This window comes from Bradyrhizobium commune (assembly GCF_015624505.1).
In the GTDB taxonomy this organism is placed as follows: domain Bacteria; phylum Pseudomonadota; class Alphaproteobacteria; order Rhizobiales; family Xanthobacteraceae; genus Bradyrhizobium; species Bradyrhizobium commune.
In genome coordinates, this window is sequence record NZ_CP061379.1 from 1,130,827 (window position 1) to 1,242,998 (window position 112,172).

Below are 112,172 nucleotides of genomic sequence, written 5' to 3' on the forward strand. Positions count from 1 at the left end.
AACGAGGCAAGCGCGCCGGCGCGGGCCTTTTTGTAGTGGCCCTTCGGGTCACGCGCCTCACAGATTTCGGCCGGCGTCGCGACATGGATCTCACGGAACGCGGTGTCGGCGATGCGGCGCGCGGTGGCGCGGTCCTCGCGGGCTGGCGAGACAGCGGCGACGATAGCGATATGACCATTGCGGGCGAGATGGGTGGCGACCTCTGCCAGACGGCGGATGTTCTCGCTGCGGTCGGCAGCAGAAAAGCCGAGATCGCTGTTGAGCCCGGCCCGCAACGTGTCGCCGTCGAGCAGGATCGGCGAGCCGCCATTGGTGAAGAGGCGCCGTTCCAGCGCCTTGGCCAGCGTCGACTTGCCGGAGGCCGGCAGGCCGGTGAGCCAGACCACCGCACCGTTATGGCGGTAGCGCGCGGAGCGTTCATCGAGCCGGAGCGCCGATTCCACCGGCACGATGTCGATCGGGACGGCGCGCTGGCCGGCATCGACCGACAGCACCAGGCCGCCGCCGGCGATGCGTCCAGACACCTCGATCACGAGGCGCCCGGTGCGCGGATTGTCGGTGTAGGGATCAGTCGCAATCGGGTTGGAAAGAGAAATGTCGATCTCGCCGACATGGTTGCGGCCGATCGCCTTGTTCTCGCGGCTTTCGAGCTCGCCGGGATCAACCGCCTTCTCGATCGCCACCACGGTGGCGCGGCTTTCCTTCGGCCCGCAGCGGACCAGGAGCTGGTCGCCCTTGGCGAGCGGCTTGTCGTGCAGCCAGAAGATGCGGACGCGCAGCCGCCGCGTCTCGCGCGGAGCTGTCGCCGCATGGGCGATGATGTCGCCGCGCTCGATGAACAGCTCGCGGTCGAGCGTGATGCCGACCGAACGGCCCGCGCCCTGCCGTCCCGCGACCGGCGTGTCCGGCCAGCTCTCGACCGTCTTGATCTTGGCGATCTTGCCGGCCGGCATGATCACGATCTCGTCGCCGGCAACCAGGCTGCCGGACTCGATACGGCCCGCCACGATGCGGCGGTCGTCGAACTTGTAGATCGCCTGCACGGGCAGGCGCAGCGCCAGCGCTTCCAGCGGCCGCGCCGGTTGGAGCCGGTCCAGCGCCTCGACCACGGTCGGGCCCTGATACCAGCCGATCCGGTCGGTGTGCTCGGCGACGCCGTCGCCGTCGCGGGCGGAGATCGGGACGATCGCGGTCGGTGTCACGCCGAGGCCGTTGAGATGCGCCGAGATCTCGTCGCTGATCGCCTTGAAGCGCTCGGCGGAGAAATCGACGCGGTCCATCTTGTTGACGACGATCGCGACCTGCTTCACGCCGAGCAGATGCAGGAGATAGCCGTGCCGGCGGGTCTGGTCGCGCACGCCTTCCAGTGCGTCGATGATCAGCACCGCGCCGTCGGCCTGCGAGGCGCCTGTGATCATGTTGCGCAAAAATTCGGCATGGCCGGGCGCGTCGATCAGCACGATGTCGCGCGAATTGGTGCGGAAGCGGATTTGCGTGGTGTCGATGGTGATGCCCTGGTCGCGCTCGGTCTGGAGCGCGTCTAGCAGGAACGACCATTCGAACGGCATGCCGCGCCGCGCGCTGACCGCCTTGAGCATCTCGAGCTTGCCCTCGGGCAGGCTGCCGGTCTCATGCAGCAGGCGGCCGACCAGCGTCGACTTGCCGTGATCAACATGGCCGACGATGACGATACGGACCTGCGGACGCGTGGTGCCGTTGGGGGTAGCAGGCGAAGCCGTGGTAACGATCATGTTCATAGCCGCGTTGCGTCCTCAGGAATCAGAGATAGCCGGCGACGCGCAGGCGCTCGAAGGCGTCCTCGGTCTCGTGGTCGAGCGCGCGGCCGGCGCGCTCCGGCACCTTGGTCTGCTCGAGCTCGATCAGGATCTCGTCGATGGTCGAGGCGGTCGATGCGACCGGATTGGTGATATCCCGGTCGCCCAGCGAGCGGTAACGCTTGCCGTCCTTCGCCAGGTACAGCGGAATGATCGGGATGTTCTCGCGCTTGGTGTAGGCCCAGATGTCGGCCTCGGTCCAATGCAGGATCGGGTGGATGCGCAAATGCGCGCCTTGCGGCGGTGATGCATTGAAATGATCCCAGAACTCCGGCGGCTGGTCGCGCACGTCCCAATTGCCCTCGAGGCCGCGCGGCGAGAACACGCGCTCCTTGGCGCGGGTGGCTTCCTCGTCGCGGCGGATGCCGGCGATCAGGCCGTCAAAGCCGTATTTGCCGAGCGCCATCTTGAGGCCTTCGGTCTTGCGCGCGGCGGAACGGGCGGCGGGCGGCAGCGTTGGGTCGACGGCATCGATGGGCGGGCAGGGCTCGACGCGCAAGTCGAGATCCCACTCCTTGCCGTAATGATCGCGGAACCGATACATCTCCGGAAACTTCTTGCCGGTGTCGACATGCAAGGCCGGGAACGGCAGGCGGCCGAAGAACGCCTTGCGCGCCAGCCAGATCATGACGTTGGAGTCCTTGCCGAGCGACCACAACAGGGCGATCTTCTTGAGGCGGGCAAAGGCCTCGCGGAAGATGTAGATGCTCTGGGCCTCCAGCTGGTCGAGATGGTCCATGCTCGGGGAAACATCAGTGGAAAATTCTTGCCGGTCCGAGCGCCCGATGAGGGCCGGGCTGCTCAGTCCGACAGAAGCGGAATCGTCCTTGAGAAGATGCATCTCTGCCACTTTGCGTTTGGAGCCGAAAATTCTATAGTTGCAGTGCGGAAGAGAAGAAAAAATTTTCTCTTTGCGCACTAGAAACGACACATATATAGAAAATAATTCCAGTCAACCCCGTATTGGGGGAAGCGAGTAGCGCATGCGGTTCTTGCCGGTGTTTCTCGATCTCAGCAACGGTCCGGTGGTCCTCATCGGCGCGGGCGATCTTTTGCGCGCCAAGCTGCGCGTGCTCGCGGCGGCCGGGGCGCGGGTTCGCGTACATGCGATCGACGGCAATCATGACCTGAGCGGGCTAAGTTCTGATGACATGGCACGCGTTGAGGTCACCCAGGGCGACCCGCTGACGGCCAATCTTGCCGGCGTCATCGCCATCATTTGCGCTGGCGCAGGCGACGTCGGCGTGGCGATGTCGGCGCGAGCCAAGTCGCTGGGCCTGCCCGTCAACGTCATGGACGATCTCGAACATTCGAGCTTCATCTTCCCGGCGATCGTCGACCGCGGCGATGTCGTGGTCGCGGTCGGCACTGGCGGCACCTCGCCGGTGGTGGCGCGCCGTGTGCGCGAGAAGATCGAGGCGCTGCTGCCGGCGCGCATGGGCGAGCTCGCCGAGTTCATCGGCGGCTTCCGCAAATCCATCAATGAGCGCATCGCCGAGTTTCCGCTGCGCCGTCGCTTCTGGGAGCGCGTGATCGACGGTCCGATCGGCGCCGCCGTTTTGGCCGGCCGCAAAAGCGAGGCGGATGCCTCGCTGAAGGCTATCGCCGATCCGTCCGAATTCGCGCGTGCCGACAAGCCGGAAGGCTCGGTCGCGCTGGTCGGCGCCGGCCCCGGCGATCCCGATCTCCTCACCATCAAGGCGCTGCGCGCCTTGCAGGATGCCGATATCGTCTTTCATGACGAGCTGGTCTCGCCCGAAATTCTCGACCGCATCCGCCGCGACACCACCCGCGTTCCGGTCGGTCGCCGCGTTGGCAAGCCTGGCATCGGCCAGGATGCGATCAACAAGCGCATGATCGAGGCCGCGCAGACCGGCCAGCGCGTGGTGCGGCTGAAGGGCGGTGATCCCTTCGTGTTCGGCCGCGGCGGCGAGGAGGTCGAAGCGCTGCGCGGGGCCGGCATCGCCTATTCGATCATTCCCGGCATCACCGCAGGGCTCGGCGGCGCCGCCGATTTCGAGGTGCCGCTCACCTACCGCCATGAAGCCACCCGCATCACCTTCCTCACCGCGCACAAAGCGCGTGACGCGGAAGCCGTGGACTGGTCGACGCTGACCGACACCCGGATGACCGTCGTGGTCTACATGGGCATGACTGCTGCACCCGCGATCCGTGAAGGCCTGTTTGCCGCCGGTCGCTCGCCGGAGACGCCGGTTGGCGTGTTCGCGCGTGTCACGCGTCCCGATGCACAAGGCGCGATCGGCACGCTGCGCGACCTGCCCGAGCTGGTGCGGCGGATCAGTGGCGGTCCCGCCATTCTCATCATCGGCGACGTGGTCCGGCATGCCGGTTCGCTTCGCCGCGAAACCCCAAAGCAAATCATCTCTGATCTATTGGATGCTGCCGAATGACCTCTCCCCTGCAACAGAAAATCAAGATCAACGGTTCGTCCGTCGTGACAGCCAACCGGACCTGGGACGGCATTGTCGTCTACCGCACGGCCGCCAAGGGCTGGTCGGCCGACCTGGCGGATGCCGCGATCGTGAAAAACTCCGACGAGGCGAAAGCATTGCTCGCCGAGGCCGTGGCCGATGACGTCGGCGCGATCGGTCCCTATATCGCTCCGGTCCAGGTCGACGATGACGGCAAGATCGTCCCCGGAAATCTGCGCGAGCAGATCCGCCGCGATGGCGTGACAATCGACTTGCCGGTCTGATCGCAGGTCGAGCTGTAAGGCACTTCAATCATGTACGCTTACGACGAAATCGACCGCACGCTGGTCAACGAGCGCGTCTCGGAATTCCGCGACCAGGTGCAGCGCCGTCTCTCGGGCGAGCTCACCGAAGACGAATTCAAGATGCTGCGCTTGCAGAACGGCGTGTATCTGCAACTGCACGCTTACATGTTCCGCGTCGCGATCCCCTATGGAACGCTGGCGTCGAACCAGTTGCGGCAGCTGGCCCATGTCGCGCGCAAATATGACCGCGGCTACGGCCATTTCACCACGCGCCAGAACATCCAGTTCAACTGGATCAAGCTGTCGGACCTGCCGGATGCGCTGGCCGACCTCGCCGAGGTCGGCATCCACGCGATGCAAACCTCCGGCAACAACATGCGCAATGTCACCTCGGATCAGTGGGCCGGCGTCGCGCCCGGCGAGATCGAGGATCCCCGCATCTGGTCGGAGCTGATCCGTCAGCACACCACGCTGCATCCGGAATTCTCGTTCCTGCCGCGCAAGTTCAAGATCGCGATCACCGCGTCCGACCATGACCGCGCCGCGATCAAGGTCCACGACATCGGCCTCAAGCTGATCAAGAACGAGAAGGGCGAAACCGGTTTCGAGGTGCTGGTTGGCGGCGGTCTCGGCCGCACGCCGTTCATCGGCAAAACCATCAAGCACTTCGTGCATGGCCGCGATCTGCTGAGTTACATCGAGGCCATCCTGCGCGTCTACAACCAGTACGGACGCCGCGACAATATCTACAAAGCGCGCATCAAGATCCTGGTGCACGAGCTCGGCATCGAGAAATTCTCGCGCGAGGTCGAGGAGGAGTGGCAGCAGATCCGCAACTCCTCGCTCCAGATCGACGACGAGGTGATCGAGGACATCCGCTCGCGCTTCATCTATCCGGCGTACGAGAAGTTGCCGCACATGCCGGACGAGCTGCGTCAGGCCGCGGCTGATTCTGAATTCGAGGCCTGGCGCAAGAACTCAGTCGCCCCGCACAAGGTCGCGGGCTATTCCATCGTCACGATCTCCCTGAAGCCGATCGGCGCGCCCCCGGGCGATGCCACCGCCGAGCAGATGGATGCGCTCGCCGATCTCGCCGACAAATATTCCTTCGGCGAGATTCGCGTCGGCCACGAGCAGAATCTGGCGCTGCCGCATGTCGCCAAGCACGACCTGCCGGCGCTGTGGAAGGCGCTCGACCAGCTTGGTCTTGCCACGCCGAACGTCAACCTGATCACCGACATCATAGCCTGCCCGGGCCTGGATTATTGCTCGCTGGCGAACGCGCGCTCGATCCCGATCGCGCAGGAGCTGACGCGGCGCTTCGCCAACCACGAGCTCGCCAATTTGATCGGGCGGCTGCACATCAATATCTCCGGCTGCATCAACGCCTGCGGCCATCACCATGTCGGCCATATCGGCATTCTCGGCGTCGAGAAGAACGGCGAGGAGGTCTATCAGATCACCATCGGCGGCCGCGCCGACGAGAGCGCCGCGCTCGGCAATCTGATCGGTCCCGGCGTCAAGTTCGACGAGGTCGCCGACGTCGTCGAGGACATCGTGGAAGCTTACCTTGCGCTGCGCGAGCGGCCGGAAGAGCTGTTCGTCGACACCGTGAAACGCCTCGGCGTCGAACCCTTTAAGGAGCGCGTTTATGCCACTCGTTAACGGCGGAAAGATCGTCGACGACAGCTTTACCAAGCTCGCCGTCGATACGCCGCTGCCTGAGGGCGGCGATATCCTGGTGCCGGCCGAGCGCTTTTTGGCCGATGCGGAAGCGTTGCTCAAGCGTGGCGGCAGGATCGGCGTGATCTGGCCGAACAACCGCGACATCGCCGAGCTCGTGCCGTATCTCGGCAAGATCGCGGTCGTTGCGCTGGTGTTCCCGAGCTTCCGCGACGGACGCGCCTATAGCCAGGCGCGGTTGCTGCGCGAGCGCTACAATTATCGAGGCGAGTTGCGTGCGACGGGACAGGTGCTGCGCGACCAGTTCGTGTTCATGCTGCGCGCCGGCTTCGATTCCTTCGAGGTCAAGAAGCAGGCCGACGCGGAAGCCTTCATGCAGACCGCGAAGCGCTACTCGGTGTTCTACCAGCCGACCGGCGACGGCCGCATCACAGCGCTGCACCGGCGCATGCAGTTGCGCCACTCCGAGGGTGTCGGCACGTGAACGCCATCGCGCCTCAGGTCTCGTCAAATCCCGCTTCGGCGGCAGAGCTCGATCGCGCCTTGCGCGATGCCTCTCCCGCGGAGGTTATCGCGGCCGCCCTGAAGGCGGTTGGCCGTGAGAAGCTTGCGCTGGTGTCGTCCTTCGGCACGGAATCAGCGACGCTGCTCAAGGTGATGGCGGATGTCGATCCGGCGATCCCCGTGATCTTTCTCGATACCGGCTGGCTGTTCGAGGAGACGCTCGCCTATCGCGACACCCTGATCGCGACGCTCGGGCTGAAGGACGTCCGCTCGGTCAAACCGGCGGAGGAGGCGCTGTCGCGCGACGATCCCGACCGCGACCTCTGGTTCTCCGATCCCGACGCCTGCTGTCGTATCCGCAAGGTCGAGCCGCTGGCGCGTGCGCTGAAACCGTTCGACGCCTGGCTCAACGGCCGCAAGCGTTTTCAGGGCAATGCGCGCGCCGACATTCCGGTCGTCGAGGACGACGGTGCGCGGTTGAAGTTCAATCCGTTTGCCAATGTATCACGCGAAGAACTCGAGGCGATTTTCGTCCGCGCCAAATTGCCGCGTCACCCACTTGCGGCGTCGGGTTTCCTGTCGGTTGGGTGTATGCCTTGCACCAGCAGAACCGCTGAAGGCGAGGATGCGCGCGCCGGCCGCTGGCGCGGCCGCGCGAAGACAGAGTGCGGCATCCACACGATGAAGACTTCGTAGCACAGTCAGGCTGCGACGCCGCGAACAAGAAAATCCGGTTCCGTTGACTTGAGCGGGTTTCGCCACGAGTTATGTCTGCACGCCTTCGCTGACACCGACGTCACCGAAGTGAATGGAGATGGACATGATGCGCCGTATCGTTCCGCTCGCTGTAGGACTTCTCGTCACGGGTCTCTTGGCAAGCTCGGCTCTCGCTGCTGACATCAATCTTTTGAACGTGTCGTACGATCCGACGCGCGAACTCTATGTCGAGTTCAACAAGGCGTTTTCGAACGCCTATCAGAAAGAAACCGGCAAGAGCGTCGAGATCAAGCAGTCGCATGGCGGCAGCGGCTCGCAGGCGCGCGCCGTGATCGACGGCTTGCAGGCCGATGTGGTGACGCTCGCGCTCGCCTACGACATCGATGCCATCGCCGCCAAGGGCTTGACCTCTGCCGACTGGCAGAAGCGTCTGCCGCAAAATTCATCACCCTACACCTCGACGATCGTGTTCCTGGTCCGCAAGGGCAATCCGAAGGGCATCAAGGACTGGGACGACCTGATCAAGCCCGGCGTCGCCGTGATCACGCCGAACCCGAAGACCTCGGGCGGCGCGCGCTGGAATTACCTCGCGGCCTGGGGCTTTGCGCAGAAGAAATACGGATCAGCCGACAAGGCCAAGGACTTCATCGCAAAACTCTATCAGCAGGTGCCCGTGCTCGATACCGGTGCGCGCGGCGCCACCGTGACCTTTGTCGAGCGCGGCGTTGGCGACGTGCTGCTCGCCTGGGAGAACGAGGCGTATCTCGCGCTGAAGGAATTCGGCCCCGAGAAATTCGAGATCGTGGCGCCGCCGCAGTCGATCCTGGCCGAGCCGCCGGTCACGATCGTGGACAAGGTTGCCGATAAAAAAGGCACCCGCAACGCCGCCGATGCCTATCTCCAGTACTGGTACACCAAGGAGGGTCAGGAAATCGCCGCACGTAACTTCTATCGTCCGCGCGATCCGGAGATTGCTAAAAAGCACGAAAACTCTTTCGCAAAGGTCGAGCTGTTCACGATCGACGACGTTTTTGGCGGCTGGACCAAGGCGCAGAAGGAACATTTTGCCGACGGCGGCGTCTTTGATCAGATCTACAAGAACTGATCGGGCGCCGTCTCAGGAGGCTATAGCAGGGGGCCTGGTGAGCGCAGTTGCAGCACGACGACGGACATTGCCGGGCTTCGGTCTCACGATGGGACTGACGCTGTCCTGGTTGTCCATCATCATCCTGATTCCGCTCGCCGGCCTGTTCCTGAAATCGCTCGAGCTGAACCCTGAGCAATTCTGGGCCATCATCTCCAGCCGCCGCACCCTGAATGCCTTGCGCGTCTCCTTCGGGCTCGCCTTCGCGGCGGCCTGCGTCAATCTGGTGATGGGCAGCATCATCGTCTGGGCGCTGGTGCGCTACCGGTTTCCCGGCCGGCGGCTGTTCGACGCTATTGTCGACGTTCCCTTTGCGCTGCCGACCGCTGTTGCCGGGGTCGCGCTGACCGCGCTGTTCGCCGAAAATGGCTGGCTGGGCGCGCCGCTTGCGGCGCTCGGCATCAAGGTGGCATTCACGCCGGTCGGCATCTTCGTCGCCATGATCTTCATTGGCATCCCCTTCGTGGTGCGCACGGTGCAGCCGGTGCTCCAGGATCTCGATCCCGAAATCGAGGAAGCCGCGGGCAGCCTCGGCGCCAGCCGCTGGCAGACCATCATTCGCGTGATCCTGCCGTCGCTCGCGCCGGCGCTGCTCACGGGTCTCGCGCTCGCCTTCGCGCGCGCGGTCGGCGAATACGGCTCGGTCATCTTCATCGCCGGCAATTTGCCGAACGTCTCCGAGATCGCGCCGCTGCTGATCGTGATCCGTCTCTCCGAATTCCGCTACGCCGACGCGACCGCCATCGCGGTGGTCATGCTCGTCGTGTCCTTCGTCATCATCTTTGCCGTCAACCGGCTCCAGCGCTGGGCGCAGAGCCGGATTCCGGCGCGCTGAGGGCGGACGATGACGATGCAGATCGCAGAATCCGTCTCGCTGACCTCGCGCGATGCGCGCGCGCGTGCCCATGCCGCGCGCGACAGCCTCCGCACCGAGCCGCGGGCGGTGCGCATCGTCATCATTGCGCTGGCGGTGGTCTTCCTCAGCGTCTTTGTCGTGCTGCCGCTTGTCCTGGTGTTTGCGCAGGCGTTCTCGCGAGGCGTTCTGGCCTATTTCGCCGCGCTCGCCGAGCCAGAGGCGCTGGCGGCGATCAAGCTGACGCTGGTCGTTGCGGCGATTCCGGTCGGCCTCAATCTGGTGTTCGGTCTCGTTGCAGCGTGGGCGGTTGCAAAATTCGACTTCCCGGGCAAGACTTTCCTGGTCACGCTGATCGACCTGCCGTTTTCAGTGAGCCCGGTGATCTCGGGCCTTGTCTTCGTGCTGTTGTTCGGCGCGCAAGGCTATTTCGGCAGTTGGCTCAGGGATCACGACGTCCAGATCCTGTTCGCGGTGCCAGGCATTGCGCTCGCGACAACCTTCGTCACCTTCCCCTTTGTGGCGCGCGCGCTGATCCCGCTGATGCAGGAGCAGGGCACGCAGGAGGAGGAAGCCGCGATCTCGCTCGGCGCCTCCGGCTTGCAAACCTTCTTCCGCGTCACGCTGCCCAACATCAAATGGGGCGTGCTCTACGGCGTCTTGCTCTGTAACGCGCGCGCGATGGGCGAGTTCGGCGCGGTCTCCGTCGTCTCCGGCCACATCCGCGGCGAGACCAACACCATGCCGCTGCTGGTCGAGATTCTCTACAACGAGTACCAGTTCGTCGCCGCCTTCGCGATCGCCTCGCTGCTCGCGATGCTGGCGCTGATCACGCTGATCGCAAAGACCGTTCTCGAACGCCATCTGGACGAAGGGCAGGACGCAATTGACCATTGAAGTCAAAAATCTCGTCAAGAAGTTCGGCAGTTTTGCAGCCCTCGACGGCGTCGACCTCAAGGTCAATGACGGCGAGCTGCTGGCGCTGCTCGGGCCGTCCGGTTCCGGCAAGACGACGCTTTTGCGCATCATCGCCGGTCTCGACTGGCCCGACTCCGGCGAAGTCGCCTTCAACGGCGAGGACGCGCTGGCGCAAGGCGCGCGCGAACGCCATGTCGGCTTCGTGTTCCAGCACTACGCGCTGTTCCGCCACATGACGGTGTTCGAGAACGTCGCCTTCGGCCTCCGCGTCCAGCCGCGCGCGATTCGCAAAGACGAGGCGACGATCCGTGCGCGCGTCAAAGAGCTGCTCGATCTCGTGCAGCTCGACTGGCTCGCCGACCGCTATCCGAGCCAGCTTTCCGGCGGCCAACGCCAGCGCATTGCGCTGGCCCGAGCGCTCGCGATCGAGCCGCGCATTCTCCTGCTCGACGAGCCCTTCGGTGCGCTCGACGCGAAGGTGCGAAAGGAACTGCGCAAATGGCTGCGTTCGCTGCACCACGAGATCAACGTCACCTCGATCTTCGTCACCCATGACCAGGAGGAGGCGCTCGAAGTCGCCAACCGCGTCGTGGTGATGGACAAGGACAGGATCGAGCAGATCGGTTCGCCCGACGACGTCTATGAGAGTCCCGCGACCGCCTTCGTGCACGGCTTTATCGGCGAGTCCATCGAGCTGCCGGTTCAGGTCGAGGGCGGCGTTATCAGGCTCGGCGACCGCCCACTCAATCTTGCAGTAGACGGCCTAGTGTCCGGCGCGTCAAAACTATTCGTGCGGCGGCATGACATGCTGGTCGGTCCGGCCGGCAGCGGCGCCTTCGAGGGCGCCGTGCAGCATGTGCGGAATTTCGGCCCGGTCCAGCGGGCCGAGGTCGCTTTGTCAGGCGGCGAAACCGTCGAGATCGACGCCCCCCGCGACAAGGAACTCCGGGCCGGTGACACGGTCGGCCTCAATCCACGCCGCTACCGCATATTTGCGGGCTAAGCCCGGGATTCCGGGTTCGATGCTTCGCATCGCCCCGGAACGACTTGCGTCGATTTTCCTCAAAATTCACCTTTCAGCCACGGTTGGTATGCAACAACGGCCCTTCATTCGGGGGCCCTATATGCGCGCTGCGGCCGCAATACTCATGACTTTGCTTCTTGCCGGCTGTGCGGGCAATGAAGCGCCGGTCCAGCAGCCATCGATGTATGCCGATATGGCCGTCCCGGGGTCGACGCTCGATGCGCCGGCCGCCGCGATCATGATCTCGCAGTACCGCCAGAACAACGGCCTCGGCGCCGTCGTCGTCGATCCGGATCTGATGAAGCTCGCCGAATCCCAGTCCGGTGCCATGGCCGCCGCCAACAAGATGGACCATGACGTCCGCGCCCCGCTCGGCAAGCGCCTCAATGCAGGCGGCTATCCGGCAACCGTGGCGGTCGAGAACATTTCGGCCGGCTATCACACGCTGGCGGAAGCGTTTTCCGGCTGGCGCGACTCGCCGCCCCACCGCGCCAACATGCTCAAGAGCGGTGTCACAAAATTGGGCATAGCGGCGAGCTATGCTCCGGGCACCAAATACAAGGTGTTCTGGACCATGATCCTGGCGTCAACGGACCCCCGATAAGCCAGACTTGATCCCGGAATGCATTGACGCCGCGGCAGACTGTCGCCACGGTGGCTCGCCTTTTGCTATTGTTCCCTGATGACAGATCATAGCCCGGAAGTCGCCCGTGTCCCCGCGAATGCGCAACGTGTCCTGGTGCTGCAGGGCGGCGGTGCGCTCGGCTCCTATCAAGCCGGGGCCTACCAAGCCCTGTGCGGCTATGGCTTCGAGCCCGAATGGGTCGCAGGCATCTCGATCGGCGCGGTCAACGCCGCCATCATCGCCGGCAATGAGGGCCACACCCGCGTCAAGCGGCTCAAGGAATTCTGGGAGATGGTGTCGGCGCCGGTGCCGTGGAAGCCGATCGGCAAGAGCGACCACAGCCGCGAGCTGTTCAACTCCACCAGTGCCGCGCTGATCGCGACCTTCGGCGTGCCCGGCTTCTTCGTCCCGCGCGTGCCGCCCGCGCCGATGTGGCCGCCGGGTCATCCCGAGGCGGAAAGCTATTACGACACCGCGCCATTGAAGAAGACACTGGAGCGGCTGGTCGATTTCGACCGCATCAATGACCTCAAGACGCGCTTCTCGGTCGGAGCCGTCGGCGTTGCCTCGGGCAACTTCAAATATTTCGACAATTACGAGTTCAAGAAGCTCGGCAAGAAGATCGGCCCCGAGCACATCATGGCCTCCGGCGCGCTGCCGCCCGGCTTTCCCTCCGTGATCATCGACGGCGAGCGCTATTGGGATGGCGGTATCGCCTCCAACACGCCCCTCGACTATGTGCTGGATGCGGAAGTCGATCGCGATCTCCTGATCTTCCAGGTCGATCTGTTCAGTGCCCGCGGCGACTTGCCGACGTCACTGCTCGAGGCCGCCGAGCGTGAGAAGGACATCCGCTTTTCCAGTCGTACGCGGATGAACACCGACAAGAACAAGCAGATCCACAACGCCCGCAGGGCGGTGCGGGACCTGATCGGCAAATTGCCGGATTACCTGAAGAACGATCCGTCGGTCGAATACCTTGCGAAGGCGTCGCGCGAAAGCACCGTCACGGTGGTGCACCTGATCTATCGCAGCAAGAACTACGAATCCTCGTCCAAGGACTACGACTTCTCGCATGTCGCCATGGTCGAGCATTGGGAAAGCGGCGTGCGCGACGTGCATCTGTCGATGCGACACAAGGACTGGCTCGAGCGGCCGCAGTCCGACGAGACCATGGTGACCTACGATCTCACGGGGGACGTCACCCCGGCAAAAAGGAGCGAATAATATGGGTAGTCTGTCAGGCAAAAACGCCGTCGTGACCGGATCGACCAGCGGCATCGGGCTCGCTTATGCGCGCGCCTTCGCTGCCGCGGGTGCCAATGTCGTCATCAACGGCTTCGGCTCCCCCGAGGACATCGAGAAGGAGCGCTCCAAGATCGAGTCCGATTTCGGCGTGAAGGCGATCTACTCGCCCGCCGACATGACCAAGCCCGCCGAGATCGCCGGGATGATCGCGCTCGGCGAGAAGTCGTTCGGCTCGGTCGACATCCTCGTCAACAATGCCGGCATCCAGTTCGTCTCGCCGATCGAGGAATTCCCGGTCGAGAAGTGGGACCAGATCATCGCGATCAACCTGTCCTCGGCCTTCCATGCCATCCGCGCCGCGGTGCCCGGCATGAAGAAGAAAGGCTGGGGCCGCATCATCAACACCGCCTCCGCTCACTCGCTGGTCGCCTCGCCCTTCAAGTCGGCTTACGTCTCGGCCAAGCACGGCATCGCCGGTCTGACCAAGACCGTGGCGCTCGAGGTCGCGACCAACAAGATCACCTGCAACTGCATCAGCCCCGGCTATGTCTGGACCCCGCTGGTGGAGAAGCAGATCCCCGACACGATGAAGGCGCGCAACCTCACCCGCGAGCAGGTCATCAACGACGTGCTGCTCGACGCGCAGCCGACCAAAGAGTTCGTCACCTCCGAGCAGGTCGCGGCGCTAGCGCTGTTCCTGTGCAGCGACGATGCTGCGCAGATCACCGGCACTAATTTGTCGATCGATGGTGGCTGGACGGCGGAGTAAGGTTTTCGCAGCGAGCGACGCAAACGGCGGGAGCGGCAAGCTCCCGCCGTTTTTCGTTTAGTGACTCCAGGCCAGCGCCGTCACGATTGCCGATTGCAAATTCAATTCCGTGAACAGGATCTTGCCGGCGACCACGACGAGGACGCTGGCGAGCGCCACGCGGAGCACCGTCTCCGGCATCCGTGTCGCGCTGTAGCTGCCGAGAACGATGCCCGGCAGCGAGCCCAGCAGCAGAACGCCCATCAGGTGCCAGTCGACCGAGCCGAGCAGCCAATGCCCGGTGCCGGCCACCAGCGTCAGCGGCACGGCGTGCGCGATGTCGGAGCCGACGATGGTCGCCATCGGCAGGCGCGGGTAGAGCAGCAGCAGCACGGTGACGCCGACCGCGCCGGCGCCGACCGACGAGATCGAGACCAGCACGCCGAGCACGACACCGGTGACAACCGTCGCGATTGCGGTGGCGCGCGCGTCGACCTGCTCCAGGCGCTGGCGATAGCGCTCCATGATCGACTTGCGGAAGATCAGCGATATCGCCGTCAGCATCAGCGCAAAGCACAGCACCAGATTGACCAGATTGCGCTCGGAATCGCTTTTGAGATCGAGCTTCCAAAGCACCAGCAGCGTCACCGCACTCGCCGGGATGCTGCCGCAGGCAAGCCGCAGCACTGCTGGCCAGTGCACGCTGCGCGACCAGCCATGCACCACGCTGCCGCCGGTCTTGGTCGCAGCCGCATAGAGCAGGTCGGTGCCGACGGCGGTGGTCGGGTGGATGCCGAACAGCAGGATCAGGAGCGGCGTCATCAGTGAACCGCCACCCACGCCGGTCATTCCGACAAGCAGGCCAACGCCAAATCCCGAGGCGACGTAGAGCGGATCAATCATGGCTGGGGAATCTAGGTTTATCTCGTCGGTTGGGCAATATGACGTAGAATAAACTTTCCCTGAGATGCAACCGTTTGGACCAAATAAGAAAAATCTTGCCGTCGGGTGTCGCAAGGCAGTCATTTCACCCAAATCGCAGGCATTTTTCGAAACAGCCGTTCATGCCCCGACGCCGAGGAAATCCCGCGCAAGGTCCGGATTGGCGGTGAGCTCGGCCGAGGTGCCCTCGAATACCACATGGCCGTTGTTGAGGCCGTAGACCCGGGTGGCAAAGCTCAGCGCGGCGGCGACGTTCTGTTCCACCACGATCATGGTGCGGCCCTCGCGGGCGAGGCCGGCGGCGACATTGACGAGGTCGCGCACGATCAGCGGCGCCAGTCCCTCGAATGGCTCGTCGAGCAGGATGATGCGGGCGTCACGGATCAGCGCTCGCGCGATCGACAGCATCTGCTGCTCGCCGCCCGACAGCGTGCGCCCGAGCGATTTGCGGCGCTCCTTCAGGCGCGGGAACACGCCGTAGATGCGCTCAAACGACCACGCATTCGGCGCGGTCAGCGCGGCGATGCGCAAATTCTCTTCCACCGTCAGCCCGCCGAAGATCGCGCGCTCTTCCGGTACGAGCTGTACGCCCATATTGGCGATCGCGGATGGCGCAAGGCCACTGATCGGCCTGCCGTCGAGCCGGATCTCGCCGCTTCTCGGCGACAGCACGCCCATGATCGAGCGCAGCGTCGTGGTCTTGCCGGCGCCGTTGCGCCCGAGCAGCGCGATGACCTCGCCTTCCTCGACCCGGATCGACAGGTCGAACAGCACGTGAGAATCGCCGTAGAGCGTGTTGATGCGGTCGACTTCAAGCAGGCTCATGCGCGTGAAGCCCTCCGAGATAGGCGTTCTGGACCTGCTGGTTGCCGCGGATCTCGTCTGCGCTGCCGTCGGCCAACAGGCGTCCCTCGTAAAGCACGGTGATACGCTCGGCGAGGCCGAAGATCGCGTCGAGATCGTGCTCGACGATGAGGATGGTGCAGGTCTGTGCGATATCGCGGATCAGCGCGCAGGTCGCGGCGCGCTCCGACGGGCTCATGCCGGCGAGCGGTTCGTCGAGCAGCAGTACCTTTGGGCTCGTGGCCAGCGCCATGCCGATCTCGAGCCGCCGCTTCTCGCCATAGGCGAGGATATGCGCCGGCGTGTCGGCGCGGGCGGTGAGGTCGAGCAGGGCCATGATCGCGTCGATCTGCGCTTCGACCTCCGGCAGGCTGTCGGCGGTTCGCAGGATGTCGATGCGCAGCGGGCCGCGCTGACGGGCGAGGGCGGCGATGCGCAAATTCTTCCGCACCGGGAGGTTCGGAAACAGCTGGTTGAGCTGGTTCGACTTGGCGATGCCGAACTGTGCGGCACGGCTGACGCCGTAGCCGGTGACCTGCGAGCCGAACAGCAGCACATGCCCTGAGGTCGGGCTGACCTCGTCGAGCAGCATCTTGAACAGCGTGCTCTTGCCGGCGCCGTTCGGCCCGATCACCGCGTGAATGGAGCCGCAGCGCACCTTGAACGAGACGCCGTCGACCGCTTTCAGGCCGCCATAGTGCCGCGCCAGTGCGCAGGCTTCCAGCGCAATGGCGCTGTCGCGGGTGGCGGGTGAGGGTAACGGCAGGGCGGCATCGTGCGTCCGGCTCGGCTTCGCGGCGGTTCCATTTGCCTCGATCGCCTCGGTGACAGCCTCTGCGGCCCGCCGCGCGCCGAGCATTTGCCGCTCGGTCCACCAATGGATGATCTCGCCGCAGATGCCGCGGCGCAAGCCCACGACCAGCACGATGAAGGCGATGCCGAGCACGAGCTTCCAGAGCGTGGTGAGGCCGGGAATGAGCTGGAGATTATCGCGCAGCCAGAGCCACACGGCGGCACCGACCAGCGGCCCGATCAGGGTGTTGGCGCCGCCGACGATGGTCTGGACCACGAGCTGGCCGGACGTTTCCAGCGAGAACGCATCCGGCGGCATGTAGCTCTGGAACGAGCCGAGCAGGCCGCCGGCAAGCCCGGCATAGAGCGCGGCGATGACGAAGGCGGTGAGCTTGTAGGCCGGCACGTTATGCCCGAGCATCGCGACCCGCGCGGTGTTCTCCTTGATCGCGAGCAGGATGGCGCCGACCGGCGAACGCACGATGCGGCGGGCCAGCACGTAAGCACCGAAGAAGATCAGTGCGAACAGCACATACATCGGCCAGCCCGCACTGACGCGGATCGCGTGCGCGCCGAAGCCGAGCACAGGCACCGGCACGCCGGGAATGCCGTTCTCGCCGCCGGTGTAGTGCGACAGTGGCGAGTTCTCGATGAAATAGGCCATCTGGCCGAACGCCAGCGTGATCATCGTGAAGTAGATGCCGATGCGGCGCACTGCGAGCCAGCCGACAACGAGGCCGAATGCGCCCGCCGCGATCGTGCCGGCGACGAGCGCCAGCCACACGCTCGTCAGCGCGCCGGAGACCAGCAGATATGCGGTCACAAAGCCGCCGACGCCGTAGAACGCGGCCTGTCCGAACGACAGCAGGCCGGCGAGGCCAAACAGGATGTCGAAGCCGAGTCCGAACAGGCCCCAGTTCAAGACCCGCGTCAGCAGGTCGACCGAAAAGCCGAGATGCGGCAGCACGATTGGCGCCGCAACCAGCGTGATGAGAATCGCGAGCTCCGGAAGCTGGCTCCGCAGCCCGCCCGATCGTGGCTTGCTCATACCCGACCTTCCGAGCCAAACAGGCCCTGCGGCCGCAGCACCAGCAACAGCGCCATCAGCGCATAGAGCATCACTTCCGAATAGGACGAGTTGAATGCGCTGGTGAGGCTGACGATCTCGCCGGCGATCAGGCCGCCGACCACCGCGCCCGGAAACGAGCCGAGGCCGCCGAGCACGATCACGACAAAGGACTGCGCCATGAAGTTCGCGCCCATGTCCGGCGTCACCGCCACGACCGGCGCATACAGCATGCCGGCAAGCCCGACCGCGACGACGCCGATCGCGAACACCAGCATGAAGGTCCGCCGCAGATTGATGCCGAGAATGCCGACCATGCGCGGATTTTCGATGCCGGCGCGAACCACAAGGCCCATCGAGGTCCGGTAGAGCACGAGATAAAGGCCGGCCAGCAGCATCGCGATGAACGCAATCAGTTGAAGCCGGTAGGTCGGATAGATCAGGAAGCCGAGCTGGGTGGCGCCCTGTCCCCAGGACGGCGTCGGCACGCGCTGCGCATTGCCGCCGAAGGTCGCGCGCACGCATTCCACCAGCACGATGCCGATACCGTAGGTGACGAGGATCTGGTCCTCATCCGGCCGGTCGTAGAACAGGCGCATGATGATGCGCTCGAGCAGGAAGCCGAGCACCAGCATGAAGCCGCAGCCGACCGCGATCGCGAGCAGGAACGATTGGGTATATTGCAGCATGACGAAGGCGGCGTAAGCGCCGACCGCGAACAGCGCGCCATGCGCGAAATTCAGCACGCCGAGCGTGCCGAGGATGATGGTCAGGCCGCTGCTGACGAGCGCCAGCAGCGAACCGAGGGCGAGGCCGTTGAAGGCCTGCGAGGCGAGGGCGGGCCAGCTCGGCATCATGCCAGCTCAGGTATAGGGGCCGAGCTTGCAGCCGAACTGGTCCGGCGGGTTCATCACGCTCTCGCCATCGGCGACGTCGACGATCTCGTAATAATCCTCCGGCCCCTTCATCTCGGCCGGCGCCTTGCCGCGCAGGATCGGGATCGGGCGCACCATCTGGTGATCCTCGGCGCGGAAATAGACCTTGCCGATCGTGGTCTCGTAGGGCTGCTCCTTTGAGGCCTCCATCGCCTTGATGATGTCGACCGGATTGAAGCTCTTCACGCGCTCCACGGTGAGCGCCCAGAGATAGGTCTGCATGTAGCCGATATGGGCGCCCCAGCGCGGATGATATTTGTTCTGGGCGATGAAGGCGTCGACGAAGCTCTTCGCAAGCGGATACCGGTCCGACAGCGTCCACCAGAAATCGCAGCTGCCATAGACGCCCTGCATGATCTCGGCGCCGAGTTCCTTGTCCTGGAACGAGGACAGGTTGGGCACCACCAGCTTCATCTTCTTCAGCACGCCGAACTGTTCGGCCTGCTTGGTGGAGGCGACCGCATCAGCGCCAAAGGCGATGTTGACGAACACGTCGGCACCGCTGTTGGCGATGTTGAGCAGTGCCGAGGAATAGTCGGTGGTGCCGAGCGGAACCACTTCCTTGGCGACCTGTTGCCAGCCCTGCTCCTTGGAGAACTTTGCGAAGCTGTCATAGACCGTGTGACCATAGGTGTAGTCGGGCACCAGGAACGCGGTCTTCATGCTCTTGCCGAGCGCCTTGGCGACCACGGGCGCGAGCGCCTTCGCGGCCATGTAGGCGTTCTGCTGCGAGCGGAAACCGTAGCGCTGACAATTCTTGCCGGTAATGTCGTTGGAGCCGGCAATACCGACCATGTAGAGCACTTTTTCGCGCGAGCCGAGCTCTTCCAGCGCAATCGCACTGGCGCTCGACACCGAGCCGGCCAGCATGATCGCCTTGTCGCGCTGGATGAATTGCGTGGCGCTCTGCACGTCGAGATTGGGCTTGCCTTCGGTATCCGACACCTTGTAGCGGATCTGGCGGCCGAGCACGCCCTTGCCCTGCAATCCCCATTTTTTCGCGGAGTCACTGCCGGCGTTGATCTCCGCGATCGCAAGCTCGTAGCCGAGCTTGAGGTCGCCACCGTCGCCGGAGAACACGCCGGTGAGCGGGATGGTCAATCCGACGAACACGGAGTCCGCGGTGACGCCGTCCGGAAAGGTGCCGATGCTGGCCGGCGTCTGCGCCCAGGCAGCGCCACTTGGAAGGAAGGCGGCGACGTCCGGAAGCATCAGGCCGGCAGCGGCGCCGGCGCTTCCGAGCAGGATCTGACGACGGTCAAACTTCATGACTCACCTTCCAAGTTTCGTCACCGCCGGATCGGCCGGTGGATTGCGGTTGGAGACAATGGGCTCACGCCCCGGCATCGATGTGGTCGCTCGCCGCGTCCGGCGGCGTCGTGTCGCCTCCGGTGAACGACACCGGATTGAGCCGGCGGCGGTCGACGCTGAGATCAAAGATGTCGAAGCGGTTGTAGTAGCCGACCACGTCGTGAAACTGTTTTGGCTCGACGCAGCGATTGAGATCGATCTCGGCGTAGAGGATGCCCTCGTCATCGCGTAGCACCTCGCCGGTCTGCTCGCCGGTCGGATCGAGGAAGAAGGTTTCCGCGCGCGGCGTCGCGTCGAGCACGGCGGCAGCGGAGGCATCGCGCGCCACCAGCATGTCGCGCGCCGCCTTGTCGAGCACGCCGGCGGTGACGAGGCCGAACACTTTGGCTTCGAAGCAATGCGCGGCGGCGCGGATCCGTGTCGCCGCGGCGATATGGTAGTTGCCGCCACCCGCCGGCCGGCGGGTCGGCCAGACTGGCGGCCAGCTCGAAATGTGCAGTTGCTCACCCTGGGCCATCAGCGAATAGCGTGCCAGCGGGTTGGTGTTCTCGCCGCAGATCAGTTGCCCGATCTTGCCGAGCCTGGTGTCGACCACGCGCAGGCCCGCGCCATCGCCGCTCGCCCAGACCAGCTTCTCGTAGAAGGTCGGCACCAGCTTGCGATGGTGGTTGAGGATCTCGCCGTCCTCCCCGATCATGAGGTTGGAATTCCAGATGGCACCGACGCTTGCCGGCGACTTCTCGCTGATGCCGATCGAGACCACGATGCCGAGCGCGCGCGCTTCGTCCCGGATCGCCTTGATCTCGGGGCCGTCGACCAGCACCGACTGTTCCGCCATGCGGACGAACAGGTCGTGATTGTCGATCGGAGCCCAGAGCGCAGCCCATACCGGGAATGCGGGAATGAATGTCTCTGAAAATGCCACGATTTCCGCGCCCGCGGCGGCTGCCTCCCGGATGAGCGAGATTGCCTTTTTTGTGGTCGCCGTACGGTCGAGAAACACCGGCGCGGCGTGCACCGCGGCGGCCTTGAAGCGGGGAAGCATGGCTTTGTCCTTGGTTCAGGGCAGGCTAATGGCGTCCCCAACACCCCGATACAGACAATCCTGCAAGACGGCTTGCAGACGGCGACAATCCGTCCCACCGTGCCCCCGTGGCACAGCGCTTGCTGTTTTGAAGCGAGTATGGAGGGGCCATGCAGGAGTTCAACTCACTCGACTGGGACGATCTCAAGATCTTTCTTCACGCGGCCCGCGGCGGCAGCCTGGGTAGCGCCGCGAGGCGGTTGCGGGTCGACCAGTCCACCATCAGCCGCCGGATCGCGCATCTCGAATGCGCGCTCGGTGCGGCGCTGTTTGAGCGCTCGTCGCAAGGCCTGCGCGTCAACGAGACCGGCGAGCGCCTGCTCTGCCACGCCGAACGGATCGAGAGCGCCGTCATTGCGATGCATCAGGACGTGCAGCGCGGCGGCAGCCGAATGGCGGGCCGGGTCAGGCTCGCCACCATGGAAGGCATCGCCTCGCTCTATCTCGCGTTTCGCTTCGCGCCGTTGCGGCAGCGCTATCCCGATCTCACCGTCGAGCTCCTGACTTCGCCGCAGGCGGTCTCGGTCAACCGGCGCGAGGCCGATCTCTTTCTGAGCTTCTTCCGTCCGCCGGGGCAGGGCATGGTCTCGGAGCGGCTCGGCAGCTTCCAGCTCGGCCTCTACGGCTCACAGGATTATCTCGCGCGCGAGGGCATGCCGGAACGCCCTGCGGATCTCGCCCGGCATAGCTTCGTGACCTACATCGACGATCTCATCCAGCTCGACTCGGTGCGCTGGCTCGACGACATCATCCGCAACCCGCCGGTCAGCTTCCACTCCAACAGCATGATCGCACAGATGAATGCCGCGGCCGGCGGCATCGGTCTCGTGCTGCTGCCGAGCTTCGCGGTGGCCGGGCGTCCCGATCTGGTCCCGGTACTGCACGAAAAAATGTCGACGACGCGCGACGTCTGGATCAACGTCCACAGCGATCTCCAGTTCGTGCCACGCATCCGCGCCGTCTCGAGCTATCTCAAGGCGATGTTCAAGTCCGATCCGCTGATGCAGGCGGATGCGTCCGGTCGCAAGATGCTGGATGCGCTGCTGGTCGGAGATGCCGGAACCGTGGCCTTGCAGAGCGGCTGAAACGGCTCAATCCGCGCGCTTGCCAAAGGCCAGCACGTGCAGGCCGAGGCGCTGCCGTACGATCCAGAACAGCAGCACCGTCTCGAAGGTCAGCGAGATCGAGGTTGCGGCGGCCGCACCATGGCCGCCGAAGCGCGGCACCAGCATGACGCAGAGCACGACGTTCATCACGAAGGCGGACGCATAGGCCAGCGCGCAGAGTTTTTGCTGGCCGAGCATGTTGAGCAGGCGCTCGACCGGCCCGATCGCGGCGCGCACGACGAGGCCGACCGCGGCGACGAACATGATGTTGTAGCCGACCAAGAATTGTGGCCCGAACAGCCAGAGCAGCGGCTTGCCGAGTGCGAGCAGCACGGCGGTCGCCGCCAGCGACGGCCAGAACGTCCAGTTGATGGCGTGCGCGACATAGGCCGACAGGCGCGCCTTGTCGCCGAGCGCATTGTATTCGGCGAAGCGATGCGCCGTGGTCGCCGACATCGCGTAGTGGATGAACGAGACCAGCGCCAGCGTCTTCACCACCGCAAAATAGACGCCGACCTCGTCGGAGGGGCGGAATTGCTGAAGCACCAGCACGTCGGTGTAGGACAGGAGCAGGTAGAAGCTTTCCACCAGCAGAATCGGCAGCGAGACGGCGAGCCAGCCGCTGATGTCGTAGGCCTTGGGGCCGGGCTCGAGATGGTCGGCAAGCTTGCGGTTCAGCACTACCATCTGCCCGGTCATCGCGATCCACACCGCGCCGGCACTCGCGACCATCGCCGCGACCGCGCCGAGATGGTAGCCGAGCAGGAAGGCGATAGCCGTGATGCCGATGATCAGCGCCTGGCGGATGATGAATTGCGGCATCAGGCCGAGCTGCATCCAGTCATGCGAGCGGGCGATGCCGTCCTGGGTGTTGGCGACGACGAAGGCGGGCAGCGTCATACAGCCAATATAGAGCGGCAGTTCCTCGGCCGGATCCATCCAGGGCGAGAGCAGCTTGACGATACCGGCAAGCGCCAGCGACACCAGCCCGGACGCGGCAAAGGTCAGCCAGCGACTGCCGGAGAGGAAGCCGCGCAGCAGCGCATGATCGCCGCTGGTGCGGTACTCCGGAATGATCTTTTGCGCGGAGGCCGAGATGCCGAAATCCATCATGCTGCCGAGCAGCAGCACCCAGGTCCAGACATAGACATAGATGCCGTAGTCCGACGTGCCCATCCAGCGCGCGAGCAACACCTGCGAGAAGTACGCGAGGCCCGCGCTGATCACGCGGATGATGAAGATGGTACCCGCCAGCCGCCGCGTCAGCGACGCTTCGCTCGACCCGCCTGTCAGCTTGCCGCGCAGCCGCGCGATCAGCCCGGCCGGTCCGGTCGAAGCAGGTTGTGCGTCCATCACGGCCACGTCGAATCCCCAGGCGTCCCGCATGCTGCGGCGACCCTGGGGATTAGCAACCATTCGTTAAGATTCGGTTGGGTCACCGCTGTCGTCCGGCGAAGGCCGGGACCCATACCGCGCGATTTATCGATGAAAGCGCGGTGATAATCCCGAGCGACCAGCCTTCGCCAAACTACGCCTTGTGGTCATGGGTCCCGGCCTTCGCCGGGACGACGCCGGAGAGCTACTCCAAATTCATATTGAACTCGTACGACTTCTCCGCTCCCACCAGCGTGAACTTCAGCGCCGCCCCATCAGGCTTGACGCCCGGCGGCAATCCGTCGAGCTCGAACGAGAACCGCTTCACCCCGGGCGGGCTGTGCGCGACCGGATCGGGAATCGGCAGCGACCAGTCCGGCGTCGGCCCTTCCACGAACAGATTGACGGTGCGTCCATCCGGCACGACGACGTCGACCAGCACGTTCTTGGGCCCGTCGCGCTTGACGTCGCGGATGGTCAGCGGATTGGGATCGCCGATAGTGGCCGGCTTGGGCACGGTGTCGAGCGCGGCGGACAGCGCGCCGTCCTCGGTCGAGGCGACGCTGTTGAAGCCGAGCTCGGCGCTGGCCTCGACGGGAATGCAGAGCTTTTCGCAGACCGCGTAGTTGATCTCGGCGCGCAGCGTCACCGGCTTGTCGGCGGCCTTGGCGACGATGCGCAAGGGCAGCACGATCTGGTCGTGATAGCCGATTGAATGCCCGCCTGCGCCGTCGTCGAATTTCAGCGGCGCCGGCCACATGATCGTCACGGCCTCGACATTATCCGACTTCGAGAAGTCGAACCGCGGCGGAACGCCGGAATCGCCCGGCGTGCGCCAGTAGGTTTTCCAGCCCGGCTGGATCTGGAAGGCGATACCGCCGAGCAGGACCGCGCCGCTGCGCGATCCCGCGAGCAGCCGCACTGCGGAATGGCCGTCGCGCTGCCATGGCGAGGCGTCGTCGGCACGGGCTGCAAGCGCCGGCAACGACGCAAGCAGGGTTGTCGCGACGCCAATCGCCGCACGCAGGGGAACTATGCTGAGCATGGCACGTCTTTACAGGGTCGCACCTAGGCAAACCATTGAATTGCTTGTGATGGATGCACTTGTATGTTGGTTCTGCAAGCCTTGATTTGACAGCGGCGGGGCCCGACATCAGGATAGGAATTGAAACTGGAGTGCTTCACCGATGGCTCCTACAGGCAAGAGGACGGGCGACAGCACCCGCAGCGCAGGCTCCGCGCTCCCGAATTCGGCCGGTTATCTCGACGGCCGGCTCCTGATCGCCATGCCCGTGATGGGCGATCCCCGTTTCGAGCGCTCGGTGATCTACCTCTGCGCCCACTCCGCCGAAGGCGCCATGGGCATCATCGTCAATCATCCGGCCGGCAGCATCGACTTCCCCGAGCTGTTGCAGCAGCTCGGCATCGTCAAGAAGGGCGAGCACATCAAGCTGCCGGAGAATGCCGAAAGCATGAAGGTGTTGCGGGGCGGCCCGGTCGACACCGGTCGCGGCTTCGTGCTGCATTCCAGCGATTTCTACATCGACAATGCGACGCTGCGGATCGATGACGGCGTCTGCCTCACCGCGACCGTCGACATCCTCCGCGCCATCGCCAACGGCTCCGGCCCCAAGCACGCCATCCTCGCGCTCGGCTATGCCGGCTGGGCGCCGGGCCAGCTCGAGACCGAGATCCAGAGCAACGGCTGGCTGCATTGCGACGCGGACGCGGACCTGATCTTCGGCGACGACGTCGACGAGAAATACGGCCGTGCGCTCCGCAAGATCGGCATCGATCCCGGCATGCTCTCGAACGAGGCCGGCCACGCGTAGCTGGCCGGTGGGTTTCCCACAGCTCTCACAATGACGGAATTTGTTGGGACGCTCTCGATCTCAACGACGGGCTGATTGTTCGGCCTACTCCGCCGCCTGCTGTTGCACCGTCGGCTCGGTCCCAGCCACCGTCGCGCGGCGCATGTCGCGGGGCTGTGACTGGTCGTAGCGCCGGACCCGGTGCATGGTCTGGCGGTTGTCCCACATTACGAGATCATGCAGCTTCCATTTGTGGACGTAGACGAATTCCGGCTGCGTCGCATGCTCGTTGAGATCGCGCAGCAACAGCCGTCCCTCCGGTACGCTCATGCTGACCACATTGCCGGCATGCGATGAGAGATACAGCGACTTGCGGCGATGCACGGGATGGGTGCGCACGAGACGTTGCCGCACCGGCTTGAACATCTGCTTCTCGTCGTCGGTATATTCGGTGAAGCCGAGCGAGCCGCGCGAGAACATCAAGGAGTGCTCGCAGACGAGATCCTCGATCTCCGCCTTGGTCTCGTCATCGAGCGCGTCGTAGGCCGCACGCATGTCGGCGAATTCGGTGTTGCCGCCCTTCGGGTTCACCACACGCGCCGAGAGCAGCGAGAATTTTGCTGGGATCGGACGGAACGAGCTGTCGGAATGCCACAGGCAATTGCCGAGATTGAACAGATGCGTGCGGCTGTCCTTGGCCAGCGGCTTGCCGTCCTTGCCGAGATTGCTGACGTCGTTGAGGCCGGACTGAAGCCGGTAGTCCTTCTCCTTGGTGACGGTGCCGCCGCGGGCGTCCTCGCGCTGGCCGAAATTCAGCGCAAAGCCCATCTGCTGTTCGTCGGTGATGTCCTGGTCGTGGAAGACCAGCACCGCATATTTGTCCATGGCGGCTTCGACCTCGCGCGCCTCGCCCTCGGTGAGCGGCTTGCGCAAATCGAGGCCGGATACCTCGCCGGCGAAATGCTTTTGAAGCTGCCGGATGGCGATCGTCATGCTGTTTCTCCCGCGGACCGCGAGCGGTTGGTCCCGCTCTGCTATCGAAAAAGCTACTCCCGCACTCATAGTTGTCAACGCTCGCTACGCATGGCAGCCCGTAGCCGGGATGGAGCGTAGCGTAATCCGGGGTTCTCATCTCACGGAAAGACTCCCGGATTGCGCTGCGCTCCATCTGGGCTACATGGCTCCTACGCGTTGCGCGCCATCAGGCCGCCATCGACCGGGATCACCGCACCGGTGAGGAAGGACGCCGCCGGCAGGCACAGGCTCAGCGTCATATGCGCGACCTCCTCGGGGTCGCCATAGCGGCCGAGTGCGGTGCGGCGCTTGGCGTAGATGGTCTTGTGCTCCTCCGAGATGCGGTCGGTGATGGCGGTGCGGATCGGGCCTGGGCAGATGCAGTTGACGGTGATGCCTTCGCGGCCAAGCTCGACTGCGAGCGAGCGGGTGAGGCTGGCGACGCCGCCCTTCGCCGCCGAATAGGGGCTGTGCATTGCGGTGGCGCCGAGCGCCTCGGTCGAAGCGATGTTGACGATGCGCGGGCTCTTCGACGTGCGCAGATGCGGCAGCGCGGCGCGGATGATGCGCGGATGCGCCGTCAGCATCACAGCGATGCCCTTGGCCCAGCCGTCCTCGTAGGCCTCATCGTCGATCGCGACGCGCACGGAGATACCGGCATTGTTGACGACGATATCGAGCCCGCCGAAATGCGTGGCGACATCATTGACCACGCGCTTGATCTCGCCGCCGTCGGCGACGTCGAGCTTCCACGCTTTCGCTGCACCGCCGCTCGCCGCGATCTCTTTCGCGACGGCCTGCGCGCCTTGCTCGTCATAGTCGGTGACGGCGACATTCGCGCCTTCGGCTGCGAACACGCGCGCGGTTGCACGGCCCATGCCGCTGGCCGCGCCGGTGACGAGGACGGTGAGGCCCTTCACGGACCGGCTGAGCTCTTTGAACTCGGACATGCTGTTTCCTCGCGGGCTCTTGTTTCTTGTTATGAGATTGACAAGGCTCGCATCGATCCGCAGACAGGTCAAACAAGCAAAACAAAGGGGAGGCCGCGATGGCGAACGAGCTCGATTTCACAGGCAAGCAGGTGCTGGTCGTCGGCGGTTCCAGCGGCATCGGCAACGGTATCGCGCAGGCCTTTCGCGCGCGGGGTGCAGCTGTCGCGGTGTGCGGCACGCGTGCTCGCGCAACGGAATATTCAGCTGAGGAAGGATCCGATCTCACCGGTCTTGCTTACGCGCAGCTCGATGTCAGCAACCCCAGTGCGATCGAGGCATTCAAGCCGTCCTTCGACCGGCTCGACATCCTCGTGCTCGCGCAGGGCGCGGTGATCTATCGCCGTGGTGAATTCGAGATGGCCGGCTTCCGCAAGGTCGTCGAGGTCAATCTGATGAGCCTGATGGCTTGCGCGACGCGATTTCATTCCATGTTGCGGGATTCCAAGGGCGCGCTGATCATGGTGTCATCGACCGCGGCCTATCATTCCACCATGGGCAATCCCGCCTACAACGCGTCGAAGACCGGCGCGGTCGGATTGACGCGTACGCTCGGCGAGGCGTGGGCCGAAGACGGCATCCGCGTCAACGGCATCGCACCCGGTCTCGTTGACACCAAGATGACGAAGGTCACGACCGACAATCCGAAGCGGCTCGAGGGCGCGCTGGCGCGCATTCCGCTGCGGCGATTGGGTACGCCGGCCGACATGGCGGGCGCCGCGCTGTTCCTGGCCTCGCCGCTGTCGTCGTACATCGTCGGCCAAACTCTGGTCGTCGATGGTGGGTTGATTTTGTAGCCCTGATGGAGCGAAGCGTAATCCGGGGCGGTCCGTCGAGATGCGAGAACCCCGGATTTCGCTCTGCTCCATCCGGGCCGCGCCTTCTACACTTTCGTCGCGCATTGGAACCGCGCCGCTCCTGATCGGTTACTTCGGCAGACCCCCCGAGGAGGAGCATCATGGACAAGGATCGGATCGTCGGATCGGCCAAGGAATTCGCCGGACGCGCGGAAGGCGCGATCGGTGATCTCGCAGGCGAGACGCAGACGCAGGCATCGGGCAAGGCGCGGGAAGCCGCAGGCACCGTGCAAAATCTCTACGGTCAGGCCAAGGATGCCGTGCGTGACGCCGGCGAGGCTGCGGCCGGCTACGCCAAGGATGCCTATGAGAACAGCGGCGATACCTTGCGTGACGGTTCGCAAGCGCTCTCCCGCAAGGTACAGGACAATCCGCTCGGCTCGCTTCTGATCGCCGGCGGCATCGGCTTTGCGCTCGCGCTGTTGATGTCGCGCCCGGCACGTCGCCCGCCGCCGCGCTGGCGCTATTACGGCTAACAGTCCCACCCGTCATTCCGGGTTCGCGCCAATGCGCGCGCCCGGAATAACATCTCAAATCAGAGCAACTACCGCACCACTTCCGCCGAACGCCCGACATTGCCTGGCGGGCGCGGGATCGCCGGATTGGGATTCGGGTTGCGCGGCGCCGGTGCCAGCTGACGCGGGGCCGGCTGCGGCGAACCAAAGCCGAAGAAATCGCGCAGCGATGGCTGGGCCTGAGCAGGCTGCTGGACCACGGGCGGCTTCTTCGGCGCAAGCTTCGGCGGCGCGATCGCGGCGGCAGCGCCCGGCGTGCCGGCCGAGCCGGGCGCTGCAGCACCGCCGTCAGGCGTCGTTGCCGCCACCGGCGTGTCGCCCTTGGCCTGCTCGCGGCCGACCTCGCGGCGCGGCCAGGCATAATCGTCGGCACGGCCCGCCGGCGCCGCCAGCGGCTCGCCCTTCACCAGCGTCTTTGCTGCGAGTGCATCGACGGCGGCGGGACGCGTGCCCGGTCCGCCCAGCAATTGATCGGTCGAGATCGAGGCCGCAACCAGCGGTACGATCGGGCCGGCCAGCGGCCGCGGCGCGGGCTTGCCGGGCTCGGCGCTGGTGTCCGGTGTTGCCGGTTCGCTCGGCAGCGCGATCGGGCCGGAGCGTCCGGCGAGCAGACGCGTGATCTCGCGCTCGACATAATGCGCGAGTTTTCGCGCGCCCGGCTTTGTAAAGTACACGCCATCGTAGCTGCGCAGCTGGCGGATCTGGCCTTCGAAGTCTGGGCCCTTCTGCAGGAAGCGGCCGGCTTCGTCGACGAAGCCGTCCCAGACGTCGACATAGGTGATGCCAGCCTTGGCCGCGCCCTCGCGATAGAGCGAATCCAGGAACAGCATGTCGGCCGTGCCCTTCGGCCCGCGGATCGCGGGCAGGCCGACCCAGAGCACCGGCACGCCTTTGGACTTCAGGACGGCGGTCAGCTCCTCGATCTTCTTGCTGTAGAGCTCGACCCAGCGGTCGTCGCGGAATTCGTAGAGGCCGTTCGGGTTGCGCGCGGTCTTTTCGGGGGCGGCCGCAGGTGTGTCGGCGTTGTCGGCATCGTCCTGCGGCAGGTCGGTATCAACAGGCTTGTCGGCCGGCTTGTCGTCGGGCTTGGCCGCAGTGTCGTTGGGCTTGGTATCGCCGGGCTTTGCGTCACCTTTTCCTTGCGGCTTGGCGCGCGCGCCCTTGTCGTTCTTCTTGTCCTTGTCTTTGTCCGTGGCCTTGTCGGATTTGTCGACGACGGGTTCACGGATCGCGATGCGGTCGTTGAGGCCGAGCATGACGACAATGACGTCGGGCTTCTCGGTCTCCAGAATGCCCTTCGCCGCAGCCGCCCAATCCGAGGGCTCGCCTTTCGGCTGGTACTTGATCAGGCCCGACGTGGTCTTGTGCTTGCGGATCACGCCCATGTCGGGCTGCTCGGTGTAGGCGTCTTCCAGGCCGTAGGCGAGCCAGTCTGCCATGGCGTCGCCGATCACCAGCACGTTCTTGTCGGGAATGGTGTCGCGCTTTGTCGGCGTCGGCGCGCGTGAGAAATCCTGGCGCGGGGCCTGCTGTTGCTGCTGGAACGGTGCGAAGAAATCACCGCCGAACCAGCCGCCTCCACCATTGCGTGGCGGCGGTGCCTGACGCTGCGGCGGGCCGCCGAAGCCGGGGAAGTTGAAGAACTGCGCCGAAGCGGGCCCCGCGATCGAGACCAGGATCGCAAGCGCCGTCCCCAGCGCGATCAGCGGGCCGGTCTCGGTCAGCGCCTTGAAAAAGGACTTCGGCTTCGACATGCGATCTCGGACGCGTGGAATAGGGATCGGAACAGCACCGATATAATAACGGAATCGGGCCGCGTCCGGGCAAATTCTGTTGCAGATTCTTACCCCGATACACCGGGGATCAGACAAATCCCCCGCTCAGGGTTACTTTCGGAGCGATTTTACCTTCCGCGCAGCCGTTCCAGCACGTCGGAGGAGGCAAATCCGTCCGCAGGAACACCGATGGAGGCCTGGAAGTTGCGCAGCGCCTCCCGGGTCTGGCCGCCGAACTGGCCGTCCGGGGTGCCCTTGTAGAAGCCGCGCTGGACCAGCAATTGCTGCAATTCCAGCCGCTCGGTGCGGGACAGTTCCCGCTCCTGCCGCGGCCAGGGCTGCACGAAGGGCTGGCCGCCGCGCAGGCGGTCGGCGAAATGGCCGATCGCCATCGCATAGGCCTCGGCCGGGTTGTATTTCATGATGACCCGGAAATTCTGCAGCATCAGGAAGCCGGGCCCTTGCGCGCCGGCGGGCGCCAGCAGATAGGCCTTATCCGCGGGATGCGGGAAGGGCTGATTGGTTGCCCGCTTGAGCCCGAGCTTCTCCCACTGCGCCATCGTCATCGACTTGGCGCGGTCGGCCAGCATGTAATTAAATCCCTGCGGCACGACGACCTCGTAGCCCCAGGTCTGGCCGCTCTGCCAGCCATCCTTCTTGAGATTGTTGGCGGTGGACGCGATCAGGTCAGAGGCATTGTCGACGACGTCGCGCCGTCCGTCGCCGTCTCCGTCCACGGCAAAGCGCTTGAATGCGGTCGGCATGAACTGGGTCGGGCCGAAAGCGCCGGCCCAGGAGCCGCGCATCTGCTCAGGCCTGAGATCGCCGCGGTTGAGGATCTCCAGCGCGGAGAGGAACTCGTCCTTGAAATAGGCCTGGCGGCGGCCGACGCAGGCGAGCGTCGCAGTCGATTGCAGCACGCTGCGGTCGCCCATCTGCGTCGAATAATTGGACTCGATGCCCCAGATCGCCGCGATGATGGTGCGGTCGACGCCATAGGCCTTTTCCGTGGCGTCGAACTGCGCCTTGTATTTGGCGAGCACTTCCTTGCCCTTGGCAAGCCGGTTGTCGTTCACGAGGATGTCGAGATAGTCCCAGATCGACTTGGTGAACTCCGGCTGCGAATCCATCAGATCCATGATGCGCAGATCGGGCGAAAGCCCTGCCGTGAAGCGCTGGAAATTCTCCTGCGTAATGTTGCGCCGTGCGGCATCCGGCCACATCCCGGCAACGCAATTGTCGAAATTGGCAGCCGCCTCGCGGATCGCAGCCGCCGTCATCAACGGATGGCCCGACGCGCCGTCCTCGCCGCTCCAAGGCTGAGCTCCCGTCTGGGCGCCGCCGAGGCCGGGGGCCGATTGCGAGGGCGCCGAATTCGAGCCGGAGAAAATCCCGCCGAACAGGTTCGACAAGCCGTTTTGCCCTTGTTGGCCTTGGGCCTGCGCGGACACAGGGAACAGCAGACTGGCCGCAAGCATTGTTGCGCCGGTCATCGATAGAGCTACCCCTGTCACCGATTGCCTCATGTCCCACCTGTCCGGCCCAAAATCGGCCATCAGGAGGCCCCGTCACGGTTGCCAATATCTTAACAAAGGTGAATTTTTTGTTGGTCACCTTTTTCGCAAAATCCCCGAGACGGAGCCCAACATCCGCCTTTGTTACCGGCTGCAAAACGGCTAGCAAGGTGCCATTGCTCCTGTCCGGTACGTCTTAAGGTATTCGATCACTCCCATGAAAATCCGCAAAGCCGTATTCCCCGTCGCCGGCCTCGGCACCCGCGTCCTGCCCGCCACCAAGGCGATGCCGAAGGAAATGCTGACCATCGTCGACAAGCCGCTGATCCAGTACGTCTATGACGAGGCGCGCGAAGCCGGCATCGAGCATTTCATCTTCGTCACCGGCCGCAACAAAAGTGTCATCGAAGATCATTTCGACCGGATGTTCGAGCTCGATGCGACGCTGGCTGCGCGCGGCAAGAAGGCCGAACAGGAGGTTCTGGCACAGAACCAGCCGGACGCAGGTGCCGTCAGCTTCACCCGCCAGCAGGCGCCGCTTGGCCTCGGACATGCGGTCTGGTGCGCGCGCGACATCGTCGGCAACGAGCCGTTTGCGGTCGTGCTGCCCGACGAGCTCGTGCTCAACTCGCCGGGTTGCCTGAAGCAGATGATCGAGACGGCATCTAAGCTCGGGGAAAAATCCAACGTCATCGCGGTCGAGGCGGTGCCCGATCATCTCACCCATCAATACGGCATCTGCGGCGTCGGCAAACGCACCGGCAAGATGTTCGAGGTCGACGGCATGGTCGAGAAGCCGGCCAAGGGCACCGCGCCCTCCAACCTCTCGATCACCGGCCGCTACATCCTCCAGCCGGAAATCTTCAAGATCCTGGAGACCCAGGAGCGCGGCGCCGGCGGCGAGATCCAGCTCACCGACGCCATGATCGGGCTCGCCAAATCGCAGAAATTCTACGGCGTCGAGTTCGAGGGCGAGCGCCATGATTGCGGCTCCAAGGCCGGCTTCCTCCGCGCCAACATCGCCTACGGCCTGAAGCGCCCGGAGCTGCGCGACGGGCTGATCGCTGACATGAAGAAATATCTGGGGCAGTAGGCCTTGATGCCGTCCCCGCGAAGCCCGGGACCCATACCGCGGAATCTATCGGGTGCGGGCGGTAGCAGTACCGAACGACGGGTCTTCGCCAAACCACGCCCTATGGTTATGGGTCCCGGCCTTCGCCGGGTCGACCACCGAGGATGTGGTGATTTCGCCGTTCCAATCGACGGCAGTGTAACGCCTCACGCCACCAGCGACAGTTTCGGCATGCTCGCAACCACCGACTGGTTGCGGCCGCCGGCTTTTGCCGCATAGAGCGCCTTGTCGGCTGCGGCGACCAGCACGGGCCAGTCGAGGCCGGCGGTTGGAACGAGGCTCGCAACGCCGCAGGAGACGGTCGATCCCGCCTGGTTGTCGGACCAGCCTTGCACCTTGCTACGGATCGCCTCGGCAATAGTGAAGGCGTCGGTGGCCGAGGTGTTCGGCAACAGCACGGCGAATTCCTCGCCGCCATAGCGCGCAGCGCAGTCGCCGGCGCGGTGCACGGAATCGGAGATGCAGATGGCGATGCCGACCAGCACCTGGTCGCCGGCCTGATGGCCGAACGTGTCGTTATAGGCCTTGAAATGATCGGCATCGATCATCAGAAGCGCGACCGGCGTCTTCTGGCGCATGGCGCGCCGCCATTCGCTGTCGATCACATGGTCGAATTTGCGGCGATTGCGCAGGCCCGTCAGCGCGTCCGTCGTCGCCATCTCCTCGAGCTTGCTTTCGGCCTCCGCGCGCCGGCCGATCTCGCGGGCGAGCACGATTGCCGACCCCAGCACGAACAGGGAGAGCATCAGCACCACGGCGCCGATGCGAAGCGCTTCCTTCTGCCACAGTGCGAACACGGAGCCGAGCGGCTTTCCGGCCACGACGAACAGCGGGGCAGTCCCGCTGCTGCGGACGTAGAGCCGCGACGTGCCGTCGATCGGCCCCTGTCCGGCAAACGAGCCGCCGACTTTGAGATTGTCGGATTTCCAGACCGGTCGTTCGCTGAGGTTCTTTCCGATCACGTCGAGATCGAACGGTCGCCGCATCATGATGGTGCGGTCGCGCTTGAGCACGGTGATGGTGTCCTCTGCATCGAGGTTCAGGCGCTCGAACAGCTCGTGGAAATAGCTGAAGCGGATCGAGCCGGCGACGACGCCCATGAAGCCGCCGTCGCTGTCGCTGATGCGCCGGCTCAGCACGATCGAATAGGCGCCGCGGAACAGCATCGGGCGGCTGATGTAAAGTCCGGCGCCGGGGTCGTCGCGATGAACTTTGAAATAGTCCTCGTCGCTGCGGCTCTCCGGCAGGGGATCGAGCGTGGAGGCGTCGATGGTCAGCCTGCCGTCGGCATCGAACACCTGGATGGCGCCGAAATGCCGCGCCGTGGTGGCATGATCGAACAGGATGAGGTGGCGGACCGGCTTCGAGACGCTGGAGATTTCGGGCAGCAGCATGTTGTTGGCGACCGCCTTCAGCGACAAATCGTAGATCTCGATGTTGCGGCTGATGTCGGCTTCGATCGTGGTGGCCAGGTTTTCCAGCGTCTGGCGGGCGAGCGCTTCCTCGCCGCGCCGCATGTCCAGCATGACGTTGACGCAAATGGCCGAAAAGCCGATCACCGTCACGACGGACGAGACGATCAGCAGCTTCGCCGAAATCCGCCACGGCCGGCGGGCCGTGACCTCGCGCCATCCAGACAGCATCGTTTGCTCCCGACACTAGTGGATGCGCCTGAAATCTTGCGTAGTGTTTAAGCCGGGACGGCGCTGCCGCAATGAGTTAAGAATTGGTTTCCGCGGGCCCCGTTTTTCGGCAAGCGCGCCCGCGGGCAAAGGGACAGAGGACGACGGTGAACGACTACGACGCGTTGCGCGATTACCTGATGCGGCAGAAGCAGATGGAGCTCGTGCTGAGCTTTGAACAGATCGAGGAAATCATCGGCGCGGCCCTGCCGCGCGCGGCGAATCGCGCCTCGTGGTGGGACACCTCGCGCAGCCCGGATATTCAGATGCCGCAGCGCGAAGCCTGCCTCGCTGCGGGTTTTAAGGCCACGCGGATGCCCGATGGGCAGACGGTGCGGTTCACGAAACAGAAGAATGACCGGCGGCGTCCTGGGTAGAAGCGGCGGAGCCGTTTTGTCCCCTCTCCCCTTGTGGGAGAGGGTGGCTCGCCGCAGAGCGGCGAGACGGGTGAGGGGTCTCTCTCCGCGCGTACACCTCTCACGATTGAATTCGCGGATACAACCCCTCATCCGGCGCTTCGCGCCACCTTCTCCCGCAAGGGGAGAAGGAAGAAAGATTAGCTCGCCGCTTCCAGCCGGACTTCCGTGAGCAGCCGCATTGCGGCATCGGCATCCATCGGCTCGCCGAAGGCAAAGCCTTGCGCGTATTCGCAGCCGAGCTGGTAGAGCTCGACCGCATCCGAATCGGTCTCGGCGCCTTCCGCCACCACGTCCATGCCGAGGTCGTGCGCGAGTGCGATGATCGACTTCAGGATCACAGGCCGTGTGCCGCGATTGGTGGTGCGGACGAATGACTGGTCGATCTTGATGGTGTCGAACGGGAAGCGCTGGAGATAGGCGAGCGAGGAATGACCGGTGCCGAAATCGTCGAGCGACAATCCAGTGCCGAGCTCGCGGATCCGCGTCAGCATCTGGGCTGCGTGCTCCGGGTTTTCCATCACCAGCGATTCCGTCAACTCCAGCTTCAGCGTGCCGCGCGCCACCGAGGAGCGCGACAGCACGGTGCGGATGTCGTGAATCAGATCGTGGCGCAGCAGCTGTCGCGACGAGACGTTGACGCTGGCGAAGATCGGCTCGCGCGAGCGCATCGCGCGCTGCCAGATCGAGAGCTGCTTGGCGGTCTGGTCGAGCACAAACATGCCGAGGTCGACGATCAGGCCGGTCTCCTCCGCAATGGTGATGAATTCCGACGGCGCCATGCGTCCGAGCTTCGGATGATCCCAGCGCACCAGGGCCTCGAAGCCGGCGACCGAACGGTCCTCCAGCCGCACGATCGGCTGGTACAGGATGGTCAGCTCCTGGCGCTCGATGGCGCGGCGCAGCTCGCTCTCCAGCGTCAGGCGATCGGTCTTTCGCGCGCGCATCGCCGGCTTGTAGACGTCGATGCGATCGCCGCCGATGCGCTTGGAGTGATACATCGCAAGCTCGGCGTCCTTGATGATCTCGTCCGTCAGCTGGGTCTGCGGATCGGAGAGCGCCAGCCCGATCGAGGCTGTGAGAAAAATCTCGCGGTCGTTGAAGGCGATCGGCGCGCGGATGGTCTTGCGAATGGTCTCGGCGAAGGCGGTGATGCGGGCCGGGTCTTGCTCGGAGAGCAGGATCAGGCCGAACTGGTCGCCGGCGAGCCGAGCCAGCGTATCCTGCGGCTTCAGGATGCGGGTGAGGCGGCGGGCCAGCGTCAGCAGGATGGAATCGCCGACCGCGATGCCGACGGAATCGTTGACCTGCTTGAAGCGGTCGAGGTCGATCACCATCAGCGTCGGCCGCAGCGTCGGCATGGTCTTGGCGAAATGCGCGACTGCGCCGAGCCGGTCCATGAACAACTTGCGATTGGGCAGGCCGGTGAGGTTGTCGTGCACGGAATCGTGCAGCAGCCGCTCCTCGGCATTGCGCAGCTCGGTGACATCGGTGAGCGTGCCGACCACGCGCGAGACCTCGCCGTCGGAGCCGACCACCGGGCGCGCCTTCAGCGCGAACCACATGAAGTGGCCGTCGGGCGTACGCAGGCGGAAATCCTGCACCAGGCGGCCGCGGCGCTGGTCGAGCACGCTGTCGAGCGCGGCGCGGAAACGGTCCTGGTCGAGCGGATGCAGCACTTCGAGCCAGGACGCGGCCGGGCCTTCCAGCGTGCCGCGCTTGAGGCCGAGCAGGGCCTCGGTCTCGGGGCTGGTGAAAACCTTGTCGGCGGACACGTCCCAGTCCCAGATCAGGTCGCCGGAACCGGCCAGCGCCAAGGCCCGCCGCTCGATGTCGGAGACGACGCCGGTGGTGGCGCCGCCGCCGGCGAAGGCGTGCTGCATCACCGTGAAGCCGATCAGCATCACGATCAGCACCAGGCCGCCGAGCAGCGCCGGGCCGACGATGTCGTTGGTGACGGAACCCGCGACCGTCATGCCGGCCGCGACCACCCAGACCACGAGCAGGAACCAGGTCGGGATCAACAGCACCGCGCGGTCGAAGCCGTGGGTGGAGAGATAGACGATCAGGGCGAAGCCGGCGAATGCGATCAGCACCAGCGAGATGCGCGCGATGCCGGAGGCCACGGCCGGATCGAACAAAGCGAGCGCCACCAGCGAGCCCAGGAAGGCCAGCCAGCCCACCGTGATGTGCGAGTAGCGCACATGCCATCGACTGAGGTTGAGATAGGCGAACAGGAACACCAGCAGCGTCGCCGCCAGGATCGCCTCACCCGCCGCGCGCCAGATGCGCTCGGCGTTGTTCGACATGTCGAGCACCTTGCCCCAGAAGCCGAAATCGACGCCGATATAGACCAGCACCGCCCAGGCCAGCGCAGCCGCCGCCGGGAACATGATGCTGCCCTTCACCACGAAGAGAATGGTCAGCACCAGCGCAAGCAGGCCGGAGATGCCGATCACGATGCCCTGGTAGAGCGTGAAGGAGTTGACCTTGTCCTTGTAGGCCTCCGGCTCCCACAGATAGAGCTGCGGCAGCTTGTCGGTGCGTAGTTCCGCGACGAAGGTGATGACGGCACCGGGGTCCAGCGTGATGCGGAAGACGTCGGCGGTCGGGCTTTCCTGCCGCTCCGGCCGGTCGCCGGTCGAGGGTGTGATGGTCGCGATGCGCGACAGACCGAGGTCGGGCCACAACAGGCCGGACGAGACGATGCGGTAATGCGGAGCGACGATCAGGCGGTCGAGCTGGTCGTCGGTGTTGTTGGCGAGCGCAAACACCACCCAGTTCTGGCCGCCCTCGCGGGCGCGGACCTCGATGCGGCGGACGATGCCGTCGGTGCCGGGCGCGGTGGAGACCTGGATGCGGTCGGCGTCGCTGCGCTGATGCTCGAGCACGCCGGTGAGGTCGATCGCGGGCGCGTCACCGCGAACGCTGACAGCGTCGAGCGCGCGTGCAGGCGACGCGGCAACGAGAATCATGAGGCCCAGCGCGATGGGCGCGAGGCATCTGATCAGACGCAAGGTCAGCTCTCCGCGTTCGACGCAAACTCTGAGTGCAAGGCTAGGTGCAAGGCTAAGTGCAAGACTGGCACGTAAGGGCGATTTCAGACCGGACAGAAGTGGTTCGGCATGGCGCGATAGATGCCACGAAAGCCAAGAAAATCAAAGGGTTTCCGCCGAAACCTGTGGGCCAGCGGCCTAGACCTCCAACACAATTTTGCCAATATGTGCGGAGGTCTCCATGCGCCGGTGCGCGTCGGACGCCTTTTCCAGCGGGAAAGCGCTGTCCATCAGCGGTTTGACGCGGCCTTCGCGCAGCAGCGGCATCACTTTCGCCTCGATTGCGGCCACCATCGCTGCCTTATCCGCATTAGTACGGGGGCGCAGCGTCGAGCCGGTATGGGTCAACCGCTTCACCATCACCTTGGCGATGTTGACGCTGACCTTGGGGCCGTTGAGGGTCGCGATCTGCACGATACGACCGTCGACGGCGGCGGCATCATAGTTGCGATCGACATAGTCGCCGGCGACCATGTCGAGGATCAGATTGACGCCGACATTGTTGGTCTCCGCCTTGACCACGGCGACGAAGTCCTCGTTCCTGTAATTAATGGCGCGGTCGGCGCCGAGCTTGAGGCAGGCGTCGATCTTGTCCTGCGAGCCGACGGTGACGAACACTTTTGCCCCGAACGCCTTCGCAAGCTGGATCGCCATGGTTCCGATGCCGGACGAGCCGCCATGGATCAGCAGCGTCTCGCCGGCCTTCAGCCCGCCGCGCTCGAACACATTGTGCCAGACCGTCATGAGGGTTTCCGGCAGCGCGCCGGCTTCCTTGATCGACAGCGCCGGCGGCACGCTCATGGCCTGGGCGTCCTGGGCGATGCAGTACTGCGCATAGCCGCCGCCGGCGACCAGCGACATCACCTTGTCGCCGATTTTGTGCCTCCTGGCGTTGCTGCCGACCGCGACCACTTCACCGGCGATCTCCAGCCCCGGCAGGTCGCTGGCGCCGGGCGGCGGCGGATAGGCGCCGGAGCGCTGCGCCACGTCGGGCCGGTTGACGCCGGCGGCCTGCACCTTGATCAGGATCTCGTCAGGACCCGGCTGCGGGAGAGCCCGTTGTTCCGGCAGCAGAACCTCCGGCCCACCGGGCTTGGAGATGGCGACCACGGTCATTTGCGCGGGCAGCTTTTCCATGATTTGTCCTTGGAGAAGAGGGCAGGATCGAAAAGACCAGTTGATTAGCCAGAGCGCCCCGCGCTGGCAACCGCTTCAACTTCGTTTGACCGCCTGGCGGACCTGATCGGAGGAACGACGATGCCGATGGAAGACGACGACCGCCCGCGCAAGAAGGTCACCCACGAGATCGGACAGGACCTCTCACTGTTGTCGGTCGAGGAACTGACCGAGCGCGTCGCGTTGCTGAAGACCGAGATCGGCAGGCTGGAAGAAGCCGCCACCAAAAAGCGCGCCTCGCGCGATGCGGCGAACAGTATTTTCAAGTCGTAGCTCGCCACACCATCGCTGTCGTCCCGGATCGGCGCTTACGCTTGTCTGGGACGACAGCGGAGTGTGTCGCTGGCTCGGACGACGACGGAGAGACCGTTCAACTCAGCCACTGGCCGACATGGCTAACGAACCCTCAAAATAATCGTTCGTTTACTCTCAATTAAGCTTTCGAGTTTATGACTGGCGCTGTCCTCGTTTGGACACCGAGTGGCTCCTGTCCACTCTGTTTGACGCCTCCCTGTTATCAACTTTCAAAGCCGCCGGTCTTCCGGCGGCTCTTTTTTGTGTCTCACCGAGGTTGCATTCCGAGGAAAGACCCGCGGAAACCATATCCGCGCTTGCCGCTGGACTCCGCGCTCCGCCCGCGCAATGATTTGTTCATCATAAGCCGGCGCCAAGCCGGGTGGGTAGACAGTTGCGTAAGGGGCGTTAACCATGGAACGTTTGCAAGCCGACGGCGCTCTCGTTCAACTCAGCGAGCGGTTCACCAATTCTGCGGCCTTTGGCGCCCTGTTCCGCGAAGGCATGGATCTCGTCGAGGAGACCGCGGCCTATCTCGACGGCGCCGGCCGCACCGAGGCCAAGGCGCTCGATCGCGCCGTCAGCCTCACCTACGCGACCGAAAGCATGCGCCTCACCACCCGCCTGATGCAGCTCGCCTCGTGGCTGCTGCTGCATCGCGCGGTCAAGGAAGGCGAGATGACGCTGGTCCAGGCCAACCGCGAGAAGACCAAGGTCAAGCTTTCCGCCGCCGATCCCGGCCCCACCGACACCATCGAGAAGCTGCCGACGCAGCTCCAGGACCTGATCCATCGCTCGATGAGCCTCCAGACCCGCGTGCGCCGTCTCGACACCACGATCCACAACCCGCCTGCCGATCACCCCGCGATCGGCAACCCGCTGGTGCCGCAGCTCAACGCGCTGAAGGCCGCGTTCGAGCGGTAGGCCCGGCTCTCGTAGGGTGGGCAAAGGCGCAACGCGCCGTGCCCACCATTTTTCTTCCAAGACCGCGAAAGTCGGTGGGCACGCTTCGCTTTGCCCACCCTACGAATTCTCGATCTTGGTCTACGGCCTCCAAAAAACAAAAACGCCCCCGGTCCTCCGGGGGCGTTTTTCATCTCCAGCCTTGCGGCCGGATCAATCCTTTTTGAGAAAGCCCGAAAACTTCTTCTGGAAGCGCGAGACGCGGCCGCCGCGATCCATCAGCTGGGCGTTGCCGCCGGTCCAGGCCGGGTGCGACTTCGGGTCGATGTCGAGGTTCAGCGTGTCGCCTTCCTTGCCCCAGGTGGAGCGGGTCAGGTACTCGGTTCCGTCGGTCATCACGACCTTAATCGTATGATAATTCGGGTGAATTTCGGCTTTCATGGCAATTCCTAGGGCGACCGGCGCCGCTCGCTTGAGTGATGATCAATGACGGATTTGGCGGCTCTATACCCCACGGGGGGTCTTAAAACAAGCCATTGCGGGGACAGGAGGACCGGGTCGTCCCCTCAGGAACATGCCGGATTTGCCACACCCCCTGTGGCGGCCTATTTGGAACGGAAACATCCTAGGGTCGGATCTCATGAGCGCAGTTGAACGGCTTGAAACCGGGCCCCCAGAGGCCCCGTCGATCGAAGCCGATCTGATCGAGCAGCCGGCAAAGAGCCGCGCGAAGCTGCGGCCGCTGCTGGCGCTCGCGCCCTACGTGGCCCGCTATCGCGGCCGCGCCGCGCTCGCCTTCGTCGCGCTGACGGTCGCCGCGCTGACCACGCTCTTGGTGCCGGTCGCGGTGCGCCGGATGATCGATTTCGGCCTGACGCCGGAAGGCATCGCGCTGATCAACAGCTACTTCTCGGTGATGATCGCGGTGGTCGCCGTGCTCGCGCTCGCGAGTGCCGCGCGCTACTATCTGGTGATGACGATCGGCGAGCGCATCGTCGCCGATCTGCGCAGCGATGTCTTCGCGCATCTGCTCTCGCTCTCGCCGTCCTTCTTCGATTCCGCGCGCAGCGGCGAGCTAGTGTCGCGCCTCACCGCCGACACCACGCAGATCAAATCCGCGGTAGGCGCCTCCGTGTCGATCGCGCTGCGCAACCTGATGATGTTCTTCGGCGCCGCCGCGATGATGGTGATCACGAGTCCGCGCCTGTCCGGCTTCGTGCTGCTCGCCATTCCCCTGATCGTGTTGCCGCTGGTCGCCTTCGGCCGCTGGGTGCGGCGTCTGTCGCGCAATGCGCAGGATACGCTGGCAGACGCTTCCGCCTATGCCGGCGAGCTGATCGGCGCGATCCGCACCGTGCAGGCCTACACCAGCGAGGGGTTGGCTGCGAAGCGCTTTGGCGGCGAGGTCGAGCAGGCCTATGAGGCCGCGCGCACCTCGACCCAGGCGCGCGCCGTGCTCACCGCCATCATCATCTTCATCGTGTTCGCAAGCGTGGTCGCGATCCTCTGGATCGGTTCGCATGACGTGCTCACCGGCGCGATCACGCCGGGCCGGCTCGGCCAGTTCGTGCTCTATGCAGCGTTTGCGGCGGCGGGCCTCGGTCAGCTCAGCGAGGTCTGGGGCGAAGTCTCTGCGGCGTCGGGCGCTGCCGAGCGCCTGTTCGAAATCTTGCATGTGAAGCCGGAAATCGCCGCGCCCGCTTCTCCGCGCGCGCTGCCGGCGCCGGCGCGCGGCGAGGTCGGCTTCGACCATGTCAGCTTCGCCTATCCCGCGCGGCCCGACGTCAACGTGCTCGACGCCGTGTCGTTCGCGGTGCAGCCCGGCGAGAAGGTTGCGATCGTCGGTCCGTCCGGCGCCGGCAAGAGCACGATCTTTCACCTCCTGCTGCGCTTCTACGATCCGCGTAGCGGTGCGATCTCGCTCGACGGCGTGCCGGTCAAAGCCGCCGATCCCCGCGACTTCCGCGCCCGCATCGCGCTGGTGCCGCAGGAGTCCAACGTGTTCGCCGCGAGCGCCCGCGAGAACATCCGCTTCGGCCGGCCCAATGCGACCGATGCCGAGGTCGAGCGCGCGGCCGAGCTCGCGCATGCCGCCGAGTTCATCCGCCGCCTGCCCGAAGGCTTTGACACCCCGCTCGGCGAGCGCGGCGTGACGCTCTCCGGCGGCCAGCGCCAGCGCATTGCGATCGCGCGCGCGATCCTGCGCGACGCGCCGTTGCTGCTGCTCGATGAAGCCACCTCAGCGCTCGACGCCGAAAGCGAGACGCTGGTGCAGACCGCGCTCGAGGAGCTGATGCGTCACCGCACCACGCTGGTGATCGCCCATCGGCTCGCAACCGTGCTGTCCTGCGACCGGATCCTGGTGATGGACCAGGGCAAGATCGTCGAACAGGGCACGCATGCCGAGCTGGTCGCCGCGAACGGGCTCTATGCGAGGCTGGCGCGATTGCAGTTCGAGGGCATTTAGCGCGGAACCAGAAGCGCGTCTGTCTGTTGCAACCCCGTCCGATTGGCTCGGGAGATGCAGGAGAGGAACATGCCCTTTCGTCGCGGAGGGTTTGCGCTGACGCCGCCCTCGCTCGTCATATTCGTGATTTCGCTGGTGCTGGCGCTGGTCGCGCTCTTGGTGCGCTACGCCCATGTTTCGGTGCCGATCATCAGTGCCGCGCACGTGTTTGATGTTCTGGCCCTGGCCTATGTCATATTGACGGTTGGCGTCCTCTTCAGGGGCATATGAGGCTTGGACCCCGTGCTTTACGGCTTCCATTCCAGCTTCAGCACCGGCCGTCCCGAGGTCGGGTTCAAATCGTCGCCGGCGTGCGCAAAGCCGTTGCGCTCGTAGAAGCGGATGGCGCGGGAATTGTCCTTGTTGACGAGCAGGGTGATGCCTATGGGCGACAGGCGCTTGGCTTCCTCGACCAGCAGCCGCGCCGCGTCCGAGCCCCAATGCGCGGGATCGACCACGAGCTGGTCGAGATAGCCCTCGCCGTCGATCGTGACGAAGCCGGTCAGCGCGCCGTCCGCTTCCGCGACGACGATCGACGCCTTCGGCACCAGATCCTTGCGCCAGCGTTCGCGCCACCAGTCCAGCCGCGCGGCGAAGTCGATCTGCGGATAGGCCTGCTGCCAGGTGCGATGCCACAAATCGATCGCGGCTGCTTCGTCGGCGGCCACGTAGGGGCGGAGGTGGAGCGCGCTCACTATCGTTCCGTCAGCTTCAGCTCGATGCGGCGGTTGCGCTTGTAGGCGTCCTCGGTGTTGGCGGTGTCGAGCGGCTGGAATTCGCCAAAGCCGGCGGCAACCAGGCGCTGCGCCGGCACGCCGAGCGAGATCAGATATTGCACCACCGAGATCGCGCGCGCCGCGGAGAGGTCCCAGTTCGACTTGAAGTTCGGCCCGTTGACCGGGCGTACGTCGGTGTGACCGTCGACGCGCAGCACCCAGGCAATCTCGGGCGGGATCTTCTTGTCGAGCTCGATCAGCGCGTTCGCGACAGTGTCGAGCTCGGCGCGGCCTTCAGGCAGCAGCGTCGCCTGGCCGGTGTCGAAGAACACTTCGGACTGGAACACGAAGCGGTCGCCGACCACGCGGATGTCGGGGCGATTGCCGAGAATGGCGCGCAAGCGCCCGAAGAACTCGGAGCGGTAGCGCGACAATTCCTGCACGCGCTGCGCCAAAGCAACGTTCAAGCGAGAACCCAGATCGGCGATGCGGTTCTGCGATTCCTTGTCGCGCTTCTCGGATGCGTCGAGCGCCTCTTCCAGCGCCGCCAATTGCCGGCGCAGCGCGCTGATCTGCTGGTTCAGCACCTCGATCTGCGCCAGCGCCCGCGCCGAGACGGCCTTCTCGGAATCCAGCGCCTTGCCGAGCTCGGTGGTCTTGCCCTGCGCGTCGTTGCCGGCGGCAGCTAAGCCGTCATAGAGGCCCTTGATGCGGTCGCGCTCGGACTCCGCCGAGGCGAGGCCGGCCTTCAACGACGAGACCTGGTCGTCGAGCGTGAGCTTGCCGAGCTTTTCCAGCGACAAGAGCTCGTTGAGCTGCGCGATCTTGGCGTTGAGCAGCTCCAGCGCCTTGTCCTTGCCGGTCACCTCCTGCGACAGGAAGAACTGGACGACCAGGAAGACCGACAGCAGGAACACGATCGACAGCACCAGCGTCGACAGCGCATCGACGAAGCCGGGCCAGTAATTGAAGGCGCCTTCGCTGCGGCGGCCGCGGGCTAGAGCCATTCGAGTGCCTTTGCGTTGTCGTTGTCTGCCCTGGCGTTATGGGAGATGGCAGACTGCTTCGATATTGTGACCGTCCGGATCGAGCACGAACGCTCCGTAGTAGTTTGCATGGTAATGCGGACGTAATCTGGGCGGTCCGTTGTCCTTGCCGCCCGCGGCGATCGCTTCATCGTAGAAACGCTCCACGGTCGCCCGGTCGGGCGCCGTAAAGGCGATATGTGCGGCCGTTTGGGTCGGCTCACGCAGGCCGATCCAGAAGAAGGCCTTTGGACGGATGCCATAGCCGGCGAAGCGTTCGCCATCGGCGTACAAGCGCGTGATCCCCAGGGCGCGCAAGGTCCGATCGTAGAACGCCTTCGACCTCTCGATATCGGTGATGCCGATTGTGACGTGATCCAGCATGGCCGCTCTCGATCAACTAACTCTTCTCGGGCTGGCGCGCGATGCGCTCCAGCAGGCGGCGGATCTCGCGGTTCTGCTCGCCCTGGCCGTCGGCCCATTCGCGGATCATCTGCTGCTCGGTCCGCATATGCGAGACCAGCGCCTGGATCGCCTCGGCGAGGCTCGCCATCGCCGCGGTGGTGCCGCGGCTGGCGCTGCCTTCCTCGAGCACGGAGCGCAAGCGCTCGACAGCGGCCTGAAGCTCGCCGCTGGCAACGCCGCCGCCACCGCTGACGGCCGCAACGGCAACCTCGCCGCTGCCATATTCGCGCACGGTGGTGGCGAGCCAGTCCTCGAGGTCGGTGTAGAAGCGGTTTTGGGCCTGGCTCGATTGCAGGTCGAGGAAGCCGAGGATCAGGGAGCCTGCGAGGCCGAACAGCGAGCTCGAAAACGAGATGCCCATGCCGCCGAGCGGGGCGGCCAGCCCCTCCTTCAGCGTGTCGAACAGAGCGCCGGCATCGCCGCCGACCTTGAGCCCGTCGATCACCTTGCCGACCGAGCCGACCGTCTCGATCAGGCCCCAGAAGGTGCCGAGCAGGCCGAGGAAGACCAAGAGGCCCGTCATGTAGCGGGAGATGTCGCGGGCTTCGTCGAGGCGGGTCGCGATCGAATCGAGCAGATGCCGCATGGTCGTCTGCGTGATGCTCATCCGCCCGGTGCGCTCGCCGCCCAGGATCATCGCCATCGGCGCCAGCAGCTTCGGGTGCCGCGCCGGTGCCAGACCGGGATCGGCGATGCGGAAATTGTTGACCCAGGACACCTCGGGGTAGAGCCGGATGACCTGGCGGAAGGCCAGCACGATGCCGATGAACAGCACCGCCCCGATCAGGGCGTTCAGTCCCGGATTGGCGAAGAAGGCCTGGATGATCTGCTTGTAGAGCACCACGCCCACCAGCGTGCACAGCACCAGGAAGACCAGCATCCGCACCAGGAAGACGCTGGGCGAGGACAGTTTTGTGTACTCGATCTCGATGGTGGAGCGGGGCGAGGCGCCTGACGGCATGGCCGGTATCATCCGTTACGAAAGCTTGCTTCCGCACTATGGCACAGCGCCGGCCCAAAAAAAGCGCCGGATGTGCGGATTTCGGGACAGGGCGCGGAACCCAAAGCTGAAACCGCGCTTTGATATCTGCGTATTTTGCAAAACTTCGACAGTCCACAGGCTTAGCTCGGATTTTTTGCATGGCGACGTATCTTGGGGGGCTGGCGGCCATCGCGCTCTCGCTCGCGGTGCTGATGGCGCTCGCCTGGGTCGTGCAGCAGCGCACCGGCAATTCCGGCTGGGTCGATACGATCTGGACCTTAGCGGTCGGCGTGGTCGGCGCGGCCAGCGCGCTGTGGCCGGTTGCGGGTGAGGGGCCCCATGCGCGGCAGTGGCTGGTCGCGGGTCTGGTCGCGCTGTGGTCGGTCCGGCTCGGCACCCATATTGCGATCCGCACGGCCGGAATCACCGACGATGCCCGCTACGCGACGTTTGCCGCCGAATGGGGCCTCAGCGCCCCGCGGCGGATGTTCATCTTCCTGCAAAACCAGGCGCTCGGCTCGGTGCCGCTGGTTTTCGCGATCTTCGTCGCCGCACATGTCCCCGCGCCGGGCTTGCGCGTTCAGGATGTTCTCGGTGCCGCGATCCTGCTGATCGGCATCGCAGGCGAGGCGATCGCCGACGCGCAATTGCGTCGCTTCCGGCATGACCCTGCCAACCATGGCAAGGTGTGCGAGGTCGGGCTGTGGCGCTGGTCGCGCCATCCCAATTATTTCTTCGAATGGCTTTGCTGGCTCGCTTTTCCCGTGATCGGGCTTGCGGCCGGTTATCCCTGGGGCTGGGCCAGCCTGCTCGCGCCGGTCTTCATGTACTGGATCCTGGTCCACGTCACCGGCATTCCGCCGCTGGAGGCGCAGATGCTGCGCTCGCGCGGCGAGCGCTACCGCGCCTATCAGGCGCGCACCAGCATGTTCTTTCCCCTGCCGCCCAAACAAGAACAGACCAAGGGAGTGGTCGCATGAGCGTCGCCTCCACCATCATCGGGACTGCCGAACGCGTGCCGCTGCCGGACCTTGTGGTCCGCGCCGCGATCCAGCGCCTGTGCTCGCGCACCGCGACGCGCCTTGCCGCGCACAGCGCGTCCGACGATGCCGCCTTCGCGGGACGGATGATGTTGCGGCCGATCGCCGAGCATACCGACGCCGCCAACATCCAGCATTACGAAGTGCCGCAAAGCTTCTTCGCGCAGGTGCTGGGCCCCAACCGCAAATATTCGTCCTGCTTCTACAAGACCGATGCGACCACCTTGCAGGAGGCGGAGGAGGAGGCGCTGCGCCAGACCGTCGAGCATGCCGGCCTCGCCGACGGCCAGACCATTCTCGAGCTCGGCTGCGGCTGGGGTTCGCTGTCGCTGTGGATGGCGCGTCAGTTTCCGCACGCGAAGATCACCGCCGTGTCGAACTCGCAGTCGCAGCGCGCCTATATCGAGGACATCGCGCAGCAGCGCGGGCTCTTGAATTTGCGCGTCGTCACCGCCGATATGAACGTGTACGCGCCGGAAGGCCAGTTCGACCGCATCGTCTCGGTCGAGATGTTCGAGCACATGATGAACTGGCGCAAGCTGATGACGCGCGTGCGCTCATGGCTCGCCCCCGAGGGGCGCTTCCTCATGCACATCTTCACCCACCGCGCCGGCTCTTATCTGTTCGACCGCGCCAATCGCGAGGACTGGAACGCGCAGCACTTCTTCACCGGCGGGGTGATGCCGAGCCATCATCTCATCCGGCAATATGCCGACATCTTCGACATCGAGAAGGAATGGTGCTGGAGCGGCGCGCATTATCAGCGCACGGCAAATGACTGGCTCGCCAATTTCGATCGCAATCGCGACGCGATCGAAGCGACCTTGCGCAACGTCTATGGCGACGAAACTTACCTATGGATTCGCCGCTGGCGCTGGTTCTTCCTCGCGACAGCAGGCCTGTTCGGCTACGCCGACGGAACGGAGTGGGGCGTCAGCCACTACCGGATGAAGGCGGCGGATTAGCGGGCACGATCGTGACTAGGCAGCCTTGCGGGCTCGCGGCTTCGCTGACCTGCGCGGCTTGCCGGGCTTTCTCGGCAAGGGACGCGCAGTCAAACCTAAGCCTAGCGCGCGCAACACCCCCAGCATCGTCGAAAATTCCGGGTTGCCCGCCTCGCCGAGGGCCTTGTACAACCCCTCGCGGCTCAGCCCCGCAGATTTTGCGATCTCGCTCATGCCGCGGGCACGCGCAACAATATTCACAGCGTCACGGATGAATGCCGCGTCACCAGTCTCAAGCGCCGCCGTAATGAATTCGGCCTGCGCTTCCGGCGTATCCAAATATTCCGCCGCATCAAATGGTGTCGTTTTCAGCGCCATCGCTTTACTCCAGTTCCGCAAGCATCGCACGTGCCCGCTTGATGTCCGCGTCTTGCTTTCGCTTGTCGCCACCGCAGAGCAGGATGACCATCGCGGCTCCGCGTTGCGCCGCATAGAGTCGGTATCCCGGGCCGTAGTCGATTCTGAATTCAGACAGGCCCGCACCCAAGGACTTCACGTCGCCAAGCGCGCCCCGTTCGATCAATGCGATTCGGCTTGCGATGCGCGCAACTGCGCGACGGTCGCGTAACCCGGCAAGCCAGCCTCGAAATGCTTCAGTCTGTACAACATCGACCACGAATGAGAATGTAAACCATAGTTCACAGCAAGGCAAGGCTGGGTGAGCGGATGTCACGTGCCGTATGCGATGGCATCGTCCGCATGCGAGAGGGGAGCGAGCGCGGCTCGACCGATCAACCTGAAGCCATTCCGCTCCCGACGTTGCGATGTTCTGTCGCAGCACGCCGCGACGGAACCCTGACTCACAATCCGGTGAGTCCACAAAAGGCCCCTGACCTCAGCACGATAGGCTCGTGTGACATTGAGCCGCCCGCGCGATGCGTTGCGTCGCAGCAAGTCCCTTCTATTTTGATCGCGTCAGCCGCGCAGAATTGTCCAGAACGGGTCCGCGCGGCGCGCGATCAGTTTCAACAATTTCGGGGCACCCCTCTTCATGTCAGGACTTCGAGCGCGATCGGCATGCGTTGCAATGATGCTCGCGGCCTTTGCGCCGCTGCTGGGCGCTTGCGATGAATCCTCTTCCGCTGTCTCCGCCCAGCCCTCCGAACCCGATGTCAGCGTCGTCGTCGTCAAGCCGCAAGCCCGCGCCGTGGTGCGCGAGTTGCCCGGCCGGATCGCGCCGACGCGTGTCGCCGAGGTGCGGCCGCGCGTCTCCGGCATCGTGGTCGAGCGCCTGTTCCGGCAGGGCAGCGAGGTGAAGGCGGGCGATCCGCTCTATCGCATCGATCCGCGTCCGTTCGAGGTCGAGGTGCTCGCCAACGAAGCCGCGCTCGCCAAGGCCGACGCTGGCCTAATGCAGGCGCAGCGGCAGGCGCGCCGCATCGCGACGCTGACCAGCCAGCGCGCGGCACCTGAAGCCGAGAACGAAAAGACCATCGCCGCCGAGCTTCAGGCCAAGGCCGAAGTCGAGGGCCGCAAGGCCGACCTCGCGCGCGCAAAGCTCAATCTCGATTATGCCACCGTGCGCGCCCCGATCGACGGCGTGGTCGGCGCGGCCCTCGTCAGCGAAGGCGCGCTCGTGGTGCAGAACGAGACCAATCTTGCCACCGTGCAGCAGCTCGACCCGATCTATGCCGACTTCACCCAGTCGGTGACCGAGCTCAACCAGCTCCGCCGCGCCTTCGAGACCGGCGATCTCGATCGCATCGCGGCCGATGCCGTCAAGGTGCGCCTCGTGCTCGACGACAACGCGGTCTATGCGCTCGACGGCAAGCTGCTGTTCTCCGAGGCCAAGGTCGACGCCCATACTGGTCAGGTGACCTTGCGCGGCGAGTTCCGCAATCCCAAGCGCGAGCTGCTGCCGGGCATGTATGTTCGCGTCCGGCTCGACCAGGGCCTCGACTCTGACGCGATCGCCGTGCCGCAGCAGGCGGTGCAGCGCAATGGCGGCGGCGGCAGCGAGGTGTTCGTCGTCAAGGACGACAACCGCATTGTGGTGCAGCCGGTGCGCACCGGCTCGGTGCAGGACGGCATCTGGTTCGTCACCGACGGACTGAAGGCCGGCGACAAGGTCGTGGTCGAAGGCTTTCAGAAGTTCGCTGCCGGCGACAAGGTCAAGCCGCAATCCTGGTCGGAAGCGGATGCGACCGCCGATGTCAGGCACGCCCTCAAGGTCACGCGGTAACGCGCCATGCCGAGCTTCTTCATCGACAGGCCGATCTTCGCCTGGGTCGTCGCGCTGTTCATCTGTCTGATCGGCGCGATCTCGATCCCGCTATTGCCGATCGCGCAATATCCGATCATCGCACCGCCCTCGATCTCGATCTCGACCAGCTATCCGGGTGCGTCGCCGGAAAACCTCTACAACAGCGTCACGCGGCTGATCGAGGAGGAGCTCAACGGCGCCTCCGGCATCCTCAATTTCGAATCGACCAGCGACTCGCTGGGCCAGGTCGAGATAACAGCCAATTTCCAACCGGGCACTGATACCAGTGCGGCCTCCGTCGAGGTGCAGAACCGCATCAAGCGCGTCGAGGCGCGGCTGCCGCGCGCGGTGATCCAGCAGGGCATATTGATCGAGGAAGCCTCCAGCGCGGTGCTCCAGATCATCACGCTGAACTCGACCGACGGCAGCCTCGACGAGGTTGGGCTGGGCGACTTCATGATCCGCAACGTGCTCGGCGAGATCCGGCGTATTCCCGGCGTCGGCCGCGCCACGCTCTATTCGACCGAGCGCAGTCTTCGTGTCTGGGTCGATCCGGCAAAACTCGTCGGCTATGGGTTGACGGCAGACGACGTCAACAAGGCGATATCAGCGCAGAACGCGCAGGTCGCCTCAGGCAGCATCGGCGCCGAGCCGTCGACGGCGAGCCAGCGCACCTCCGCCCTGGTGCTGGTCAAGGGCCAGCTCTCTTCTCCGGACGAATTCGGCGCCATCATCCTGCGCGCCAATGCCGACGGCTCGACCGTGCGCTTGCGCGACGTCGCGCGCGTCGAGGTCGGCGGCCTCAGCTATCAGTTCAACACCCGGCTCAACGGCAAGCCGACTGCGGGTCTGTCCGTGCTGATGTCGCCGACCGGCAATGCGCTGGCGACCGCGAGCGCGGTCGACGAGAAGATGAAGGAGCTGTCGCGCTTCTTCCCGGCCAACATCTCCTATGAAATCCCCTACAACATCACGCCGGTGGTCGAGGCCTCGATCAAGAAGGTGCTGTCGACGCTGGTCGAGGCCGTCGTGCTGGTATTCGCAGTGATGTTCCTGTTTCTCCAGAACATCCGCTACACCATCATCCCGACCATCGTGGTGCCGGTAGCGCTGTTGGGCGCTTGTACCATTCTGCTGCTTGCCGGCTACTCCATCAACATGCTCAGCATGTTCGGCATGGTGCTCGCGGTCGGCATTCTCGTCGACGACGCCATCGTGGTGGTCGAGAACGTCGAGCGCATCATGGCGGAGGAAGGCCTGCCGCCGAAGGAGGCGACGCGCAAGGCGATGTCGCAGATCACTGGTGCCATCATCGGCATCACGCTGGTGCTGATGGCGGTGTTCGTGCCGATGGCGTTCTTCCCGGGCTCGGTCGGCATCATCTATCGCCAGTTCTCGGTGACCATGGTCGCGGCGATCGGCTTCTCCGCCTTCCTGGCGCTGTCGCTGACGCCGGCGCTGTGCGCGACCCTGCTCAAGCCCGTCGCGGCCGGCCACGCTCACGCGAGGCGAGGCGTGTTCGGCTGGTTCAACCGCATGCTCGAAGGCGGCAAGGAAGGCTATTCCCGCACCGTCGGCTTCTCGCTGAAGCGCACCGGGCGCCTGATGCTGGTCTATGTCGCGCTGCTGGCCGGCCTGTCCTGGGCCTTCGTCAATCTGCCCGGCGGCTTCCTTCCGGTCGACGACCAGGGCTTTGTCACCACCGACGTGCAGACGCCGTCGGACTCGTCCTACGGCCGCACCGAGGCGGTGATCGAAAAGGTCGAAAAATATCTGGCGCAGCGGCCGGGCGTGGGCAACGTCACCTTCCTCACCGGCTTCAGCTTCTCCGGCCAGGGCATGAACACCGCGCAAGCCTTCATCACGCTGAAGGATTGGTCGGAGCGTGGACCGAAGGAGTCCGCTGCCGCGATCGTCAACGACATCAATCGGGATCTGTCGTCGTCGATCCGCGACGCCAAGATCTCCGCGCTCCAGCCGCCGCCGATCGACAATCTCGGCAACTCGTCCGGCTTCTCGTTCCGTCTCCAGGATCGTGGCCAGAAGGGCTATCCGGCCCTGATGCGCGCCGCCGATCAGCTGATCGCGGAAGCCAATGCCAGCCCGGTGTTGCAGAAGGTCTATGTCGAGGGCCTCCCTGAGGCCGGCGTGGTCAATCTCGTGATCGACCGCGAAAAGGCCGGCGCCTTTGGCGTCACCTTCGAGGACATCAACAACACGATCTCGACCAATCTCGGTTCGAACTACATCAACGACTTCCCGAACCGCGGCCGCATGCAGCGCGTCGTGGTGCAGGCCGATAGTCGCGACCGCATGAAGACCGAGGACATCCTCAACTACAACGTCAAGAACTCCCACGGCCAGCTGGTGCCACTCTCCTCCTTTGCCACGGTCGAATGGTCGCGCGGCCCGACCCAGATCGCCGGCTTCAACTATTATCCGGCCGTGCGCATCTCGGGCGAAGCCAAGCCCGGCTTCACCTCGGGCGATGCCATCGCCGAGATGGAGCGGCTCGCCGGCAAGCTGCCGCGCGGCTTCGGGTATGAATGGACCGGCCAATCGCTCCAGGAAAAGCTGTCAGGCTCGCAGGCGCCGTTCCTGCTGGCGCTGTCGGTGTTCGTGGTGTTCCTGTGTCTGGCCGCACTCTACGAGAGCTGGACCATTCCGCTTGCGGTGCTGCTCACGGTGCCACTCGGCATCGTCGGCGCGGTGGTGGCGGCGATGCTGCGCGGTTTGCCGAACGACGTCTATTTCACCGTCGGCCTGATCACCATCATTGGCCTCGCCGCCAAGGACGCCATCCTGATCATCGAGTTCGCCAAGGATCTGCGCAAAGAGGGCAAGCCATTGGTCGAAGCGACGATCGAGGCCTGTCGCCTGCGCTTCCGTCCGATCCTGATGACCGGCCTTGCCTTCATCTGCGGCGTGCTGCCGATGGCCATTGCCCACGGCGCCGGCGGCGCCAGCCAGCAATCGCTCGGCACCGTCGTGATGGGCGGCATGATCGCGGTGGTGATTTTGGCACTCTTGATGGTGCCGGTGTTCTTCGTGTCCGTGCAGCGCGTGCTGGCGGGAGACCGGGAGAAGGTGGCGAAGGTCGAAGGCGAGACGTATGGGCCGCCGGCGCCGGTGAGGCCATAGGCACGAGCGCGTTGGCGGTTGCTTTCTTCGCCTCTCCCCGCTTGCGGGGAGAGGCCGTATCGCATCGTGAGATGCGATACGGGTGAGGGGACTCTCCGCGAGTCCAACTTGTACCGAATTTTCGGAGGCAGCCCCTCACCCCAACCCTCTCCCCGTAAGAACGGGGCGAGGGAGTGCATCATTGATGCGTCGCGCTACCCCTACCTCCGCAACACCTTCACCAGTTCCCCGTGCACGTACTCGTTCCCGCACACTACGTCGCCCGTGACCAGCGCATCGCCCGGCGTGTTGATGTCGCTGATCGTGCCGCCCGCTTCCTTCACCATCAACAGGCCGGCCGCGATGTCCCAGGATTGCAGATTGCGTTCCCAATAGCCGTCGAGGCGGCCGGCGGCGACGAAGGCGAGGTCAAGCGAGGCGGCGCCGAAGCGGCGCAGGCCTGCGACGCGATCCTGGATCGCGGTCATCTCGCGGCGGAATTCCTCGTGGTCGCCGCGGCCGATATGGGGCAGCCCGCAGGCCACCACGCATTCGTTGAGCTGGCGGCGGCCGGCCACGCGCAGGCGCTGGTCGTTGAGGAAGGCGCCCTTGCCGCGCTCGGCGATGTAGAGCTCGTCATTGGCGGGGTTGTAGATCACGCCGGCGATTACCGTGCCTTCGCGCGACAGCCCGATCGAGATCGCGAATTGCGGGATGCCGTGCAGGAAGTTGGTGGTGCCGTCCAGGGGATCGACGATCCAGGTGTGGCTCTTGTCAGAGCCTTCGCGCATTCCCCCTTCCTCGCCGATGAAGCCATAGCCGGGCCGTGCCTTGGCGAGGTCCTGATAGAGGATCTCTTCGGCGCGCTTGTCGGCGAGCGAGACGAAATTCGCCGGGCCCTTCAGCGAGACCTGCAAATGCTCGATCTCGCCGAGATCGCGCTTGAGGCTGCGGCCGGCGCGGCGCGCCGCTTTGACCATGACGTTGATAGTGGCGGAATACAGCATGAGCTCTGATCTTGATCGGGGGCGAGAGGCGCGAAACCGCGCCATTTGAGGGGATTGGGTGCCCCGCGAGGGGCCGCACGTCAAGTCATTTGGTCCCGAGCCATTTCCTGGCGGCGGCCTCGGCCTTGGCGCGGTCATCTGCGGGAAGGTCCGCCAGTTGCTTGTCGAGCTCAGGATCGCCCTTACCGGCGGTTTTCGCCACCAGGTGCCATTTGAAGCCCTCGACCTTGTCCGCGGGCGCGCCCACGCCGTTGATCAGCACCCAGGCCAGCCGGTTCTGCGCGATCGGTGAGTTCTGGCGGGACGCCTTGCGCAGCAGCGCGACCGCGGCGGGCTTGTTCTGCGGCGTGCCGGTGCCGTTGAACAGCGCGATGGCATATTCGACCTCGGCATCGACATTGTCCGCGAGCGAAGCCGCCTGGAGCAGCCGCACCGCCTTGTCGGGGTCCTTCGGCACGCCGGTGCCTTCCTTGTAGAAGGTCGCGAGCGCGTATTGCGCCTCGGGCAGGCCGGCGTCCGCCGCCTGGCGCAACAGCTCGGCGGAACGCTTGACGTCCTGCGGCAGCGTCTGGCCGTCGAGATAGAGCAGCGCGAGATTATAGGCGGCCTTGGGCTCGCCGAGCTTGGCGGAAGAGGCCATCAGCTTCACGGCTTCGCCCTTGTCGACCGGGCCGCCGCGACCGGACATGCGCAGCATCGCGAGCGCGAACATCGCCTCGCGGTCGCCGGCGTCGGACGCGCGCTTGTACCATTCGACCGCCTTGGCGTAGTCGCGCCTGATGCCCATGGCGTTGGAATAGAGCTCGCCCAGCATGGTCATGGCCTTGGCATCGCCGGTCTTGGCGCGCGCGCTGGCGAGATCGAACGCGGTCTTGTATTGGCCGCGCTGATAGGCGCCGAACACCAGATCGACATTGGAATTGTCGGCGGGGGGCGCGGGGATCACGGTTGCAGGCAGCGTCGGGCTCGGCGAGGCCGACGGTTTTGGCGCCGCCTCCTTTTTCTTCTTGGTGATCGTGTGCGGGGCTGCTTTGGGTTTCTCCTTGGCCTTCTCAGCCGACGGGCTCGGCACCGTGGCCGGCGGCGCGATCTGGACCTGTGCGGCTGCGGGCGCTGCCAGCAGCAGCGCGGCGAGAAGGGCGATGCGGGAGAGCGTCATCTCGGGCGCTTAAGCCTGGCCCACGGCAAGCGCCGCATGGGCCTTCTTGATCGCGGCATCCGCCTCGACCAGCGCGGCCTTCGGCCCGCGCGGATCGGCCCAGATGACATCGCCGACCAGCACGAAATCGGCGCCGCTGGCGGCGAAGGCGTGCGCCTCTTCGATCGAGGTGGCAAAGCCGACGCAGGGCGGCTCGAACAGCTCGGCCCACCAGTCGAGCCGTTCGGCGATGGCCTGCGCCGACGGGCGCTCGCCGGTCGCATCGGGCTCGCCGAACAGCACATAGTCCGCGCCCATCTCGCCGGCGTTCATGGAATCGTGGCGCGTGGTGAGGCCGCCGACACCGGCGATGCGATCAGGCTTCAGCGACGGCATCGCCTCTTCCAGCGTGGCGATGCCGGTGAGATGCGCGCCGTCGGCGCCGCCGCGTGCGACCAGCTCGTGATGGCCGTCGACGAGCAGCGCCGCGCCCGCATTCTGCACGACCGGTGCGAGCGCCTTGATCCGCGAGATCATGGTGCGCTGGTCGGTCTCCTTCAGCCGCAGCAGAACGGCCGCGACATCGGCGGCGGCGAGCAGCGCCGGCAACTCGGCCAGGAGCGAAGCGGGATCATCGACCACAGGCGTCGCGAGATAGAGGCGCGGCGCCGGGCGCGGCGGAGGCGATTTGTTCGACAAGATCTAGGCTGCCTTCTTTTCCAGGCTGCTCTGCCATTCGCCCCTGGAGGCGAGGCCGTTCATGCGTGCGCGATGGCTGAATGCGTTTTGCCCGGCTGCGACATTCTCGGCTTTGCCGGACCAGGCCTTCTGCGGCGCGGCTTGCAGCGCGCGGCCGTAGGAGAAGGTCAGGCCCCAGGGCAACGGCCCGAGCTTGTGCATGGCATTGAGATGCGCGGTCGCCTCTTCATCCGACTGGCCGCCGGAGAGGAAGGCGATGCCGGGGACGGCCGCGGGCACGCAGGCCTTGAGCAGGCGTATCGTCTTTTCCGCGACCTCTTCCACCGAGGCCTGCTTTGCGCATTTCTTGCCTGATATCGCCATGTTCGGCTTCAGCACCATGCCCTCGAGCGCGACGCGCTGCACGCGCAATTCCTGGAAGGTTTTGTTGAGCACGCGTTGCGTCACCTCATAGCAGCGGTCGATGTCGTGATCGCCGTCCATCAGCACCTCCGGCTCGACGATCGGCACGATCTGCGCGGCCTGGCACAACGCAGCATAGCGCGCCAGCGCATGCGCATTGACGCTGATCGCGGTCATCGAGGGAATGCCCCGGCCGTCAGTGCCGCCGCCGATATCGATCACCGCGCGCCATTTGGCGAAGCGCGCGCCGCGCTCGTAATACTTCTTGAGGCGATCGGCGAGCTTGTCGAGCCCGATTGTGACTGTTTCACCCGGGCACATCGGCAAGGCTTGCGTGCCTTCATCCACCTTGATGCCGGGGATCGCGCCGCTACTCTCGATCAGCTTCACCAGCGGCGTGCCGTCCTTCGCATCCTGCCAGATCGTTTCGTCATAGAGGATCACGCCGGAAATGTACTGGCTCATCGCCTCCCTGGAGCGGAACAGCATCTCGCGATAGTCGCGGCGGCTTGATTCCGTCGATTCCACGCCGATCGCGTCAAACCGCTTCTTGATGGTCCCGGAGGATTCGTCGGCGGCAAGGATGCCCTTGCCGGGGGCGACCATGGCGGTCGCGATTCCATTGAGCTCAGTCAGATTCATCGAGAGGTCCTCCCAAAACGATTCTGCCCTTGCCTGTGAAAATAGACGGTTCTCGGGCAATTGCCGAGTTAACGTTGGTCGCAGGGGAAGGGGCGATCGGTCATTCCGGGGCGCGCCCCTTGGCGCGAGCCCGGAATGACGGGAGAAGGTGCCTGCGGTGCTTACGCGACGCGGGGGTCGAGCTCGCCCTTGGCGTAGCGCTTGGCCATGTCGGCGGGGGTCAGGACCTTCTTGAACTTGGAGGCCTGGCCTGCGGTATTGAACTCCTGGAGCCGCTGCTTGCACAGCTTGACCATGGCTTCCATGGCGGGCTTCAGGTACTTGCGCGGATCGAACTCTTCCGGATTGTCCTTCAGGATCTTGCGGATCTGGCCGGTCATGGCCATGCGGTTGTCGGTGTCGATGTTGATCTTGCGCACGCCGTGCTTGATGCCGCGCTGGATCTCGGCAACCGGCACGCCCCAGGTCGGTTTCATCTTGCCGCCGTTGGCGTTGATGATGTCCTGGAGGTCCTGCGGCACCGAGGAGGAGCCGTGCATGACGAGATGCGTGTTCGGCAGCTTGCGGTGGATCTCCTCGATCACGTTCATGGCGAGGATGTCGCCGTCCGGCTTGCGGGTGAATTTGTAGGCGCCGTGAGACGTCCCCATCGCGATCGCGAGCGCGTCGACCCTGGTCTCCTGCACGAACTTCACGGCCTCGTCCGGATTGGTCAGCAGCTGGTCGTGGCTGAGCTTGCCCTCGGCGCCGTGGCCGTCTTCCTTGTCGCCCATGCCGGTCTCGAGCGAGCCGAGCACCCCCAGCTCGCCCTCGACCGAGATGCCGCCGAGATGGGCCATGTCGGTCACCGTCTTGGTGACGCCGACATTGTAGCCCCAGTCGCCGGGGGTCTTGCCGTCGGCCTTGAGCGAACCGTCCATCATCACGGAAGTGAAGCCGGCCTGGATCGCGGTCATGCAGGTCGCCGGCTCGTTGCCGTGGTCGAGATGCACGCAGACCGGGATGTGCGGATAGATCTCGGTGACGGCATCCATCATGTGCTTGAGCATGACGTCGTTGGCGTAGGAGCGCGCGCCGCGCGAGGCCTGGATGATGACGGGCGCGTCGACCTGGTTGGCCGCGTCCATGATCGCCAGCGCCTGCTCCATGTTGTTGATGTTGAAGGCCGGTACGCCGTAATCGTGTTCCGCCGCATGATCGAGCAATTGACGCAACGTGATCCGAGCCATCTGTATCTTTCTCCCGTTTGGGCCAGTGCGGCCGCTAACTTATCGCCGACTAAATTACTTGGTACGCAAGACCTCGACGCCGGGCAGGGGCTTGCCTTCCATCCATTCAAGAAATGCGCCACCGGCGGTCGAGACATAGGTGAATTGACCGGCCACGTTGGCCTGGTTGAGGGCCGCGACCGTGTCGCCGCCGCCCGCGATCGAGATCAGCTTCTTGGCCTTGGTGCGCTCGGCGGCATGCTTGGCGGCCGCGACCGTGCCGCGGTCGAACGGCTGCATCTCGAAGGCCCCTAACGGTCCGTTCCAGACCAGCGTCGCGGCATCGTCGATCGCGGCATGGATCCGCGCGATCGATTGCGGGCCGACGTCGAGGATCATGCCGTCGGCCGGGATCGCATCGAGGCCGTAGGCATGCGACGGCGCGTTGGCCGCGAAATGATAGGCGACGGTGGCGTCGACGGGGAGAATGATCGCGCAATTGGCGGCTTCCGCCTTCTCCATGATGCGCAGTGCCGTCGGCGCGAGATCCTTCTCGGCCAGCGACTTGCCGATTCCGACGCCCTGGGCGTGCAGGAAAGTGTTGGCCATGCCGCCGCCGATCACCAGCGCATCGACCTTGTTGACGAGGTTTTCCAGCAGGTCGATCTTGGTCGAGACCTTGGCCCCGCCGATGATGGCGATGACCGGCTTGGTCGGCGACCCCAGCGCCTTCTCCAGCGCCACCAACTCGGCCTGCATGGTGCGGCCGGCATAGGCCGGCAGCTTATGGCCGAGGCCTTCGGTCGAGGCGTGGGCGCGGTGCGCCGCGGAGAAGGCGTCATTGACCCAGATGTCGCCGAGCTTTGCCAATTCCGCGACGAAGGCCGGATCGTTCTTCTCTTCCTCTTTGTGGAAACGGGTGTTTTCCAGGCACAGGATATCGCCGTCCTTCAACGCCGCCACGGCCTTCGCGGCGGGCTCGCCGATGCAGTCGTCTGCAAAGGCGACGGGCTTGCTCACGACCTTCGACAGCGCGTCCGCTACGGGCAGAAGCGAGTCCTTGGCATCGCGGCCCTTCGGCCGGCCGAAATGCGCGAGCAGGATGACCTTGCCGCCCTTGTCGGAAATTTCGGTGATGGCGGGCGCGACGCGCTCGAGCCGGGTCGCGTCGGTGACGCGACCATTGTCCATGGGGACGTTGAGATCGACGCGCAGCAGCACGCGCTTGCCCTTCACGTCGACGTCGTCGAGGGTACGAAAACTGGCCATGTCTGATCACTCGCTTATGACACTAGGGCGCATCGCGCTCGGGTGGGCTGCCTTCCTGCCTGGTCGTGATCTTGCCTCCCTGGCGCATGCCATACGCGATCAATGCGAACAGCAGGATGACGCCGGGGATCCCGATCCAGGCAGGAAGCATGACGCTCCCCTCAGATCACCTTCGCGAACGCGACGGCGGTGTCCGCCATGCGGTTCGAGAAACCCCACTCGTTGTCGTACCAGGACATCACGCGCACCAGCGTGCCGTTCTGCACCTTGGTCTGGTCCTCGTGGAAGGTCGAGGAGTGCGGGTCGTGGTTGAAGTCGATCGAGACGTTCGGCTGGTTGGTGTAGCCGAGAATGCCCTTGAGCTGCTGCTCGGAGGCGCGCTTCATCGCCGCGTTGATTTCCTTGGCGTCGGTGGCGCGCTTGGCGACGATCTTGAGGTCGATGACCGAGACGTTCGGGGACGGCACGCGGATCGAGACGCCGTCGAGCTTGCCCTTCAACTCGGGCAGCACGAGGCCGATCGCCTTGGCGGCGCCGGTCGAGGTCGGGATCATCGACATCGCCGCCGCGCGGCCGCGATAGAGATCCTTGTGCAGCGTATCGAGCGTCGGCTGGTCACCGGTATAGGCGTGGATCGTGGTCATGAAGCCGGTCTCGATGCCGACCAGGTCGTTCAGCACCTTGGCGACCGGCGCGAGGCAGTTGGTGGTGCAGGACCCGTTGGAGACCACCAGGTGATCCTTGGTTAGCGTGTCGTGGTTGACGCCGTAGACGATGGTGGCGTCGGCGCCGTCGGCGGGCGCGGAGACCAGCACGCGCTTGGCGCCGGCGGTCAGATGCGCGGAGGCCTTGTCCTTCGAGGTGAAGATGCCGGTGCACTCCATCGCGATGTCGATGCCGAGATCCTTCCAGGGCAGCTTGGTGGGATCGCGCTCGGCGGTCACCTTGATCTTGCCGTTGCCGAGGTTGATGGAGTCGCCATCGACGGTCACGGTGCCGGGGAAGCGGCCATGGACGCTGTCGAAGCGGAGCAGATGGGCGTTGGTCTCGACCGGGCCGAGGTCGTTGATGCCCACCACCTCGATGTCCTTGCGGCCGGACTCTGCGATAGCCCGCAGGATGTTGCGGCCGATGCGGCCAAAACCGTTAATTCCGACGCGGACTGCCATCTTTCGTCTCCTTCAATGACCGTTGTCATCCCGCCGGACGCCATAAGCGCATCAGCGAGGGTTTTTTAGGGCGGACGCCCGGTTCGGCCGGGCGGAACTTGATCATATGGAGACGTTCGTAGTCCTTTTTTTCGGCAAGCTCAACTCTCAGGAAACGCGCTTCAGGACAGCGTTAACCGCGGCCTCGGCGGTAATGCCGAAGTGCTTGTAAAGATCCTTCGCCGGCGCGCTGGCGCCGAACGAATGCATGCCGATAAATTCGCCATCCTGGCCGATCACGGCGTCCCAGCCCCAACGCACCGCGGCCTCGATCGCGACCTTCACCGGCGCGTTGCCGATGATGGCGGCGCGCTTGGCCTCTGGTTGCGCTAACAACAGTTCCAGCGAGGGCACCGACACCACCCGCGACGGGATGCCGCGCTCGGCGAGCTGCTTCTGGGCCGCCACCGCGATCTCGACCTCGGAGCCGGAGGCGAACAGCGTCGCCTTGGCTTCGCCCTGGGCTGCGACAAGCTCATAGGCGCCGTACTGGCAGGGGTTCTCGTTCACGCTGGTGCGGAGCTGCGGCAGGTTCTGCCGCGTCAGCGTCAGCACGGTCGGGCCATCGATACGGTTCAGCGCAAGCTCCCAGCATTCGGCGGTCTCGACGGAATCGCAGGGGCGGAACACGCGCATGTTCGGGATGGCGCGCAGCGCTGAGAGATGCTCGACCGGCTGATGGGTCGGGCCGTCTTCGCCAAGCCCGATGGAATCGTGCGTCATCACGTAGACGACGCCGGCGCCCATCAGCGCGGCAAGCCGCATCGCGGGCCGCGCGTAATCGGTGAAGACCAGGAAGGTCGCGCCGTTCGGCGCGAAGCCGCCGTGCAGGAAGATGCCGTTCATCGCAGCCGCCATGCCGTGCTCGCGGATGCCGTAATGGATGAAGCGGCCTTTTGGCGTCTTGGCCGAGAAAGCTGTGGCCGACTTCGCCTTGTTGTTGTTGGAGCCGGTGAGGTCGGCGGAGCCGGCCAGGAACTCCATCGGCATCGCAGCCGCGATCACCTCGATCACGGCTTCCGAGGATTTGCGGGTGGCCGCGACAAGCGGCTTTTCCAGGAGCTCCTTCTTGAAGGCTTTCACGGCCTTTGCGAGCGAGGCCGGACGCTCATGGCGCAGGCGGCGCTCGAACTCGGCACGCTTGCGGCTGCCGAGCTCGCCGAGCCGTGCTTCCCATTCCTGCCGGGCGGTCGCGCCGCGGCTGCCGGCCGCGCGCCAGGCCTTCAGCACGTCGTCCGGCACCGAGAACGGTTCGAGCGAGATGCCGAGATTTTCCTTGGCGGCCTTGAGCTCGTCGGCGCCGAGCGCCTCGCCATGCGCCTTCGCGGTACCGGCCTTGTGCGGCGCGCCGTAGCCGATCGTGGTGCGGCAGGCGATCAGCGTCGGCTTGTTCGACTTTTGGGCGCGGGTGATCGCGGCTGATATCGCGGCCTGGTCCTGGCCGTCGATCTTCTCGGCGGCCCAGCCACACGCCTTGAAGCGCTTCACCTGGTCGACGGAATCCGAAATCGACGTCGGTCCGTCGATCGAGATGCCGTTGTCGTCATAGAGCACGATCATCTTGTTGAGCTTCCAGTGCCCGGCCATCGCGATCGCTTCCTGCGACACGCCCTCCATCAGGTCGCCGTCGGAGGCGAGCACATAGGTGTGGTGGTCGACGATCTTCTTGCCGAACTCGGCGGCGAGCATCTTCTCGGCGAGCGCCATGCCAACCGCGGTCGAGATGCCCTGGCCGAGCGGGCCGGTCGTGGTCTCGATGCCCTTGGTGTGGAAGTTCTCGGGATGCCCGGGGGTGAGCGAGCCGAGCTGGCGGAACTGCTTGAGCTGGTCCAGCGTCATCGCCGCATTACCGGTGAGATACAGCAGCGAATAGAGCAGCATCGAGCCGTGGCCGGCGGAGAGCACGAAGCGGTCGCGGTCAGGCCAGTCGGTGGCCGCAGCGTCGAATTTCAGGAACTGTGTGAACAGCACCGTCGCCATGTCGGCGGCGCCCATCGGCAGGCCGGGATGACCCGATTTCGCCTTCTCGACAGCGTCCATGGCAAGGCCGCGGATCGCGTTGGCCATACGGGTGTGGTCGACCTGCGTCATGTCTGAAATCCGTCTGAAATGAGGCGCTTGGCGAATGGTACGCCCGCGCGGGAAGGAGCCTTGAAGGTCGCGGCTGGGATAGCATCTCGGTTCCGGGAGTCCAAGGCAATCGAACGCCGGTTTGGCCGCAAAAGTTGCTTACGGCATGATCCGAAAAAGTGGGGGCCGGGTTTTCCGGTGGGATCATGCCCACCAGGAGAACCGATAGATCGGGATGCTTCCATCCCGATCTATCGGTGCATAGTTTCGCGGCGGCGTTGCGCTCGGCTAGCTTGCCACGTAAATTTCTGCTTCTAACCGCTTGCCGAACCGAGTCTTTTGCCGGGCGGCGAGCCCCGGCCAAAGGCCAAGGGAAAGGCCACGGGCAAAGCCAACAGGTTCCGCCGCTGACTGCATGAACGATCGCGTGTCCAACAGTTCCGCCATGACGGAGTCTTCCGCCGTCGAGATCGAGATCGCGACCCGCAGGTTGATGGCGGCGCTCGACTCGCTCGAAAGCGCGGTCGAGCGGCGGCGCGATGCCGATCGCGACGAGAACGAGCTCGCGACGCGGATCCAGGCCTTGGGCGCGGATCGCTCGCGGCTCGCCGACGAACTCGACGGCGCGCTGGTGAAGGCGCGCAAGCTCGAGCGCACCAACCGCGAGATCTCCGATCGGCTGGAATCCGCGATCGTGACGATACGTTCGGTGCTCGATACCGGAGAGGACGGATGAGCCACATCAACGTCACCATCAACGGCCGGCAATACCGCATGGCCTGCGAAGAGGGCCAGGAGGTGCGGCTGTTGAAGCTCGCTGACGGCTTGGAGACGCGGATCCAGTCGCTGCGCGGAAAATTCGGCGAGATCGGCGACGCGCGGTTGACTGTGATGGCGGCGCTGACCGTCTGCGACGAGCTGGTCGATGCCGGCAACCGCATCCGCACCATGGAGCAGGAATTGACCGAGCTGCGGGATTTCCGCAACGCCGCCGTCGAGCGCGCCCGCATGACCCAGACCGCGGTGGTCAATGCGCTGAACGCCGCCGCCGAACGTATCGAGAAGTCGACCCAGGTCCTGAACCGGACCGTCGGAGGCGGGATCGCGATCGGGTGACCGTGGTGGGACCGATGTGCTGCGAGCTTGGGACGGTGCACACCTCTCCCGGAGGGAGAGGTCGGATCGCATCGTAAGATGCGATCCGGGTGAGGGTTTACGGTCTCGCCGAATGCTGCGGCCCCTCACCCGGATTGCACTGGACGATGCTTCGCATCGCCAGGCGCAATCCACCTCTCCCCGCTGGGGAGAGGTGGGCACCGAGGCCGCCGGTTGGGCTGGTGATTCGTCAGTATCGTTGTTACATTGCCCGAGCGAGGCTGCGACGCGCGTCCGGAGCCATATATCCCCGGGGCCTTATCGATCCTTTAGGGAACTGTCCCTGGCCGGGCCCGTGGGCTCGGACATATGGTGCCCACCTACTTTCGTAGGGAACTCCGGGATCGAGTGCTTCAACGGCGTCTGCGGCTTCGCACTGTTTGTCTGCTTGGTTTGTGCTTGTTGAAACAACTGCGGCCATTTCAACAGGTGTCATGCCCGGCCTGGTGCGCAATTGCGCACGGAGGACCGGGGCATCCAGTACGCCGCGGCCTTTGTGTGAATCACCATCGCCTCTGGAATACTGGATCATCCGCTCCAGTGCGCAAGAGCGCACAAGGCGGGTGATGACGAAGGGACCAACGCACATGACCAGCTCCAAAGCCGAGCTCCGCGCCAGGGCCCTCGCCAAGCGCGACGCGCTGAGCGAGAAGAAGCGCGGCGCTGCCGCCACCAAGCTCGCCAAGCGCGGGCTGCCGTTCAAGCTTTTGCCCGGCAGCATCGTCTCCGGCTATTCGCCGATCCGCAGCGAGATCGATCCCGCGCCGCTGATGCGGAAGCTCGCCGAGGTGGGCGCACAGCTCGCGCTGCCCTGCGTCACCACGCGCGGCAAGGCGCTGATCTTCCGCCTCTGGCATCCGAACGACCGGCTGATGCTCGGCCCGCTCGGCATTCCCGAGCCGTCACCGGCGGCGGCCGAAGTGATCCCGGACATCATGCTGACGCCGCTTGCGGCCTTCGACCGTCTCGGCCATCGCATCGGCTACGGTGCGGGGCATTACGACTTCACCTTCGCGCATTTGCGCAAGGCCAAGCACATCGTCGGCATCGGGCTCGCTTTTGCAGTGCAGGAGATCGAGACCGTCCCGGCACTATCCCACGACGTGGCGCTGGATTATGTGCTAACGGAATCGGACGCGTTCGATTTCCGGAGTTCTGAAGTTGCGCATTCTGTTCGTGGGTGATGTCGTCGGCCGTAGCGGCCGCGAGGCGATCGCCGAATATCTGCCCGGCATGGTCAAGGACTGGTCGCTCGATTTCGTCGTCGTCAACGGCGAGAATTCGGCCGGCGGCTTCGGCATCACCGAAGCAATCTACCAGGAATTTCTCGACGCCGGCGCCGATGCGGTGACGCTCGGCAACCACTCCTGGGATCAGCGCGAGGCGCTCGTGTTCATCGACCGCGCCGAGCGTCTGGTGCGGCCGGCGAACTATCCGCGCGGCACGCCCGGCCGCGGTGCGGCGCTGGTCGAGACCAAGAACGGCAAGCACGCCCTCGTCGTCAACGCGTTGGGGCGCGTCTTCATGACCCCGTTCGACGATCCCTTCGCCGCGCTCGAGCGCGAGCTCGGCGCCTGTCCGCTCGGCGTGGCGGCCGATGCCATCGTCGTCGACTTCCATTGCGAGGCGACCAGCGAGAAGCAGGGCATCGGCTTCTTCTGCGACGGCCGCGCCAGCCTCGTCGTCGGCACGCACACGCATGTGCCGACCGCCGACCACCAGATACTCACCGGCGGCACCGCCTACATGACGGATGCCGGCATGACCGGCGATTACGATTCCATCATCGGCATGCAGAAGGAAGAACCGCTGCGGCGCTTCACGTCGGGGATTCCGTCGGGCCGGTTCGAGCCGGCGGGCGGTGTGGCGACGCTCAGCGGCGTTGCGGTGGAGACGGATGACGCCACGGGCCTCGCACGGCGGATTGCGCCGGTGCGCGTGGGGGGGAGGCTCGAGCCGGCCAAACCCGCGTTCTGGATGCACTCCTGAATTTCCCTGGAGAGCCATGGTGCCGAGGATCGCCGTCATCCTGCTGTTGCTGTTGCTCTCCCATGGGGCACTCGCGCAGATCCTGAGCAAGCCGCGGCCGGCGACGCGAGGCGCCGTGTCTCCAGCCGATATCGCTGAACGGCTGGAGAAGTCAGCGAACGAGACGGCCCGAATTGTGCCCAGCGCGGCGCGGGGCTCGGCGATCGATTTCGCCTGGCCGATGACGGCCGAGGAATATGCCGCGACGGCAAAGCATGTGCTCGTGCTCGTCAGCGTCGTGACGCAGGACGCCGCAGAGCTTCCACTGCGTCGCGTCCACATCAGGGCCGGCGGCAAGGATGTCGAGCTGGTGCGCCTCAGTCATGAACTTGTCGGTGTTGCCAAAGGCTCCAGGACTTTTTCGGTGCTCGGCGCCCATCGCGAAGATGGATTCTACCTGGCGCCGGCGCGCGCCATGATGGCGGAGGGCTATCTGCAGGCCGATTTCGCTACGCGCCGAAGCGATTTCAACCTGTACAAATTGCCGGCCACGGCGCCGGACTTCATTCGGTCAGACAAGAGCCCCGAACCGCCGGCGGACAGCAAGCCGGACCTGGCAGCCGTCAGGGCGATGATCGTGCGGGAGTACAAGGGCTTCAAGCCTCCGACGTTTGAACGGACGATGTTGCCGTTCTCAGAAAAGCTGGCGAGTCTTGAGTTTTAGTCTGCCGTCGCAACGCGCCGGTGCGTGTGGACCGCGTTGGCTCGAGCCGGCGACGGCGCGGTTCTAGTTGAGCTAGCTCTACAAGCTCAGCTGTCGTCCCGGCGAAGGCCGGGACCCATACCGCGTGATCTGTCGATTGCTCGCGGTAGGAGTACCGAACGACGAATCTTCGCCAAATGACGAGTTGTGGTTATGGGTCCCGGCCTTCGCCGGGACGACCGCTGAAAGTGATGCGCTAACCTTGTCTACTCCGCCGTCTGCTCCCTTAACTCCGCCACATCCTTCGCCGTCAGCTTCGAGCCCTTGGTGCCGAACCGCGCCGTCACGTAGTTCGCCACGGCCGCGATCTCGTCGTCGGTGTACGCATTGCCGAACGCCGGCATCGACAGCGCGCCGTCGGGCGTGTGGCGCTTGGTGCCTGAGAGCACGATCTGGGCGACGTTGGTGGCGGCAGGGTCGTTGACGGCCCAGGTGCCGGTCAATGTTGCCATCGGCGAGACCGGGCTCTCGCCGCTCCAGCCATGGCAGCTGGCGCAGGCGCTGGCGAACACCTTCTTGCCGCGGGCGTCTGCCGTGACACCGTCCTTGTGTGAGGCGGGCGCGACCGGCGCCGTGGTAGCCGGTAGGTCGGGCGAGGAGACCGGTGGCACGCTGCGTAAGTAAGCAACGATCGAGCGGATGTCCTCCGGCGCAAACTGGCTGAAGCTGTGGTCGACCGCTTCGCCCATCGGGCCCGAGGCCGAGCCGTGGCCTGGCGCGTGGCCGAGCGACAGATACGAGATCAGATCTTCGTCGCGCCAATTGCCGAGGCCGGTCGCCTTGTCGGAGGAGATGTTGAAGGCGCGCCAGCCGGCGGTGATGGCGCCTGCGAACTTCTTGCGATTGTCGAGCGCAAAGCCGAGATTGCGCGGGGTGTGGCATTCGCCGCAATGGGCGAGGGCTTCGGCCAGATACGCCCCTCTGTTCCATTCCGGGCTTTTCGACGTATCCGGCGCAAAGCGCGTATCCGGATTGAACACGGCCGACCAGAAGATCATCGCCCAGCGCTGGTTGAACGGGAACGACAGCGTGTTGTCAGGCGCTTTCGCACGCACCGCCGGCAGGCTGAACAGATAGGCCTTCACTGCCAGCACATCGTCGTCGCTCATGTAGGTGTAGGAGGTGTACGGCATCGCCGGATAGAGCCGGGCACCATCATGGCGCTTGCCGCGCTGGACGGCGTTGAGAAAATCCTGGTCGCTGTAATTGCCGATGCCGGTGTCCTTGTCCGGCGTGATGTTGGTCGAATAGAGCGTGCCGAACGGCAGCTTGAAGCCGAGCCCGCCGGCATACTCCTTCCCGCCGGGACCGGTGTGGCAGACCATGCAGTCGGCCGCCTTGGCGAGATATTCGCCACGTTCGACCAGGCTGGCCTTCTCGAGCTTGGCCGGCACGCCCGTGGGCTTGCCGGCGTGATAATCCGCCAGCGCCACCTTGGAGCCGCCGGCAAAATCGAGCGGGCCGGGCCCGCGGATGATCCAGACGCCGAGCGCCACCGCGACGATGGTGATCACGACGAGGCCTGCGAGGATACGCATTGTCCTGCTCATGCCTTCTTCCCCGCAGCCAAGAGTTTCCGATCGATCGGCAGGCGCCGCAGCGCCACGCCGGTTGCGGCGTAAATCGCGTTGCGCAGCGCCGGTGGCCCGGCATTGACGCCGGCCTCGCCGATGCCGCCCGGCGCCTCGCCGCTCTTGACCACGGTGACGTCGATCTTCGGCGTCTCGTTGATGCGCATCATGCGGTAGTCGTGGAAGTTCGATTGCTGCACGCGGCCCTTGTCGATCGTGATCTCGCCATAGAGCGCGGCGGTGAGGCCGAAGATCAGGCCGCCCTCGATCTGCGCCTTTACGGTATCGGGGTTGACCGCGATGCCGGTGTCGACCACCGAGGTGATACGACGCAGCACGATCTCGCCGATGTCGTCGATCTCGGCTTCTACCACCGTCGCGATGAAGCTCGCGAACGACGGCTGCACGCAGACGCCGCGGCCGACGCGGGCCGGCAGTGGCTGGCCCCAGCCGGACTTTTCAGCGACGAGGTTGAGCACGGCGAGCATGCGCGGGTTTTTCGTCAGCATGGACTTGCGGAATTCGATCGGGTCCTTGCCGGCCTTGCGTGCGAGCTCGTCCATCGCGGATTCGATCGCGAACACGTTGTTGTTCGGGCCGACGCCGCGCCAGAAGCCGGTCGGCACCGCCGGCGGCTCGGCGTGGACATATTCGACATGGAAATTGGCGAAGTCGTAGGGCGCGTCCACCGCAGCGTCGATCGCGTCGATGTCGATCCCTTTCTGGAACGCCGGCGGCAGCCAGCGTGCCAGCACGGCCGAGCCGGCGACCTTGTACTTCCAGGCCGCCACCTTGCCGTCCACCAGCGACGCCGTGATCTGGTCGCGATAAACAGGACGGTAGACGTCGTGCTGGATGTCTTCCTCGCGGGTCCAGATCACCTTGACGGGATAGTCGACCTGTTTTGCGATCTTCACCGCGGCGACGACCATGTCCGGCTCGAGCTTGCGGCCAAAGCCGCCGCCGAGCAAATGCTGGTTGACGATCACCTTGTCGACGGGCAGGCCGGCGGCCTTTGCCGCCTCCGACTGCACCCGTGTCATGATCTGCGTGCCGGTCCAGATCTCGCAGGCATCCGGCCTGACATGGACGGTGGCGTTGATCGGCTCCATCGACGCATGCGCCAGGAAGGGAAGCTCATAGACCGCCTCGAACTTGTCGCCGGTGGCGAGCGCCTTGGCGATATCGCCGGTGGATTTGGCGATCGCGCCGTCCTTCTCGCTCGCCGTGCGCAGATCCTGCCAGATGTCCCTGGTGCTGATCCCCGCGTTCGGCCCTTCGTCCCACTCGATCTTGAGCGCTGCGAGGCCCTGTTTGGCCGCCCACATGTGATCGCCGATCACGGCGACGGCGTCGTCGAGCACGACGACCTTGCGCACGCCGGCGACTTTCATCGCTGCGCTGTCCTCGACCTTGCCGACCTTGCCGCCGAACACCGGGCAATTGGCGATCGCGGCGATCTTCATGCCGGGCAGGATCGCGTCGATGCCGTAGAGCGCCTTGCCGTTGACCTTGTCCGGCGTGTCGAGCCGCTTCAAGGGCTGGCCGATGAGGACGAAGTCCTTGGGATCCTTCACCGCGACGTCCTTCGGCGGCGTCTGGCCCTGCGCGGCGAGCGCGAGCTCCCCGTAACCGAGCTTGCGGCCGCTTGCGGCATGGCTGACCTCGCCCTTCGAGGCCGTGCAGCTTGCGGGCTCGACGCCCCATTGGCTGGCCGCGGCCTGCACCAGCATCGCGCGCGCGGTGGCGCCGGCCTCGCGCAGCGGCATCCACCAGGCGCGGATCGAGTTGGAGTTGCCGGTGACCTGAAGGCCGAAGGTCGGATTGGCGTAGAGCTTGTCGTTGGGCGGCGCGTGCTGCACCTCGACCTTGCTCCAGTCGGCGTCGAGCTCCTCGGCGAGCACCGCCGAGATCGACGTGTAGGTGCCCTGGCCCATCTCGACCTGCGGCATCATCAGGACGGTACGGCCGGTCTCGTCGATGCGGATGAAGGCGTTGGGCGCGAACTTGCCGTCGGTCACGTCGCGCTGCGCCGGCTCGTTGGCAGCGGCGCGCAGCGGCAGATGGAAGGCGAGCAGGAACCCGGTGGCAAGGCTCCCGGTCAGGAGCGTGCGGCGGGAGACGCTGTTATGTGCATTCATGGCGGACCTCACGACTGCCGGCCGGAGGCGGCCTGCTTGATGGCCTCGCGGATTCGGACATAGGTCCCGCAACGGCAGATGTTGCCGGCCATCGCGGCGTCGATGTCGGAATCGTCGGGGTTGGGCGTTGCCGCCAGCAGTGCCGAGGCCGACATGATCTGGCCGGACTGGCAGTAGCCGCACTGGATCACCTCGAGATCGAGCCAGGCTTTCTGGACCTTCGCGCCCGACGGCGTGCTGCCGACATGCTCGATGGTGGTGATGCTGCGGTTTGCGACCGCACTGACCGGCAACACGCAGGAGCGCACCGCCTTGCCGTCGACATGCACCGTGCAGGCGCCGCATTGCGCGATGCCGCAGCCGAATTTGGTGCCGGTCATTTGCAGGATGTCGCGCAGCACCCACAGCAGCGGCATGTCCGGTGGCGCATCGAAGGTCTTTTGTTCGCCGTTGATGGTGAGAGTCGTTGCCATATGCATTTCCCTTCCTCGCCAGATCGCTTGCGGCGATCTAGTTGGCGAACTCGCGCGACCATAATCATAACGCTGCGAAACGATGAAGCGTCGAATTTCTTCGCAATGCATATTTGCGCAGCCAGCGCGTCAGGCCATGACGTTCACGAATTTGTGCGCCGATCGCTGCGGCGGTTTTGAGCTAATTGGAATGATAATCGTCATGTTTTGATGCTTTTTCGTCATGTGCGTCGTTGATCGCCGCAGACGATCGTGCGAATGCGCAAGTTCATGCGATGACGAAATGCGTGCGTTTGGAAAAATCGGGTGGCGAGCATCGGCACAGGATGAATCGCGACAACTCGTTGCTGTGCCCTCTCCCCTTGCGGGAGAGGGCAGCACCGCTGGGAGACGCAACCTCACTTGGGTGAGGGGTTCTCTCCGCGAGTCCGGAATTGTAGGGTGGGCAAAGGCGCTCTTGCGCCGTGCCCACGATCTTTGCAAGACGTCACAGACGCGTGGGCACGCTTCGCTTTGCCCACCCTACGATACTCGTGAGCGCGGATAGAACCCCTCATCCGGCGCTACGCGCCACCTTCTCCCACAAGGGGAGAAGGAAGGGAACATGCAATTTCGGAATAGTAGCATTATGCGCCTGTTTTGCCCGACGGGTCAACCGTTCATCGGGCGCCTGGAGCGTGATGGGCGCCAAGTCGTTGATTTTCGGCGCGCCGGCTACTGTGCATGGGGTTGTTTTTCGGATTTTGATGTGAGGGCCGCCGCGACGGCCGTCAGCCCTGCCGGAATCCCATCCGGAACGCGCCCCAGTGCCTGCCGCGGACCGTGATCGGCGAGGACAGGTCCTTCATCAGCACGAACTGCCCGCCGCCCATGTCGCGGCGGTAGGTCTGGAGCAGGAACGGTTTTGTGTTGGCCGCGACCTTCTTCACCGCGCGATCGCTGAACAGGCGGCGGTTGCGACAATTGGCGTTGTTCCAGACCGGGTCCTTGCCCTGCGGCAGGCGGTAGTTCGGATTGTGGGTCGGCAGGTACCCGCCCTTGGCCCAGGCGACGCAGAACACGATGCGGGGATCGGATTTCTGGATCGGGTCCTGGATCGCGGGCAGCACGCGGTCGGTGAAGTCGACATAGGCGGTGGTGTACTGCTTGGGATCGGTGCCGGCGATCTCGCGGTAGGTTTCGTCCATCAGCCGGTCGAGCGTGATCTCGCCGCGATCGATCGCGGCCTCGAATTCGGCCGAGATCCGCTTCGCGGTCTCGACGACGACACGGATCAGCGGCGCGTCCGAGGTCTCCACGCCGCTGTCGGCGATCAGCGCGATCAGGCCTTCGGAGGTGTCGAGCAGTCTTGTGACCCGCTGGTCGGCGCTCTTGAGATCACGCGAGGAGAGGTCGACGCCCCTGGCAAGCGCGTTGAGCTCGGAGATCACGGTGTCGCAATGGCCGAGATTGGAGGTCGCCGCGCGCGTGACGTTGCCGATCTCCGCCTCCACCGAGGCGAAGCCCTGCTGGACCCGTGAGATGATGCCGGAGATCTGCTGGGCGCCTTCGCCGGCGGTCTTGGCACGCTGCGAGGCGTCGCTGCTCTCGCCGATCAGGCCTTCGATCTGGCCGTCGAGGTCGCGCACGGTGTCGGAGATCTCATGCGTGGCCTGGCGGGTGGCTTCCGCGAGGTTTTTCACCTCGCTTGCGACCACGGCGAAGCCGCGTCCGGCATTGCCGGCACGCGCGGCTTCGATCGTCGCGTTCAGCGCCAGCAGATTGGTCTGTTTTGCAATGGCCTCGATCGATCCCGACACTTTGGCGACCTGCGCCAATGCAGAGCCGACCGCGCTCAGGCGCGCCTCGATCCGCCCCACCGCTGCGACGAGCTCGGCGATGTGGCTGACGGCGGCATCGACCGCGCTGCGCGACTGCGCGATCTCGCCGACCGCTGCGGAGGTGGTCGATTGCACCGCCTGTGAGGCGTTGGCGATGTCGCGGTTGGCGGAGACCATGGTCTCCGCCGTCGTCTGGAGGTGGTGAAACCGCTCCGACTGGTTGGCGACGCGGTTGGCGACCTCCTGGACATTGCCGGCGATGTCGGCGAGCTCGACACCGAGACCGCCGATGCGGTCGGCGAGCTGGTCGATCAGGCGTTCGGCCAGGGTCCGGTTCGATCCGGTGTCCAGGACTGCAACTTGCGCAACGGACATGCAGGGGCTTCCTCAAGTCGGAGCCGTTCGCCGGCTCCCTGCGGCATTCCCATTTCAATTCCGCTTAAGAAGGTGATTCGCGCTTTGGCGTCTTGCCTGAGCGTGCACTACAGCTTGTAAGCGGTGCGGAATCCGCCCCAGTGCCGGCCCTGCACGCGGATTGGGACGTCGATCTCGCGCATCATCACGGTGTTGCCGTTGCCCATGTCGCGCGCATAGCTCTGGACCAGGTACGAGCGCAGGTTGCGCGCGGCGGCCAACCCCGCCGGATCGTTGAAGATCCGCCGGTTGCGGCTGTTGGCGGTGTTCCAGGCGGTGTCGCCCGGCCGCTGCGGATGCGAATAGATCTTGTTGTGCACCGGCAGGAAGCCGTTGCGGTCGACCATGGCGCAGAACGCCATGCGCGGCTCCTTGACGAGGAAAGCCTCCTGGAGCGGCGGCAGCGCGCGGTCGGCCCAGTCCAGATATTTTGTCCGGTACTGCTGTGGATTGGTGCCGGCGATTTCCGCGTAGTCTGTGTCGAAGAGATCGTCGATCCTGATCTCGCCGCGGGCCACGGCCTGCTCGAAGATCTTCGTCAGCGCGTTACCGGCTTCCATGGCGCGGGTGACGAACTCGGTGTTCTCCTCGTGGATCGACCAGAGCCTGTCCTCGATCTTCTCGCGGAGCTCGGCATTGGGGCTGACGAATTGCGTGCGCGCGCCGGCCTTGGCCTGCTCGATCACGCGCAGCCGACAAGTGCCGACGCCTTCGAGGGTGCCGTCGACGATCGCCTGAGGGGCGAGCCGGCCTGCCTCCGCGCCGCCGATCAGCACGCCGTCCATTGCGATCTCGTAGACCGGCAGCACGCCGCGCGCGCTCTCGAATTTGAGATGGCACGGCAGCCGCTCGGTCTTGCGGCGATCGTCGTGCTCGCTCTGCTTGAGCAGCACCGCGCAGCGCGATTTCAGCTTCTGCGCGAAGGTGGTCACCGCCTTGCCGGCGCTGGCGACGTTCTCGCCATGGGACTCGGCCGCCTTGGTCGCGGCGTCGATCTCGGCCGCGCTCTCACCGACCGCGACGATGAAGTCCGAGGCGCTCGCCGCGTTGCCGGAGACCTCGCTGGTGGTGGCGTTCTGCTCGGCGACTGCGCCGTTGACGGTGTCGAACACCGGGCGGATCGCCTCGATCGCCTGCGAGATGCGATGCACCGCCTCCGCGGAGCCCGCGGCATCGCGCTGGAGGGCGTCGATCTTTTTGGTGATCTCTTCGGTTGCGCCCTGGGTCTGCACCGCCAGCGCCTTGACCTCGGTGGCGACGACCGCAAAGCCCCTGCCGGCTTCGCCTGCGCGCGCGGCCTCGATGGTCGAGTTGAGCGCGAGCAGCGTGGTCTGCCGCGCGATCTGGGCGATCAGATTGACGACATTGCCGATCGCCGCGGAGGATTCACGCAGGCGGTCGACATTGGCGCGGGCTTCCTGCGCCGCGGCACTGGCTTCGTCGGCGAGCTTGCCCGCCGCGCGCACCTGCGCACCGATGCCCTGCGCGGACTGGGTGAACTTGTCGGCGGCGTGGGCAAAGGTCGAGGCGGTCGATTGCGCGGCGTTGGTCCGGCCGGTCAGGGCGTCGGTGCGCTGGCGGATGTCGGCCAGCGTCGCGGCAGTCGCCTCGGCGCCGCCGGCGACCGAATTGGCGGCACGCTCGAGCTGGCGGATCATCGCCCCAAGCTCGAGTTCCAGGAGTTCCAGGATTTCCCGGGCCGAATCGGCCTCGACGGCTGGGGCTGGCTCGGAACTGGCCGCCGGCTGGGCCGGCTGCGGGGCCGCGGGCGCGGCCATGTCCGGCAGACGCTTCCGAAATAATGCGAACGCCATCAGGTCACTCTTGTCGGGAGACGGGTGAACGCTATTTTCGCAAGCCGGGATGAAATCAGGGTTAACGGTGCCTGACTTCTGGGCACGGGCCGCTACGGTACTACCTTAAGGTATCAGAGGCCCCTTTCATTCCGGTGGGTTGGCGGCCTATAAGGCCGCGCTTCCCACGCTCTCCTCAGGCGCACGCTTCCTTAAAGAGACCACGCATGGCCGGACATTCCCAATTCAAGAACATCATGCACCGCAAGGGGCGGCAGGATGCGCAGAAGTCGAAACTGTTCGGCAAGCTGGCGCGGGAAATCACCGTCGCGGCCAAGCTCGGCACGCCCGACCCCAACATGAATCCGCGCTTGCGCGCGGCCATCATCGCGGCGCGCCAGGAGAACATGCCAAAGGACAATATCGAGCGCGCCGTCAAGAAGGCGCTCGGCAATGAGGGCGAGAACTATGACGAGATCCGCTACGAGGGCTATGGCCCCGGCGGCGTCGCCGTGATCGTCGAGGCGCTGACCGACAACCGCAACCGCGCCGCCTCCGACATCCGTTCCTTCTTCACCAAGTCCGGCGGCAATCTCGGCGAAACCGGCTCGGTCTCCTTCATGTTCGACCGCACCGGCATCATCGAATATGACCGCAGCGTCGCCGATGACGATTCGGTGCTCGATGCCGCGATCGAGGCCGGCGCTGACGACGTCATCTCCGGCGAAGGCGGCCACGAGATCTACGCCTCGACCGAAAGCTATCGCGACGTTGCCAAGGCGCTGGAGGCCAAGTTCGGCGAGCCGCGCAAGGCCGCGCTGATCTGGAAGCCGCAGAACACGGTCGCAGTCGACGACGAGACCGGCGAGAAGCTGTTGAAGCTGATGGACCTGCTCAACGACCACGACGACGTCCAGAACGTCTACGCCAATTTCGAGGTGTCGGACGCGCTGGTCGCCAAGATGGGCGGGTAGGGGCGTTCGGAGGAGGTGAAGAGCCCCACTTCCCCTGTTACTTCCGTTCCGTTTCTGTTTCGCTCCGTCCGGCCAGCCGCTATCACTGGCGCATGACCGCGCTCCCGATTCGCGTCCCCGTTCGCATCATCGGCATCGATCCCGGCCTGCGCCGCACCGGCTGGGGCGTGATCGAGGCCGACGGCAACCGCCTGATCTATGTGGCCTGCGGCTCGGTGGAACCGCCGGACGATTTGCCGCTGGCGAGCCGTTTGCTCGCGATCCATGAGGGGCTGGCGGCCGTACTCTCCCGGCACGCACCTATGGAAGCCGCGGTCGAGCAGACCTTTGTCAACAAGGACGGCGTCGCGACCCTCAAGCTCGGGCAGGCCCGTGGCGTCGCCATGCTGGCGCCCGCCATGTTCGGCATCAGTGTCGCCGAATACGCGCCGAACCAGGTCAAGAAGACGGTGGTCGGTGCCGGCCATGCCGACAAGCAGCAGATCGCGATGATGCTGAAGATCTTGCTGCCCAAGGCCGAGCCGCCATCGGCGGATGCCACCGACGCGCTCGCCATCGCCATCACCCACGCCCATCATCGCCAGAGCACCGCGCTGCGGCTGAAAGTGGTCGGGATATGATCGGCAAGCTCAAGGGCCTGATCGATTCCTACGGCGAGGATTATGTCATCCTCGACGTCGGTGGCGTCGGCTATCAGGTGCACTGTTCGGCGCGGACGTTGCAGCATCTGCCATCGCCGGGCGAAGCGGCCGTGCTGTCGATCGAGACCTATGTCCGCGAGGATCAAATCAAACTGTTCGGCTTCCGCACCGATCAGGAGCGGGAATGGTTTCGCCTGCTCCAGACCGTGCAGGGCGTCGGCGCCAAGGTCGCGCTTGCGGTGCTCGGCACGCTGGCGCCGGCCGATCTCGCCAATGCGATCGCGCTGCGCGACAAGGCCGCGGTGGCGCGCACGCCCGGCGTCGGTCCCAAGGTCGCCGAGCGTATCGTCACAGAATTGAAGGACAAGGCGCCGGCCTTTGCCAATGTCGATCCGGCCGTCGTTCATCTCGCCGGCGCCGTCGACGACCAGCGCGCGCCGCGCCCCGTCGCGGACGCGATCTCTGCGCTGGTCAATCTCGGCTATGGCCAGCCGCAGGCCGCCGCGGCGATTGCGTCGGCCTCGCGCAGCGCCGGTGAGAATGCCGAGACGGCGCAATTGATCCGGCTTGGCCTGAAGGAACTGGCGAAATAGGCTATGTTCGCCGCAGAGCTGATCAGGACTATATCTCACGCATGCTGACCAAGAAGGACAAGGAGTTGATTGCCGCCGCGACCGATGCAATCAGCCAGCGTTACCGCAACGACTGGCAGGAGGTGGGGGCGGCGATGCGCACCCGTGATGGCCGCATCGTGACTGGCGTCAATATCGATGCCTATATCGGCCGCAACGCCATCTGCGCCGAAGCGATCGCGATCGGGCGGGCGATCACCGAGACCGGCGATCACGGCATCGAGAGCATCGTCGCCGTGCGCCATCCGAAACCCGGCGAGCCCGGCGACATTGCCGTCGTCTCGCCCTGCGGCACCTGCCGCGAGCTGATCCATGATTACGATGCCAAGGCGAAGGTGATCGTGCCCAACAATGGCCGCGCGCCCAAGGTGGTCACGATCGGCGAGTTGCTGCCGAACAAGTACCGCAGAGGCAACGAGTGAACACGCCGCCCCGCATGGTTTCGCCCGAGCGCCGCAGCGACGATGTCGGCGACACCGCGCTGCGGCCGCAATCGCTGTCCGATTTCGTCGGCCAGCAGCAGGCGCGCAAGAATCTCTCGATCTTCATCGAGGCGGCACGCAAGCGCGGCGAGGCGCTGGACCACGTGCTGTTCGTCGGTCCCCCCGGTCTCGGCAAGACCACGCTGGCCCAGATCGTGGCGAAAGAGCTCGGCGTCGGCTTTCGCGCCACGTCGGGTCCAGTCATTGCCAAGGCCGGCGATCTTGCCGCGCTCCTGACCAATCTCGAAGAGCGCGACGTGCTCTTCATCGACGAAATCCACCGCCTCAGTCCGGCGGTCGAAGAGGTGCTCTATCCCGCGATGGAGGACTTTCAGCTCGATCTCATCATCGGCGAGGGCCCTGCGGCGCGCTCGGTCAAGATCGAGCTGTCGAAATTCACCCTGGTCGGCGCCACAACGCGTGCCGGCCTCCTCACCAATCCCCTGCGCGATCGCTTCGGCATTCCGATCCGGCTCAATTTCTATACCATCGAAGAACTCGAGAGCATCGTCACCCGCGGCGCGCGCGTGCTCAATGTCGGCATGAGCGCGGACGGCGCCAACGAGATCGCGCGCCGCGCCCGCGGCACGCCGCGCATCGCCGGCCGCCTGCTGCGTCGCGTGCGCGATTTCGCCTCGGCTGCGAACGCCGACAAGATCGACCGCAAGATCGCCGACCACGCCTTGAGCGCGCTCGAGGTCGATGCCGCTGGCCTCGACGCCATGGACCGTCGCTATCTGTCGACCATCGCGCAAAACTATGGCGGCGGCCCGGTCGGCGTCGAGACCATGGCCGCCGCGCTGTCGGAGCCGCGCGATGCGATCGAGGACATCATCGAGCCCTATCTGATCCAGTGCGGCTATCTCCAGCGCACCCCGCGCGGCCGCCTGCTCACCTCGCACGCCTTCCGGCATCTTGGCATCGCCGAACCCTCGCGCGATGCGGCGCAGTTCGGCCTGTTCGGGACCGACGAAAGCGACGATTGATCGCAAATGCGGCGATCCTGTTGTCATGAACTTCCGGTAACCTCTTTGCAGATGATCTGCACAAGCGCACCCCAATTCCGCTCCATTCGGGCCGCATCACGGAAGCGCATCACGATCGGGCTTCCATGATTTCTCGGCGTCATCTCATCCGTTCCATCGGTGGTCTTTCCGCCCTCGGCATCTCGACCGCCGCCTATGGCGTCGGCGTCGAGCCGATGCGGCTCCGCGTCACCCGCTACCATCCGACCCCGCAGCAATGGCCGGCGGATTTCCCGTTGAAGATCGCGGTGATCGCCGACATCCATGCCTGCGATCCCTGGATGTCGCTGGCGCGGATCGAGACGATCGTCGACCGCACCAACGCGCTGAATGCCGACCTCATCGTGCTGCTCGGCGATTATGTCGCCGCCGTTCACCAGGTCGCGCGGATCATTCCGTCGAGTGAATGGGCCAGGGTGCTGGCCGGCCTCAAGGCGCCGCTCGGCGTTCATGCCGTCATGGGCAATCACGATTATTGGGAAGACAGGGCCGTGCAGCGGGCCGGGCATGGGCCGACCATCGCTCATCGCGCGCTGGAAGCGGCCGGCATTCCCGTCTACGAGAACGACGCGATGCGCCTTACCAAGGACGGCCGTTCCTTTTGGCTCGCCGGCCTCGGCGACCAGCTCGCCTACATGCCGGCGCAGCGCTTCCGTAGCACGGCCCGCTTCGGTGCCGACGACCTCACGGCAACGCTGGCCAAGATCACCGACAACGCGCCGGTCATCCTGCTCGCGCATGAGCCCAACATCGCGTGGCGCGTGCCGGCGCGCGTCGCGTTGCAGCTGTCTGGCCACACCCATGGCGGCCAGGTTCGCCTGCTCGGCTGGTCGCCGGCCGTTCGGGGCCCGAATGCCGGGCAGCTCGCCTATGGTCATGTCAGGCTGAAATGCGACGTCATCATCTCCGGCGGCCTCGGTTGCAGCATCGTCCCGGTCCGCCTCGGCGTGCCGCCGGAGATCGTCGAGGTGACGCTGGGGCGGCGGCCGGTGGTCGTGTAAAGCATGGAATTCTACATCAAATGATGCCATATTTGATGTAGAGGTATTGCCATGAGAACCACGATCGCGATCGACGACGAGCTCTTTGCCAAGGCGCAGGAGTTCGCTGGTGTCAGTGAAAAGTCGGCTGTTGTCAGGGAAGCTTTGAAGGCCTTCGTCGAACGAGAGGCCGCGCGCCGTCTCGCACGGATGGGAGGTACCGAACCCAAGGTTAAGGCTCCGCCGCGTCGCCGACCCAAATGAAAGTCCTGGCGGATACGTCGATCTGGGTCGACCACCTCCGCCGCGCGGATGAGCGGCTGGCTGGTCTCCTCAATCACGGGGATATCGTCATTCATCCGTTCGTGATCGGGGAATTGCTTCTAGGGGGCGTGCCCAAGGGCTCCGATATGCTTGACGATCTGAACACTCTCCCCAGGGCGACGGTCGCAGGCAATGACGAAGTCCTGGAGTTCATCGTCAAACGAAGGCTAACCGGGTTGGGCATCGGATACGTCGATGCGCACTTGCTGGCGTCGACGATTTTGACGGCCGAGGCCTCAATCTGGACACGCGATAAGCGGTTGCTTGCGGCGGCTCGGTCGCTGAACCTGGCTGCCGATATCCAATGAGTACCTCGATGGCCCATCTCGACGGCGAGATCCGCCACGGCCGCCACCACATGCAGGTCCGCGTCTATTACGAGGACACGGATTTCTCCGGCATCGTCTATCACGCCAATTATCTGCGCTACATGGAGCGCGGGCGCACCAATCATCTGCGGCTGATGGGCGCCGAGCAGCAGGCGCTGTTCGAGCAGGTCGAGACCGAAGGCGCCGGCTTCGCCTTCGTGGTCCGCTCGATGCACCTCGATTTCCTTAAGCCCGCGCGGATGGACGACGTGCTCGACATCGTGACCTGGCCGGTCGCGGTGAAGGGTGCCTCCATCATGCTGGCGCAGGAGGTGCGGCGAGCCGAGGACGTCCTGGTCAAGGCCGAGGTGCGCGTCGCCTTCATCAGCGGCGGCCGGGCGCAACCGATCCCGAAATCGATCCGCGTGCTGATGAAGGCCGATCTGATTTCCTGATCGCCCGATAGGCGATGGCCACTCGACTCCGTGGCGCGCAGGGATAGATTTACGGCCCCCGCCAACCGATGAGGCCGTCATGTCGCGCCCACCGCTTCCGCCCTTCACGAGAGAGACTGCCGCGCAAAAGGCCCGCATGGCCGAGGACGCCTGGAATTCGCGCGATCCGGTGCGCGTCTCGCTCGCCTATACCGAAGACAGCCGCTGGCGGAATCGTTCCGAGGTGTTCCATGGCCGCGAAGCCATCGTCGCATTCCTCACCCGGAAATGGGAGAAGGAGCAGGACTACCGCCTGATCAAGGACCTCTGGGCCTTCGACGGCAACCGCATCGCGGTCCGCTTCCAGTACGAATGGCATGATGGAAACGGCCAATGGTATCGCTCCTACGGTAACGAGCAGTGGGAGTTCGACGAGCACGGGCTGATGCGGCGGCGTGAAGCGTCGATCAACGACATCATGATTGCGGAGAAGGACCGGCGGTTTCACTGGCCTGCGCCGGGGCCGCGGCCGGCGGATGTGGCGGGGCTGGGGACCGCGCCGTTCTGAAATGCTTCCTCTCCCTCTTCCCGCAAGTGGGGCGAGGTGAACTCAGCGCTTCGCCAGAAACCGCGTAATCGCTCCACCCAACCTCGCGCTGTCCAGCGGCTCCGCCAGCGAAGCCTTCGCCGTGGCAACGACATCATGCGGCGCCTTGCCGTCGCGCAGCTCGCAGCACACTTGAGCAAACTCGACGTCGAACTCCGGATGCGGCTGCACCGACATCGTGGTGCCATTGGCGTAGAGCAGGCCGGCATGCGGGGTGAAGTCGGACGACAGGATTGTCTGCGCGTCGCTTGGCGCTTCGATCACCTGGTCCTGATGCGAGCAGGCGATGGCGACCTCCTGGCCGTCTATGACACCGTTGTCCGGCGCGACACGATAGACATGTCGTCCGATTCCCCACCCCTTGTCCGATTTGCGCACGGTGCCGCCGAGCGCCTGCGCGATCAGCTGGTGGCCGAAGCAGACGCCGACCATCGGCGTGCTGTTCGCATGCGCGGTGCGCACGAAATCCTCAAGCGGTGCGATCCAGTCGAGCCCGTCATAGACACCGGCCGCTGCCCCCGTGATCAGGATGGCCTCGACCTTGTCCGGATCGGGCAGCGCATCGCCATTGGGGATGCTGACGACCTCGACCTCGGCTGACGGGTCTTCGGCGCGGACCATGCGCTCGAACATGTCCGGGAACGAGCCGTGGCGCTCGCGATGCTTTTGCGGGACCAGGCCCGTCTCGATGATGGTGATGCATGCCATGCGTTGTCGCCTGAAATGTGCCGTCAATTGGTTGGTTGCGCGAGCTGCGTGCTCTTCTTGCGGACCTCGCCGAGAAAGGCTTTGGCGAGGCGCGACAGCGGCTCGGCCTCCGACCACAACATATAGGCGACTGCATGCGTCGTCGGCGTGAACGGCCGCACGACGAGGCCGTGGCCGCCATTCTGCCGCGGCGAGAACGGATCGACCACCGCGGCGCCGACGCCGGCGGCCGCGAGCACGCAGGCCGTGTTGCAATAACGCACTTCGACGGTCGGCTGGAACGGCGCGCCTGCACGCGCAAAACTGTCGCGCACGGCCTCACCCAGCCGCGTGCCGCGCTCGAGCCCGATGAAGGGGAGGCCGGAGAGGTCCGAGGCCGAGATGACAGGACGGTCGGCGAGCGGATGCTGCGGCGGCAACACGCAGACCATCTCACCGGTGTGCACGACCTCATGCGCGATGCCGGGATGATGCGTCAGCCCGAGCGCGAAGCCGAGCTCGGCGACATGGCTGAGCACGCCCTCGATGATGCCCTCGTAGCGCCGCACGTCGAAGAACACACGCGTCTCCGGGCGGCGGCGCAGGAAGCCCGACAGCGCGGACGGGATGATGCTGTAGGCGAGCGGCGGTGTCGCCACGATCGCGAGATGGCCGGAGCGGTTCTCGCGCAGATCGCGCACGCGGTTCTCCAGCTTGGCGTGCAGCGCGAAGATCGCCTCGCTCTCCTTGTAGAGCGCCATCGCTTCCGCGGTCGGAAACAGCCGGTTGTTGACGCGCTCGAACAGCGCAAAGCCCGCCTGCGCCTCCATCGTCTTCAGCGCATTGCTGACCGCAGGCTGCGACAGCGCGAGCTCGTCGGCCGCCGCCACCGTGGTGCGGTGGCGGATGACGGCACGCAGGATCTCGAGCTGGCGCAGGTTCATATCACTGCCGATTATACTCCGGGCCAAAACATCATAGCACGGCGAATTGCTTTTGCAGCCCCGCTTACGCCTAATGCCTTCGGATTTGCTCGCTGGATCAAAGGGTTCACCGCCCATTGAGGCAGCATTGCGCACAGATTGGAGGCAATCTTGGTTCGTGTCCTTCGCGCCGCCGCAGCCCAGATGGGGCCGACGCAAAAAGCCGATACCCGCGAGCATACGCTCAAGCGGATGCTCGACATGCTCGAGGAAGCAGCCAGCCGCGGCGCCAGCCTGGTGGTGTTTCCGGAGCTTGCTTTCACCACCTTCTTTCCGCGCTGGCTTTTGGAAGGCGATGCGCTCGATCAGTATTTCGAGCACGGCATGCCGAACCCGGCCGTGGCAAGGCTGTTCGATCGTGCGCGGGCGCTGCGCGTCGGCTTCTATGTCGGCTATGCCGAGATGACGCCGGACGGCCGCCGCTACAATTGCGCCATCCTGGTCGATCGCGACGGCGAGATTCTCGGCCGCTATCGCAAGGTTCACCTGCCGGGTTCGGTCGAGCCGCGCGCCGGCGCCCGTTACCAGCAGCTCGAAAAGCGCTATTTCGAATATGGCGATCTCGGCTTTCCGGCCTTCCGTGCCGGCTCGGCCTGGGCGCATGCGATCATGGGCATGATGATCTGCAACGATCGCCGCTGGCCGGAATCCTGGCGCGTGCTCGGCCTGCAGGGCGTCGAGCTCGTCTGCATCGGCTACAATTCGGCGGCCTATGATCCGAATGGCGGCACGACGGAAGACGGGGCGCTCCGCACTTTCCACTCGACGCTGGTGACGCAGGCCAATGCTTACATGAATGCGACCTGGGCGATTTCGGTCGCCAAGGCCGGCGACGAGGACGGCTCGGGCCTGATCGGCGGCTCCTGCATCGTCGATCCCAATGGCTGCGTCGTCGCGCAGGCCGCAACGCTGACCGACGAGGTGATCGTCGCCGACGTCGATCTCGACCTCTGCCGCCAGGGCAAGGACAAGATGTTCAATTTCGCCGCCCACCGGCGGCCGGAGCAGTACCGGGTGATCACCGAGCGCGCCGGGGTGATCGAGCCGGCCGTGCTAGACGCGGACTAAGTGGCACGGTGCTGGCAACGGAAAAGGTTGGCAAAGGAGCTGACATGACACGCCTCTCGCTTTCTCTCGGATTTGCAGCGTTCGCTGCCATCGCTTCCGCACAGGCCGCCGAGCTCCCGGCGGAGATCAAGCAGGCGGGGGCGCTGAAACTCACGGTCAACTCGACCTACGCGCCGATGGAATATCGCGATCCCGCGAGCAACGAATTGGTCGGACTCGACATCGATCTTGCCAATGAGCTCGCCAAGCGGCTCGGCGGCCTCAAGATCGTCTGGAGCGAGACGCCGTTCGCCGAGCTGATCCCTTCGCTCCAGACCAAGCGTGCCGATTTCATCATCTCCGGCATCTCCGATCGCGCCTCGCGGCGGGAGACGGCCGATTTCGTCGATTATCTGACAACCGGGCCACAGTTCTTCGTGATGGCGGAGAGTGAAGCGAAGACTGCTGCCGATCTCTGCGGCAAGAAGGTCGGCACCACCCGCAGCACCAGCTTCCCGGTCGAGATCGAGAAGTGGAGCAAGCAGAATTGCGAGGCGGCCGGTAAGCCGGCCATTCAATACGTGCCGGGCGAGAACTCCATCGACGTCCGCAACCAGCTCAAGCAGGGCCGCATCGACGCCGCCGTGCAGGGTAGCGAGACGCTGCCTTACGCGCAGACACAGGAGCCCGGCAAATACCGCGTCATCGGCGCGCAGTTGACCATCGGCTATCAGGGCATCATGTTCCGCAAGGATGACGCGGCGCTTCGCGAGGTGGTGACCGAAAAGCTGACCGCCATGATCGGCGACGGGGCCTACAAGGCTATTCTCGACAAATGGGGTCTCGGTGCCAATGCAGTCACCCAGCCCATGCTGAACGCGGCGCCGCAATGAAGCCAGCGCCGGCACTCGCGGAGGGTTTTCCCGATCTGTCGGGAATGCGGATCGCGCGCGAGCCGCACTGGTTTCGCTGGCTCAGCGCGGGCCTGATCGTTCTCGTGCTCGCCGCGATTGCGCGCGCCTTCGCGGGCGGTCAGATCGAATGGTCCTATGTCAGCCGCTTCTTGACTGTGAAGGTAATCCTCGAAGGCATCGTCAACACCATGGTGATGGCGGTGCTGGCGATGGCATTCGGAATCTTCCTCGGCATCGTCGTCGCGATCATGCGGCTGTCGCCCAATCCGGTGCTGAAGACGGTCGCCGCCGGCTACACCTGGCTGTTCCGCGGCACGCCGCTGATCCTGCAATTGCTGTTGTGGTTCAATCTCGCGCTGGTGTTTCCGACCATCGGCATTCCCGGCCTGTGGAGCGCGCGCGCCGTCGACGTCATGACGCCGTTTCTCGCCGCGCTGCTCGGACTCGGCATCAATCAGGGGGCCTATACGTCCGAAGTCATGCGCGCCGGCATGCTCTCGGTCGACATCGGACAATATGAGGCGGCGCAGGCGATCGGCATGGGGCGGCTGCGCGCACTGCGCCGGATCATCCTGCCGCAGGCGATGCGCGTCGTGATCCCGCCGCTCGGCAACGAGTTCATCGGCATGGTCAAGGCGACCTCGCTTGCGAGCGTGATCCAGTATCCGGAAGTGCTGCACAACGCCGAGAACATCTACTACGCCAATTCTCGCGTGATCGAGCTCTTGATCGTGGCCGGCCTCTGGTACCTGCTCGTCGTCTCGATCCTGACGCCGCTCCAGATGCTGCTCGAACGCCGTTTTGCACGCGGCACATTGCGGCTTGCGCGATGACAAAACCCCTCGTCGCGATCCGCTCCGTCAGCAAGAACTTTGGAGAGTTCCAGGCTCTCAAAAACGTCTCGCTCGACGTCTGGCCCGGCGAGGTGATGTGCCTGATCGGCGCCTCAGGCTCCGGCAAGACCACGCTGCTTCGCTGCATCAACCAGCTTACCGCGATCGACAGCGGCGGTATCTGGCTCGACGATGAACTCCTGGGCTTGCGCGAGCAGGGCGGGCGGCTCTATCGGCTGAGCGAGTCGGAGATCGGGCGGCAGCGGCTGAAGACAGGCATGGTGTTCCAGCGCTTCAACCTGTTTCCGCACAAGACGGCGCTCGAGAACATCACCGAAGGCCCGCTCCAGGTGCAGGGCCGCAAATCCGACGAGGTGCGCGCCGAGGCGCTTGAGCTGCTGCGTCGCGTTGGGCTTGCAGCCAAGGCCGAATCCTATCCCGCGCAGCTCTCCGGCGGCCAGCAGCAACGCGTCGCCATTGCGCGCGCGCTCGCGATGAAACCGATGCTGATGCTGTTCGACGAGCCGACCAGCGCACTCGATCCGGAGCTCGTCGGCGAGGTGCTTGCCGTCATGAAGGAGCTGGCGAAGAGCGGCATGACCATGATGGTGGTGACGCACGAGCTCGGCTTTGCCCGCGAGGTCGCCGACCGCGTCGTCTACATGGACCAGGGCGCGATCGTCGAGCAGGGCCGCGCCACGGACGTGTTGGGCGCGCCGAGCGAGGAGCGCACCAAGGCATTTCTTTCGGCTGTGATCTGACATGGGGACGTGCTGATGAAGAGAGTTTTGATCGCTGCGGCGCTGATCGGCACCATGAGTGCGTCGGCTTTGGGTGGCGAGGCTTGGGCGATCGAGCTGCCGGCGGAGATTGCCAAGCGCGGCAGCGTCAAGGTCGCGCTGGTGCCGAACTACCCGCCGATGGAGTTCCGCGATCCCGCCACCAACGCGCTGTCCGGCTTCGACATCGATCTCGGTGAAGCGATTGGCCGCAAGCTCGGCGTCAAGATCGAATGGCAGGAGACGAGCTTCGACCAGTTCATGCCGTCGATCTCGACCGGCCGTGTCGATGCGATCCTGTCGGGCTTCACCGACTACGCCAGCCGGCACGAGACCGCGTCTTTCGTCGACTATCTCAAGAGCGGCCCGCGCTTCTTCGTGCAGCAATCGCGCGCGGCCGAGTTCAAGGACATGGCCGCGCTCTGCGGCAAGAAGGTCGGCGCCAGCCGCCGCACCAAATTTCCGGGCGAGATCGCGGCGTGGAGCGAGAAGAATTGCGCCAGTAATCAGATTCAGTTCGTCGGAACCGACGGCTCGGCCGATGCCCGCACCCAGCTCAAGCAGGGCCGGATCGATGCCGCCGTCCAGGGCAACGAGACGCTGCCTTATATCATGGACCTCGAGCCCGGCGCGTACATGCCGGTCGGCGACCCCATCTCCTCGCAATTCACCGGCATCGCCATTCCGGTCAAGGAAACGGCGCTTCAGCAGGCGATGCTGGAGGCGGTCGATGCGCTGATCGCCGACGGCACCTACAAGACCCTGCTTGCCAAGTGGAAACTGACCGACAACGCAATCGAAAGGCAGCCATCAATGCTGGACAGTAAGGCCCTCCAGAGCATCCCGCTCACCCCAGCCAACACGGCGGATCCCGCGCCGGAATATCCCTGGCCCGAGCCGTACACTTCGGCGATGTTCCTGTCGTTCGACGTCGACGCCGAGAGCGCGTGGACCAGCAAGGACGCGGTGCACGCGCAGCGGCTCATCACCATGAGCTATGGCGGCTATGAGGCGCGCGTCGGCACGCCGAAGCTCCTGGAGCTGCTCGACCGGCTCGACCTCAAGGCGACCTTCTTTGTCACGGGATGGTCGGTCGATGCGCATCCGGCGATGGCGGAATCCATCCTCAAGGCCGGCCACGAGATCGGCCATCACGGCTATCACCATCTCTTGCCCGATCCCGGCGATCCCTGGATCGAGGAGGAGCTGGAACGCGGCTTCGAGGCTCTGAAGCGCCGGCTCGGCGTCAGGCCGATCGGATATCGCGCGCCCTATGGCGAGTTCACCGAGGAGCTGCGCGTCGCGCTGGTGCGCCACGGCATCGTCTACACATCTTCTTTCCGCGATGATGTGCGGCCATACCGACATCGCCTCGCCGACGGCAAACCCGGCACGATCGAGCTGCCCGTGACTGCGAGCTATGACGACTGGATGCACGGCCTCTCCGCGCGCTTCAGCCCGCGCTCGATCTTCCCCAAGGAGCATGTGCTGTCGCTGTGGAAGGACGAGCTCGACGAAGTGCGCGACTGGGGCGCGATGGTGACGACCGTGCTGCATCCGCAGTGCAGCGGCCGTCCGATGCGGCTGCGTCTGCTGCGTGAGTTCCTGACCTACGCAAAGTCGTGTCCGGATGTCTGGATCACCACCGGCGAGAAGATCGCGCAAAACTTCCTGCGCCACGAGGCCGGTAACCGCTGAGTGCCACCATGACCCGCATCCTCGTCATCAACCCCAACTCCTCCGCGTCCGTGACGGCGGCGATCGACGACGCGGTTGCGCCGCTGCGCATCGCCGGCGGACCTGACATCGAGGTGGTCGGCCTTGCCGAGGGACCGCCAAGCATCAGCTCGCAGCGGGATGCCGATAGTGTGGTCATGCCGCTATTGAACCGCGTGTCGCGCGACAATGCCGATGCTTTCGTGCTCGCCTGTTTCAGCGATCCCGGCCTGCATGCGGTGCGTGAGGCAGCCGATGGTCGTCCGGTGCTGGGCATCGCCGAATGCGGCATCTTTCGCGCGCTGATGCTGGGCGAACGGTTCGGCATCATCGCGCTGTCGCCGTCGAGCATCCGCCGCCAGCAGCGCATGGCGCGGTTGATGGGCGTCGACAGCCGTTATGCCGGCAGCTGGTCGGTCGGCGCGAGTGCGGCGGAAACGGCCGGCGCCGATATCCGCGGCCGGTTGATCGAAGCCGGTCGCGCCCTGGTCACGCAATGCCGCGCCGACGTCGTGGTGATGGGCTGCGCCGGCATGGCGTCGCACCGCGCTGCGATTGCAGATGCGATCGGCGTGCCCGTGGTCGAGCCGGCGCAGCAGGCGGTGGCCGCCGCGATCGGCGCGGTCTTGTTGAACAGGTAAGATCCCTTCAGGAGCCTCTCGCAATGCCTATCTCCCGCCGCTCGCTCCTCAAGGCTGCCGCCGCAGTGCCAGCGCTTTCGCTGCCAGGCATCGTCCGCGCCGAAGTGCAGAGTACGTTGCGCTTCATCCCCGTGATCGATCTCGCTTTCGTCGATCCCATCTATTCCACTGCGCAGGTGTCGCGAAACCACGGCTTCATGGTCTACGACACGCTCTATGGCATGAGCGCCTCGCTCCAGGTCTCGCCGCAGATGCTGTCGGGTCACACCATCTCCGGTGACGGGCTGCAATGGGACCTCAGCTTGCGCGACGGCCTGTTCTGGCACGACGGCGAGCGCGTGCTGGCGCGCGATTGCGTCGCCAGCATCCGGCGCTGGGCCGCGCGCGACGGCTTTGGCGGCGAGCTGATGGCGGCGACCGCCGAACTATCAGCCGCCGACGACCGTACCATCCGCTTCCGTCTCAAGCGCCCGTTCCCGCTGTTGCCGCAAGCGCTCGGCAAGGCCGCGATCAACGCCTGCTTCATGATGCCGGAGCGGCTGGCGAGCCAGGACCCGTTCAAGCCACTGACCGAAGTCATCGGCAGCGGCCCGTTCCGCTATCTCGCCGACGAGCGCGTGCAGGGCGCCCGCAACGCCTATGCCAAATTCGACCGCTACCAGCCCCGCACCGACGGCAAGCCGGATTGGACCGCGGGTCCGAAGATCGTGCACTACGACCGCGTGGTCTGGACCACCACGCCCGATGCCGGCACCGGCGTCGCCGCGCTCCAAACCGGCGAGCAGGACTGGCAGGAGACCACGCCGCATGATCTGTTGCCGATCATCAAGGCCGCCGGCGACATCGAGACGCGGATTCTCGATCCGCGAGGCTACGCCTGCATGCTGCGCCTCAACCACCTCCAACCGCCGTTCGACAATCCCGCGATCCGCCGCGCGCTGCTGGGTGCGATCGACCAGTCCGCCTTCATGACGGCGGTGGCCGGTACCGATCCGGCCTTTCAGGTCTCGCCGATCGGCTATTTCGCCCCTGGCACGCCGATGGCGAGCGATGTCGGTCTCGACGTGTTCCGCGGCCCGCACGACTACGCCAAGGTCAAAGCCGATCTGAAGGCCGCCGGCTACAATGGCGAGAAGATCGTGCTGCTCGTCCCCACCAATTCGCTGGCGCAGAAGCCGCTCGGCGAGATCGCGGTCGACAGCCTGCGCAAGGCCGGCATGAACGTCGAATATGCCGGACTCGATTTCGCCGTGGTGCTGCAACGCCAGCTCAAGAAAGACCCGATCGGGCAGGGTGGCTGGAGTGCTGCGGTCGGCAATTGGCAGGGCATCGACTGGCTCAACCCGGCCGGCAACACCAACATCCGCGGCGAGGGCAAGGTCGCCGGCTGGTATGCGAGCGAGAAGATGGGGCCCTTGCGCAGCCAGTGGCTGGCGGCCTCCGAGCTCGCCGAGCAGCAACGCATCTGCCGCGAGATTCAGGCGCTGGCCTTCGAGGAAATCCCCTATATTCCGATCGGGCTGTACAAGCAGCCGACCGCCTATCGCAAAGCCATCACCGGCATTCTCGATGGCACCGCCGTCTTCTGGAACGTACGCCCCGCATGAGCACCACAGCAATCTTCGGCAGCTATGTGCTGTCACGCAAAAACGGTGCGCAGGATGTCTTGCGCGACCATTGGGTTCTGGTTGAAGGCAAAAAGATCGTGGCAGTCACGCGCGACAAGCCGCGCGCGGACGAGGTCTACGACCGCCCCGGCCGCTTCGTGCTGCCGGGCCTCTTGAACCTGCACAATCACTGCTTCTCCGAGGCAGTCGCGCGCAGCCATAGCGAGGACGGCAACGGCCGCAAGAACAACCAGAGCATCGTCTACACGGTGCTGCTGCCGCTCACCAAGCGCGGCGCGGAAATCCTGTCGGCGGAGGAGCGCCTCGCAGTGGCGCGGCTCGGCATTCTCCAGCTGCTCAAGGGCGGCGCCACCACGGTGATGGAGCCGTTCCGCAATTCGATTCCGGAAATGTTCGACGCCGCGGACGAGATGGGCATCCGCTTCTACGGCGCGCCCTATCTGTTCTCGACCTCCGATGCCAAGGCCGGCGCCGACGGCGTGGTTCGCTATTCCGGCGATGACGGCACCGCCGACATGGCGACCTGGGATGCGCTCTATCAGCGCTGGAACAATCGTGGCGACGGCCGCATCAGCCTCGCCATGAGCCCGCATGCTACCGACACCTGCGGTCCCGATCTCTTGAAGGCCTGCGCCACGCGGGCGCGTGAGCTCGGCGTGCCCATCACGACGCACATGGCGCAGAGCCGCGCGGAGGTCGAGACCATCGGCAAGCGCTATGGCGGCCGCACGCCGGCGGAGTATTTGGACTGGCTCGGCCTGCTCGCGCCCGATCTCATGGCGGCGCACTGCATGTTCAGCAGCGACGAGGATCTCAAGCTGATGGCCGCGCGCGGCATGACCGTCCTGAATTGTCCGCGCGTGTTCGCACGCGCCGGCGTCACTGCGGCTTTCAGCCGCTTCGCCGAGCATGGCGTGCGCACCGTGGTCGGCACCGACGGCTACAACATGGACCTGCTCGGCGAGCTCAACGCGGCCTCGCTGATCTCCAAGGTCACCTCGGCGCGCGCCGATGTCGCGAACTCGCCGGAGCTGATCGAGGCGAACACGGCAGTCGCCGCCGACGTGATCAAGCGGCCCGACCTCGGCCGGATCGAGCCCGGCGCGACCGCAGACCTCACCGTCGTCGATCTCACCCATCCGCACCTCCAGCCGCTGTTCGATCCGCGCCGCGCGTTGATCGCGCTCGCCAACCGCGCCAATATCGATCAGGTCATGGTCGACGGCCGCGTGCTGGTCGATGCCGGCCGCTATCTCGGCGCGGACGAAGCGGCGATCACGGCCGCCGGCACCGCCGCGATCGGCAAGATCTGGGACTTGCCGGAGGCGCAGGCGGCGTTCAACGGCTGATCGCAGCCTCGGGCAGGTCGTCAAATTCGGCGAGTGCCTTGCGCACGGTCTCGACGAAATCCAGCGCCATCGGCGAGGCGCTGCGTTGCGCCGGAAAGACCGCGGAGAATTCGAAGTCGATGCGCGGCCGAAAGCGGCGCGCGACAATGCCGCGGGTGGAAAATTCCTGCGCGGTGAAGGGATCGCAGATGGCGACGCCAAGTCCGGATGACACCATGCCGCACATGATCTCCGACAGTGTGGTCTCGACCCTGAGCACGCGCCGGACATCGTGGCGGTGGAACACCTGGTCGACGAGATGCCGGCTCGACGTTCCCGCCGACAGCGAGATGAAGGTCTCGCCCTCGAAATCGCGCGGCTCCAGCACTTCCCTTTCTGCAAGGCGATGACCGGTCGGTAGCACCGCAACGCGCGCCGGCGCGGGCAGTCTTTGGCTCGGCAAGCCGGAATGCGCGATCGGCACCTCGGCAAAGCCGACGTCGCATTGGTTGTTCAGCACCCAATCGACCACGATCGGCGAGATCACGCCGAAAAAGGCGAGGTTGAGGTTCGGCCGCTCTTTCAAAAAATGCCCGGTGAGCCGCGGCAGATATCCGTTCGAGAGCGCCGGGAGTGCTGCGATCCGCAGCGAGCCGGTGCGGCGGCCGCGGATTTCCTCCGCCGCTGCGGTGATGCGTTCGAGACCGACGAAGGAGCGCTCCACTTCCGTATAAAGCGCCACCGCCGCCGCGGTCGGCACCAGGCCGGTGCCGCGCCGCTCGAACAGCTCCATCTTCAACAGCGCCTGGAGGTCGCGCAGTAACCGGCTGACCGCCGGCTGCGTCACGGTCATCAGCGCCGCCGCCTCGGTCACGCTGCCCGTGAGCATTGTCGCGCGGAAGGCCTCCACCTGCCGCGAATTGATCCGGGCCATGCCCAATTCCATTCATAACATTTAAGCATGCAGAGGATGCCATTATTCATTGGACGACGGAAGCCGGGGTTTGCGATCTTTTTCATCAGGACTGGAGACAGCCCGCTTTTTCGGCAGATTGGAGGGATTCGAACCTCCGGATCGCGCCAAAGCCCGCCGAGCAGGGGCCGGAGCCCTGTCCGTGGAAGGGATTGGCGCGGAAGGAGAAGCGGAAGGCGCCTCAGTCAGGATTTGTCGGCACGTCACCTCATCCCGGTATGGAGATCGGACCACATGAAGACTCTTCGCCTTCTGACAGCGGTCAGTATCGCGGCGCTCGCCGCCACGACGGCCGCCTCGGCCCAGCAGAAAACGCTCTACGTCGCCGGCTATGGCGGCTCGTTCGAGAAGACCATCCGCGACGAGGTGATCCCGAGCTTCGAGAAGGAGAACGGCGTCAAGGTCGAATACGTCGCCGGCAACTCCACCGATACGCTGGCAAAGCTCCAGGCGCAGAAGGGCAACCAGCAGATCGACGTCGCGATCGTCGACGACGGCCCGATGTACCAGGCGATCCAGCTCGGTTTCTGCGGCAAGCTCGACGGTCTGCCGGCCGATCTCTACGACACTGCCCGCTTCAAGGACGATCGCGCGGTCGCGATCGGCATCGTCGCGACCGGGTTGATGTACAACACCAAGGTGTTTGCCGAGAAAGGCTGGGCGCCGCCGACCTCGTGGAACGATTTGAAGGACGCGAAATACGCAAAGCAGCTCGTGATCCCGCCGATCAACAACACCTATGGTCTCGAAGCGCTGGTAATGCTGTCGAAGATGAATGGTGGCGGCGAGGCCAACGTCGATTCTGGCTTCAAGATCTTCAAGGAAGAGATCAATCCAAACGTGCTCGCCTATGAGCCGTCGCCGGGCAAGATGACCGAGCTGTTCCAGTCCGGTCAGGCCGTGATCGCGGTGTGGGGCACCGGCCGCGTGCAGAGTTTTGCCAATACCGGCTTCCCCGTCGACTTCGTCTATCCGAAGGAGGGCGCCGCGACGCTGCTGACGACCGCCTGTCCGGTCACCAAGCCGAACGCCTCGCCGCTCGCCTCCAGCTTCGTCAAGATGCTGCTCGACCCCAAAATCCAGCTCGTGATGCTGAAGGAATACGGCTACGGCCCAGTGCTGAAATCGCTGGTGGTGCCGGCGGAGTTCGGCAAGATGGCCCCGATTGGTGAGCGGGCGGCGAAGCTCTACAATCCGGACTGGACGGTCATTAACGAGAAGCGCGAGGAATGGACCAAGCGCTGGAATCGCGAGGTCGAGCGCTGATCTGATCGTTCGCGGAGACAGCGTCATGGCCTATCTCGAGCTCGATCGGGTCGCCAAACAGTTCGGCGCGCAGACTGTTGTCGATGACTTCAGCCTCGCGGTCGGGAAGGGGGAGTTCATCTCCTTCCTCGGCCCGTCCGGCTGCGGCAAGACCACGACGCTTCAGATGATCGCGGGCTTCCTCGATCCGACGCGCGGCGCGATCCGCCTGGAGGACAAGGATTTGACCGCGATCCATCCTGCCAGGCGCGGGCTCGGCATCGTGTTCCAGAGCTATGCGCTGTTTCCGCACATGACTGCGGCAGAGAACGTCGCCTTTGGTCTGGAGATGCGGAACGTGCCGCGTGCTGATAGAGCCGAGCGCGTTCGCGCCGCGCTCGCGATGGTTGGGCTTGCCGGCTACGAGGACCGCCATCCGCGCCGCATGTCGGGCGGTCAACAACAGCGCGTGGCGCTGGCGCGCGCGCTGGTGATCAAGCCGAGCGTGCTGCTGCTCGACGAGCCGCTGTCGAACCTCGACGCCAAGCTGCGCGAGGAAATGCAGATCGAGCTGCGCCAGATCCAGCGTACCATCGGCACCACCACGATCCTGGTCACCCACGACCAGAACGAGGCGATGTCGCTGTCCGACCGCATCGTGGTGATGAGCCAGGGCAAGATCGAGCAGATCGGCACGCCGCAGCAAACCTATGAGAAGCCGGCCTCGGCCTTCGTCTCGCAGTTTTTGGGCAAGACCAACGATTTTGCCGGGACGATCGATCGGTCTGCGACCCCGGCGCGGCTGGTGGCGGGCTCCTGGAGCGCGCCGGCGCCCGCGGGATTGAGCGGTCGTGTTTCCGTCAGTATTCGTCCCGAAAGAATCGGCTTTGGCGATGCAGGTCTCAGCGCAAAGATCGTCACGCGCATCTTCCAGGGCAATCACTGGCTGTTCCAGTGCGAGAGCGAATGCGGTCCGGCGATCGTGATCCGGCAGAATGACGGGAAGGCGCAGCCGGCCGAAGGCGAGGCCGTTCACCTCACCTGGCAGCCCGAGGACATGAGCGTAAGGGGCGTCGCATGAGCACGGTCGCCGAGGAACGCAGCGCGCGGGCGCCGTGGGCGCTGACGGCGCCCGCCCTGATGCTGTTCGTCGGCGTGCTGCTGATTCCGCTGGCGATGACCGTGATGCTGTCGTTCCACGATTGGGGCCAGTACAAGGGCATTGAGCCCGTCTTCATCCTCAAGAACTGGCGGGAGATCGCGACCGATCCCTATTACGCGGAGATGTTCTGGCGGACATTTCGGATCGCGATCCTGACCACGCTGCTGACAGCCGCGCTCGGCGCGCCTGAAGCCTACGTCCTCAACCGCATGGATGGTCGCTGGAAGAGTTTTTTCCTGCTGGTCATCCTCGGACCGCTGCTGATCTCCGTGGTGGCGCGCACGCTCGGCTGGGCGCTGCTGTTCGGCGGCAACAACGGGCTCGTCAACAAGCTCCTGATGTCGCTTGGCGCGATCCGCTCGCCTATTCCCTTCATGTTCACCGAAACCGGCATGGTGGTCGCGCTCGCGCATGTGATGATGCCGTTCATGGTGCTCTCGGTGTGGGCGGCGTTGCAGCGGCTCGATCCGCAGATCGAGAACGCGGCGATGTCGCTCGGAGCCGGCCCCGTCACCATCATTCGCCGCATCATCATGCCACAGATCATGCCGGGCGTGCTGTCGGGCGCGATCATCGTGTTCTCGCTCTCGGCCAGCGCCTTTGCGACGCCGGCGATCATCGGCGGTCGCCGGCTCAAGGTCGCGGCGACGCTCGCCTATGACGAATTCCTCAACACGTTGAACTGGCCGCTGGGCGCAGCGGTCGCGACGCTGCTGCTGGTCGCGCTGGTGCTGATCGTCGTCGGCAGCAACGCCCTGATCGAGCGGCGCTATGCGGAGGTGTTCCGATGAGACGGAACGGCCCGCTCGCGCTGATCTTCCACACCGTCTTCGTCATCGTCATGGTGGCGCCGATCCTGGTGGTCTGCCTCGTCGCCTTCACGCCTGAAGGTTTTCTGTCGCTGCCGACCAACGGCTTTTCGCTGCGCTGGTTCAGGGCGATCGGCAATTATCCTGAATTCATCCACGCGTTCTGGATAAGCCTCGGCCTCGGCGCGCTGTCGTCGTTCGTGGCGTTGCTGTTCGCGGTGCCGGCGGCGCTGGCGATTGCGCGCTATCGCTTCCGCGGCCGTGATGCGCTGGCGGCGCTGTTCCTGTCGCCGCTGATGATTCCGCATGTCGTGCTCGGCATCGCCTTCCTGCGCTTCTTCACCTCGGCTGGCCTCGGTGGAAGTTTTGCTGCGTTGATCATCGCCCACGTCATCATCGTGTTTCCGTTCGCGTTGCGGCTGACGCTGGCGGCGGCGACCGGCATGGACCTCTCGGTCGAGATGGCCGCGGTCTCGCTCGGCGCCGGCGGCTGGACGCTGTTCCGCCGCGTGACCTTGCCGCTGATCCTGCCCGGCGTCATCAGCGGCTGGGCGCTCGCCTTCATCCAGTCCTTCGACGATCTCACCATGACCGTCTTCCTTGCTGCACCCGGCACCGAGACGCTGCCGGTGCGCATGTTCCTCTACATCCAGGACAACATCGATCCGCTGGTGACGTCGGTCTCGGCCTGCGTGATCGCAATCACCATCACCGCCCTCATTCTGCTCGATCGCGTCTACGGGCTCGACCGTGTGCTCGCCGGCAAGGACGATGCGGGACGATAGGAGAATCCATGCGAACTGAATACGACGTCGCCGTGGTCGGCGGCGGATTGCTCGGCTCCGCCATTGCCTGGGGCCTCGGCCGCCTCGGCAAGAGCGTGGCCGTGCTCGACGAAGGCGACATCGCCAAACGCGCCTCGCGCGCGAATTTTGCGCTGGTCTGGGTGCAGAGCAAAGGGCTCGGCATGCCGGCCTACACGGTCTGGACCGTGCGGGCCTCGCACGCGTGGCGTCGGCTTGCTTCGGAGCTGAAGCAACAGACCGGCCTCGATGTCGCGCTCCAGCAGAATGGCGGCTTTCATCTGACGCTTGGCGAGGACGAATTCGGCCAGCGCACCGAGCTGGTCAAACGCATGCACAACCAGGTCGGTGCGGCCGACTACAAGATGGAGATGTTCTCCGCATCCGAGGTGAAGAAGTCGTTGCCGCTGATCGGGCCGGAAGTCTCCGGCGGCAGCTATTGCCCGCTTGACGGCCACGTCAATTCGCTCCGCACGTTTCGCGCGTTCCACACTGGCTTCAAGGCATTCGGCATCGACTATTTCCCGGAGCGTCCGGTCTCGGCGATCAGCAAGGACGGCGGCGAATTCCGCCTGACCACGCCGAAAGGCGAGTTGCGCGCCGCCAAGATCGTGCTGGCCGCCGGCAATGCCAACCAGACGCTGGCGCCGATGGTCGGCCTCTACGCGCCGATGGGGCCGACCCGCGGCCAGATCGTGGTGACCGAGCGCACCATGCCGTTCCTGCCGCATCCGCTGACCACGATCCGCCAGACCGACGAGGGCACGGTGATGATCGGCGACAGCAAGGAAGACGAGCTCGACGATCGCGCGCTGAAGCATTCGATCAGCGCGGTGATGACCGATCGTGCCCAGCGGATGTTTCCGCATCTGTCGCGGCTCAATGTGGTCAGGAGCTGGGCCGGGATCCGCGTCATGCCGCAGGACGGCTTTCCGATCTACGACCAGTCGGAGACGCATCCGGGCGCCTTCGTCGCCTGCTGCCATTCCGGTGTCACGCTCGCCTCCAACCACGCCTTCGAGATCGCGCGCATGGTAGCGCAGGGCGCGCTCGAGCCCGAGCTGGTCGGCGCATTCTCGGCCAGCCGCTTCGGCGGCGCAGGCGCTGCGAACAACAGCGGCTATTAGAGATTCTTAAGGAGCCAAGAGGCATCCCATGTTCAAGAGATCCGAACAGGACAAGCGACCGCAGGTCCAGATTTTCGTCGATGGCGTTGCCGTCGCGGCGCGCCAGGGCGACACGGTGTCCGCTGCGCTGCTGGCATCCAGTCAAGACGTACGGCGCTCGACCGCGGTGAGCGGCGCGCCGCGACTGCCCTATTGCATGATGGGCGTGTGTTTCGACTGCCTCGTCACCATCGACGGCATCGGCAACAGACAAGGCTGCCTCGTGCCCGTTGCCGAAGGCATGCAGATCGAGATCCAGAAGGGCAAGCGGGAGATCGGACGATGACTGTGGCTCCCATGCGCGAAGACTACGACGTCGTGGTGATCGGCGCCGGCCCCGCGGGCCTCGCTGCCGCCGCGACCTCCGCGGAGGCAGGTCTCTCGACGCTGCTGCTCGACGAGAATATCGGTCCCGGTGGCCAGGTGTTTCGCGCGATCTGCTCGACGCCTGTGACTGAGCGCAGCCAACTCGGCGCCGATTATTGGGTCGGTGCAGATCTCGTGCAGTCGCTGCGTGTGAGCAATGCTGAGGTCATCCATCGTGCCACGGTCTGGAGCCTCGACCGCAATCTCGAGATTGCCGTCTCCATCGGCGGCGCCTCCGCCTTCGTCAAGGCCAAGCGCGTGATCCTCGCGACCGGCGCGCTGGAGCGGCCGTTCCCGATTCCCGGTTGGACCTTGCCGGGCGTGATGACCGCGGGCGCGGCGCAGACCATGCTGAAATCGTCGGCGCTGGTCCCTGACGGCCGCACGGTGATCGCGGGGCAGGGACCCTTGCTCTGGCTGCTCGCCGCACAGATCCTGCGCCTCGGTGGCCGCATCGACCGCATCCTCGATACCACGGAGCGCGGCAATTATTTCGCTGCGCTGCCTCATGCCTTCGCCTTCCTGACCTCGCCCTACTTCACCAAGGGCCTGTCGATGATGCGCGAGGTGAAGGCGAAGGTGCAGTTTGTCTCCGGCGTCACCGAGCTTACAGCAATTGGCGACGGCCAGCTCGCTAACGTGAGCTATGTCGCTGGCGGCAAGCGCGAGACCATTCCCGTTGATCTCCTGCTGCTGCATCAGGGCGTCGTGCCCAATGTCAATCTGGCGATGTCGGCAGGTGTCGAGCATCGTTGGGACGATCTGCAATTGTGCTGGTCGCCTGTGCTGGATGCGAGCGGCAATTCGTCGGTCGCCGGCATTTCGATCGCCGGCGATGGTGCGGGCATCGGCGGTGCAAATGCCGCGGTGGTGCGTGGCCGCATCGCGGCGCGCGCCGCAGTGGAGGCGCTGGCGCCCGCAGCTGCTGCGAAGCTACCGGAAATGGCAAATCTCCGTATCGATCACGCCAAAGCTGAACGCGGTCGAGTGTTCCTCGACACGCTGTTCCGGCCCGCGCCGCAGTTCCGCGTTCCCTCGGGCGACACCATCGTCTGTCGTTGCGAAGAGGTCACCGCAAGGGACGTTCTCGATTCCGTCGCGATCGGCGCGACCGGGCCGAACCAGCTCAAGGCTTATCGCCGCACCGGCATGGGCCCATGCCAGGGCCGCCTCTGCGGCCTCACCGTCACTGAGCTGATGGCGCAGGCGCGCGGCAAGAGTCCGCAGGAGATCGGCTACTACCGGCTGCGCGCGCCGGTGAAGCCGATCACGCTTGCCGAGCTCGCCGCCGTTCCGAAGAGCGAGGCCGACGTCAAGGCCGTGGTGCGCGGATGAGCAAAAACGTGGATGCGATCGTCATTGGCGGCGGCATCCACGGATGCTCGACCACGCTGCATCTTCGCCTTGCCGGCCTGAAGCCGGTGCTGATCGAGAAGGACTATGCCGGCCGACACGCCTCCGGCGTCAATGCCGGCGGTGTTCGCCAGCTCGCGCGGCATATCCCGGAGATCCCGCTCTCGATTCGCTCGATGGGAATCTGGGAGAAGATTTCGGACCTTCTCGACGACGATTGCAGTTTTGAGAGCTACGGCCAGGTGCTGGTCGCGGAGAACGAGGACGAGCTCGCGGTCTGCCGCGCGCGTGTCGCCGAGCTTAACGCGCTCGGCTTCACCCATGAAGAGCTGATCGACGCGGCCGAGCTGCGGCGGTTGGTGCCGGCGGTCGCCGAGACGTGTCCGGGCGGCGTGGTCTCGCGCCGCGATGGCGCGGCCAATCCTGCGCAGACGACGACGGCATTCCGGCGAAAAGCGCAACAGCTCGGCGCGACCGTGCGCGAAGGCGTGGCCGCCAGCAATATCCGATACAGCGACGGTCTCTGGCATGTCGATGTCGGGACCGAGACCTACGCCGCGCCGGTGCTCGTCAATGCCGCGGGCGCGTGGGGCGGCAAGATCGCGGCTGATCTCGGCGAGCCCGTTCCGGTCGAGACCGTGGCGCCGATGCTGATGATCACCTCGCGCGTGCCCCACTTCATCGATCCAGTCGTGATCCTGCGCGGGCGAAAGCTCTCCTTCAAGCAGTTCAAGAACGGCACGGTGCTGATCGGCGGCGGTCATCTGGCAACGCCCTATCAGGACCGCAACGAGACGGTCCTGGACTGGAAGAGCCTTGCCATCAGCGCTCGTACCGTGTTCGAGCTGTTTCCCGTCATGCGCGATGCGACGATCATGCGGGCCTGGGCCGGCATCGAAGCCAAGATGAAGGACGACATCCCCGTGTTCGGTCCCAGCAGCCGGCACAAGGGGCTCTATCACCAGTTCGGCTTCTCGCTGCACGGCTTTCAGCTCGGCCCCGGCGCCGGCGCCGTGATGGCGGAGCTGATCGTCAATGGCGGCACCCAGACCCGCGTCAGCGATCTCGGCATCGACCGCTTCAGCCACTAGAAACATGACGAAGATGTAATGGTCCGGACCTGCTGCGACGCTTTGACGCGCGGCCGTTTCCGTTTATCAGGAGAGGACTTGGCTGGAATGCCCAATGTCCTCGCAGACCAATAACAAAAAGCTGGCGATCAAATTTCGCTGCCCTAAGGAGCTGGAAGGACTGCTGCCGCAGCCGGTCCCGGCCAATCTCGGCGTTCCCGACTGGCTCAAGGCGATGCCGACGACGGCTTTCAGTGCCCTCAACCAGCAGGACGACGAGACCATCAAGCGCTGCCCGCCGTTCATCGATGCGATGACCTGTGGCTTCCTGATCCCGTTGATCTGCGATCTCAAGGTCGAGGATGGCGAGATCGTCTGGGACAACGACATCCCGCCGGGTGGGGAGATCGACTTTCCCCGCTCGCCGATCAGCTTTCACGATCAGGGCCAGCTCACGGGCTCGCCGCTGTTCGAAGCCGATCGCTTCGTCATCAAGTTTCACAATCTCTGGACCATCGAGGCGCCGGAAGGCTATGCGCTGTTCTTTACCCATCCGGTCAACCGCTTCGATCTGCCGTTCACGACGCTGAGCGGCCTCGTCGATTGCGACCGCTATCGCGACAGCTGGATCCACTTTCCGGCACACTGGCACAACACGGGCTTTCGCGGCGTGTTGCCCAAGGGCACGCCGATCGCCCAGTGCATTCCGGTCAAGCGTGAGGACTGGACACGGCAAACCTCCGCCTTCACCGAGGACGAAGCGCAGAAGGTTCACGCACTTCGCGCCGCGCTGAAGCGTGAGTCCGGCCTGTATCGGCGGAAATTCAGGGCGTAGCCGCCCGTTCGGGTTCGCGTTCGAGGAATTTCGCCGCCGCACTTGGCCGGAAGAAGAAGCGGCCACGCGACGAGGTGGCCATCGCGAAGGCGGCGCGGCCGAGCATGTGCGGCCGTCCGCGAAGCACCGAGCGCAGCGCGGCCTCGCCACTGGCGCGTTCGCCGATCTCCATCAGGCAGATCGCGAGATTGGCACGCGACAGCGTGTCGTCCGGGCGCAGCCCGAGCGCGTGACGGTAGGTGTCGGCGGCCTCGGCGAAGGCCCCGTCAAGCAATTGCGCCCAGGCAAGCTCTGTCAGGACGTCGGTGCGTGCCGGCGCGATAGTGCGCGCGGCCGTCAGGACGCGGCGGGCTTCGGTGCGATTGTTGTTCCGCACAAGCATGCGGCCGAGGTCGAGTTGCAGGTCGATGCTGGTGGGGGCCAACGCAAGGGCGCTCTCGATGATGCCGATTGCCTCGGCGATCTCGCCAGTGTTCGCAAGCTGGCCCGCCAGCTCCTGAAAGGCGGGCAGGTAGGGCGGGCGGCGGCCGGCGGTCCGGCGCAGTTGAGCGATCCCATCCGCCGTGCGGCGTGCTTTGCAGAGCGCATGCCCCAGCAACGTCTCGATTTCCGGATCGTTGCCGCGGCGCGCGGCCTTTTCAAGCGGCGGGATTGCCTCGTCTGCGCGATCCTGCCCGAGCAGGGCGTGAGCCAGGATCATCACGGCATTCCGGTCAGTGCGATTTGATTTCAGGGCTTCAGTTGCGAACTGCCTTGCGATGTCGAACTGCTTGGCGCGTAACGCCATGAAGGCTTGTTGCAAGAGTTGGGCGAGTGCGTTGTTCGGCCTGCCATTCACGAGTTGGCCTCTTCATTGAGACACGATGTTTTTTTTCGTCTTACCGCGCGGGGGTTCGGAGCGTCCATCAACAGTCGCGTGAGCCGCCGTCACGCAGGTCAGCTCTGCCGGAGCGACGGTGTAGGAACGGTTCCCGTGATTGTTCGGTTCGGCAGAACAATGATGCTGATTGGCGGCCGATTATCTTTGGCCGGAGAAGGGGCAAATTCTCCCGTGTCAGCCGCAGGGAGCGGCCCGGACCCACGGAGAAGGCAAATGCCCGACGCAAACGGAAAGAAAGTCGCAATCGTCACCGGTGGCTCGCGCGGGATCGGCGCTGCGATCGCCGAACGGCTCGCTGGCGACGGCTTTGCGGTCGTCATCAACTACGCAGGCAGTGCTGCCGAAGCGGAGGCATTGGCCGGCAAGATCGCGCAGGCCGGAGGCCGGGCCATCACTGCGCAGGCGGATGTCAGTGATCCCGCGGCCGTCGCGCGCCTGTTCGATGCGGCGGAAGCCGCGTTTGGTGGTGTCGATGTGCTCGTGAACAATGCCGGCGTGATGCGGCTCTCGGCGATCGCTGATGCTGACGATGCCGTCTTCGACAGCCAGATGGCGATCAACTTGAAGGGCACCTTCAACACGCTGCGCGAAGCGGCGCGCCGGCTGCGCAATGGTGGCCGCATCGTCAACCTGTCATCGAGCCAGGCCGGCATCCTGTCCCCGACCTACGGCATCTATGCCGCCTCCAAGGCCGCGGTCGAAGCGTTGACGCACGTGCTCGCCAAGGAACTGCGCGGCCGCAACATCACCGTGAATGCGGTCGCCCCGGGACCGACCACGACAAAACTGTTCCTCGACGGCAAGTCGCAGGAGCTGATCGACCATCTCGCCAAGCTCGCGCCACTGGAGCGGCTCGGCGAGCCCAAAGACGTCGCGGCCGCCATCTCGTTTCTCACCGGCCCGGATGGCGGCTGGATCAACGGTCAGGTGCTGCGTGCCAATGGCGGTGTCATCTGATCCTTCAAAAACCCGACGCCCTGGCCTCAGCGCGTCGGGTGGAATGAATGAGTATCAATCCGTGATCCCAACGCCGTCCTTGTGACCTGTATGTCACTGGATTTCCATTCCGGAAAACTACCGCAACGGAACCGGGCATACGACTGTCTCCGGTTTGCGCGACCTACGCGCCGCCGCCCGGCTCGAGCGCTTCGCCCATCTCCAGCGGATGCGCCATGGTCTCGTGCAGCGCATCGCGGTCGAGCTCGCCTTCGGAGATGCTGATGACGACACAGGCCACGCCATTGCCGATCAGATTGGTCAGCGCACGGCACTCGCTCATGAACTTGTCGATGCCGACCAGGATCGCGATCGACTGGATCGGAATATCGGGCACGATCGAGAGCGTGGCGGCGAGCGTGATGAAGCCGGCGCCGGTCACGCCAGATGCGCCCTTCGAGGTGATCATGGCGATGCCGAGAATGCCGAGCTCCTGCCAGATCGTCAGATGGGTGTTGGTCGCCTGCGCCAGAAACAGCGTCGCCAGCGTCATGTAGATGTTGGTGCCGTCGAGGTTGAAGCTGTAGCCGGTCGGAATCACGAGGCCGACCACCGATCGCGAGGCGCCGAGATGCTCCATCTTCTGGATCATCTGCGGCAGCACCGTCTCCGACGACGAGGTGCCGAGCACGATCAGGAGCTCGTCCTTGATGTAGGCGATGAAGCGCAGGATCGAGAAGCCGGCGAGCCGCGCGATCGAGCCCAGCACGATCAGCACGAACAGGATGCTGGTGAGATAGAACGTGCCGATCAGGGCGGCGAGGTTGAGCAGCGAGCCGAGGCCATAGGCGCCGACAGTGAACGCCATCGCGCCGAACGCGCCGATCGGGGCCACGCGCACGATGATGCGGATGATGCCGAAGAACATCTTTGCCGCCTTGTCGACGGCCTCCGCGATCGGCTCGCCCGCCTTGCCGAGGAAGGCGATGGCGAAGCCGGAGAGGATCGAGACCAGCAGCACCTGCAAAAGGTCGCCGCGTGCGATCGCGCCCACATAGCTGTCGGGGATGATCGCCATCAGATGGGCGACGATGCCGTCCTCCTTGGCCTTGGTGACGTAGGTCGCGACCGACTTCGGGTCGATCGTCGCGGGATCGATATTGAAGCCGTGCCCGGGCTGGAGGATCTCGCCGACCAAAAGACCGATGGCGAGCGCGACGGTCGAGACAGTCTCGAAATAGATCAGCGACTTCAGCCCGACCCGGCCGACGCGCTTGAGGTCGCCCATCGAGGAGATGCCGTGCACCACGGTGCAGAAGATCACCGGCGCGATCATCATCTTGATCAGCGCAATGAAGCCGTCGCCGAGCGGCTTCAGCGCCTTGCCGAGATCCGGATAGAAATAGCCGATGAGCACGCCGAGCGCGATCGCGATCAAAACCTGGACGTAGAGAATCCTGTACCAGGGCTGATGCCGGCGATGGACGGCTGGCTGGATCGCAATCTGTGTCATAATCGGAGCCCCGGAACGCAATGATCTTGCATGATTTACATCATGTGATGATCGCCGCATAAGCAACAATCACATTTTTGTCGGATCGCACGAAGATCAATCGCTGCACCGCACTTTCGCCGCTTACCAGCCGTGTGGAATGAATCCCAGGGATGCGTGGGGTGGATGGAACAAAACGCACCGCTCGTCGATGATGAGCCATTCCGGAGAGAACCCATGTCGCAAACCGATCGCTCGACCTCGTTTCCCTCGCGCCTCGTCGGCCAGTACGCGCTGGTCACCGGTGCCTCGCAAGGCATCGGCCGTGCCGTCGCCATCCGCCTCGCCCAGGAGGGCGCGACCGTCGCCATCAATTATCTCGATCATCCCGAGCGGGCCGAAGAGACGCTCGCACTGGCGCGGACGGCATCGAGCGACCGCGGCCATGGCAAGCTCGACCATGTCATCGTCAAGGCCGACGTCAGCAATGAGCAGGAGGTCGGTGCGATGTTCGAGACCATCCTGGCGCGCTGGAAGCGTCTCGACTGTCTCGTCAACAATGCCGGCTTCCAGAAGGAATCGCCGAGCGAGGCGCTCGACGTCGAAACCTATCGCCGCATCATCGACGTCAATCTCAACGGCGCCGTGCTCTGTGCCCAGAAGGCGCTTGCGCATTTCGTCGCGCGCGGCGGAGGCGGCAGCATCATCAACTGCTCCAGCGTCCACCAGATCATCCCGAAGCCCGGCTATCTCGCTTATTCGATCAGCAAGGGCGGCATGGCGAACCTGACGCGCACGCTGGCGCTCGAATTCGCCGGCCGCGGCATTCGCGTCAACGCGGTCGGGCCAGGCGCGATCGACACGCCGATCAACGCGGCCTGGACCGGCGACGCCGACAAGCGCGGCGTTGTCACCAGCCACATTCCGCTCGGCCGCGTCGGCACGCCGGAAGAGATCGCCGCCGTGTTCGCCTTCCTCGCCTCCGATGATGCGAGCTACATCACCGGGCAGACCATCTATGCCTGCGGAGGCCTGACGCTCTACCCGGAGTTTCGCGAGAACTGGGCGAGTTGAGGCGTGCGCTGACAATCTCTGCTGGAGATCAACGGGTAGTCGGCTGTTCGAAGCCGGCAATCAGCTTCACCAGTTCGCTCTGGCGTGCGGTTCCGGTCTTGCGGAAGACGTTGTGAAGGTGGGTTTTCACCGTCGCCTGCGACAATCCCAGTAGATCGGCCAGAGCCTGCACACCGCTAACCTTCATGATGGCGTCGAGCACGCGGATTTCACTCGCCGTGAGGCTGTACAGCTTTCCCAGCGCCTCCAGCGGCGGCGGGCTGGCCGGCGACGTCCGGCGAACGAACACCGCCGCAACCGCCGAATGCACCGCGCCGGCCCGTTGGCGGTCGCCTGCCGTCAGAGGCAAGACATGCGCGAACCAGCGGCGTGCGGGTGAATCCGAAAGCGGTATCGCCGCGCCTTGGCCGCCAGCCATCAGGTCGCCGCTCTCGGCTGCCGCCACGAGATCGCGGAGCAAGCGCTGCGCGTCGGGCGCGACGGCCGTCAACGCTCCGCGCCGCTCGTACAGCAGCGCGCCCTCGTCGAGCATGGTGCGCGCCAGCCCATTCAGGAAGACGATCCGGCCGTTCAGCCCCAACAGGAAGATGGCGGCTTCGACATTGTTGAGCGTTTCGGTGAGGACCGCCTGTGCGGTCTTGCGTTGATCGAACAACCGGCCGATCGCAACCGCGCGCTGAAAATGCGGCACGATCAGCGCCGCCCGCTGTCTCGCCGCGTCATCGACGATCCCGTGCGTGTTATCCCTGCGGATGTTGAGCACCGAGGAACTGGTCGTACCCTTTTCCAGGTTGACGCAGATGACGTCGGCGATCCCCTGCGGTTCGACCCATTCCCTGTGGAAGCGTGTATCGAAAAGCTCCGCTTCGGGAACGATGTCGGTCGGCGTGTAGATCAATCCGGATTCGATGAAGGTTGCCGCCGGAAATACCGGGTTCATCGGCATGTATCTCTCGAAATACAGCCGCGTGTAATGTGGGTCGTCGTTGAACAAATGCAGCGCGGCCGAACTTTCGCTGGCGACATCGTGCCAATACAGTACGGCCGAAGAGCCGCCGACGAAATTGCAGGAGCGCTCCAGCGCCCGCATCCAGAAGGTCGGATCAAGTGCGGCGTCGTAGATATCGCCGATCAGTTCTGAGAGCATCGAGGCTTCAGACGTCACGGACAACCTAAATCGTATCGAGCATGCATTCGCGATATTCTCGGCATTTGCGCCTGACGGCAGCAGCGTCACGCGCGGCTGCAACGGTCCTCGTGAATATTGCAAAATATTTCCGAAGTTTCAAAGGCCAGATCGTGACGCTCGGTTCATGGCTTCTGCCGCTTCTTTGGGCATTGTGACAGATGTTCCCAGCGCCGATTGAACGATCGGCATACGTCCCTGCGGTTTCCTGGAATTCCCCGCCATCCCGAAAAGCGCGGCGTCGGTATCAGCCACATCCCGCTCCTCAATCGTCCCGGCGCGCGCGCTCGTGCGAAGCTTCACGATGCAATACAGCAACAGTCGGAAGAAACCGGCCGGTCGGCGCTCCACCCACAGACGAACTCAACCGAACAGTTGATGTCATGTCTGGGGCCCTGTCCCACAGTTGCGGCAACTTGGACCAGTGGAGAGCGACTAGATGCCAATCAGCCGGCGGCAATCGGGGGCGACTGATGGGGTCAGTTTGGACCGCTCTTCGTCCCGCATTGACCGCAGCGCTCCGGGCATGACCGCCGTGCTGGTCAACCTGGCGGCTCTCGCGGCCATGGCCTTGCTCCTCGGAATGTCTCCGGCCGCCGCCCAGTGCTATTCCAGCGGAAGCTTTTTCGTGGGCACCTGCAACGCCCAAGGGACCCCCGGCGCCAACGCGATCGCAGTCGGCAATTTGACCCGGGCCGACAATGACTCCACCGCCTTTGGCGACCACGCAGTAGCGCTGAATGAAAGCGCGACGGCGGTGGGCCATGACGCGGTGGCGGGGTCCTTCGGTGTGTCAATGGGCACAAATGCCGGTCTATCGACGCTTAACGAAGGGGTCACCAGCATCGGTACCAACTCCAATAGCGCGGCGGCCGGCGCGGGCCCCTGGAGCACGGCAATTGGCGCGGGTATCACCGGCACCGGCCCCAGTTCGTTAGGAAGCTACAGTGTAGCGATCGGGGGTGGCGACGGTTTCCTCGGAACGACCGGCGCGACGTCTGGCGGCTTCGCATCCGTCGCGATCGGTGTGAGCAGTTCTTCCGGAGGTGCCCAGTCGACCGCCGTCGGGACCGCAGCGAACGCCAGCAACACCAACTCAGTCGCGGTGGGCAACGCCGCGACGGCAAGCGGCACCAATACCTTCGCCGCAGGCAACAACTCCCATGCGACCGGGGCAAGCGCTGTCGCCATCGGCGATGGCGCGACCGCGGGCACCGGCGCGAATGCGATTGCCATCGGCACCCGCGCGGTTGCGACCGGATCGATCGCCATCGGCGCAGACTCGGCGGCGACGCTCGGCAACACCGCCGTCGGCGATGGAGCGAAGGCAAGTGCCGCCGCGGGCAGCTCCGCATTCGGCAATGGTGCGGTCGCTTCGGCATCCAATGCCACCGCGATTGGCACCAGCGCCACCGCAGGCTTTGCGAACTCCACAGCGATCGGGGCCGGTGCAACGGCCACCGCCGCCAATCAGGTCGCGATCGGCGCCGCAGGCAACACCTATCGCTTGGCGGGCGTCGCGTCCGCGGCCAGCCTCGCGGCGCAGAGCGGGCCGGTGTCCTTCGTCACCACAGATGCCGCCGGCAATCTCGCGACCTCGAGTTTCGATCCGGCGAGCCTTACATCGCTTCAGTCGCAGTTCACCTCCTTGCAGTCACAGGTGACCTCGTTGCAGTCGCAGGTGATGGACAACCGGCTCGAGGCGCGCACCGGTACCGCGGTCGCTCTCGCGGCCGGTTCGATGCCTGCCTTGCAGGCTGGCCGCAAATTCGCGCTCTCCGCCGGCTACGGCAATTTCGAGGGCGCCAACGCGTTCGCGGTCGGCGCAACCGCACTGCTCTATGACGGCAAGAGCTATGCGATCATCGCCAATGCCGGCGGCGGCATTGGGCTCGAGCGCAATGTTGCAGGCGGGCGTGGTGCTGTCTCGATCCAGTGGTAGGAAGAACGCATTCGCCATGGCGCTGCGCTGGTTGAGTGCTGGACTCGGTCTTCCGATCCTTGTGCTGCTGATTCTCGGCGCGGTGACGACATCCGCACAGCAGACGCGTCCGCAGCCGCATCAGGCGTCGCCACAACAGCAGCAGGCAGCCAAGCCGGCCAATATCGATCGCAACGGCGTGCTGATGTTGATACGGTCGACGCTGCTTGCGGTCGATCAGGCCAACAAGACCGGCAACTACACCGTGCTGCGCGACCTCGGCGCTCCCGGCTTCCAGGTCAACACCGCGGCCAGGCTTGCAGAGATATTCGCCAAGCAGCGCGGCGACAAGCTCGATCTCTCCGGCGTTGCCGTCATCGATCCGCAATTGTCGTTGTTGCCGCAGATCGAGCCGAACGGCTTGTTGCACATGGCAGGATTTTTCCCGTCGGTGCCGTCGCAGGTGAATTTCGAACTGTTGTTCGCGCCGGTCGAAGGACAATGGCGCGTGTTCGGCGTGTCGCTGTCAGTCGGACAGTCCGCGCCGGTTGCGCCTGCCGAGCCTGAAACCGCGCCCGGCAAGGCCGTGGTCTCGCAAAAGCAGGCTGCGCCGTCGAAGGCAGGCCTGCCTTCGAAACAGCCCGTGCCGTCCGCAACGCAATGATCAGCCCGCGCACGGGGTGATCTGGCAAAGCCTGACGGCGCAGATTACATTTGCGCCATGTCAAACCCTCCGCTCCAGGACTTCGTCGGCCGGCACGAACGTCTGTTCGTGCTGACCGGCGCCGGCTGCAGCACCAATTCGGGCATTCCCGATTATCGCGACAGTAACGGCAACTGGAAGCGGACCCAGCCGGTCAATTTCCAGGCCTTCATGACCGAGGCGCATACGCGCCAGCGCTATTGGGCGCGCAGCCTGATCGGCTGGCGGTGGTTCGGCCAGGCCCGCCCGAACGACGCACATCGCGCGCTGGCCCGGCTCGAGGCCAACGGCCGCTGCGAGATGTTGCTGACCCAGAACGTCGACCGGCTGCACCAATCCGCCGGCCACCGCGAGGTGATCGACCTGCACGGCCGGCTCGATCTGGTCCGCTGCATGGGGTGCGGGGCGAAGACGCCGCGCAGCGAATTCCAGGACGCGCTTGGCCGTGCCAACGCGGCATGGCTGACGCTCGATGCCGCGCATGCGCCGGATGGCGATGCCGATCTGGAGCATGCGGATTTTGCATCGTTCAGGGTACCGGCCTGCGAGTCCTGTGGCGGCATCCTCAAGCCCGACGTCGTGTTCTTTGGCGAGAACGTCCCGCGCGACGTGGTCGCCACCGCGCAGGATCATCTCGCGCAGGCCGATGCGATGCTGGTCGTCGGCTCTTCGCTGATGGTCTATTCCGGCTTCCGCTTCGTGCAGGCGGCGGCGCACCGGCAAATCCCGATCGCCGCGGTCAATCTCGGGCGCACCCGTGCCGACGATCTCCTGACGCTGAAAGTCGAACAGCGCTGCGAAGCGGCGCTTGCATTCCTGCTCTGAACGCGCGCAGGGCGAACACGCCTTGCCTATTGCATAGGTGCCAAGCAGAATAGCCGGGCGCGGCGCTGTCGCCATGCCCGATGGCACGGAAATTGCTGCGTTTTCACCTCGAATCTTGACGATCAGCCGGAGAATTTTGGAATGCTTGAGGGAGCCGAAGTACGGCTTGCCGTGGATATCGGTGGCACGTTCACCGACATCGTGCTGGACGTGGGCGAGGCCCGCAAAACGCGCAAGGTACTGACGACGCCGCAGCGTCCCGAACAGGCGGTGCTGGACGGCATGCGTCTCATTCTCACTGACGCACACGCGCATATCAGCGACATCGACGTCTTCATTCACGGCACGACGCTCGCGACCAACGCGATCATCGAGCGACGCGGCGCGAAGACCGCGTTGATTGCGACAGATGGTTTCCGCGATGTGCTCGATATCGGCACCGAGAGTCGCTACGACCAGTATGATCTGACCATCGACAAGCCGAGGCCACTGGCGCCGCGCAGCCTGCGCTTCACCGTGCCCGAGCGCATCGACGCGCACGGAGCCGTCCGCCTCCCGCTTGACGAGACGGCCGTGCGTGCGCTTGCGCCAAGATTGCGCGAGCTGGGTGTGGAAAGCGTCGCGATCGCCTTCCTGCATTCCTACGCCAACTCCGCGCATGAGCGGCGCGCAGCCGCGATCCTTGCCGAGGAGATGCCCGGCATTTCGGTGACAGTGTCATCGGCCGTGTGTCCGGAAATCCGAGAATACGAGCGCACGTCGACGGCGGTTGCGAACGCTTATGTGCAGCCGCTGATCGACGGCTATCTCGCGCGGATGGCCGATGCCTTGCAGGTCGAGCAGTTCCGCGGCGCCATCTATCTGGTCACCTCCGGCGGCGGCGTCACCTCGATCGAGACGGCGCGGCGCTTTCCGGTGCGGCTCGTCGAATCCGGCCCCGCGGGCGGCGCGATCTTCTCGGCGCAGATCGCAGCGCGTCTTGGCG

The 112,172-nt window shown here is 64.9% G+C and carries 108 protein-coding genes, 1 other RNA gene and 1 pseudogene (2 of these 110 only partly in view); 66 read left to right on the forward strand and 44 right to left on the reverse strand.

What is annotated here, in order from left to right; translation table 11 throughout:
* Together cysC and cysD are read right to left on the reverse strand one after the other, a co-directional pair.
* Positions 1-1,757 carry the 5' portion of an adenylyl-sulfate kinase gene (gene cysC, locus IC761_RS05400; RefSeq protein WP_195802254.1) on the reverse strand. 160 nt of this gene lie to the left of the window's left edge, so only the first 1,757 of its 1,917 coding nucleotides appear in the window; it begins with the start codon at positions 1,755-1,757; the stop codon falls past the left edge of the window.
* 22 nt (positions 1,758-1,779) lie between these two features.
* Positions 1,780-2,574, reverse strand: a complete 795-nt coding sequence (gene cysD / locus IC761_RS05405; protein ID WP_195802255.1) for a sulfate adenylyltransferase subunit CysD — start codon at positions 2,572-2,574, stop codon at positions 1,780-1,782.
* A 244-nt stretch (positions 2,575-2,818) separates the two neighbouring features.
* Here cysD and cysG point away from each other — a divergent pair, with 244 nt between their 5' ends.
* The 12 genes from cysG (at position 2,819) to IC761_RS05465 (ending at position 14,057) form a co-directional block, all read left to right on the forward strand.
* Entirely contained in the window at positions 2,819-4,246 is a 1,428-nt protein-coding gene (gene cysG / locus IC761_RS05410; protein ID WP_195802256.1) for a siroheme synthase CysG, read from the forward strand.
* Positions 4,243-4,551, forward strand: coding sequence for a DUF2849 domain-containing protein (locus IC761_RS05415; RefSeq protein ID WP_195802257.1), 309 nt, complete (start codon positions 4,243-4,245; stop codon positions 4,549-4,551). Before cysG ends, IC761_RS05415 begins: the two co-directional genes overlap by 4 nt.
* 30 nt (positions 4,552-4,581) lie before the next feature.
* Positions 4,582-6,237: a nitrite/sulfite reductase gene (locus tag IC761_RS05420; protein ID WP_195802258.1), complete on the forward strand. Its 1,656-nt coding sequence runs from the start codon at positions 4,582-4,584 to the stop codon at positions 6,235-6,237.
* Positions 6,224-6,739: a DUF934 domain-containing protein gene (locus IC761_RS05425; RefSeq protein ID WP_195802259.1), complete on the forward strand. Its 516-nt coding sequence runs from the start codon at positions 6,224-6,226 to the stop codon at positions 6,737-6,739. The genes IC761_RS05420 and IC761_RS05425 overlap by 14 nt, the downstream gene beginning before the upstream one ends.
* Positions 6,736-7,455, forward strand: coding sequence for a phosphoadenylyl-sulfate reductase (locus IC761_RS05430; RefSeq protein WP_195802260.1), 720 nt, complete (start codon positions 6,736-6,738; stop codon positions 7,453-7,455). The genes IC761_RS05425 and IC761_RS05430 overlap by 4 nt, the downstream gene beginning before the upstream one ends.
* Positions 7,456-7,579: 124 nt before the next feature.
* A complete protein-coding gene (locus IC761_RS05435; RefSeq protein ID WP_195802261.1) occupies positions 7,580-8,581 on the forward strand; it encodes a sulfate ABC transporter substrate-binding protein in 1,002 nt (333 codons plus the stop codon).
* Positions 8,582-8,669: 88 nt separating this feature from the next.
* Complete coding sequence (gene cysT / locus IC761_RS05440; RefSeq protein WP_246791548.1) at positions 8,670-9,455, forward strand: sulfate ABC transporter permease subunit CysT; 786 nt, start codon at positions 8,670-8,672, stop codon at positions 9,453-9,455.
* 9 nt (positions 9,456-9,464) lie between these two features.
* Positions 9,465-10,370: a sulfate ABC transporter permease subunit CysW gene (gene cysW, locus IC761_RS05445; RefSeq protein ID WP_195802263.1), complete on the forward strand. Its 906-nt coding sequence runs from the start codon at positions 9,465-9,467 to the stop codon at positions 10,368-10,370.
* Positions 10,360-11,394 (forward strand): sulfate/molybdate ABC transporter ATP-binding protein, encoded by a 1,035-nt coding sequence (locus tag IC761_RS05450; RefSeq protein WP_195802264.1) that lies wholly within the window; start codon positions 10,360-10,362, stop codon positions 11,392-11,394. Before cysW ends, IC761_RS05450 begins: the two co-directional genes overlap by 11 nt.
* Before the next feature lie 121 nt (positions 11,395-11,515).
* Positions 11,516-12,019 carry a CAP domain-containing protein gene (locus IC761_RS05455; protein WP_195802265.1) on the forward strand — a complete coding sequence of 168 codons (504 nt, stop codon included), beginning with the start codon at positions 11,516-11,518 and terminating at the stop codon, positions 12,017-12,019.
* A 78-nt stretch (positions 12,020-12,097) separates the two neighbouring features.
* Complete coding sequence (locus tag IC761_RS05460) at positions 12,098-13,267, forward strand: DUF3734 domain-containing protein (RefSeq protein WP_195802266.1); 1,170 nt, start codon at positions 12,098-12,100, stop codon at positions 13,265-13,267.
* A 1-nt stretch (position 13,268) separates the two neighbouring features.
* Positions 13,269-14,057 carry a 3-hydroxybutyrate dehydrogenase gene (locus IC761_RS05465; protein ID WP_195802267.1) on the forward strand — a complete coding sequence of 263 codons (789 nt, stop codon included), beginning with the start codon at positions 13,269-13,271 and terminating at the stop codon, positions 14,055-14,057.
* Positions 14,058-14,114: 57 nt separating this feature from the next.
* Here the strand turns inward: IC761_RS05465 and IC761_RS05470 are convergent, their stop codons facing one another.
* From IC761_RS05470 to IC761_RS05495, 6 genes are all read right to left on the reverse strand, one after another.
* Complete coding sequence (locus tag IC761_RS05470) at positions 14,115-14,939, reverse strand: sulfite exporter TauE/SafE family protein (RefSeq protein ID WP_195802268.1); 825 nt, start codon at positions 14,937-14,939, stop codon at positions 14,115-14,117.
* A 159-nt stretch (positions 14,940-15,098) separates the two neighbouring features.
* A complete protein-coding gene (locus IC761_RS05475; protein WP_195802269.1) occupies positions 15,099-15,803 on the reverse strand; it encodes an ABC transporter ATP-binding protein in 705 nt (234 codons plus the stop codon).
* Complete coding sequence (locus tag IC761_RS05480; protein ID WP_195802270.1) at positions 15,790-17,661, reverse strand: branched-chain amino acid ABC transporter ATP-binding protein/permease; 1,872 nt, start codon at positions 17,659-17,661, stop codon at positions 15,790-15,792. The genes IC761_RS05475 and IC761_RS05480 overlap by 14 nt, the downstream gene beginning before the upstream one ends.
* On the reverse strand, positions 17,658-18,533 hold the full coding sequence (locus IC761_RS05485) for a branched-chain amino acid ABC transporter permease (RefSeq protein WP_195804555.1): 876 nt from the start codon (positions 18,531-18,533) through the stop codon (positions 17,658-17,660). Before IC761_RS05485 ends, IC761_RS05480 begins: the two co-directional genes overlap by 4 nt.
* Positions 18,534-18,542: 9 nt before the next feature.
* On the reverse strand, positions 18,543-19,883 hold the full coding sequence (locus tag IC761_RS05490; protein ID WP_195802271.1) for a substrate-binding protein: 1,341 nt from the start codon (positions 19,881-19,883) through the stop codon (positions 18,543-18,545).
* A 64-nt stretch (positions 19,884-19,947) separates the two neighbouring features.
* Positions 19,948-20,970 (reverse strand): carbon-nitrogen hydrolase family protein, encoded by a 1,023-nt coding sequence (locus IC761_RS05495; RefSeq protein ID WP_195802272.1) that lies wholly within the window; start codon positions 20,968-20,970, stop codon positions 19,948-19,950.
* 149 nt (positions 20,971-21,119) lie between these two features.
* On the opposite strand from IC761_RS05495, the gene IC761_RS05500 reads away from it, so the two are divergent.
* A complete protein-coding gene (locus IC761_RS05500; protein WP_195802273.1) occupies positions 21,120-22,094 on the forward strand; it encodes a LysR family transcriptional regulator in 975 nt (324 codons plus the stop codon).
* Between the two features lie 6 nt (positions 22,095-22,100).
* Here the strand turns inward: IC761_RS05500 and IC761_RS05505 are convergent, their stop codons facing one another.
* Both IC761_RS05505 and IC761_RS05510 read right to left on the reverse strand, forming a co-directional pair.
* Positions 22,101-23,477 (reverse strand): oligosaccharide flippase family protein, encoded by a 1,377-nt coding sequence (locus IC761_RS05505; protein ID WP_195804556.1) that lies wholly within the window; start codon positions 23,475-23,477, stop codon positions 22,101-22,103.
* Between the two features lie 217 nt (positions 23,478-23,694).
* Positions 23,695-24,534, reverse strand: a complete 840-nt coding sequence (locus IC761_RS05510; protein ID WP_195802274.1) for a protein-disulfide reductase DsbD domain-containing protein — start codon at positions 24,532-24,534, stop codon at positions 23,695-23,697.
* A gap of 142 nt (positions 24,535-24,676) precedes the next feature.
* On the opposite strand from IC761_RS05510, the gene IC761_RS05515 reads away from it, so the two are divergent.
* The gene (locus IC761_RS05515) at positions 24,677-25,321 is read left to right on the forward strand and encodes a YqgE/AlgH family protein (protein WP_195802275.1); all 645 of its coding nucleotides are present in this window, start codon (positions 24,677-24,679) and stop codon (positions 25,319-25,321) included.
* A gap of 84 nt (positions 25,322-25,405) precedes the next feature.
* Here IC761_RS05515 and IC761_RS05520 read toward each other — a convergent pair whose 3' ends face one another.
* Both IC761_RS05520 and IC761_RS05525 read right to left on the reverse strand, forming a co-directional pair.
* Positions 25,406-26,293, reverse strand: coding sequence for a TauD/TfdA dioxygenase family protein (locus IC761_RS05520; RefSeq protein ID WP_195802276.1), 888 nt, complete (start codon positions 26,291-26,293; stop codon positions 25,406-25,408).
* Between the two features lie 191 nt (positions 26,294-26,484).
* Positions 26,485-27,264, reverse strand: a complete 780-nt coding sequence (locus IC761_RS05525) for an SDR family NAD(P)-dependent oxidoreductase (RefSeq protein WP_195802277.1) — start codon at positions 27,262-27,264, stop codon at positions 26,485-26,487.
* Between the two features lie 98 nt (positions 27,265-27,362).
* On the opposite strand from IC761_RS05525, the gene IC761_RS05530 reads away from it, so the two are divergent.
* Together IC761_RS05530 and IC761_RS05535 are read left to right on the forward strand one after the other, a co-directional pair.
* Positions 27,363-28,100: an SDR family NAD(P)-dependent oxidoreductase gene (locus IC761_RS05530; RefSeq protein WP_195802278.1), complete on the forward strand. Its 738-nt coding sequence runs from the start codon at positions 27,363-27,365 to the stop codon at positions 28,098-28,100.
* A gap of 161 nt (positions 28,101-28,261) precedes the next feature.
* A complete protein-coding gene (locus IC761_RS05535; RefSeq protein ID WP_195802279.1) occupies positions 28,262-28,636 on the forward strand; it encodes a CsbD family protein in 375 nt (124 codons plus the stop codon).
* Positions 28,637-28,704: 68 nt separating this feature from the next.
* Here IC761_RS05535 and IC761_RS05540 read toward each other — a convergent pair whose 3' ends face one another.
* Positions 28,705-30,429: an SGNH/GDSL hydrolase family protein gene (locus IC761_RS05540; protein ID WP_195802280.1), complete on the reverse strand. Its 1,725-nt coding sequence runs from the start codon at positions 30,427-30,429 to the stop codon at positions 28,705-28,707.
* Between the two features lie 149 nt (positions 30,430-30,578).
* Positions 30,579-31,943, reverse strand: a complete 1,365-nt coding sequence (locus IC761_RS05545; protein ID WP_195802281.1) for a lytic murein transglycosylase — start codon at positions 31,941-31,943, stop codon at positions 30,579-30,581.
* A 238-nt stretch (positions 31,944-32,181) separates the two neighbouring features.
* Between IC761_RS05545 and galU the strand changes: the two genes are divergently transcribed.
* On the forward strand, positions 32,182-33,057 hold the full coding sequence (gene galU / locus IC761_RS05550; RefSeq protein WP_195802282.1) for a UTP--glucose-1-phosphate uridylyltransferase GalU: 876 nt from the start codon (positions 32,182-32,184) through the stop codon (positions 33,055-33,057).
* A 185-nt stretch (positions 33,058-33,242) separates the two neighbouring features.
* Here the strand turns inward: galU and IC761_RS05555 are convergent, their stop codons facing one another.
* Entirely contained in the window at positions 33,243-34,739 is a 1,497-nt protein-coding gene (locus tag IC761_RS05555; RefSeq protein ID WP_195802283.1) for a sensor domain-containing diguanylate cyclase, read from the reverse strand.
* 146 nt (positions 34,740-34,885) lie between these two features.
* Between IC761_RS05555 and IC761_RS05560 the strand changes: the two genes are divergently transcribed.
* Positions 34,886-35,155, forward strand: coding sequence for a DUF7662 domain-containing protein (locus tag IC761_RS05560; protein ID WP_195802284.1), 270 nt, complete (start codon positions 34,886-34,888; stop codon positions 35,153-35,155).
* A 179-nt stretch (positions 35,156-35,334) separates the two neighbouring features.
* Here IC761_RS05560 and IC761_RS05565 read toward each other — a convergent pair whose 3' ends face one another.
* Positions 35,335-38,211, reverse strand: coding sequence for an EAL domain-containing protein (locus tag IC761_RS05565; protein ID WP_195802285.1), 2,877 nt, complete (start codon positions 38,209-38,211; stop codon positions 35,335-35,337).
* Positions 38,212-38,388: 177 nt separating this feature from the next.
* Positions 38,389-39,387 carry an NAD(P)H-quinone oxidoreductase gene (locus tag IC761_RS05570; protein WP_195802286.1) on the reverse strand — a complete coding sequence of 333 codons (999 nt, stop codon included), beginning with the start codon at positions 39,385-39,387 and terminating at the stop codon, positions 38,389-38,391.
* 120 nt (positions 39,388-39,507) lie between these two features.
* On the opposite strand from IC761_RS05570, the gene IC761_RS05575 reads away from it, so the two are divergent.
* Positions 39,508-39,699, forward strand: a complete 192-nt coding sequence (locus IC761_RS05575; protein WP_195802287.1) for a DUF1192 domain-containing protein — start codon at positions 39,508-39,510, stop codon at positions 39,697-39,699.
* 435 nt (positions 39,700-40,134) lie between these two features.
* Positions 40,135-40,644 carry a protease adaptor protein RcdA gene (gene rcdA, locus IC761_RS05580; RefSeq protein WP_195802288.1) on the forward strand — a complete coding sequence of 170 codons (510 nt, stop codon included), beginning with the start codon at positions 40,135-40,137 and terminating at the stop codon, positions 40,642-40,644.
* Positions 40,645-40,836: 192 nt separating this feature from the next.
* Here the strand turns inward: rcdA and rpmE are convergent, their stop codons facing one another.
* Complete coding sequence (gene rpmE, locus IC761_RS05585) at positions 40,837-41,064, reverse strand: 50S ribosomal protein L31 (protein WP_007599895.1); 228 nt, start codon at positions 41,062-41,064, stop codon at positions 40,837-40,839.
* 199 nt (positions 41,065-41,263) lie between these two features.
* Here rpmE and IC761_RS05590 point away from each other — a divergent pair, with 199 nt between their 5' ends.
* Positions 41,264-43,090, forward strand: coding sequence for an ABC transporter ATP-binding protein/permease (locus IC761_RS05590; RefSeq protein ID WP_195802289.1), 1,827 nt, complete (start codon positions 41,264-41,266; stop codon positions 43,088-43,090).
* Between the two features lie 69 nt (positions 43,091-43,159).
* A complete protein-coding gene (locus IC761_RS05595; protein ID WP_195802290.1) occupies positions 43,160-43,360 on the forward strand; it encodes a hypothetical protein in 201 nt (66 codons plus the stop codon).
* Positions 43,361-43,377: 17 nt separating this feature from the next.
* Here IC761_RS05595 and IC761_RS05600 read toward each other — a convergent pair whose 3' ends face one another.
* The 4 genes from IC761_RS05600 to IC761_RS05615 are packed head-to-tail and all read right to left on the reverse strand — an operon-like array spanning position 43,378 to position 46,296.
* On the reverse strand, positions 43,378-43,824 hold the full coding sequence (locus IC761_RS05600) for a GNAT family N-acetyltransferase (protein WP_195802291.1): 447 nt from the start codon (positions 43,822-43,824) through the stop codon (positions 43,378-43,380).
* Positions 43,824-44,852 (reverse strand): peptidoglycan -binding protein, encoded by a 1,029-nt coding sequence (locus IC761_RS05605; protein ID WP_195802292.1) that lies wholly within the window; start codon positions 44,850-44,852, stop codon positions 43,824-43,826. The genes IC761_RS05600 and IC761_RS05605 overlap by 1 nt, the downstream gene beginning before the upstream one ends.
* Positions 44,853-44,888: 36 nt before the next feature.
* A complete protein-coding gene (locus tag IC761_RS05610; RefSeq protein ID WP_195802293.1) occupies positions 44,889-45,254 on the reverse strand; it encodes a VOC family protein in 366 nt (121 codons plus the stop codon).
* Between the two features lie 16 nt (positions 45,255-45,270).
* A complete protein-coding gene (locus IC761_RS05615; protein WP_195802294.1) occupies positions 45,271-46,296 on the reverse strand; it encodes a flagellar motor protein MotA in 1,026 nt (341 codons plus the stop codon).
* A 179-nt stretch (positions 46,297-46,475) separates the two neighbouring features.
* Here IC761_RS05615 and IC761_RS05620 point away from each other — a divergent pair, with 179 nt between their 5' ends.
* Together IC761_RS05620 and IC761_RS05625 are read left to right on the forward strand one after the other, a co-directional pair.
* Positions 46,476-47,297 (forward strand): DUF1295 domain-containing protein, encoded by an 822-nt coding sequence (locus tag IC761_RS05620; protein WP_195802295.1) that lies wholly within the window; start codon positions 46,476-46,478, stop codon positions 47,295-47,297.
* Positions 47,294-48,322 (forward strand): SAM-dependent methyltransferase, encoded by a 1,029-nt coding sequence (locus tag IC761_RS05625; RefSeq protein WP_195802296.1) that lies wholly within the window; start codon positions 47,294-47,296, stop codon positions 48,320-48,322. The genes IC761_RS05620 and IC761_RS05625 overlap by 4 nt, the downstream gene beginning before the upstream one ends.
* Positions 48,323-48,337: 15 nt before the next feature.
* On the opposite strand, the gene IC761_RS05630 is transcribed toward IC761_RS05625, so the two are convergent.
* Entirely contained in the window at positions 48,338-48,679 is a 342-nt protein-coding gene (locus IC761_RS05630) for an addiction module antidote protein (RefSeq protein WP_195802297.1), read from the reverse strand.
* A 4-nt stretch (positions 48,680-48,683) separates the two neighbouring features.
* Positions 48,684-48,977, reverse strand: coding sequence for a type II toxin-antitoxin system RelE/ParE family toxin (locus IC761_RS05635; RefSeq protein ID WP_195802298.1), 294 nt, complete (start codon positions 48,975-48,977; stop codon positions 48,684-48,686).
* 375 nt (positions 48,978-49,352) lie between these two features.
* Here IC761_RS05635 and IC761_RS05640 point away from each other — a divergent pair, with 375 nt between their 5' ends.
* On the forward strand, positions 49,353-50,543 hold the full coding sequence (locus IC761_RS05640) for an efflux RND transporter periplasmic adaptor subunit (protein ID WP_195802299.1): 1,191 nt from the start codon (positions 49,353-49,355) through the stop codon (positions 50,541-50,543).
* Positions 50,544-50,549: 6 nt separating this feature from the next.
* The gene (locus IC761_RS05645; RefSeq protein ID WP_195802300.1) at positions 50,550-53,705 is read left to right on the forward strand and encodes a multidrug efflux RND transporter permease subunit; all 3,156 of its coding nucleotides are present in this window, start codon (positions 50,550-50,552) and stop codon (positions 53,703-53,705) included.
* Between the two features lie 200 nt (positions 53,706-53,905).
* On the opposite strand, the gene IC761_RS05650 is transcribed toward IC761_RS05645, so the two are convergent.
* The 9 genes from IC761_RS05650 to tkt form a co-directional block, all read right to left on the reverse strand.
* A complete protein-coding gene (locus IC761_RS05650; protein ID WP_195802301.1) occupies positions 53,906-54,691 on the reverse strand; it encodes an inositol monophosphatase family protein in 786 nt (261 codons plus the stop codon).
* An 85-nt stretch (positions 54,692-54,776) separates the two neighbouring features.
* Positions 54,777-55,850 carry a tetratricopeptide repeat protein gene (locus IC761_RS05655; RefSeq protein WP_195802302.1) on the reverse strand — a complete coding sequence of 358 codons (1,074 nt, stop codon included), beginning with the start codon at positions 55,848-55,850 and terminating at the stop codon, positions 54,777-54,779.
* 9 nt (positions 55,851-55,859) lie between these two features.
* Complete coding sequence (locus IC761_RS05660) at positions 55,860-56,528, reverse strand: thiamine phosphate synthase (protein WP_195802303.1); 669 nt, start codon at positions 56,526-56,528, stop codon at positions 55,860-55,862.
* A gap of 3 nt (positions 56,529-56,531) precedes the next feature.
* Complete coding sequence (locus IC761_RS05665) at positions 56,532-57,572, reverse strand: class I fructose-bisphosphate aldolase (protein WP_195802304.1); 1,041 nt, start codon at positions 57,570-57,572, stop codon at positions 56,532-56,534.
* A gap of 161 nt (positions 57,573-57,733) precedes the next feature.
* Complete coding sequence (gene fba, locus IC761_RS05670; RefSeq protein ID WP_195802305.1) at positions 57,734-58,801, reverse strand: class II fructose-bisphosphate aldolase; 1,068 nt, start codon at positions 58,799-58,801, stop codon at positions 57,734-57,736.
* A gap of 54 nt (positions 58,802-58,855) precedes the next feature.
* Positions 58,856-60,049, reverse strand: coding sequence for a phosphoglycerate kinase (locus IC761_RS05675; protein WP_195802306.1), 1,194 nt, complete (start codon positions 60,047-60,049; stop codon positions 58,856-58,858).
* A 22-nt stretch (positions 60,050-60,071) separates the two neighbouring features.
* Positions 60,072-60,200, reverse strand: coding sequence for a hypothetical protein (locus tag IC761_RS36065; RefSeq protein ID WP_283814489.1), 129 nt, complete (start codon positions 60,198-60,200; stop codon positions 60,072-60,074).
* A 10-nt stretch (positions 60,201-60,210) separates the two neighbouring features.
* Positions 60,211-61,218 carry a type I glyceraldehyde-3-phosphate dehydrogenase gene (gene gap, locus IC761_RS05680; RefSeq protein WP_195802307.1) on the reverse strand — a complete coding sequence of 336 codons (1,008 nt, stop codon included), beginning with the start codon at positions 61,216-61,218 and terminating at the stop codon, positions 60,211-60,213.
* A gap of 147 nt (positions 61,219-61,365) precedes the next feature.
* Complete coding sequence (gene tkt / locus IC761_RS05685; RefSeq protein ID WP_195802308.1) at positions 61,366-63,348, reverse strand: transketolase; 1,983 nt, start codon at positions 63,346-63,348, stop codon at positions 61,366-61,368.
* Between the two features lie 394 nt (positions 63,349-63,742).
* On the opposite strand from tkt, the gene IC761_RS05690 reads away from it, so the two are divergent.
* The 6 genes from IC761_RS05690 (at position 63,743) to IC761_RS05715 (ending at position 67,174) form a co-directional block, all read left to right on the forward strand.
* Positions 63,743-64,063 (forward strand): DUF4164 domain-containing protein, encoded by a 321-nt coding sequence (locus tag IC761_RS05690; RefSeq protein ID WP_195802309.1) that lies wholly within the window; start codon positions 63,743-63,745, stop codon positions 64,061-64,063.
* Positions 64,060-64,443: a cell division protein ZapA gene (locus IC761_RS05695; RefSeq protein ID WP_195802310.1), complete on the forward strand. Its 384-nt coding sequence runs from the start codon at positions 64,060-64,062 to the stop codon at positions 64,441-64,443. Before IC761_RS05690 ends, IC761_RS05695 begins: the two co-directional genes overlap by 4 nt.
* A 254-nt stretch (positions 64,444-64,697) precedes the next feature.
* A non-coding RNA gene (ssrS, locus tag IC761_RS05700) (6S RNA) lies at positions 64,698-64,858 on the forward strand.
* Positions 64,859-65,069: 211 nt separating this feature from the next.
* Entirely contained in the window at positions 65,070-65,666 is a 597-nt protein-coding gene (locus tag IC761_RS05705) for a 5-formyltetrahydrofolate cyclo-ligase (RefSeq protein ID WP_195802311.1), read from the forward strand.
* Positions 65,644-66,471 carry a TIGR00282 family metallophosphoesterase gene (locus IC761_RS05710; protein ID WP_195802312.1) on the forward strand — a complete coding sequence of 276 codons (828 nt, stop codon included), beginning with the start codon at positions 65,644-65,646 and terminating at the stop codon, positions 66,469-66,471. The genes IC761_RS05705 and IC761_RS05710 overlap by 23 nt, the downstream gene beginning before the upstream one ends.
* A 16-nt stretch (positions 66,472-66,487) precedes the next feature.
* On the forward strand, positions 66,488-67,174 hold the full coding sequence (locus tag IC761_RS05715) for a hypothetical protein (RefSeq protein ID WP_195802313.1): 687 nt from the start codon (positions 66,488-66,490) through the stop codon (positions 67,172-67,174).
* A gap of 245 nt (positions 67,175-67,419) precedes the next feature.
* Here IC761_RS05715 and IC761_RS05720 read toward each other — a convergent pair whose 3' ends face one another.
* The 5 genes from IC761_RS05720 to IC761_RS05740 all read right to left on the reverse strand — a co-directional run bounded on the left by IC761_RS05720 (position 67,420) and on the right by IC761_RS05740 (position 75,446).
* On the reverse strand, positions 67,420-68,763 hold the full coding sequence (locus IC761_RS05720) for a c-type cytochrome (RefSeq protein WP_195802314.1): 1,344 nt from the start codon (positions 68,761-68,763) through the stop codon (positions 67,420-67,422).
* The gene (locus IC761_RS05725) at positions 68,760-70,925 is read right to left on the reverse strand and encodes a xanthine dehydrogenase family protein molybdopterin-binding subunit (protein WP_195802315.1); all 2,166 of its coding nucleotides are present in this window, start codon (positions 70,923-70,925) and stop codon (positions 68,760-68,762) included. Before IC761_RS05725 ends, IC761_RS05720 begins: the two co-directional genes overlap by 4 nt.
* Before the next feature lie 8 nt (positions 70,926-70,933).
* Positions 70,934-71,398 (reverse strand): (2Fe-2S)-binding protein, encoded by a 465-nt coding sequence (locus tag IC761_RS05730; protein ID WP_195802316.1) that lies wholly within the window; start codon positions 71,396-71,398, stop codon positions 70,934-70,936.
* A gap of 770 nt (positions 71,399-72,168) precedes the next feature.
* Positions 72,169-73,593 (reverse strand): methyl-accepting chemotaxis protein, encoded by a 1,425-nt coding sequence (locus tag IC761_RS05735; protein WP_195802317.1) that lies wholly within the window; start codon positions 73,591-73,593, stop codon positions 72,169-72,171.
* 107 nt (positions 73,594-73,700) lie between these two features.
* Entirely contained in the window at positions 73,701-75,446 is a 1,746-nt protein-coding gene (locus IC761_RS05740) for a methyl-accepting chemotaxis protein (RefSeq protein ID WP_195802318.1), read from the reverse strand.
* 206 nt (positions 75,447-75,652) lie between these two features.
* On the opposite strand from IC761_RS05740, the gene IC761_RS05745 reads away from it, so the two are divergent.
* From IC761_RS05745 to IC761_RS05790, 10 genes are all read left to right on the forward strand, one after another.
* On the forward strand, positions 75,653-76,399 hold the full coding sequence (locus IC761_RS05745) for a YebC/PmpR family DNA-binding transcriptional regulator (protein WP_195802319.1): 747 nt from the start codon (positions 75,653-75,655) through the stop codon (positions 76,397-76,399).
* A gap of 92 nt (positions 76,400-76,491) precedes the next feature.
* Positions 76,492-77,019 carry a crossover junction endodeoxyribonuclease RuvC gene (gene ruvC / locus IC761_RS05750; RefSeq protein WP_195802320.1) on the forward strand — a complete coding sequence of 176 codons (528 nt, stop codon included), beginning with the start codon at positions 76,492-76,494 and terminating at the stop codon, positions 77,017-77,019.
* Positions 77,016-77,633, forward strand: coding sequence for a Holliday junction branch migration protein RuvA (gene ruvA, locus IC761_RS05755; protein ID WP_195802321.1), 618 nt, complete (start codon positions 77,016-77,018; stop codon positions 77,631-77,633). The genes ruvC and ruvA overlap by 4 nt, the downstream gene beginning before the upstream one ends.
* 41 nt (positions 77,634-77,674) lie before the next feature.
* Positions 77,675-78,094: a cytidine deaminase gene (locus IC761_RS05760; RefSeq protein WP_195802322.1), complete on the forward strand. Its 420-nt coding sequence runs from the start codon at positions 77,675-77,677 to the stop codon at positions 78,092-78,094.
* Complete coding sequence (gene ruvB, locus IC761_RS05765; protein ID WP_195802323.1) at positions 78,091-79,140, forward strand: Holliday junction branch migration DNA helicase RuvB; 1,050 nt, start codon at positions 78,091-78,093, stop codon at positions 79,138-79,140. The genes IC761_RS05760 and ruvB overlap by 4 nt, the downstream gene beginning before the upstream one ends.
* Before the next feature lie 125 nt (positions 79,141-79,265).
* Positions 79,266-80,180: a metallophosphoesterase gene (locus tag IC761_RS05770; protein ID WP_195802324.1), complete on the forward strand. Its 915-nt coding sequence runs from the start codon at positions 79,266-79,268 to the stop codon at positions 80,178-80,180.
* Between the two features lie 51 nt (positions 80,181-80,231).
* Entirely contained in the window at positions 80,232-80,423 is a 192-nt protein-coding gene (locus IC761_RS05775) for a type II toxin-antitoxin system VapB family antitoxin (protein WP_195802325.1), read from the forward strand.
* A complete protein-coding gene (locus IC761_RS05780) occupies positions 80,420-80,791 on the forward strand; it encodes a type II toxin-antitoxin system VapC family toxin (protein WP_195802326.1) in 372 nt (123 codons plus the stop codon). Before IC761_RS05775 ends, IC761_RS05780 begins: the two co-directional genes overlap by 4 nt.
* An 8-nt stretch (positions 80,792-80,799) precedes the next feature.
* On the forward strand, positions 80,800-81,246 hold the full coding sequence (ybgC, locus tag IC761_RS05785; RefSeq protein ID WP_195802327.1) for a tol-pal system-associated acyl-CoA thioesterase: 447 nt from the start codon (positions 80,800-80,802) through the stop codon (positions 81,244-81,246).
* A 79-nt stretch (positions 81,247-81,325) separates the two neighbouring features.
* Entirely contained in the window at positions 81,326-81,793 is a 468-nt protein-coding gene (locus tag IC761_RS05790; RefSeq protein WP_195802328.1) for a nuclear transport factor 2 family protein, read from the forward strand.
* Between the two features lie 42 nt (positions 81,794-81,835).
* On the opposite strand, the gene IC761_RS05795 is transcribed toward IC761_RS05790, so the two are convergent.
* The gene (locus tag IC761_RS05795; RefSeq protein WP_195802329.1) at positions 81,836-82,540 is read right to left on the reverse strand and encodes a type 1 glutamine amidotransferase; all 705 of its coding nucleotides are present in this window, start codon (positions 82,538-82,540) and stop codon (positions 81,836-81,838) included.
* A 23-nt stretch (positions 82,541-82,563) separates the two neighbouring features.
* Positions 82,564-83,463: a LysR family transcriptional regulator gene (locus tag IC761_RS05800; protein WP_195802330.1), complete on the reverse strand. Its 900-nt coding sequence runs from the start codon at positions 83,461-83,463 to the stop codon at positions 82,564-82,566.
* A gap of 183 nt (positions 83,464-83,646) precedes the next feature.
* Here IC761_RS05800 and IC761_RS05805 point away from each other — a divergent pair, with 183 nt between their 5' ends.
* From IC761_RS05805 to IC761_RS05845, 9 genes and pseudogenes are all read left to right on the forward strand, one after another.
* Positions 83,647-84,570 carry an N-carbamoyl-D-amino-acid hydrolase gene (locus tag IC761_RS05805; RefSeq protein WP_246791549.1) on the forward strand — a complete coding sequence of 308 codons (924 nt, stop codon included), beginning with the start codon at positions 83,647-83,649 and terminating at the stop codon, positions 84,568-84,570.
* 44 nt (positions 84,571-84,614) lie between these two features.
* Entirely contained in the window at positions 84,615-85,442 is an 828-nt protein-coding gene (locus tag IC761_RS05810; RefSeq protein ID WP_195802332.1) for an ABC transporter substrate-binding protein, read from the forward strand.
* The gene (locus IC761_RS05815) at positions 85,439-86,296 is read left to right on the forward strand and encodes an amino acid ABC transporter permease (RefSeq protein WP_195802333.1); all 858 of its coding nucleotides are present in this window, start codon (positions 85,439-85,441) and stop codon (positions 86,294-86,296) included. Before IC761_RS05810 ends, IC761_RS05815 begins: the two co-directional genes overlap by 4 nt.
* Entirely contained in the window at positions 86,293-87,057 is a 765-nt protein-coding gene (locus IC761_RS05820; protein ID WP_195802334.1) for an amino acid ABC transporter ATP-binding protein, read from the forward strand. Before IC761_RS05815 ends, IC761_RS05820 begins: the two co-directional genes overlap by 4 nt.
* Before the next feature lie 15 nt (positions 87,058-87,072).
* Positions 87,073-87,902 (forward strand): annotated as a pseudogene (locus IC761_RS05825) (ABC transporter substrate-binding protein).
* Positions 87,889-88,773 carry a polysaccharide deacetylase family protein gene (locus IC761_RS05830; protein WP_195804557.1) on the forward strand — a complete coding sequence of 295 codons (885 nt, stop codon included), beginning with the start codon at positions 87,889-87,891 and terminating at the stop codon, positions 88,771-88,773. The pseudogene IC761_RS05825 and the gene IC761_RS05830 overlap by 14 nt, the downstream one beginning before the upstream one ends.
* Positions 88,774-88,781: 8 nt before the next feature.
* Entirely contained in the window at positions 88,782-89,432 is a 651-nt protein-coding gene (locus IC761_RS05835) for an aspartate/glutamate racemase family protein (RefSeq protein ID WP_195802335.1), read from the forward strand.
* Positions 89,433-89,455: 23 nt separating this feature from the next.
* Positions 89,456-91,039 carry an ABC transporter substrate-binding protein gene (locus tag IC761_RS05840; protein ID WP_195802336.1) on the forward strand — a complete coding sequence of 528 codons (1,584 nt, stop codon included), beginning with the start codon at positions 89,456-89,458 and terminating at the stop codon, positions 91,037-91,039.
* Positions 91,036-92,409 carry an amidohydrolase family protein gene (locus IC761_RS05845; RefSeq protein WP_195802337.1) on the forward strand — a complete coding sequence of 458 codons (1,374 nt, stop codon included), beginning with the start codon at positions 91,036-91,038 and terminating at the stop codon, positions 92,407-92,409. Before IC761_RS05840 ends, IC761_RS05845 begins: the two co-directional genes overlap by 4 nt.
* On the opposite strand, the gene IC761_RS05850 is transcribed toward IC761_RS05845, so the two are convergent.
* Positions 92,399-93,322: a LysR substrate-binding domain-containing protein gene (locus IC761_RS05850; RefSeq protein ID WP_195802338.1), complete on the reverse strand. Its 924-nt coding sequence runs from the start codon at positions 93,320-93,322 to the stop codon at positions 92,399-92,401. The genes IC761_RS05845 and IC761_RS05850 overlap by 11 nt on opposite strands.
* 273 nt (positions 93,323-93,595) lie before the next feature.
* Here IC761_RS05850 and IC761_RS05855 point away from each other — a divergent pair, with 273 nt between their 5' ends.
* The 9 genes from IC761_RS05855 (at position 93,596) to IC761_RS05895 (ending at position 102,170) form a co-directional block, all read left to right on the forward strand.
* Positions 93,596-94,627: an ABC transporter substrate-binding protein gene (locus IC761_RS05855; protein WP_195802339.1), complete on the forward strand. Its 1,032-nt coding sequence runs from the start codon at positions 93,596-93,598 to the stop codon at positions 94,625-94,627.
* 25 nt (positions 94,628-94,652) lie between these two features.
* Positions 94,653-95,687, forward strand: coding sequence for an ABC transporter ATP-binding protein (locus IC761_RS05860; protein WP_195802340.1), 1,035 nt, complete (start codon positions 94,653-94,655; stop codon positions 95,685-95,687).
* Positions 95,684-96,559 (forward strand): ABC transporter permease, encoded by an 876-nt coding sequence (locus IC761_RS05865; RefSeq protein WP_195802341.1) that lies wholly within the window; start codon positions 95,684-95,686, stop codon positions 96,557-96,559. The genes IC761_RS05860 and IC761_RS05865 overlap by 4 nt, the downstream gene beginning before the upstream one ends.
* Positions 96,556-97,362, forward strand: coding sequence for an ABC transporter permease (locus tag IC761_RS05870; protein ID WP_195802342.1), 807 nt, complete (start codon positions 96,556-96,558; stop codon positions 97,360-97,362). The genes IC761_RS05865 and IC761_RS05870 overlap by 4 nt, the downstream gene beginning before the upstream one ends.
* 8 nt (positions 97,363-97,370) lie before the next feature.
* Positions 97,371-98,507 (forward strand): NAD(P)/FAD-dependent oxidoreductase, encoded by a 1,137-nt coding sequence (locus IC761_RS05875; protein ID WP_195802343.1) that lies wholly within the window; start codon positions 97,371-97,373, stop codon positions 98,505-98,507.
* 28 nt (positions 98,508-98,535) lie between these two features.
* The gene (locus IC761_RS05880) at positions 98,536-98,832 is read left to right on the forward strand and encodes a (2Fe-2S)-binding protein (RefSeq protein WP_195802344.1); all 297 of its coding nucleotides are present in this window, start codon (positions 98,536-98,538) and stop codon (positions 98,830-98,832) included.
* Entirely contained in the window at positions 98,829-100,247 is a 1,419-nt protein-coding gene (locus IC761_RS05885; RefSeq protein ID WP_195802345.1) for an FAD/NAD(P)-dependent oxidoreductase, read from the forward strand. Before IC761_RS05880 ends, IC761_RS05885 begins: the two co-directional genes overlap by 4 nt.
* Positions 100,244-101,356 carry an NAD(P)/FAD-dependent oxidoreductase gene (locus IC761_RS05890; protein ID WP_195802346.1) on the forward strand — a complete coding sequence of 371 codons (1,113 nt, stop codon included), beginning with the start codon at positions 100,244-100,246 and terminating at the stop codon, positions 101,354-101,356. The genes IC761_RS05885 and IC761_RS05890 overlap by 4 nt, the downstream gene beginning before the upstream one ends.
* 94 nt (positions 101,357-101,450) lie before the next feature.
* Positions 101,451-102,170 (forward strand): hypothetical protein, encoded by a 720-nt coding sequence (locus tag IC761_RS05895; protein WP_195802347.1) that lies wholly within the window; start codon positions 101,451-101,453, stop codon positions 102,168-102,170.
* Here the strand turns inward: IC761_RS05895 and IC761_RS05900 are convergent.
* Positions 102,160-102,957 carry a tetratricopeptide repeat protein gene (locus IC761_RS05900; RefSeq protein ID WP_195802348.1) on the reverse strand — a complete coding sequence of 266 codons (798 nt, stop codon included), beginning with the start codon at positions 102,955-102,957 and terminating at the stop codon, positions 102,160-102,162. The two genes, IC761_RS05895 and IC761_RS05900, sit on opposite strands and share 11 nt — an antisense overlap.
* A gap of 306 nt (positions 102,958-103,263) precedes the next feature.
* Between IC761_RS05900 and IC761_RS05905 the strand changes: the two genes are divergently transcribed.
* Positions 103,264-104,007, forward strand: a complete 744-nt coding sequence (locus IC761_RS05905) for an SDR family oxidoreductase (RefSeq protein WP_195802349.1) — start codon at positions 103,264-103,266, stop codon at positions 104,005-104,007.
* A 163-nt stretch (positions 104,008-104,170) separates the two neighbouring features.
* Here the strand turns inward: IC761_RS05905 and IC761_RS05910 are convergent, their stop codons facing one another.
* A complete protein-coding gene (locus IC761_RS05910; RefSeq protein WP_195802350.1) occupies positions 104,171-105,499 on the reverse strand; it encodes a dicarboxylate/amino acid:cation symporter in 1,329 nt (442 codons plus the stop codon).
* Between the two features lie 216 nt (positions 105,500-105,715).
* Between IC761_RS05910 and IC761_RS05915 the strand changes: the two genes are divergently transcribed.
* Positions 105,716-106,552 (forward strand): SDR family oxidoreductase, encoded by an 837-nt coding sequence (locus tag IC761_RS05915; RefSeq protein ID WP_195802351.1) that lies wholly within the window; start codon positions 105,716-105,718, stop codon positions 106,550-106,552.
* A 28-nt stretch (positions 106,553-106,580) separates the two neighbouring features.
* On the opposite strand, the gene IC761_RS05920 is transcribed toward IC761_RS05915, so the two are convergent.
* Positions 106,581-107,789 (reverse strand): helix-turn-helix transcriptional regulator, encoded by a 1,209-nt coding sequence (locus IC761_RS05920; protein WP_246791440.1) that lies wholly within the window; start codon positions 107,787-107,789, stop codon positions 106,581-106,583.
* A 475-nt stretch (positions 107,790-108,264) separates the two neighbouring features.
* On the opposite strand from IC761_RS05920, the gene IC761_RS05925 reads away from it, so the two are divergent.
* The 4 genes from IC761_RS05925 to IC761_RS05940 all read left to right on the forward strand — a co-directional run.
* Positions 108,265-109,680, forward strand: coding sequence for a YadA family autotransporter adhesin (locus IC761_RS05925; RefSeq protein ID WP_195802352.1), 1,416 nt, complete (start codon positions 108,265-108,267; stop codon positions 109,678-109,680).
* Positions 109,681-109,696: 16 nt separating this feature from the next.
* Complete coding sequence (locus IC761_RS05930; protein WP_195802353.1) at positions 109,697-110,323, forward strand: hypothetical protein; 627 nt, start codon at positions 109,697-109,699, stop codon at positions 110,321-110,323.
* A gap of 57 nt (positions 110,324-110,380) precedes the next feature.
* The gene (locus IC761_RS05935; protein WP_195802354.1) at positions 110,381-111,187 is read left to right on the forward strand and encodes an NAD-dependent protein deacetylase; all 807 of its coding nucleotides are present in this window, start codon (positions 110,381-110,383) and stop codon (positions 111,185-111,187) included.
* Between the two features lie 141 nt (positions 111,188-111,328).
* On the forward strand, positions 111,329-112,172 hold the beginning of the coding sequence (locus tag IC761_RS05940; RefSeq protein WP_195802355.1) for a hydantoinase/oxoprolinase family protein. The gene runs 1,241 nt beyond the window's last position; 844 of the gene's 2,085 nt are visible here — the first part of the coding sequence; the start codon lies at positions 111,329-111,331; the stop codon falls past the right edge of the window.

Bases quoted from the DNA above. Each gene is read 5' to 3' on its own strand.
- IC761_RS05420 (WP_195802258.1), top strand. From the start codon at position 4,582: ATGTACGCTTACGACGAAATCGACCGCACGCTGGTCAACGAGCGCGTC.
- IC761_RS05800 (WP_195802330.1), bottom strand. From the start codon at position 83,463: ATGAACCTGCGCCAGCTCGAGATCCTGCGTGCCGTCATCCGCCACCGC.
- IC761_RS05760 (WP_195802322.1), top strand. From the start codon at position 77,675: ATGCTGACCAAGAAGGACAAGGAGTTGATTGCCGCCGCGACCGATGCA.
- IC761_RS36065 (WP_283814489.1), bottom strand. From the start codon at position 60,200: ATGCTTCCTGCCTGGATCGGGATCCCCGGCGTCATCCTGCTGTTCGCA.
- IC761_RS05780 (WP_195802326.1), top strand. From the start codon at position 80,420: ATGAAAGTCCTGGCGGATACGTCGATCTGGGTCGACCACCTCCGCCGC.
- galU (WP_195802282.1), top strand. From the start codon at position 32,182: ATGAAAATCCGCAAAGCCGTATTCCCCGTCGCCGGCCTCGGCACCCGC.
- IC761_RS05820 (WP_195802334.1), top strand. From the start codon at position 86,293: ATGACAAAACCCCTCGTCGCGATCCGCTCCGTCAGCAAGAACTTTGGA.
- IC761_RS05810 (WP_195802332.1), top strand. From the start codon at position 84,615: ATGACACGCCTCTCGCTTTCTCTCGGATTTGCAGCGTTCGCTGCCATC.
- IC761_RS05495 (WP_195802272.1), bottom strand. From the start codon at position 20,970: ATGCTTCCCCGCTTCAAGGCCGCCGCGGTGCACGCCGCGCCGGTGTTT.
- IC761_RS05795 (WP_195802329.1), bottom strand. From the start codon at position 82,540: ATGGCATGCATCACCATCATCGAGACGGGCCTGGTCCCGCAAAAGCAT.
- cysD (WP_195802255.1), bottom strand. From the start codon at position 2,574: ATGGACCATCTCGACCAGCTGGAGGCCCAGAGCATCTACATCTTCCGC.
- IC761_RS05525 (WP_195802277.1), bottom strand. From the start codon at position 27,264: ATGTCCGAGTTCAAAGAGCTCAGCCGGTCCGTGAAGGGCCTCACCGTC.
- IC761_RS05890 (WP_195802346.1), top strand. From the start codon at position 100,244: ATGAGCAAAAACGTGGATGCGATCGTCATTGGCGGCGGCATCCACGGA.
- IC761_RS05925 (WP_195802352.1), top strand. From the start codon at position 108,265: ATGACCGCCGTGCTGGTCAACCTGGCGGCTCTCGCGGCCATGGCCTTG.
- IC761_RS05855 (WP_195802339.1), top strand. From the start codon at position 93,596: ATGAAGACTCTTCGCCTTCTGACAGCGGTCAGTATCGCGGCGCTCGCC.
- IC761_RS05775 (WP_195802325.1), top strand. From the start codon at position 80,232: ATGAGAACCACGATCGCGATCGACGACGAGCTCTTTGCCAAGGCGCAG.
- IC761_RS05845 (WP_195802337.1), top strand. From the start codon at position 91,036: ATGAGCACCACAGCAATCTTCGGCAGCTATGTGCTGTCACGCAAAAAC.
- cysT (WP_246791548.1), top strand. From the start codon at position 8,670: ATGGGACTGACGCTGTCCTGGTTGTCCATCATCATCCTGATTCCGCTC.
- cysW (WP_195802263.1), top strand. From the start codon at position 9,465: ATGACGATGCAGATCGCAGAATCCGTCTCGCTGACCTCGCGCGATGCG.
- IC761_RS05645 (WP_195802300.1), top strand. From the start codon at position 50,550: ATGCCGAGCTTCTTCATCGACAGGCCGATCTTCGCCTGGGTCGTCGCG.
- IC761_RS05515 (WP_195802275.1), top strand. From the start codon at position 24,677: ATGGCTCCTACAGGCAAGAGGACGGGCGACAGCACCCGCAGCGCAGGC.
- IC761_RS05615 (WP_195802294.1), bottom strand. From the start codon at position 46,296: ATGCCGTCAGGCGCCTCGCCCCGCTCCACCATCGAGATCGAGTACACA.
- ybgC (WP_195802327.1), top strand. From the start codon at position 80,800: ATGGCCCATCTCGACGGCGAGATCCGCCACGGCCGCCACCACATGCAG.
- IC761_RS05480 (WP_195802270.1), bottom strand. From the start codon at position 17,661: ATGAGCAAGCCACGATCGGGCGGGCTGCGGAGCCAGCTTCCGGAGCTC.
- IC761_RS05475 (WP_195802269.1), bottom strand. From the start codon at position 15,803: ATGAGCCTGCTTGAAGTCGACCGCATCAACACGCTCTACGGCGATTCT.
- IC761_RS05805 (WP_246791549.1), top strand. From the start codon at position 83,647: ATGGGGCCGACGCAAAAAGCCGATACCCGCGAGCATACGCTCAAGCGG.
- ruvC (WP_195802320.1), top strand. From the start codon at position 76,492: ATGACCGCGCTCCCGATTCGCGTCCCCGTTCGCATCATCGGCATCGAT.
- IC761_RS05575 (WP_195802287.1), top strand. From the start codon at position 39,508: ATGCCGATGGAAGACGACGACCGCCCGCGCAAGAAGGTCACCCACGAG.
- IC761_RS05715 (WP_195802313.1), top strand. From the start codon at position 66,488: ATGGTGCCGAGGATCGCCGTCATCCTGCTGTTGCTGTTGCTCTCCCAT.
- IC761_RS05895 (WP_195802347.1), top strand. From the start codon at position 101,451: ATGTCCTCGCAGACCAATAACAAAAAGCTGGCGATCAAATTTCGCTGC.
- IC761_RS05830 (WP_195804557.1), top strand. From the start codon at position 87,889: ATGCTGGACAGTAAGGCCCTCCAGAGCATCCCGCTCACCCCAGCCAAC.
- IC761_RS05720 (WP_195802314.1), bottom strand. From the start codon at position 68,763: ATGAGCAGGACAATGCGTATCCTCGCAGGCCTCGTCGTGATCACCATC.
- IC761_RS05590 (WP_195802289.1), top strand. From the start codon at position 41,264: ATGAGCGCAGTTGAACGGCTTGAAACCGGGCCCCCAGAGGCCCCGTCG.
- IC761_RS05865 (WP_195802341.1), top strand. From the start codon at position 95,684: ATGAGCACGGTCGCCGAGGAACGCAGCGCGCGGGCGCCGTGGGCGCTG.
- IC761_RS05910 (WP_195802350.1), bottom strand. From the start codon at position 105,499: ATGACACAGATTGCGATCCAGCCAGCCGTCCATCGCCGGCATCAGCCC.
- IC761_RS05665 (WP_195802304.1), bottom strand. From the start codon at position 57,572: ATGAATCTGACTGAGCTCAATGGAATCGCGACCGCCATGGTCGCCCCC.
- IC761_RS05790 (WP_195802328.1), top strand. From the start codon at position 81,326: ATGTCGCGCCCACCGCTTCCGCCCTTCACGAGAGAGACTGCCGCGCAA.
- IC761_RS05520 (WP_195802276.1), bottom strand. From the start codon at position 26,293: ATGACGATCGCCATCCGGCAGCTTCAAAAGCATTTCGCCGGCGAGGTA.
- IC761_RS05485 (WP_195804555.1), bottom strand. From the start codon at position 18,533: ATGCCGAGCTGGCCCGCCCTCGCCTCGCAGGCCTTCAACGGCCTCGCC.
- IC761_RS05770 (WP_195802324.1), top strand. From the start codon at position 79,266: ATGATTTCTCGGCGTCATCTCATCCGTTCCATCGGTGGTCTTTCCGCC.
- IC761_RS05935 (WP_195802354.1), top strand. From the start codon at position 110,381: ATGTCAAACCCTCCGCTCCAGGACTTCGTCGGCCGGCACGAACGTCTG.
- tkt (WP_195802308.1), bottom strand. From the start codon at position 63,348: ATGACGCAGGTCGACCACACCCGTATGGCCAACGCGATCCGCGGCCTT.
- IC761_RS05900 (WP_195802348.1), bottom strand. From the start codon at position 102,957: ATGGCGTTACGCGCCAAGCAGTTCGACATCGCAAGGCAGTTCGCAACT.
- IC761_RS05815 (WP_195802333.1), top strand. From the start codon at position 85,439: ATGAAGCCAGCGCCGGCACTCGCGGAGGGTTTTCCCGATCTGTCGGGA.
- IC761_RS05460 (WP_195802266.1), top strand. From the start codon at position 12,098: ATGACAGATCATAGCCCGGAAGTCGCCCGTGTCCCCGCGAATGCGCAA.
- cysG (WP_195802256.1), top strand. From the start codon at position 2,819: ATGCGGTTCTTGCCGGTGTTTCTCGATCTCAGCAACGGTCCGGTGGTC.
- fba (WP_195802305.1), bottom strand. From the start codon at position 58,801: ATGGCTCGGATCACGTTGCGTCAATTGCTCGATCATGCGGCGGAACAC.
- IC761_RS05605 (WP_195802292.1), bottom strand. From the start codon at position 44,852: ATGGCTCTAGCCCGCGGCCGCCGCAGCGAAGGCGCCTTCAATTACTGG.
- IC761_RS05695 (WP_195802310.1), top strand. From the start codon at position 64,060: ATGAGCCACATCAACGTCACCATCAACGGCCGGCAATACCGCATGGCC.
- IC761_RS05875 (WP_195802343.1), top strand. From the start codon at position 97,371: ATGCGAACTGAATACGACGTCGCCGTGGTCGGCGGCGGATTGCTCGGC.
- IC761_RS05725 (WP_195802315.1), bottom strand. From the start codon at position 70,925: ATGAATGCACATAACAGCGTCTCCCGCCGCACGCTCCTGACCGGGAGC.
- IC761_RS05535 (WP_195802279.1), top strand. From the start codon at position 28,262: ATGGACAAGGATCGGATCGTCGGATCGGCCAAGGAATTCGCCGGACGC.
- IC761_RS05625 (WP_195802296.1), top strand. From the start codon at position 47,294: ATGAGCGTCGCCTCCACCATCATCGGGACTGCCGAACGCGTGCCGCTG.
- IC761_RS05595 (WP_195802290.1), top strand. From the start codon at position 43,160: ATGCCCTTTCGTCGCGGAGGGTTTGCGCTGACGCCGCCCTCGCTCGTC.
- IC761_RS05650 (WP_195802301.1), bottom strand. From the start codon at position 54,691: ATGCTGTATTCCGCCACTATCAACGTCATGGTCAAAGCGGCGCGCCGC.
- IC761_RS05415 (WP_195802257.1), top strand. From the start codon at position 4,243: ATGACCTCTCCCCTGCAACAGAAAATCAAGATCAACGGTTCGTCCGTC.
- IC761_RS05540 (WP_195802280.1), bottom strand. From the start codon at position 30,429: ATGTCGAAGCCGAAGTCCTTTTTCAAGGCGCTGACCGAGACCGGCCCG.
- IC761_RS05655 (WP_195802302.1), bottom strand. From the start codon at position 55,850: ATGACGCTCTCCCGCATCGCCCTTCTCGCCGCGCTGCTGCTGGCAGCG.
- IC761_RS05860 (WP_195802340.1), top strand. From the start codon at position 94,653: ATGGCCTATCTCGAGCTCGATCGGGTCGCCAAACAGTTCGGCGCGCAG.
- IC761_RS05490 (WP_195802271.1), bottom strand. From the start codon at position 19,883: ATGAAGTTTGACCGTCGTCAGATCCTGCTCGGAAGCGCCGGCGCCGCT.
- IC761_RS05530 (WP_195802278.1), top strand. From the start codon at position 27,363: ATGGCGAACGAGCTCGATTTCACAGGCAAGCAGGTGCTGGTCGTCGGC.
- IC761_RS05690 (WP_195802309.1), top strand. From the start codon at position 63,743: ATGAACGATCGCGTGTCCAACAGTTCCGCCATGACGGAGTCTTCCGCC.
- IC761_RS05510 (WP_195802274.1), bottom strand. From the start codon at position 24,534: ATGCTCAGCATAGTTCCCCTGCGTGCGGCGATTGGCGTCGCGACAACC.
- IC761_RS05465 (WP_195802267.1), top strand. From the start codon at position 13,269: ATGGGTAGTCTGTCAGGCAAAAACGCCGTCGTGACCGGATCGACCAGC.
- IC761_RS05835 (WP_195802335.1), top strand. From the start codon at position 88,782: ATGACCCGCATCCTCGTCATCAACCCCAACTCCTCCGCGTCCGTGACG.
- IC761_RS05740 (WP_195802318.1), bottom strand. From the start codon at position 75,446: ATGGCGTTCGCATTATTTCGGAAGCGTCTGCCGGACATGGCCGCGCCC.
- IC761_RS05870 (WP_195802342.1), top strand. From the start codon at position 96,556: ATGAGACGGAACGGCCCGCTCGCGCTGATCTTCCACACCGTCTTCGTC.
- IC761_RS05850 (WP_195802338.1), bottom strand. From the start codon at position 93,322: ATGGCCCGGATCAATTCGCGGCAGGTGGAGGCCTTCCGCGCGACAATG.
- IC761_RS05705 (WP_195802311.1), top strand. From the start codon at position 65,070: ATGACCAGCTCCAAAGCCGAGCTCCGCGCCAGGGCCCTCGCCAAGCGC.
- IC761_RS05425 (WP_195802259.1), top strand. From the start codon at position 6,224: ATGCCACTCGTTAACGGCGGAAAGATCGTCGACGACAGCTTTACCAAG.
- ruvA (WP_195802321.1), top strand. From the start codon at position 77,016: ATGATCGGCAAGCTCAAGGGCCTGATCGATTCCTACGGCGAGGATTAT.
- IC761_RS05630 (WP_195802297.1), bottom strand. From the start codon at position 48,679: ATGGCGCTGAAAACGACACCATTTGATGCGGCGGAATATTTGGATACG.
- IC761_RS05620 (WP_195802295.1), top strand. From the start codon at position 46,476: ATGGCGACGTATCTTGGGGGGCTGGCGGCCATCGCGCTCTCGCTCGCG.
- IC761_RS05545 (WP_195802281.1), bottom strand. From the start codon at position 31,943: ATGACCGGCGCAACAATGCTTGCGGCCAGTCTGCTGTTCCCTGTGTCC.
- IC761_RS05435 (WP_195802261.1), top strand. From the start codon at position 7,580: ATGATGCGCCGTATCGTTCCGCTCGCTGTAGGACTTCTCGTCACGGGT.
- rpmE (WP_007599895.1), bottom strand. From the start codon at position 41,064: ATGAAAGCCGAAATTCACCCGAATTATCATACGATTAAGGTCGTGATG.
- IC761_RS05675 (WP_195802306.1), bottom strand. From the start codon at position 60,049: ATGGCCAGTTTTCGTACCCTCGACGACGTCGACGTGAAGGGCAAGCGC.
- IC761_RS05610 (WP_195802293.1), bottom strand. From the start codon at position 45,254: ATGCTGGATCACGTCACAATCGGCATCACCGATATCGAGAGGTCGAAG.
- IC761_RS05840 (WP_195802336.1), top strand. From the start codon at position 89,456: ATGCCTATCTCCCGCCGCTCGCTCCTCAAGGCTGCCGCCGCAGTGCCA.
- gap (WP_195802307.1), bottom strand. From the start codon at position 61,218: ATGGCAGTCCGCGTCGGAATTAACGGTTTTGGCCGCATCGGCCGCAAC.
- IC761_RS05470 (WP_195802268.1), bottom strand. From the start codon at position 14,939: ATGATTGATCCGCTCTACGTCGCCTCGGGATTTGGCGTTGGCCTGCTT.
- IC761_RS05570 (WP_195802286.1), bottom strand. From the start codon at position 39,387: ATGGAAAAGCTGCCCGCGCAAATGACCGTGGTCGCCATCTCCAAGCCC.
- IC761_RS05730 (WP_195802316.1), bottom strand. From the start codon at position 71,398: ATGGCAACGACTCTCACCATCAACGGCGAACAAAAGACCTTCGATGCG.
- IC761_RS05930 (WP_195802353.1), top strand. From the start codon at position 109,697: ATGGCGCTGCGCTGGTTGAGTGCTGGACTCGGTCTTCCGATCCTTGTG.
- IC761_RS05555 (WP_195802283.1), bottom strand. From the start codon at position 34,739: ATGCTGTCTGGATGGCGCGAGGTCACGGCCCGCCGGCCGTGGCGGATT.
- IC761_RS05880 (WP_195802344.1), top strand. From the start codon at position 98,536: ATGTTCAAGAGATCCGAACAGGACAAGCGACCGCAGGTCCAGATTTTC.
- IC761_RS05735 (WP_195802317.1), bottom strand. From the start codon at position 73,593: ATGTCCGTTGCGCAAGTTGCAGTCCTGGACACCGGATCGAACCGGACC.
- IC761_RS05640 (WP_195802299.1), top strand. From the start codon at position 49,353: ATGTCAGGACTTCGAGCGCGATCGGCATGCGTTGCAATGATGCTCGCG.
- IC761_RS05915 (WP_195802351.1), top strand. From the start codon at position 105,716: ATGTCGCAAACCGATCGCTCGACCTCGTTTCCCTCGCGCCTCGTCGGC.
- IC761_RS05500 (WP_195802273.1), top strand. From the start codon at position 21,120: ATGCAGGAGTTCAACTCACTCGACTGGGACGATCTCAAGATCTTTCTT.
- IC761_RS05905 (WP_195802349.1), top strand. From the start codon at position 103,264: ATGCCCGACGCAAACGGAAAGAAAGTCGCAATCGTCACCGGTGGCTCG.
- IC761_RS05885 (WP_195802345.1), top strand. From the start codon at position 98,829: ATGACTGTGGCTCCCATGCGCGAAGACTACGACGTCGTGGTGATCGGC.
- rcdA (WP_195802288.1), top strand. From the start codon at position 40,135: ATGGAACGTTTGCAAGCCGACGGCGCTCTCGTTCAACTCAGCGAGCGG.
- IC761_RS05455 (WP_195802265.1), top strand. From the start codon at position 11,516: ATGCGCGCTGCGGCCGCAATACTCATGACTTTGCTTCTTGCCGGCTGT.
- IC761_RS05745 (WP_195802319.1), top strand. From the start codon at position 75,653: ATGGCCGGACATTCCCAATTCAAGAACATCATGCACCGCAAGGGGCGG.